The 91,937-nt window shown below is 67.4% G+C and carries 78 protein-coding genes and 1 pseudogene; 24 read left to right on the top strand and 55 right to left on the bottom strand.

Features of this window, described 5'->3' with window-relative positions:
• Positions 1–428: 428 nt before the first annotated feature.
• Positions 429–1,088, bottom strand: a complete 660-nt coding sequence (locus EV671_RS16090) for a hypothetical protein (RefSeq protein ID WP_132573548.1) — start codon at positions 1,086–1,088, stop codon at positions 429–431.
• A 590-nt stretch (positions 1,089–1,678) separates the two neighbouring features.
• Positions 1,679–2,668 (bottom strand): hypothetical protein, encoded by a 990-nt coding sequence (locus tag EV671_RS16095; protein ID WP_132573550.1) that lies wholly within the window; start codon positions 2,666–2,668, stop codon positions 1,679–1,681.
• 377 nt (positions 2,669–3,045) lie between these two features.
• Between EV671_RS16095 and EV671_RS16100 the strand changes: the two genes are divergently transcribed.
• Complete coding sequence (locus EV671_RS16100; protein WP_132573552.1) at positions 3,046–4,077, top strand: asparaginase; 1,032 nt, start codon at positions 3,046–3,048, stop codon at positions 4,075–4,077.
• On the opposite strand, the gene EV671_RS27795 is transcribed toward EV671_RS16100, so the two are convergent.
• From EV671_RS27795 to hutC, 6 genes are all read right to left on the bottom strand, one after another.
• Positions 4,064–5,620 (bottom strand): methyl-accepting chemotaxis protein, encoded by a 1,557-nt coding sequence (locus tag EV671_RS27795; RefSeq protein WP_132573554.1) that lies wholly within the window; start codon positions 5,618–5,620, stop codon positions 4,064–4,066. The genes EV671_RS16100 and EV671_RS27795 overlap by 14 nt on opposite strands.
• 60 nt (positions 5,621–5,680) lie before the next feature.
• Positions 5,681–7,048: a formimidoylglutamate deiminase gene (gene hutF, locus EV671_RS16110; protein ID WP_132573556.1), complete on the bottom strand. Its 1,368-nt coding sequence runs from the start codon at positions 7,046–7,048 to the stop codon at positions 5,681–5,683.
• Complete coding sequence (hutG, locus tag EV671_RS16115) at positions 7,036–7,836, bottom strand: N-formylglutamate deformylase (RefSeq protein WP_132573558.1); 801 nt, start codon at positions 7,834–7,836, stop codon at positions 7,036–7,038. The genes hutF and hutG overlap by 13 nt, the downstream gene beginning before the upstream one ends.
• On the bottom strand, positions 7,833–9,032 hold the full coding sequence (gene hutI / locus EV671_RS16120; RefSeq protein WP_132573560.1) for an imidazolonepropionase: 1,200 nt from the start codon (positions 9,030–9,032) through the stop codon (positions 7,833–7,835). Before hutI ends, hutG begins: the two co-directional genes overlap by 4 nt.
• A complete protein-coding gene (locus tag EV671_RS16125; protein WP_132573561.1) occupies positions 9,029–9,565 on the bottom strand; it encodes a HutD/Ves family protein in 537 nt (178 codons plus the stop codon). Before EV671_RS16125 ends, hutI begins: the two co-directional genes overlap by 4 nt.
• Before the next feature lie 69 nt (positions 9,566–9,634).
• Positions 9,635–10,354, bottom strand: coding sequence for a histidine utilization repressor (gene hutC / locus EV671_RS16130; RefSeq protein ID WP_132573563.1), 720 nt, complete (start codon positions 10,352–10,354; stop codon positions 9,635–9,637).
• 70 nt (positions 10,355–10,424) lie between these two features.
• On the opposite strand from hutC, the gene hutU reads away from it, so the two are divergent.
• Both hutU and hutH read left to right on the top strand, forming a co-directional pair.
• The gene (gene hutU, locus EV671_RS16135; RefSeq protein WP_132573565.1) at positions 10,425–12,086 is read left to right on the top strand and encodes a urocanate hydratase; all 1,662 of its coding nucleotides are present in this window, start codon (positions 10,425–10,427) and stop codon (positions 12,084–12,086) included.
• Positions 12,083–13,579 carry a histidine ammonia-lyase gene (hutH, locus tag EV671_RS16140; RefSeq protein WP_132573567.1) on the top strand — a complete coding sequence of 499 codons (1,497 nt, stop codon included), beginning with the start codon at positions 12,083–12,085 and terminating at the stop codon, positions 13,577–13,579. The genes hutU and hutH overlap by 4 nt, the downstream gene beginning before the upstream one ends.
• 19 nt (positions 13,580–13,598) lie before the next feature.
• Here the strand turns inward: hutH and clsB are convergent, their stop codons facing one another.
• The 12 genes and pseudogenes from clsB to EV671_RS16200 all read right to left on the bottom strand — a co-directional run bounded on the left by clsB (position 13,599) and on the right by EV671_RS16200 (position 24,433).
• Positions 13,599–14,855, bottom strand: a complete 1,257-nt coding sequence (gene clsB, locus EV671_RS16145; RefSeq protein WP_132573569.1) for a cardiolipin synthase ClsB — start codon at positions 14,853–14,855, stop codon at positions 13,599–13,601.
• The gene (locus EV671_RS16150; protein WP_243655764.1) at positions 14,852–15,643 is read right to left on the bottom strand and encodes an endonuclease/exonuclease/phosphatase family protein; all 792 of its coding nucleotides are present in this window, start codon (positions 15,641–15,643) and stop codon (positions 14,852–14,854) included. Before EV671_RS16150 ends, clsB begins: the two co-directional genes overlap by 4 nt.
• Positions 15,640–16,104 (bottom strand): dihydroneopterin triphosphate diphosphatase, encoded by a 465-nt coding sequence (nudB, locus tag EV671_RS16155; protein ID WP_132573571.1) that lies wholly within the window; start codon positions 16,102–16,104, stop codon positions 15,640–15,642. Before nudB ends, EV671_RS16150 begins: the two co-directional genes overlap by 4 nt.
• A 30-nt stretch (positions 16,105–16,134) precedes the next feature.
• A pseudogene (locus tag EV671_RS16160) lies at positions 16,135–16,934 on the bottom strand (CsgG/HfaB family protein).
• 175 nt (positions 16,935–17,109) lie between these two features.
• Positions 17,110–17,520: a type II toxin-antitoxin system tRNA(fMet)-specific endonuclease VapC gene (gene vapC, locus EV671_RS16165; RefSeq protein ID WP_132573573.1), complete on the bottom strand. Its 411-nt coding sequence runs from the start codon at positions 17,518–17,520 to the stop codon at positions 17,110–17,112.
• The gene (vapB, locus tag EV671_RS16170) at positions 17,520–17,753 is read right to left on the bottom strand and encodes a type II toxin-antitoxin system VapB family antitoxin (protein WP_132573575.1); all 234 of its coding nucleotides are present in this window, start codon (positions 17,751–17,753) and stop codon (positions 17,520–17,522) included. The genes vapC and vapB overlap by 1 nt, the downstream gene beginning before the upstream one ends.
• A 128-nt stretch (positions 17,754–17,881) precedes the next feature.
• Entirely contained in the window at positions 17,882–19,672 is a 1,791-nt protein-coding gene (gene aspS, locus EV671_RS16175; RefSeq protein ID WP_132573577.1) for an aspartate--tRNA ligase, read from the bottom strand.
• Between the two features lie 93 nt (positions 19,673–19,765).
• On the bottom strand, positions 19,766–20,443 hold the full coding sequence (locus tag EV671_RS16180; RefSeq protein WP_132573578.1) for a DUF502 domain-containing protein: 678 nt from the start codon (positions 20,441–20,443) through the stop codon (positions 19,766–19,768).
• A 10-nt stretch (positions 20,444–20,453) separates the two neighbouring features.
• Positions 20,454–20,747: an FmdB family zinc ribbon protein gene (locus EV671_RS16185; RefSeq protein WP_132573579.1), complete on the bottom strand. Its 294-nt coding sequence runs from the start codon at positions 20,745–20,747 to the stop codon at positions 20,454–20,456.
• Positions 20,748–20,800: 53 nt separating this feature from the next.
• The gene (locus EV671_RS16190; RefSeq protein ID WP_132573580.1) at positions 20,801–22,264 is read right to left on the bottom strand and encodes a high affinity choline transporter 1; all 1,464 of its coding nucleotides are present in this window, start codon (positions 22,262–22,264) and stop codon (positions 20,801–20,803) included.
• Positions 22,265–22,331: 67 nt separating this feature from the next.
• Positions 22,332–23,894 carry a ubiquinone biosynthesis regulatory protein kinase UbiB gene (gene ubiB / locus EV671_RS16195; protein WP_132573582.1) on the bottom strand — a complete coding sequence of 521 codons (1,563 nt, stop codon included), beginning with the start codon at positions 23,892–23,894 and terminating at the stop codon, positions 22,332–22,334.
• Positions 23,891–24,433: a hypothetical protein gene (locus tag EV671_RS16200; RefSeq protein WP_132573584.1), complete on the bottom strand. Its 543-nt coding sequence runs from the start codon at positions 24,431–24,433 to the stop codon at positions 23,891–23,893. The genes ubiB and EV671_RS16200 overlap by 4 nt, the downstream gene beginning before the upstream one ends.
• A gap of 133 nt (positions 24,434–24,566) precedes the next feature.
• Between EV671_RS16200 and EV671_RS16205 the strand changes: the two genes are divergently transcribed.
• The 8 genes from EV671_RS16205 to rfbC all read left to right on the top strand — a co-directional run bounded on the left by EV671_RS16205 (position 24,567) and on the right by rfbC (position 33,159).
• Positions 24,567–25,955 (top strand): undecaprenyl-phosphate glucose phosphotransferase, encoded by a 1,389-nt coding sequence (locus EV671_RS16205; RefSeq protein WP_207911178.1) that lies wholly within the window; start codon positions 24,567–24,569, stop codon positions 25,953–25,955.
• Positions 25,945–27,192 (top strand): porin family protein, encoded by a 1,248-nt coding sequence (locus EV671_RS16210; RefSeq protein WP_132573586.1) that lies wholly within the window; start codon positions 25,945–25,947, stop codon positions 27,190–27,192. The genes EV671_RS16205 and EV671_RS16210 overlap by 11 nt, the downstream gene beginning before the upstream one ends.
• 11 nt (positions 27,193–27,203) lie before the next feature.
• Positions 27,204–28,217, top strand: coding sequence for a UDP-glucose 4-epimerase GalE (gene galE, locus EV671_RS16215; RefSeq protein WP_132573588.1), 1,014 nt, complete (start codon positions 27,204–27,206; stop codon positions 28,215–28,217).
• A 15-nt stretch (positions 28,218–28,232) separates the two neighbouring features.
• Positions 28,233–29,678 carry a mannose-1-phosphate guanylyltransferase/mannose-6-phosphate isomerase gene (locus EV671_RS16220; RefSeq protein ID WP_243655765.1) on the top strand — a complete coding sequence of 482 codons (1,446 nt, stop codon included), beginning with the start codon at positions 28,233–28,235 and terminating at the stop codon, positions 29,676–29,678.
• Between the two features lie 87 nt (positions 29,679–29,765).
• Positions 29,766–30,821 (top strand): dTDP-glucose 4,6-dehydratase, encoded by a 1,056-nt coding sequence (gene rfbB / locus EV671_RS16225; protein ID WP_132573590.1) that lies wholly within the window; start codon positions 29,766–29,768, stop codon positions 30,819–30,821.
• 4 nt (positions 30,822–30,825) lie between these two features.
• Positions 30,826–31,707, top strand: coding sequence for a dTDP-4-dehydrorhamnose reductase (rfbD, locus tag EV671_RS16230; RefSeq protein WP_132573592.1), 882 nt, complete (start codon positions 30,826–30,828; stop codon positions 31,705–31,707).
• A 10-nt stretch (positions 31,708–31,717) separates the two neighbouring features.
• Entirely contained in the window at positions 31,718–32,602 is an 885-nt protein-coding gene (gene rfbA, locus EV671_RS16235) for a glucose-1-phosphate thymidylyltransferase RfbA (protein ID WP_132573594.1), read from the top strand.
• A 5-nt stretch (positions 32,603–32,607) separates the two neighbouring features.
• Positions 32,608–33,159: a dTDP-4-dehydrorhamnose 3,5-epimerase gene (gene rfbC, locus EV671_RS16240; protein WP_132573596.1), complete on the top strand. Its 552-nt coding sequence runs from the start codon at positions 32,608–32,610 to the stop codon at positions 33,157–33,159.
• A gap of 106 nt (positions 33,160–33,265) precedes the next feature.
• On the opposite strand, the gene EV671_RS16245 is transcribed toward rfbC, so the two are convergent.
• Positions 33,266–34,111, bottom strand: coding sequence for an undecaprenyl-diphosphate phosphatase (locus EV671_RS16245; protein WP_132573598.1), 846 nt, complete (start codon positions 34,109–34,111; stop codon positions 33,266–33,268).
• A 251-nt stretch (positions 34,112–34,362) separates the two neighbouring features.
• Entirely contained in the window at positions 34,363–36,765 is a 2,403-nt protein-coding gene (locus EV671_RS16250) for a hypothetical protein (protein ID WP_132573600.1), read from the bottom strand.
• A 155-nt stretch (positions 36,766–36,920) separates the two neighbouring features.
• On the opposite strand from EV671_RS16250, the gene EV671_RS16255 reads away from it, so the two are divergent.
• Entirely contained in the window at positions 36,921–37,901 is a 981-nt protein-coding gene (locus EV671_RS16255; protein WP_243655766.1) for a Bug family tripartite tricarboxylate transporter substrate binding protein, read from the top strand.
• A 34-nt stretch (positions 37,902–37,935) separates the two neighbouring features.
• On the opposite strand, the gene EV671_RS16260 is transcribed toward EV671_RS16255, so the two are convergent.
• The 6 genes from EV671_RS16260 to EV671_RS26795 all read right to left on the bottom strand — a co-directional run bounded on the left by EV671_RS16260 (position 37,936) and on the right by EV671_RS26795 (position 44,170).
• The gene (locus tag EV671_RS16260) at positions 37,936–39,261 is read right to left on the bottom strand and encodes a UDP-glucose dehydrogenase family protein (protein WP_132573604.1); all 1,326 of its coding nucleotides are present in this window, start codon (positions 39,259–39,261) and stop codon (positions 37,936–37,938) included.
• 65 nt (positions 39,262–39,326) lie between these two features.
• Positions 39,327–40,334, bottom strand: coding sequence for an NAD-dependent epimerase (locus EV671_RS16265; protein WP_132573606.1), 1,008 nt, complete (start codon positions 40,332–40,334; stop codon positions 39,327–39,329).
• A gap of 38 nt (positions 40,335–40,372) precedes the next feature.
• Positions 40,373–41,098 (bottom strand): WecB/TagA/CpsF family glycosyltransferase, encoded by a 726-nt coding sequence (locus EV671_RS16270; protein WP_132573608.1) that lies wholly within the window; start codon positions 41,096–41,098, stop codon positions 40,373–40,375.
• 16 nt (positions 41,099–41,114) lie between these two features.
• Positions 41,115–42,269: a glycosyltransferase family 4 protein gene (locus EV671_RS16275; RefSeq protein ID WP_132573610.1), complete on the bottom strand. Its 1,155-nt coding sequence runs from the start codon at positions 42,267–42,269 to the stop codon at positions 41,115–41,117.
• Positions 42,266–43,414 carry a glycosyltransferase family 4 protein gene (locus EV671_RS16280; RefSeq protein WP_132573612.1) on the bottom strand — a complete coding sequence of 383 codons (1,149 nt, stop codon included), beginning with the start codon at positions 43,412–43,414 and terminating at the stop codon, positions 42,266–42,268. The genes EV671_RS16275 and EV671_RS16280 overlap by 4 nt, the downstream gene beginning before the upstream one ends.
• A 153-nt stretch (positions 43,415–43,567) precedes the next feature.
• Complete coding sequence (locus tag EV671_RS26795) at positions 43,568–44,170, bottom strand: hypothetical protein (RefSeq protein WP_165917599.1); 603 nt, start codon at positions 44,168–44,170, stop codon at positions 43,568–43,570.
• On the opposite strand from EV671_RS26795, the gene EV671_RS16285 reads away from it, so the two are divergent.
• Positions 44,151–46,004, top strand: coding sequence for a heparinase II/III domain-containing protein (locus EV671_RS16285; protein WP_165917600.1), 1,854 nt, complete (start codon positions 44,151–44,153; stop codon positions 46,002–46,004). The genes EV671_RS26795 and EV671_RS16285 overlap by 20 nt on opposite strands.
• 15 nt (positions 46,005–46,019) lie before the next feature.
• Here EV671_RS16285 and EV671_RS16290 read toward each other — a convergent pair whose 3' ends face one another.
• From EV671_RS16290 to pstS, 18 genes are all read right to left on the bottom strand, one after another.
• Positions 46,020–47,291 (bottom strand): acyltransferase family protein, encoded by a 1,272-nt coding sequence (locus EV671_RS16290; RefSeq protein ID WP_132573616.1) that lies wholly within the window; start codon positions 47,289–47,291, stop codon positions 46,020–46,022.
• A gap of 18 nt (positions 47,292–47,309) precedes the next feature.
• A complete protein-coding gene (gene asnB, locus EV671_RS16295; protein ID WP_132573618.1) occupies positions 47,310–49,190 on the bottom strand; it encodes an asparagine synthase (glutamine-hydrolyzing) in 1,881 nt (626 codons plus the stop codon).
• A 189-nt stretch (positions 49,191–49,379) separates the two neighbouring features.
• Positions 49,380–50,531, bottom strand: a complete 1,152-nt coding sequence (locus EV671_RS16300) for a glycosyltransferase family 4 protein (protein WP_132573620.1) — start codon at positions 50,529–50,531, stop codon at positions 49,380–49,382.
• Positions 50,528–51,388 carry a glycosyltransferase family 2 protein gene (locus EV671_RS16305; RefSeq protein ID WP_165917601.1) on the bottom strand — a complete coding sequence of 287 codons (861 nt, stop codon included), beginning with the start codon at positions 51,386–51,388 and terminating at the stop codon, positions 50,528–50,530. Before EV671_RS16305 ends, EV671_RS16300 begins: the two co-directional genes overlap by 4 nt.
• 11 nt (positions 51,389–51,399) lie before the next feature.
• Positions 51,400–52,146, bottom strand: a complete 747-nt coding sequence (locus tag EV671_RS16310; protein ID WP_132573624.1) for a glycosyltransferase family 2 protein — start codon at positions 52,144–52,146, stop codon at positions 51,400–51,402.
• Between the two features lie 163 nt (positions 52,147–52,309).
• Positions 52,310–53,737, bottom strand: a complete 1,428-nt coding sequence (locus EV671_RS16315; protein WP_132573626.1) for an O-antigen ligase family protein — start codon at positions 53,735–53,737, stop codon at positions 52,310–52,312.
• Entirely contained in the window at positions 53,734–55,257 is a 1,524-nt protein-coding gene (locus tag EV671_RS16320) for a lipopolysaccharide biosynthesis protein (RefSeq protein WP_132573628.1), read from the bottom strand. The genes EV671_RS16315 and EV671_RS16320 overlap by 4 nt, the downstream gene beginning before the upstream one ends.
• A complete protein-coding gene (gene fcl, locus EV671_RS16325; RefSeq protein WP_132573692.1) occupies positions 55,257–56,201 on the bottom strand; it encodes a GDP-L-fucose synthase in 945 nt (314 codons plus the stop codon). The genes EV671_RS16320 and fcl overlap by 1 nt, the downstream gene beginning before the upstream one ends.
• 14 nt (positions 56,202–56,215) lie before the next feature.
• The gene (gene gmd / locus EV671_RS16330) at positions 56,216–57,337 is read right to left on the bottom strand and encodes a GDP-mannose 4,6-dehydratase (RefSeq protein ID WP_132573630.1); all 1,122 of its coding nucleotides are present in this window, start codon (positions 57,335–57,337) and stop codon (positions 56,216–56,218) included.
• 12 nt (positions 57,338–57,349) lie between these two features.
• Positions 57,350–58,039, bottom strand: coding sequence for an exosortase-associated protein EpsI, B-type (gene epsI, locus EV671_RS16335; protein ID WP_132573632.1), 690 nt, complete (start codon positions 58,037–58,039; stop codon positions 57,350–57,352).
• Complete coding sequence (xrtB, locus tag EV671_RS16340; RefSeq protein WP_243655767.1) at positions 58,036–58,962, bottom strand: exosortase B; 927 nt, start codon at positions 58,960–58,962, stop codon at positions 58,036–58,038. The genes epsI and xrtB overlap by 4 nt, the downstream gene beginning before the upstream one ends.
• Before the next feature lie 18 nt (positions 58,963–58,980).
• A complete protein-coding gene (locus EV671_RS16345; RefSeq protein WP_243655768.1) occupies positions 58,981–59,835 on the bottom strand; it encodes a CpsD/CapB family tyrosine-protein kinase in 855 nt (284 codons plus the stop codon).
• Positions 59,836–59,864: 29 nt separating this feature from the next.
• Positions 59,865–61,295 (bottom strand): chain length determinant protein EpsF, encoded by a 1,431-nt coding sequence (gene epsF / locus EV671_RS16350; protein ID WP_132573636.1) that lies wholly within the window; start codon positions 61,293–61,295, stop codon positions 59,865–59,867.
• Positions 61,296–61,314: 19 nt separating this feature from the next.
• Positions 61,315–62,142 (bottom strand): polysaccharide export protein EpsE, encoded by an 828-nt coding sequence (gene epsE / locus EV671_RS16355; RefSeq protein WP_132573638.1) that lies wholly within the window; start codon positions 62,140–62,142, stop codon positions 61,315–61,317.
• The gene (locus EV671_RS16360; protein ID WP_132573640.1) at positions 62,139–63,101 is read right to left on the bottom strand and encodes an EpsD family peptidyl-prolyl cis-trans isomerase; all 963 of its coding nucleotides are present in this window, start codon (positions 63,099–63,101) and stop codon (positions 62,139–62,141) included. Before EV671_RS16360 ends, epsE begins: the two co-directional genes overlap by 4 nt.
• Before the next feature lie 453 nt (positions 63,102–63,554).
• Complete coding sequence (gene ubiE / locus EV671_RS16365; protein WP_132573642.1) at positions 63,555–64,286, bottom strand: bifunctional demethylmenaquinone methyltransferase/2-methoxy-6-polyprenyl-1,4-benzoquinol methylase UbiE; 732 nt, start codon at positions 64,284–64,286, stop codon at positions 63,555–63,557.
• A gap of 7 nt (positions 64,287–64,293) precedes the next feature.
• Positions 64,294–64,686 (bottom strand): gamma-butyrobetaine hydroxylase family protein, encoded by a 393-nt coding sequence (locus tag EV671_RS16370; RefSeq protein WP_132573644.1) that lies wholly within the window; start codon positions 64,684–64,686, stop codon positions 64,294–64,296.
• Positions 64,687–64,939: 253 nt separating this feature from the next.
• Entirely contained in the window at positions 64,940–65,986 is a 1,047-nt protein-coding gene (gene pstS / locus EV671_RS16375; RefSeq protein WP_132573646.1) for a phosphate ABC transporter substrate-binding protein PstS, read from the bottom strand.
• 112 nt (positions 65,987–66,098) lie between these two features.
• Here pstS and EV671_RS16380 point away from each other — a divergent pair, with 112 nt between their 5' ends.
• Positions 66,099–68,129, top strand: coding sequence for a M13 family metallopeptidase (locus EV671_RS16380; protein WP_165917602.1), 2,031 nt, complete (start codon positions 66,099–66,101; stop codon positions 68,127–68,129).
• Between the two features lie 303 nt (positions 68,130–68,432).
• A complete protein-coding gene (locus tag EV671_RS16385; protein WP_132573650.1) occupies positions 68,433–68,936 on the top strand; it encodes a hypothetical protein in 504 nt (167 codons plus the stop codon).
• Here the strand turns inward: EV671_RS16385 and EV671_RS16390 are convergent.
• Positions 68,926–69,366: an HIT family protein gene (locus tag EV671_RS16390; protein WP_132573652.1), complete on the bottom strand. Its 441-nt coding sequence runs from the start codon at positions 69,364–69,366 to the stop codon at positions 68,926–68,928. The two genes, EV671_RS16385 and EV671_RS16390, sit on opposite strands and share 11 nt — an antisense overlap.
• Positions 69,363–73,220: a DUF3683 domain-containing protein gene (locus EV671_RS16395; RefSeq protein WP_207911180.1), complete on the bottom strand. Its 3,858-nt coding sequence runs from the start codon at positions 73,218–73,220 to the stop codon at positions 69,363–69,365. Before EV671_RS16395 ends, EV671_RS16390 begins: the two co-directional genes overlap by 4 nt.
• 48 nt (positions 73,221–73,268) lie before the next feature.
• On the opposite strand from EV671_RS16395, the gene ugpQ reads away from it, so the two are divergent.
• A complete protein-coding gene (gene ugpQ, locus EV671_RS16400) occupies positions 73,269–74,003 on the top strand; it encodes a glycerophosphodiester phosphodiesterase (protein WP_132573656.1) in 735 nt (244 codons plus the stop codon).
• Between the two features lie 276 nt (positions 74,004–74,279).
• Here the strand turns inward: ugpQ and EV671_RS16405 are convergent, their stop codons facing one another.
• A complete protein-coding gene (locus EV671_RS16405) occupies positions 74,280–74,489 on the bottom strand; it encodes a hypothetical protein (RefSeq protein WP_132573658.1) in 210 nt (69 codons plus the stop codon).
• Positions 74,490–74,543: 54 nt separating this feature from the next.
• A complete protein-coding gene (locus EV671_RS16410) occupies positions 74,544–74,738 on the bottom strand; it encodes a hypothetical protein (protein ID WP_132573660.1) in 195 nt (64 codons plus the stop codon).
• Between the two features lie 473 nt (positions 74,739–75,211).
• Here EV671_RS16410 and EV671_RS16415 point away from each other — a divergent pair, with 473 nt between their 5' ends.
• The 3 genes from EV671_RS16415 (at position 75,212) to EV671_RS16425 (ending at position 80,223) form a co-directional block, all read left to right on the top strand.
• On the top strand, positions 75,212–76,351 hold the full coding sequence (locus EV671_RS16415; RefSeq protein WP_165917603.1) for a substrate-binding domain-containing protein: 1,140 nt from the start codon (positions 75,212–75,214) through the stop codon (positions 76,349–76,351).
• Positions 76,352–76,727: 376 nt separating this feature from the next.
• Positions 76,728–77,996 (top strand): alkaline phosphatase family protein, encoded by a 1,269-nt coding sequence (locus tag EV671_RS16420; protein WP_132573664.1) that lies wholly within the window; start codon positions 76,728–76,730, stop codon positions 77,994–77,996.
• A gap of 121 nt (positions 77,997–78,117) precedes the next feature.
• Complete coding sequence (locus tag EV671_RS16425) at positions 78,118–80,223, top strand: phosphocholine-specific phospholipase C (protein ID WP_132573666.1); 2,106 nt, start codon at positions 78,118–78,120, stop codon at positions 80,221–80,223.
• A gap of 146 nt (positions 80,224–80,369) precedes the next feature.
• On the opposite strand, the gene EV671_RS16430 is transcribed toward EV671_RS16425, so the two are convergent.
• On the bottom strand, positions 80,370–80,648 hold the full coding sequence (locus tag EV671_RS16430) for a hypothetical protein (RefSeq protein ID WP_132573668.1): 279 nt from the start codon (positions 80,646–80,648) through the stop codon (positions 80,370–80,372).
• Positions 80,649–80,712: 64 nt separating this feature from the next.
• Between EV671_RS16430 and EV671_RS16435 the strand changes: the two genes are divergently transcribed.
• Entirely contained in the window at positions 80,713–82,386 is a 1,674-nt protein-coding gene (locus EV671_RS16435; RefSeq protein WP_207911181.1) for a B12-binding domain-containing radical SAM protein, read from the top strand.
• Here EV671_RS16435 and EV671_RS16440 read toward each other — a convergent pair.
• Positions 82,376–83,374, bottom strand: coding sequence for a serine kinase (locus EV671_RS16440; RefSeq protein WP_165917604.1), 999 nt, complete (start codon positions 83,372–83,374; stop codon positions 82,376–82,378). The two genes, EV671_RS16435 and EV671_RS16440, sit on opposite strands and share 11 nt — an antisense overlap.
• Positions 83,375–83,408: 34 nt before the next feature.
• On the opposite strand from EV671_RS16440, the gene EV671_RS16445 reads away from it, so the two are divergent.
• The gene (locus EV671_RS16445; RefSeq protein WP_165917605.1) at positions 83,409–84,674 is read left to right on the top strand and encodes a nucleotidyltransferase family protein; all 1,266 of its coding nucleotides are present in this window, start codon (positions 83,409–83,411) and stop codon (positions 84,672–84,674) included.
• Here EV671_RS16445 and EV671_RS16450 read toward each other — a convergent pair.
• Positions 84,644–85,762, bottom strand: a complete 1,119-nt coding sequence (locus tag EV671_RS16450; RefSeq protein ID WP_132573674.1) for a glycosyltransferase family 4 protein — start codon at positions 85,760–85,762, stop codon at positions 84,644–84,646. The genes EV671_RS16445 and EV671_RS16450 overlap by 31 nt on opposite strands.
• 20 nt (positions 85,763–85,782) lie before the next feature.
• Here EV671_RS16450 and EV671_RS16455 point away from each other — a divergent pair, with 20 nt between their 5' ends.
• Positions 85,783–86,610 carry a class I SAM-dependent methyltransferase gene (locus EV671_RS16455; protein WP_132573676.1) on the top strand — a complete coding sequence of 276 codons (828 nt, stop codon included), beginning with the start codon at positions 85,783–85,785 and terminating at the stop codon, positions 86,608–86,610.
• Here EV671_RS16455 and EV671_RS16460 read toward each other — a convergent pair.
• Positions 86,574–87,980 carry an oligosaccharide flippase family protein gene (locus tag EV671_RS16460; protein WP_132573678.1) on the bottom strand — a complete coding sequence of 469 codons (1,407 nt, stop codon included), beginning with the start codon at positions 87,978–87,980 and terminating at the stop codon, positions 86,574–86,576. The genes EV671_RS16455 and EV671_RS16460 overlap by 37 nt on opposite strands.
• Complete coding sequence (locus EV671_RS16465; protein ID WP_132573680.1) at positions 87,977–89,083, bottom strand: glycosyltransferase family 4 protein; 1,107 nt, start codon at positions 89,081–89,083, stop codon at positions 87,977–87,979. The genes EV671_RS16460 and EV671_RS16465 overlap by 4 nt, the downstream gene beginning before the upstream one ends.
• 790 nt (positions 89,084–89,873) lie before the next feature.
• On the opposite strand from EV671_RS16465, the gene EV671_RS16470 reads away from it, so the two are divergent.
• Both EV671_RS16470 and EV671_RS16475 read left to right on the top strand, forming a co-directional pair.
• Entirely contained in the window at positions 89,874–90,785 is a 912-nt protein-coding gene (locus EV671_RS16470; RefSeq protein ID WP_165917606.1) for a class I SAM-dependent methyltransferase, read from the top strand.
• Between the two features lie 5 nt (positions 90,786–90,790).
• Complete coding sequence (locus EV671_RS16475; RefSeq protein WP_132573684.1) at positions 90,791–91,744, top strand: hypothetical protein; 954 nt, start codon at positions 90,791–90,793, stop codon at positions 91,742–91,744.
• Positions 91,745–91,937 lie beyond the last annotated feature (193 nt).

The following is a 91,937-nucleotide window of genomic DNA, read 5'->3' on the forward strand; positions in this document are numbered from 1 at the left end:
GCGCATCGACCTGGCCGCCGCTCTCGTCGACGCGACCCAAGGTGGCGACGGTGCGCTGACGGGGCTTGCCGTGTTCATCGCGGAACGACTCCACCAACTGGGCGTAGGTGTGGCCGCCGGCGCGGGTGTGCTTGATGAACATGCGGCCAAGTGTAGCTGCAGGCAATTTCATTGCCAACACCTAGCATACTAAACATTGCCACTACAGAAAATCGCGCAAAGCCACTCTAAGTCATTGATTCAAAACGAGCCGCCCGCCGGAAATCGCGCAAAACGGCGATTTGGTGTCGAACTCGGGCGTCCCGACCCGCATTACCTCGACATCTTCACCCTCAGGGTGTCCACCGCCAGCGCCTTGCTACGCGCAATTCACGCGCCAGATCAACGACTTGCCGCTCCCAGCTCGGGCAACAGTCACGGATTCAGGACTAACTAACGATCAAAGAGCCGACGTTGTCGCCTCCGCCGGAAGAAGTTTGAGATATTGGCAGAAAATTTACGCCAAGAATACTCATCAAGCTTCCCGGGGCCGAAGTGAAGCTCTTGGAGTGCGCCATGAACAGCGTCCGCTCGCCGGGAAACTCCGTCTCGGTCAGCCGGGGCTTCGGATCCAGCCTGATGTTCGAGCGACGAAATGTCTTTGCTCCTGTGATCTTCAATAACTCGGCAATGAGTCGGGACCAGTCATTTGTCGGCCTGATAAGGTTTGTCGGCCTGCCATCGCGGCCAAGGAGCATGTCGCCTAGTGTTCTCGCGAAGGACTTTGTTCCTTCGAGGAGCAATGCGGCCTTGGCTTCAGCCCAAGGACTTTGGTCTGGCCACGATATATCTTCAGGAAAGTCATGCGCCTTTCTTACAAGCGCATAGCGACTTCCCTTTCCCTTCTCATTGAGCTTCCGAACTGCCGGATCCATCGAGCGATCCACGAAATTGAAGTCGGGCCAAGTGGTAAACAAGTGCAATTGCGCGTCGTTTGACGCAAGCACATGGGTGCCATCGTCAGACATTTTTGCCTGCACCAGAAGCGCCCGGCAGACGCTTCTTTTCGTCTTCGCCGTATGGCGATGGACGATCAGGAGGTCCGCCAACTCAATGGGAGATCCGGGATGGGCGAACCTTACCTGCGGGCGTGCGTGACAGAAGACGCCAGAGATGCGTATCGATACGCCGTGAGGAGCAAGCACCTCAGCCCAGCGCGCGGCTAGAAGTGGTGTGCCTACCCTGATGAGGGTAGCGACATAGTCCTCTTCTCTCGTTGTAAGTAGGCTGTGGTGGCTCGCCTCATGGTGCGAATGCCAAATGGCGGAGTTCGCGCCGGAATATATGCGCTCCGCCTCCATTGCAGACAACTGCTTCCCGAGCTCCAACTCGCTCCCCCTGAGTGTGAAAATTGTTTTCTGAAATTCTGCCGCACTGAGAACTGGTTAGTATGAAAACGGAGTCAGGGTTTGCACCTAGACGATCCTTGGTACAGGCGCTGGTGACTGCCGTTATGGGCGACGACCTTCGTTAATCCCATCATTTTTGGTCGTGACAACTGCGCAACAGCAGTCACTTGTCTGAAAGTACTGAACGACCTCCGCTGCGGACCTGCCTGCCATCCTGTGATAGGCAGTGGCAGGCTGGAAGCAGTCGCTCTAGACGTTTCCGATCCTCGGTAACGGACAGGCCTTGCAATTCACGGCAGTGGCTTCGGGCATTCGGGCCCCGGCAGCATCGTGCAGGATAGGGACCATGCGCTCGAATCCACACTTGCATAGACCCTAGCCATGCTGAGCCCTGAAGGAGGCGGCGTAATCTCTCCGAATCCCCGGCCGTCCAGTTCGACGACTTGGCCAGCCACCAATACTCGCATTCCTTTCGGAATCCGTGGAATGCTCGCCTGCAATGGCAGCGGATAAAGCGATTTGTTGTGCGGCGGGCGGAGTGGACCCAATACCTGATCGTTTAACGCTGGAGCTCGAATATCTGACGCAACCCAGCCATCTTCTGTCAACGAGAGGGACGTCCGAACTCCGGTCTTGCCCATCGTGTTCCAGGAGATCACCTCGACCGTCAATGAGTAAGCGGCCTTCTGAATCAGGCGATTCAGGAGGCCCGTCCCCGAGTTGTCCGAGGATGATTTTGGTTCCTGGTATTCTGCTGCTCCAATTTCTCTCCTGGAATCCTTGATCACTCGCACGTGAAATGAGCGCTTCGTGGGATTTGGAACACTCGCTGCCGGCGCGCCGAGCTTCGTATAAAGAATCTCGCCATATGACGGGTCATCAGCCCGATCATAAATCGTGATCTGACGGAGCCCAGCGCCGATGCGGTCGCGTTCAGATTTGCAACCTATCCAGTTGTCGACGATGACGGCACGACCTTGATCCGAGCGGATCGCAATAAAATTGCGCGGCACAGGAACCTGCACATAGTGCTGTTTGAACAATTCGTTTTGAGCAGGTCGAATTTGCGTCTTCGGCTCACACTTCCAGAAGCGCCGATAGTTTATTAGCTCACCATTAACTTGGAGCTCCAGTTCGCCGGCGAAGTAGAGGATTGGAGATGCTGCGATAGCAGAGCCCGTGGTCAAACCCAATAATAACAACATGCCGAGCACCAGTAGTAGAGGGCCTACTAGCGCGCTTACGAAATGATTGACTATAGATTTCGTGGCGATCTGCATAATTTTTCCGCTTCAACGCGGATCATAGTATGTCAGCTTACGCTGCATACCCGTCCTATCCGCTGCATCGGCATTTGGCTGGCGGACGTCCGCGCCCAGGCAATCAAGTCAACCGTCCGCAGCCCTTCAGGTTGCCACACCACCATGCCCAGAGCCGCCGAGTCGAGTCGCGCGCGTCCAGCGATTGCATCAGCGACGCCCGGGTCTCGTTGACCATCAGATCCTCCTTGCCCGGGGCATGGTCCAGCCGGTCGCGACTTGCACCTTGAATGTCCGGCCTGCAATCCCTCATGCCGATCACCGCAGCCTTGCGGGATCGAGAGCGCAACGAAACAGCCCTGCAGCCGAAGCTGCGAAGGTTTCCTTAGACTGATGGCATGAACCCCATCCTCATCGAGGCGCTGCGCGGCGACGCCGTCGAGTCGCGCCATGCCGGTGCCCTGGCCATCGTGGATGCCTCGGGCGCCGTGCACACGGCCCTGGGCGACATCGAGCGGCCCGTCTTCCCGCGCTCGGCCGTCAAGCTGCTGCAGGCCCTGCCCCTGGTGGCCAGCGGCGCCGCCGAGGCCTATGGGCTGAACGATGCCGAGCTGGCGCTGGCCTGCGCCTCGCACAGCGGCGAGCCCGAGCATGTGGCGACCGCCGCCGGCCTGCTGGCCCGGCTGGGGCTGGACGAGAGCGCGCTCGAATGCGGCACGCAATGGCCCAGCCGCGAGCCGGTGCTGCGCGGCATGGTGGCGCGCGGCGAGCTGGCCACGCCGCTGCACAACAACTGCTCGGGCAAGCACAGCGGCTTCGTCTGCGTCGCCTGCCTGATGTCTCGCAACACGGGTGCCGAGGCCGCCGAGTTCGTGCGCGGCTACGTGAGAGCCGAGCACACGGTCATGCGCGAGGTGTCGGCCGCGCTGTCGGCGGCCACGGGCGTCGATGTCGAGAAGGCCCCGCGTGGCACCGACGGCTGCTCCATCCCGACCTTCGCGCTGCCGCTGCGCGCGCTCGCACTGGCCTTCGCCCGCTGCGGCACCGGCCAAGGCCTGTCCGACGGCCATGCCCGCGCCGCGCGCCGACTGCGCCAGGCCGTGGCCGCCGCCCCCTTCATGGTGGGCGGCACGGACCGCTTCGACACCCGCGTGATGCAGGCCTGGGGCGAACGCCTGTTCTGCAAGGTGGGCGCCGAGGGCGTCTATTGCGCGGCCCTGCCCGAACTGGGCCTGGGTGTCGCGCTGAAGATCGACGACGGCGCCGTGCGCGCGGCCGAGGCCGCGATGGCCGCCGTCGCCCAGGCCCTGCTGCACACCGAGGACGAGTTGCTGCGCGGCTACAGCCACCTGGCGCTGCGCAACTGGCGCGGCCTGGACGTCGGCGCGCTGCGCCCCGCCCGGGCCCTGGCCGAGCTCAGCCGAGCTTGAACACCGCCACCGACCTGGACAGCTCGTCGGCCTGCTGCTGCAGGCTCTGAGCGGCGGCGGCGGATTCCTCGACGAGCGCGGCATTGCGCTGCGTCATCTCGTCCAGCCGCGAGATGGCCTGGCCGATCTGGCCGATGCCGGTACTCTGCTCGCTGGTGGCGTGGCTGATCTCGGCGACGATGCCGCTGACCCGGGCGATGGACGCGTTGATCTCCTGCATCGTCTCGCCGGCCTGGGCGACCAGGGCCGTGCCGCTGTCGACGTTCTCGCCGCTGCGCGTGATCAGCGCCTTGATCTCCTTGGCCGCCTCGGCGCTGCGCTGGGCCAGCGTGCGCACCTCGGAGGCGACGACGGCGAAACCGCGCCCCTGCTCGCCGGCGCGCGCGGCCTCCACGGCCGCATTCAACGCCAGGATGTTGGTCTGGAAGGCGATGCCGTCGATGGTGCCGATGATGTCGCTGATCTTGTGCGAACTGCTGCTGATGAGGCCCATCGTCGCGACCACCTCGGTGACGACGTCACCGCCGCGGCGCGCCACCTGGGCCGCATCGCCGGCCAGTTGGTTGGCGCGCGCAGCCGCCTCGGCGTTGTGCGTGACGCTGGCGGTCAGCTCCTCCATCGCCGACGCCGTCTCCTGCAGATTGGAGGCGGCCTGCTCGGTGCGCGTACTCAGGTCCTGGCTGCCGACAGCCACCTCCTTGGATGCATTGGCGATGTTGTCGGTCGCGCCGCGCACATGGCGCACGACGTCGACGAGGGCGTCCTGCATGCTCGCCATGCCCTTCATCAGCTGGGCCGTCTCGTCGCGGCCGCGGACGGGCACCTCGCCGGTCAGGTCCTGGCGCGCGATGCGCTCGGCTGCGTTCACCGCCCGCCGCAGCGAGCCGAGGATGGACTGGGAATTGGCGCGCAGCAGCAGCGTCAGCACGACGATGGCCACCACCAGCAGCACAATCAGCCCGGTGCGCGACGACGCGAAGCGCGCGTCGATCTGGGCGATCTGCGTCTCGGAGTTGCTGTCGATGAGCTTGGTCAGCGCGGCCAGTTCCTTGTCCAGCGCCCGCACCGGGTCCTTGATCGCGCCCATGCCCTTGTTGGCCTCGGCGGTGTCGGGGAATTCGCCCTTGGCGACTCGCTCCGCGAAGGGCTGGAAGCCTTCGCGGTAGGCCTTCAGCGCGCCCTGGGCCCCGGCCACCTCGGTCAGGATCTCGGCGCTCAGCTTCAGCGTGGCCGCCTTGTCGAGCGCGGCACGGGCCTTGGCCTCGGCCTCCTCCCAGTCCTTGCGGTATTTGGCGACGGTCTGGGCGTCGGCCATGTTGATCAGCGTGTCCTTCTCGTAGCGCCGCAGGTTGCCGACCGCGGCGCGCGCATTGGACAGCTGGGCGAGCGCCTCGACGTCGTTGTCGACGAAGCGCTTGAGCTGCTCGCGCGCATCGGACTGGGCCAGCAGGCCGGATCCGCCGATCAGCAGCATGCCCAGACCGGCCAGCACGCCCACGGCGGCCAGCCTCGCCCGGATCGGGAATTGGCTCATGTCGATCATTTCGCCCTCCTCGCCGTTCGCACGGATGGCACGAGCGTAGCTATTTCTGATCGACTTGCGTCATTCCGACGCCCAAAGCTCGCGCATGGCGGCGCCAAATGCCTCCCCCACTCGGGTGGGTGCGCGCCAGGGATGGGCCCTGCCCGCCACCCACATCGACTGCCAGGGCGAGCCGTTGCTGCCGAAGACGACGGCGTCGAGCAGGGCCTCGTCGGGCAGGCCGCGCAGCGCATCGGCGTCGCGGTTCAGCACCAGGGCGTCGGCACGCGCACCGGGCGTCAGGCCCCAGCGCGCGAAGCCGGCCGCGCGCGCACCGCCGGTGACGGCCGCGTCGAACAGACGTGCCGCGCTGGACGGCTGGACGGCGGGATCGGCGGCGACATTGCGCTTTTGCGCAACGAGGCGCTGGCCGTACTCCAGCCAGCGCAGCTCCTCGACCCAGCCGCGCGTGACCTGGCTGTCCGAGCCCACCGTCATCGGCACGCCGCCGGCCAGCCAGCGCGGCAGATCGGCCAGGCCGTCGCCCAGGTTGGCCTCGGTGCCGGGGCAGATGACGATGCCGGCGCCGCTGGCGGCCACCGCGGCTATCTCGGCGGGCAGCGCATGCGTCGCGTGCACCAGCTGCCAACGCGGGTCCAGCCCGACCTCGTCGGCCAGCCACTGGATGGGGCGCCGCCCGGTCGCGGCGACGCAGGCGTCCACCTCGGCGATCTGCTCGGCGACATGGATGTGCAGGGCCAGGTCGGCATCGCCGGCGAGGCGGCACAGCCGCGCGATGTCCTCGGGCGCGGCGCCGCGCAGCGAATGCAGGGCCAGGCCGGCGTTCACACGCGGCAGGCCGGCCCCGGCAATGCGCTGGCTGGCGTTCCAGGCCCAGTCGGCGTCGGCCGCGAAGCGGTGCTGGTCGGGCCTGAGGCCGCCGGCGCCGAAGCCGCTGCGCGTGTAGACGACGGGCAGCAGCGTCAGGCCGATGCCGGCGTCCTCGGCGGCCTCGGCCAACGCCCAGGCCATGGCCAGTTCGTCGTCGAAATGCTCGCCCGCGGCGGGGTGGTGCAGGTAGTGGAACTCGCAGACCTGGGTGTAGCCGCCACGCAGCAGCTCGCCGTAGAGCTGGGTGGCGACGGCGCGCAGCTGCTCGGGCGAGATGCGCAGGGCCAGCGCATACATGCGGTCGCGCCAGCTCCAGAAGTCGTCCTGGCCGGCCTCGCGGCGCTCGGCCAGGCCGACGAAGGCGCGCTGGAAGGCATGGCTGTGCGCGTTGACGAGGCTGGGGATCAGCGGGCCGCCCAGCCGCTCGGCATCGGGCGGCAGCGGCAGGCCGGGCTGGACCTCGGCCCAGTGGCCGTTCTCGATGCTGAGCAGCACGTCGCGCTGCCAACGACCGTCGACCCAGGCCAGGGGGGCGTGCAGCCGCTTCAGACCGGGCATGACAGCAGCTCCTGCAGCATCCGTTCGAGCAGCGGCGCGACCTGGGCCGCCTTCGCCTCGTCATAGGCCGTGCGCGGGTCGGAGGCCTCGTCCATGTAGCAGCGCTGGGACATCTCGAGCTGCACCGCATGCACGCCGCGGCCGGGCTGGCCGTGGTGGCGCGTGATGTAGCCGCCCTTGAAGCGGCCGTTGACGACCTGGCTGTAGGCCGTCTGCCCGGCCAGCAGCGCGCCCAGGCGCTCGGTGATGGCCGGCGCGCAGGAGGCGCCGTCGGCCGTGCCGAGGTTGAGGGCCGGCAGCTCGCCGTCGAACAGCCAGGGCAGCTCGGAGCGGATGCTGTGGCCGTCGAACAGCAGCGCATGGCCATGCTCGGCGCGCAGGCGCTCGAGCTCGGCGGCCAGGGCCTCGTGGTAGGGCCGCCAGCAGGCTTCGCGGCGCGCGGCGATCTCGGCCGCGTCGGGCTCGGCGCCCTCGCGGTAGAGCGGCTCGCTGGTGAAGAAATGCGTAGGCACCAGGCCGGTGCCGCCAGCGGCACCCGGGTAGAGGGGCTGGTCGTCCGGCGGCCGGTTCAGGTCGATGACGTAGCGGCTGTAGCGCGGCACGAGGAGGCTGGCACCGAGCTGCTCGACGATGGGCCGGTACAGGCGCTCCAGGTGCCAGTCGGTGTCCTCGCTGGCCAGGGCGCGCGGCACGAGGCGCTCATGCAGCTCGGGCGGCAGCTCGGTGCCGACGTGCGGCAGGCTGATGAGCAGGGGCGCACGGCCCTGCTGCAGACGGTAGACGCTCATGACTCTCCCTGATGGCTTCCTTGCCAGACCCGTTCTTTCAGCGGGTTATGGCCGAAGCATGCTGCCAGCTCTCGCGGATGTTCGCTATCCCAGATGCAGAAGTCGGCGCGCTGGCCGGCCACGAGGCGGCCGCGGTCGGCCAGGCCCAGCGCGCGGGCACCGTTGACGGTCAGGCCGCGCAGCGCCTCCTCGGGCGTCAGGCGGAACAGCACGCAGGCCATGTTCAGCATCAGCAGCGGCGACAGCGTCGGCGAGCTGCCGGGGTTGTGGTCGGTCGCGATCGCGATGGGCACGCCGGCCTGGCGCAGCGCGGCGATCGGTGGCAACTGGGTCTCGCGCAGCGCATAGAAGGCGCCGGGCAGCAGCACGGCCACGGTGCCGGCCTCACCAAGCGCCCGCACGCCGGCCGGGCTGAGGAATTCGAGATGGTCGCAGCTCAGTGCCCGATAGCCGGCCGCGAGCTGGGCGCCGCCCTGGTCGCTCAACTGCTCGGCATGCAGCTTCACGGGCAGGCCCAGGCGCTGGGCCGCGTCGAAGACCCGGGAAACCTGGGCGGGGCTGAAGGCGATGTGCTCGCAGAAGGCGTCCACCGCGTCGACGAGGCCCTGCCCGTGCAGGTCCGGCAACCACAGGCAGACGGCGGCGATGTAGTCGTCGGCGTCGGCGAACTCCGGCGGCAGCGCATGGGCGGCCAGGTAGGTGGTGCGCACGTCGACGCCCAGACGCCCGAGCTTGCGCGCGACGCGCAGCATGCGCGCCTCGGTGGCCGCTTCCAGGCCGTAGCCGCTCTTGACCTCCAGCGTCGTCACGCCCTCGCGCATCAGCGCCTGGGCGCGCTTGGAGGCGCTGGCCAGCAGCTCGGCCTCGCTGGCGGCGCGCGTCGCGGCGACGGTCGAGCGGATGCCGCCGCCGGCCTTGGCGATGTCGGCATAGCTCGCGCCCAGCAGACGCTGCTCGAATTCGTTGGCGCGGCTGCCGCCATAGACCAGATGGGTGTGGCAGTCGACGAAGCCCGGCGTGACGAGGGCGCCGCCGAGTTCGATGACCTCGGCCGCGGCGGCCTCGGCCGGCAGTTCGGCCGCCGGGCCGACCCAGCGCAGCAGGCCGTCCTCGACCAGCAGCGCCCCGTCGTCGATCAGGCCCCAGCCGCTGTCGCCGGCGAGCGTGGCCAGGCGGCCACCACGCCAGAGCTTCATTCCGGGCTCCAGGTCAGCCACCAGGCATCGCCCTCGCCGGTGAAGACGCAGCTCTGCACCACGGGCGATTCGCACCAGGCCAGCGTCAGCGGCGCCATCGGCATCGCGCGGTGGCCGTGCTCGAGCAGGCCGCCCTTGACCGTGAACAGGCCCACCCAAGGCGTGCGCGGCAGCAGCACATGGCGGGCCGACTCGACCTGCAGGTTGCCGCGCCTCTCCATCACATTGAAGACCTGGGTGACGCCGTGGATCAGCTCGGCCTCGGGTGCCAGCCCGCCGTCGAAGCGCAGCGGCTCGTCGCCCGCGACCTGCGGCCAGTCGAACAGGCGCAGGCCGGCGCCGGCGACGACGGCCAGCCAGCGGTGCACGCCGGGATAGGCCGAGAACGGCCCGTCGCGCTCCACGCGGGCGACGCTGACGCGCAGCGCCCAATCATGGCTATGCGGCCAGGCGAGTAGCTCGCGCGTCGTACCGCCCTGGTTCTTCCAGGCCTGCGGCTGCACATCCGCCGCGCTGACCTTGCTCCAACTCATGCTTTCAACCTCGCACTCGACACGGCTTGTGGGGAACCGCGCATTTTCCGCAGCTCGATACCGTTCGGTTCATGCCGAGAAGCTCCCTTGCAATTGGTAACGCACCCCGGGGTGCGTCAGTTTCACGCTGGTCACGGCCAAGCCGCGGCTGTAGGTGATGCGCTTGACGACCAGGCAGGGGTCGCGCCGGCCGATGCCCAGCAGCTTGGCCTCGACCTCGCCGGGCAGGGCCGCCTCGATCATGTAGCGCGCCTCGGACAGCGGCGCAACTTCGAGCAGGTAGTGCGTCGGCGTGATCCGCGTGAAATCCTGGGCCAGGTAGTCCGGCGCGCAGGCCGGGTTGACGACCCGCTCCTCGCACTGGATGGCCACGCCGTTCTCCAGGTGGGTGATGAGGCTGAGGAAGACCGGCGCGCCGCGCTTGAGCCCCAGCTCGGCCGCCTGCTGCGACGTGGCCTTGCCGCGCGCCAGCGCATGCACGCGCGCCTCGTGCATGCCGCCGCGCTCGACGATCTCCTCGTGCACGTCGCGCACGTTCAGCGTGGAGGAGATGCGGTGCAACTGGGCGACGAAGCTGCCCACGCCCTGCACGCGCTCGATCAGGCCCTCCTGCACCAGCTCGCGCAGGGCCCGGTTCACCGTCATGCGGCTGACCTCGAACTGGGCCACCAGCGCGCCCTCGCTGGGCAGCAGGTCGCCGGCCACCCAATGGCCGCTGGCGATGCCTTCGCGCAGATGGTTCTTGACCTTGAGGTATTGCGGCTCGGGGCTGGTTTCTCTTTTCGCCATGGTGGCCATGCTAGTTGACCTTACTTGTATAGACAAGTAGAGTCCGCCCACCGTTGTCGGAGAACCACCCATGACCGCCCTGCCCCGCCCCGTGAAAGCGCCCACCGGCACCCAGCTGCACTGCAAGAGCTGGCTGACCGAGGCCGCCTACCGCATGCTCCAGAACAACCTCGATCCGGCCGTTGCCGAGAACCCGGACGCGCTGGTCGTCTACGGCGGCATCGGCAAGGCCGCGCGCAACTGGGAGGCCTTCGACGCCATCCTCAAGTCGCTGCGCGAACTGAACGACGACGAGACCCTGCTGGTGCAGTCGGGCAAGCCGGTGGGCGTGTTCCGCACCCACCCCGATGCGCCGCGCGTGCTGCTGGCCAACTCCAACCTCGTGCCGGCCTGGGCGACGTGGGAACACTTCCACGAGCTGGACCGCAAGGGTCTGATGATGTATGGCCAGATGACGGCCGGCAGCTGGATCTACATCGGCAGCCAGGGCATCGTGCAGGGCACCTACGAGACCTTTGCCGAAGCCGCACGCCAGCATTTCGGCGGCGTTGCGGCCGGCCGCTGGATCCTGACGGCCGGACTGGGCGGCATGGGCGGTGCCCAGCCGCTGGCGGCCACCTTCGCGGGCTTCAGCTCGCTGAACATCGAATGCCAGCAAAGCCGCATCGACTTCCGGCTCAAGACCCGCTATGTGGACGAGCAGGCCCGCGACCTGGACGACGCGCTGGCGCGCATCGCCAAGTACACGACCGCCGGCGAGGCCAAGTCCATCGCGCTGCTGGGCAATGCGGCCGAGGTGCTGCCGGAGCTGGTGAAGCGCGGCGTGAAACCCGACCTGGTGACCGACCAGACCAGCGCCCACGACCTCATCCACGGCTACTGCCCGCCGGGCTGGAGCGTCGAGCAGTGGAAGGCCGCCGCGGCCGACCCGGCCCGCCATGCGGAGCTGAAGGTCGCCGCCGCGGCCGGCTGCGCGGTGCATGTGCAGGCCATGCTGGCCTTCAAGGCCCAGGGCATCCCGACGGTGGACTACGGCAACAACATCCGCCAGGTCGCCAAGGACCAGGGCGTGGCCAATGCCTTCGACTTCCCCGGCTTCGTGCCCGCCTATGTGCGGCCGCTGTTCTGCGAAGGCAAGGGCCCCTTCCGCTGGGTTGCCCTGTCCGGCGACCCCGAGGACATCCGCAAGACCGACGCCAAGCTCAAGGAACTGTTCCCCAGGCATGCCGCCCTGCACCGCTGGCTGGACATGGCTGCCGAGCGCATCGCCTTCCAGGGCCTGCCGGCGCGCATCTGCTGGCTGGGCCTGGGCGAGCGCCACCTCGCCGGCCTGGCCTTCAACGAGATGGTGAAGAACGGCGAGCTGAAGGCGCCCATCGTCATCGGCCGCGACCACCTCGACAGCGGCTCGGTGGCCAGCCCCAACCGCGAGACCGAGGGCATGAAGGACGGCTCCGACGCCGTCTCCGACTGGCCGCTGCTCAACGCGCTGCTCAACACCGCCGGCGGCGCCACCTGGGTCAGCCTGCACCATGGCGGCGGCGTCGGCATGGGCTACTCGCAGCACTCGGGCGTCGTCATCGTCTGCGACGGCAGCGACGCCGCGGCCGAACGCGTGCGCCGCGTGCTGTGGAACGACCCCGCCACCGGCGTCATGCGCCATGCCGACGCCGGCTACGAGACCGCAGTCGCCTGCGCCCGCAAGAACGAACTGAACCTGCCCTCGCTATGAAACTCATCCCCGGACAACTGACCCTCGCCCAGCTCGCCGACATCGCCGCCGGCACGACGCTGGAACTGGCCGACTGGAGCGCCGTCGACAAGAGCGCCGCACTCGTCGCCGCGGCCGCGGCCGGCGACGCGCCGGTCTACGGCGTCAACACCGGCTTCGGCAAGCTGGCCAGCACGCGCATCGCCAAGGACCAGCTCGCCGCCCTGCAGCTCAACCTGATCCGCAGCCATGCGGTGGGCGTGGGCGCACCGATGTCCCCCGAGGTCGTGCGCCTGATGCTGGCCACCAAGGCCGGCAGCCTGGCGCGCGGCTTCAGCGGCGTGCGCCGCGAGGTCGTGCAGGCGCTGCTGGACGCCTTCAACGCCGGCTTCGTGCCCTATGTGCCTTGCCAGGGCTCGGTCGGCGCCAGCGGTGACCTGGCGCCCTTGGCCCACCTGACGCTGGCCTTGATGGGCGAAGGCGAAGCGCTGGTCAAAGGCCAGCGCGTGTCGGCCCGCGACGAACTGGCGCGCCTGAAGCTGCAGCCGCTGACGCTGGCCGCCAAGGAAGGCCTGGCCCTCATCAACGGCACCCAGGCCAGTACGGCCCTGGCCCTGCATGCGCTGCTGCGCTTCGAGGGCCTGTTCGCCACCGCCCTGGCCAGCGGCGCGATGACGCTGGATGCTGCCAGAGGTTCCGACGGGCCCTTCGACGCCCGCATCCATGCCGTGCGCGGCCAGCCGGGCCAGATCGAGGTGGCCGGCATCTACCGCGAGCTGCTGGCCGGCAGCGCGATCCGCCAGTCGCACCGCGAGGGCGACGAGCGCGTGCAGGACCCCTACTGCCTGCGCTGCCAGCCGCAAGTGATGGGCGCCGCGCTCGACCAGGCCCGCCACGCGGCCCAGGTGCTGGAGCGCGAGGCCAATGCGGTGACCGACAACCCGCTGGTCTTCGACGACTGCATGGTCTCGGGCGGCAACTTCCACGCCGAGCCGGTGGCCTTCGCCGCCGACAACCTGGCCCTGGCCATCGCCGAGGTCGGCGCCATCGCCGAGCGCCGCATCGCGATGCTGATCGACCCGGGCATCTCGCGCCTGCCGCCCTTCCTGACGGCCGACGCCGGCCTGCACAGCGGCTTCATGATCGCCCACGTGACGGCCGCGGCCCTGGCCAGCGAGAACAAGAGCCTGGCCCACCCGGCCAGCGTCGACAGCCTGCCGACCAGCGCCAACCAGGAAGACCATGTGTCGATGGCGACCTTCGCCGCGCGCCGCCTGCACGCGATGATCGACAACACATCCCACATCGTCGCCATCGAACTGCTGGCCGCGGCCCAGGGCATCGACTTCCTGCGCCCGCTCAAGAGCTCGGCGCCCGTCGAGGCCCTGCACGCGCGACTGCGCGAGCACTGCGCCAGCATGCCGGCCGACCACTATCTGGCGCCCGACATCGAGCGCGCCGCGGCCCTGGTGCAGGGCGGCGCGCTGAAGTCGCCGCACGCGCCGGGCTTCTGAGCCTGCGAACGGGCGGCGGTCAGTAGCGCCCCGCCGCCCCGGCCACGCGCAGGAAGACGTAGGCGAACCAGGCCACCGCCGCGCGATGCAGCATCGCGCGCAGGCCGGTGCCGCCGCGCTCGCCGACGCGGGCCGACACGGCCAGTGCCGTCTCGATCTCGTCGGCCAGGTGGCGCGCGAAGCCGCCGTCGCGCAAGACGACGTTGGCCTCGAGGTTGAGCAGCAGGGACAGCGGGTCGATGTTGGAGCTGCCGACCGTGGCCCATTGCCCGTCGACGACGGCGACCTTGGCGTGCAGGAAGGCCGGCGTGTATTCGTAGATCTCGACGCCGTGGCCGATCAGTTCGGCATACAGCGCCTCGGCGGCCCAGCCGGCCAGGCGGTAGTCCAGCTTGCCCTGCAGCAGCAGGCGCACGCGCACGCCGCGGTCGGCCGCGCGGCGCAACGCCAGGCGGATGCGCTGGCCGGGATAGAAGTAGGGGCAGATCAGGTCGACGCTCGCGCGCGCGCCGCGGATCGCATCGACATAGGCATGCTCGATGGTGCGGCGGCGGCGCAGGTTGTCGCGCATGACGAAGGCCGCGCAGACCGGCGGCAGCCGCGGCACGGCCTGGGGCAGGCGCTGCGGGCCGCGCCAGAGCTGGGCCAGCCAGCGGCGCAGGCGGCGGCGCAGCGGGATGTAGTCGAGCAGCGCGTCGTCGAAGTCGCGGCCCAGCCAGGCGCGCGACCAGATCGAGCGCAGGCCCTGGGCCACCGCCGCGACCAGCGGCCCGCGCAGCTGCACGGAAAAGTCCAGCCGCGGAGACTCGCTGAATCCGTGGTGGATGTCGAGGCGGTCGTCGATGATGTTGACGCCGCCGACGAAGGCCGTTGCGCCATCGACGACGCAGAGCTTCTGGTGCAGGCGGCGCAGCTGGCCGGGCTGGAACCAGTGCCACCAGCGGTCCATGGGCCGGAACACGGCCAGCGCGACGCCGCTGCCGGCCAGCCGCTGGCGCAGCACGGGCAGGCTGCCCTTGCTGCCGAAGCCGTCCACGACGACACGCACGCGCACGCCGCGGCGGTCGGCGGCAACGAGGGCGTCGGCCAAGGCCAGCGAGGCCGCGTCGCTGTGGAAGATGTAGGTGGCCAGCCAGACCTCGGCATGGGCCCGCTGGATGGCCTCCAGCATGCGTGGAAAGAGCTGGTCGCCGCCGCGCAGCAGCTCCGCCTCGTTGCCACCGACGAAGCCGGGGTCGGTGCGGGCACGGCGCCGGCGCGCCCCCAAGCGCCTCATTCGAGTGCCAGCTCCACGAGCAGCGGCAGGTGGTCGGACATGCGCGCCCACGCCGCGCCGCGCGGCACCTGCACGCCGGTGCAGCGCAGGCCGCGCGTGTAGACGCGGTCCAGCGTGAAGACCGGCAGCCGCGACGGGAAGGTGGCCGCCCGCCCGCGGCCGTGCGGCGCGACGGCGCGGCGCAGGCCGTGGCCGCGCATCGGCGCGTCCAGGCGCTCGCCCCAGTCGTTGAAGTCGCCGGCCACCAGCACCGGCGCGCCGTCCGGCACGTGGTCACGCACGAAGACCGCGAGGCGATCGACCTGGCGCACACGGCTCGAATGGATCAGCCCGAGATGGGCGACGACGACATGCACCACGGCGCCCTGCCAGTGCACCGGCACATGCAGCAGGCCACGCTGCTCGAACTGGTGGTCGGACACGTCGTGGTGGCCAATGTCGCCGATCGGCCAACGCGACAGCAATGCATTGCCGTGCTCGCCGTACCTGGTCGTCGCATTGGTGCGATAGGCCACCTCGTAGCCGTCGGGCGCGAGAAACTCGGCCTGGCCCTGGTCGGGCCAGCCGAACCAGGTGCGGTCGAACTGGGCCGCCTCGAGGTGGTGGAAATGGCGCACCTCCTGCAGACAGACGAGATCGGCGTCCAGCGCCTCGACGCCCATCTGCAGGTTGTGGATCTCCAGGCGCTTGGCCGGCCCGAGGCCGCGCACACCCTTGTGGATGTTGTAGGTGGCCACGCGCAGCACCGCGCCGGGCGCATGCGGCATGGGGCGCGCGACCGACCTCATGGCGCAGCCTCGACCGCGACAAAGCGCGGCAACTGCAGCACGGCCTCGGCGTTGGACGGCGAGAAGCAGCGGTCGGCCGCCTCGTGCCAGGGCAGCCACTGCCAGGCCAGGTGCTCGCGCGGCGCCAACCGCGGCACGGTGGGCCCGGGCAGCAGCAGGCCGAAGACATGCTCGGTGTTACGTGTCACGCCGGGCGCGTAGCGATGCCGCCAGTGCGGGTAGATGTCGTAGACGTTGACGAGGTTCCAGTCGGTCAGGGTCCCGCCGCTGATGCCGGTCTCCTCCTCGACCTCGCGCCGCGCCGTCTCGGCCAGCGGCTCGTCGGGCGCATCCTTGGAGCCGGTGACGCTCTGCCAGTAGCCGGGGTGGTCGGCCCGCTCGATCAGCAGCACCTGCAGGTCGGGCGTGTGGATGACGACAAGGACCGACTCGGGGATCTTGAAGGGCTTGGCCGACTGCATGGCCTAAGCATAGCCAGGAGTTGGCGCGGCTCAGCCCCGGCCGTTCTTGCGCCGGGCCACCTCCGGCGGCAGCTCCTTGGCCGCCAGCTCCCGAACCTGGGCGACGAGCTGGTTGTGGGCGTCCAGGAAGGCGGTCGCGATGACCTTGCCCTCGTTGGAATTGCTCCAGCCCGCGCCGGCCGCGCCGCCGAGCTTGCCGACCATGGCGCCGCCCACGCCCAGGTCGGCCACCTCGACCGAGCCGGTCGCCGCGGCGATCTGCTCGGTGGTCTCGTTGTCGGTCAGCAGCAGTGCCGCCTGGGCCTGCTTGAGCTTGACCTGCTCGGCGGCGCCGACCAGCTTGTTCAGATAGGGGATGGCCTGCAGGATGCCGCCGATCTGCCGGCCGGCATCGCGCTCGCTGAAGGTCAGGCTGGGCGTCAGGCTGTACTGGGCCTCGTAGCCCCGGCCCTTGTGCACGGTATTGCCCTCCTGGCGCAGGATGCCGGCGTCCTTGAGTTCCTGCTCGCGCACCGTGGCCTTGAGGCCAGCCGCGCGGTCAACGACGCGAAAGCACCCGCTCTGCTGGGCGAGCAGCCGTATCAGTGGCACGGGGCTGGACGGCAGCTGGTAGCTGCTGGAATAGGCGTAGCCGTTGGGGTTCTCGACCAGGGCCAGCGTCGCGACCGGCGCGTCGCACCTGACCAGCTCACGGCTGGCATGGTGCGCGCCCGCCGGGCCGGCCGAACCGCTGATGACGGAGCCCCCTCGCCGAGCGAGGTGGACGACTTGCCGCAGCCGGCCAGCGTGTAGACGACGGCAAGGGCCAGCGCGGAGCGAACGAGATTCATGCAGGTCACCTCAATGCACAGACGCAGGAGTCTGCCCGTGCCATCGCGCCGGCTTGCCCTAGGAACTGGGGACATTCCCCCCCGGAGGCGGAGGTGAGTCTTACTGCTCAAATGGCCCAAGGTTTGTAACTGCCGTTGAACTGCAGCTCTCGGCCGATGCCCGACCGGCAGCGGTTCATTCGCCCGGATGGACCCAGTTTTCCACTTCCAGCGCGGGCACGCGCTCAAATTCCGCCATGTTGTTCGTGACGAGCACCAAGCCCTCGCTACGTGCATGGCCTGCGATGTGCAGGTCGTTCACCCCGATGGGTTGACCGAGCTTTTCCAAGTTGGCACGGATGGCGCCATAGTGCTGGGCGGCCTTGGCGCCGTATGGAAGAACAACCAGGCGGCTGCAAAAATCTTCGACAGCAGCAAGGTTCTCGCTCACGCGGCTGCTTTTCTCCGCGCCGTGCATGAGTTCAGCCAAGGTAATGCTAGAGATTGCCATGCGGCTCGCGTGCGCGTTGAAAGTTGCCAGCACCTCAACGGGGCGCCGTTTCAGCACGTAGATGACGATGTTGGTGTCCAGCAGGTAGCGCAGCATCAGAGCGCATCCCTCTCCGACTGATGCTGAGAGGCCCGCTCAGGTAGGAAGTCGTCGCTGACACTGGGGCCGCCAAGGAAGAAGCTGTCCCAAGTTTGGCCGAGGGGGGCGAGGATGCGCTCGTTGCCCCTGACGCGGATTTCTACCTTGTTGACACCCTCGGGCAGGCGAACATCCAAGGGCAGGCGAACTGCCTGGGTGCGGTTGTTAACGAACACAGTTCCGATCGACATGCCAAGCTCCTTGCAACAAGGTATATGGCGATTGTATAGCGCACAGCAGACGCGTAGTAAGCCCGCGGGTAAGGCCCGCAGATGTGAAAAAGCCCCGCCGTGGCGGGGCTTGATCGAGGCCGGAACGCTCAGGCGGCCGGCGTCGCGTTGCGCAGGCGGATGTGCAGTTCGCGCAGCTGCTTCTCGTCGACCAGGGAGGGCGCGCCGGTCAGCAGGCACTGGGCGCGCTGGGTCTTGGGGAAGGCGATCACGTCGCGGATGGACTCGGCCTTGGTCATCATCGTGACGATGCGGTCCAGGCCGAAGGCCAGGCCACCGTGCGGGGGGGCGCCGTACTGCAGCGCGTCCAGCAGGAAGCCGAACTTGATGCGCTGGTCTTCGGCACTGATGTTCAGCGCCTCGAAGACCTTGGCCTGCACCTCGGCGCGGTGGATACGCACCGAGCCGCCGCCCAGTTCCCAGCCGTTGAGCACCATGTCGTAGGCCTTGGCGATGCACTTGCCCGGGTCGCTGACCATCAGGTCCTCGTGACCGTCCTTGGGCGCCGTGAACGGGTGGTGAACGGCCGCCCAGCGGTTGTTCTCCTCGTCATGCTCGAACATCGGGAAGTCCACGACCCACAGCGGCGCCCAGCGGTCCTCGAACAGGCCGTTGGCCTTGCCGAAGTCGCTGTGGCCGACCTTCAGGCGCAGCGCGCCGATCGCGTCGTTGACGACCTTGGCCTTGTCCGCGCCGAAGAACAGCAGGTCGCCGTCCTGGGCGCCGGTGCGCTTCAGGATCTCGGCGACGGCCTCGTCGTGCAGGTTCTTGACGATGGGCGACTGCAGGCCTTCGCGGCCCTTGGCCACTTCGTTGACCTTGACCCAGGCCAGGCCCTTGGCACCATAGATCTTGACGAACTCGGTATAGGCGTCGATCTCGCCGCGGCTCATGGCTGCGCCCTTGGGCACGCGCAGCGCGACGACCCGGCCGCCCGGCGTCGTGGCCGGGCCGGAGAAGACCTTGAAGTCCACCGTCGTCATCGCATCGGTCAGCTCGGTGAACTCGAGCTTGATGCGCAGGTCGGGCTTGTCGGAGCCGTAGCGGTGCATGGCCTCCGCGTACTTCATGACCGGGTAGTCGCCCAGTTCGACGTTCAGCGCCTTGCGGAAGACGTGGCGGATCATGCCCTCGAACATCGAGCGGATCTCTTCCTCAGTCAGGAAGCTGGTCTCGATATCGATTTGCGTGAACTCGGGCTGGCGGTCGGCGCGCAGGTCTTCGTCGCGGAAGCACTTGGTGATCTGGTAGTAGCGGTCGAAGCCCGCGACCATCAGCAGCTGCTTGAACAGCTGGGGCGACTGCGGCAGCGCGAAGAAGTGGCCGTCGTGCACGCGGCTGGGCACCAGGTAGTCGCGCGCGCCCTCGGGCGTGCTCTTCGTCAGCATCGGCGTCTCGATGTCGACGAAGCCATGCTCGTCCAGGAACTTGCGGACTTCCATCGCGACGCGGTAGCGCAGCATCAGGTTGTTCTGCATGTAGGGGCGGCGCAGGTCCAGCACGCGGTGCGTGAGGCGGGTCGTCTCGGACAGATTGTCGTCGTCGAGCTGGAAGGGCGGCGTCACCGACGGGTTCAGCACCTCGATCTCGTGGCAGAGGATCTCGATCTTGCCGGACACGAGGTTGGCGTTCTCGGTGCCGGCCGGGCGCGCACGCACCTTGCCGACGATCTTCAGGCAGAACTCGTTGCGGACTTCTTCCGCCACCTTGAACATCTCGGCGCGGTCGGGGTCGCAGACGACCTGGACGAGGCCTTCGCGGTCGCGCAGGTCGATGAAGATGACGCCGCCGTGGTCGCGGCGGCGATGGGCCCAGCCCATCAGGGTCACGGTCTGGTCGAGCAGCTTTTCGCTGACTTGGCCGGCATAGCAGGTACGCATGGGGTTCTCCGGAATTCTTTGCGGGTGTTCTTGAGGAGGCGCTGATGAGCTCGCTCGGCTCTCAGGATTGGACGCCGGCCGGGGCGCCCAACCCTACTGGTTTCGCTGCGCGTCGCCAGCGGGCGCGCAGGGGCTGGCATCGGCATGGACCTGTGGCGCCACCGTGCCCATCGAGATGATGTACTTCAGCGCCTCGTCCACCGACATCTGCAGCGGCTTGATGTCGGCCGTCGGCACGATGAGGAAGAAGCCCGAGGTCGGGTTGGGCGTCGTCGGCACATAGACGCTGGTGTGCTCGCCGTCCAGGTGGCAGGCCACCTCGCCGCTGGGCGTGCCGGTGACGAAGGCGATGGTCCACGAGCCGGCGCGCGGGTATTGCACCAGCACGGCCTCGCGGAAGGCGTTGCCGCTGCTGGAGAACAGCGTGTCCGACACCTGCTTGACCGAGCTGTAGATGCTCTTGACGATGGGGATGTGGGACATCAGCCGGTCCCACTGCGTCAGCAGCCACTGGCCGAAGATGTTGGCGACGAAGACGCCCGTGGCCAGCAGGCCGCCGGCCAGGATGACGAGGCCCAGGCCGGGCACATGGCGCAGCTCCAGCAGCCCCTCGCGCAGCGAGGCCGGCACGACCAGGGCCAGCGCCGCCAGCAGGGAGCCGAAGACGCCGTTGATGACATCCAGCGCCCCCGTCAGCACCCAGACGGTGATGGCCAGAGGCAGCCAGACCAGCAGGCCGGCGACGAGGTATTTGCGAAGCGATGCGCCCACGGGATCCCGTTCAGTGGCAGGCGCAGGAGCCGCCGCAGGGGGTGGAGGACGACGAGGCGCCGGCCGCTTCGGCCTTGGGTGCCTCGGCGGGTGCGGCGGCAGGCGCCGGGGCCGAGCTGCTGCCGCCCTTGAAGTCGGTCGCGTACCAGCCCGAGCCCTTCAACTGGAAGCCGGCTGCCGTGATCTGCTTGGAAAAGCTCTCGGCTGCGCAGGCCGGACAGGTGGTCAGCGGCGCGTCGGACAGCTTCTGCAGCACGTCCTTGGCATGGCCACAGGCGCTGCAGCGGTAGGCGTAAATCGGCATCGTGGGCTCGTCAGAGGCGAAAAGCCCGTGATTTTAAGGGATGACGGCCGCGATCAGGGATGCGGCTGTAGATGGTGGCTGACGTGCTCGTGCCGGTTGGTCAGCAGCTGCGGCACCAGCGAGCCGACGACCATGCCCGCCAGCGCGGCCAGCAGGCCGGCCAGCTGGCCCGGGAAAAGCTCGCCCCAGGTCGTGACCTGGGGGAAGTAGGCCACCCAGACGGCGATGCCGGCGAAGATGGAGAACACGGCGCCCTGGGTCGTCGCCCGGCTCCAGTACAGGCCGAAGACCAGCGGCACGAAGGCGGCGACCAGCGTGACCTGGTAGGCCGCGCTGACGAGGTCGTAGATGGAGGTGCCCTGCAGCGCGATGGCATAGGCCAGCACGGCGAACGCGAAGATGACCAGCGTCACCCGCATCGCGACGAGCTGCTGCCTGTCGCTCATCCCGGGGCGGATCTGCTTCAGGATGTTCTCGACGAAGCTGGTCGTCGGCGCCAGCAGCGTGGCGGACGAGGTGCTCTTGATGGCCGACAGCAGCGCGCCGAAGAACAGGATCTGCATCAGCAGCGGCATATGGCCCATGACGAAGCTGGGCAGCACGCGCTGGTAGTCGTTCTGCGCCAGTTCCAGCGCCTTGTCGCCCATGACGGCCACGGCGGCCAGCACGATGAACATCGGCACGAAGGCGAAGGCGATGTAGCTGAATCCGCCGATCATCGCGCCGCGCTGGGCGGTCTTGGCATCCTTGGCGGACATGACGCGCTGGAACACGTCCTGCTGCGGGATGGAGCCCAGCATCATCGTCAGGCCCGAGCCGATGAACATGGCAAGCTGCGTGAAGCCGCGCTCGGGCAGGAAGCGGCCGAGGTCGCGCGACTTGGCCAGGTCCAGCACCTTGCCCGCACCGCCGGCGAGGTCGGCTGCGAAGACCGCGATGATGCCCAGGCCGATGACCAGCACGATCATCTGGATGAAATCGGTCCAGGCCACGGCCAGGAAGCCGCCGATGACGACATAGACCAGCACGGCCAGCAGGCCGACGACCATGCCGGTCTGCGGGCTCATCGCGCCGTCCGTCAGGATGTTGAAGACCAGGCCCAGCGCCGTGACCTGGGCGGCCACCCAGCCGAGGTAGCTCAGGATGATGGCCAGCGAGCAGAAGATCTCGACGCCCTTGCCGAAGCGCTGGCGGTAGAAGTCGCCGATGGTCAGCAGGTTCTTCTGGTAGAGCCGGGCGGCGAAGAAGGCGCCCACCAGCACCAGGCACAGGCCGGCGCCGAAGGGATCCTCGACGACGGCGTTCAGGCCCCCCTGCACGAACTTGGCCGGCAGGCCCATCACCGTCTCGGCGCCGAACCAGGTCGCGAAGGTGGTCGTGACGACCATGATCAGCGGCAGGCTGCGCCCGGCGACGGCGAAGTCGCTGGTGTTCTTGATGCGCGTGCCGGCCCAGACGCCGATGCCCAGCGTGCCGAGCAGGTAGAGCACGACGAAAACGATCAGCGTGGTGTTCATGGCGTCAAGACGAGCGGGGTGCCGAAAAAAGTGGCGCGGATTATGAAGGCGCCGTCACCGGAACAGCTTAGGGCCCTATGCCCAGAAAGCGAGCGGCAAGCCAGGCCAGCAGCACGCCCAGCCCGAAACCGATGCCCACCCAGATCAGGCCCGACAGCATGCGGTTGGTGCTGCGCAGCTCCTGCACGAGGGCACGCAGCTGGGCGTCGCTGCCGCGGGCGGCCTGGGCCTTCAGCGCGTCGTGCAGCAGGCGCGGCAGCTCGGGGATGAGCTGGGCGAAGCGCGGCGCCTCCTTCATCAGCTGCTTGTTCAGCGCCGGCCAGCCGACCTGCTCGTTCATCCAGCGCTCCAGGAAGGGCTTGGCCGTGGCCCAGAGGTCGAGCTCGGGGTCGAGCTCGCGGCCCAGGCCCTCGACGTTGAGCAGGGTCTTCTGCAGCAGCACGAGCTGGGGCTGGATCTCGACATTGAAGCGGCGCGAGGTCTGGAACAGACGCATCAGCACCTGGCCGAGCGAGATGTCCTTCAGCGGCCGGTCGAAGTGGGGCTCGCAGACGGCGCGCACGGCGCTCTCGAGGGCATCGACGCGGGTCTCGGGCGGCACCCAGCCGGAGGCGATGTGCAGCTCGGCGACGCGCTTGTAGTCGCGTTGGAAGAAGGCGATGAAGTTCTGCGCCAGATAGTCCTTGTCCACCTCGGTCAGCGTGCCGATGATGCCGAAATCCAGCGCCACATAGCGGCCGAAGGTGCCGGGCTCGACGCTGACCTGGATATTGCCCGGGTGCATGTCGGCGTGGAAAAAGCCGTCGCGGAAGACCTGGGTGAAAAAGATCGTCACGCCGTCGCGGGCCAGCTTCTTGACGTCGATGCCGGCGGCTTCGAGCCGGGCGCGCTGCGAGATCGGCACGCCCTTCATGCGCTCCATGACGATGACCTCGGAGCTGCACAGCTCCCAGTGCATCTCGGGCACGAGCACCAGGTCCAGGCCGTCCATGTTGCGGCGCAGCTGGGCCGCATTGGCCGCCTCGCGGACGAGGTCCAGCTCGTCGTGCAGATAGGTGTCGAACTCGGCGACGACCTCGCGCGGCTTCAGGCGCCGGCCGTCCGCCGAGAAGCGCTCGATCCAGACGGCCAGGCGGCGCATCAGCGACAGGTCGTCGTCGATGACGTCGAGCATGCCGGGGCGCAGCACCTTGACGGCGACCTCGCGGCCGTCCTTCAGCGTCGCGAAATGCACCTGGGCGATGCTGGCGCTGGCCACCGGCTCGGCGTCGAAGCTGGCGAACAGCTCCTCCAGCGGCCGGCCGAAGGCGCGCTCGATCATCTCGCGCGACTGCGCGGCCGGGAAAGGCGGCACGCGGTCCTGCAGCTTGGCCAGCTCCAGCGCGACATCGTTGGGCAGCAGGTCGCGCCGGGTCGACAGCACCTGGCCGAACTTGACGAAGATGGGGCCGAGGTGCTCAAGCGCCAGGCGCAGGCGCACGCCGCGCGGCTCCTGCCAGCTGCGGCCGAAGCGGGTGAGGCGCCTCAGCAGCTGGAAACGGCGCCGGCGCAGGCCCGACAGGGCCAGGTCATCGAGGCCGAAGCGCCAGACCGTCCACAGGATGACGAGCAGCCGGGAGACAAACCTCATGCGGCGCTGCCGGACGGCGTGGGCATGCGCTGGGCAAGACCGGAGAGGGTGCGCCGCAGTGCGCGGCCGAACTGCGCCAGTTGGCGGGCCGGCAGCGGGCCGACGATGCCGGCGAGGTCGTCCTCGATGTCCCAGCGCAGGTTGTCCATCAGCCAGTGCATTTCGCCGGCGAAGCCGGCATCGCCCTGCACGTTGACGCCCGGCGCCTCGCCGCTGAGCGCGCCCAGGGCCAGCCGGGCCGGGTTGGACGCGTCGATCTCGATGCGCAGACCGCCATTGCCGGCCGGGGCGGCCTCAAGGCGCTCGAACAGGCCGGCAGGCGTGACGCCCAGCATCAGGTCGGGCACGGCGGGCAGCAGGCCCGGCCAGCCCGCCAGGTGCACGACCAGGCCGCGCCCGGCCAGGGGCTGCAGGCGCCGGGCCGCGATGGGCTCGCGCGACACGACGTGGTTGATCAGCAGCACGAGGCGGTCTTGCAGGGCCGGCATCAGCAACGGCGTGAGGGCGGGCAGGGGCGGCATGGGCCAGGGGGCAGACATGCGCAAGATTGTAGGCAGCGGACCATGAACAGGGGACGACGCAGGTACGGCTGTCAAATTTGGTGAGTGAGAATCCCGGATCGCCTTCCCGCCATGCCCCAAGCGAGACGCCCTGGGGCCAGAAATCGCCACGATGTTCGAGGACCGCAGCTACAAAAGGACGTTCTACAGCGCACCGCAGTCGGTCGAGTCGCTGATTGCCGCCTTCCTCGAGCCCGGCATCATCGTGCTGACCTTCCTGGCCGTGAACGGGCATTTCGACGAGCCCGTCATGCGCCCGGCGCTGACGCTGTGCCTGCTGGTCTTCGCCCTCACCTTCCCGGGCCGCAATCGCTTCAACGACCACCCGGCCAGCGCGCTGGTGGACGTGCTGTCGTCCTGGCTGGTGCTGCTCGGCATCCTGCTGCTGTGCGGCTATGCGACGAGCAGCCTGCACTATTTCGAGGACGAGGTGCTGATCTGGTGGGCCTTCATCACGCCCGTCATCCAGATCGCCGCGATCGCGCTGGGCCGGCGTATCCAGCAGTGGCGGGCGCGCGACCCCGGCGCGCGGCGCACGGCCGTCGTCGTCGGCGCGGGGCCACTGGGCCACAAGGTCGCACGGGCGCTGCGCGACACCCAGGGCGTCGTCTGCATGGGCTATTTCGACGACCGCGGGCGCGAGCGCCTGCACCCCGACGCCGGCACCGAGCTGCTGGGCACGCTGGCCCAGCTCAGCGACTTCGTGCGCGACAAGGGCGTGCGCGAGGTCTACATCACGCTGCCGCTGGGCTCGCAGCCGCGCATCGTCGAGCTGCTGGAGCAGGTGCAGGGCACGACCGCCTCGCTGTTCTACGTGCCCGACGTGTTCGGCATCAGCATCATCCAGGGCCGGCTGCAGGACATCTCCGGCGTGCCGGTCGTGGGCATCTGCGAGACGCCCTTCACCGGCACCAACCAGCTGGTCAAGCGCATCAGCGACATCGCGCTGGCCGCGCTGATCCTGGTGCTGATCTCGCCGCTGCTGCTGCTCATCAGCCTGGGCGTCAAGCTCAGCTCGCCCGGCCCTGTCATCTTCAAGCAGCGCCGCAACGGCCTGGATGGCGACGAGATCATCGTCTACAAGTTCCGCTCGATGCGCGCGCTGGACAACGGCCATGTCGTCAAGCAGGCCACCAAGGACGACCCGCGCATCACGCGCTTCGGCGCCTTCATCCGCCGCACCTCGCTGGACGAGTTGCCGCAATTCATCAACGTTTTGCAGGGCCGCATGAGCATCGTGGGCCCGCGCCCGCATGCGGTCGCCCACAACGAGGAATACCGCAAGCTCATCAAGGCCTATATGGTGAGGCACAAGGTCAAGCCCGGCATCACCGGCTGGGCCCAGGTCAACGGCCTGCGCGGCGAGACCGACACCATCGACAAGATGAAGGCGCGTGTCGAATACGATCTCGAATACCTGCGCAACTGGTCGCTGGCCCTGGATTTGCAAATCATCCTGCGCACCGTGCGGCTGGTGGTGTTCGACCGACATGCCTATTAAGCCCCCCTGCTTCTTCCCGCGCCGGACCCTGCTGGCCGCCCTGACCGCCGCCGCAGCCCTGTCCCAGCCGGCGCAGGCCCAGACGGACGATTCGGCACCCTTCTACGTCGGCGGCTCGCTGGGCGTCTCGCATGTCTCCAACATCTACCGCCAGTCGGACGCGACCAACAGCGACACCGTCGTCAGCGCCGGGGTGCTTGGTGGCATCGACCATCGCTTCGGTCGTCAGCACCTGAAGGTAGACGGCTCGCTGCAGGACAACCGCTACCGCACCAACAGCACGCTGAACAACCAATCCCACTCGCTGAGCGCGGCGCTGGACTGGCAGACCGTCGGCGACCTGTCCGGAACTCTGAGCGCCAAGTCGGACCGCTCCCTGGCCGACTTCAACATCGGCAGCGGCATCGACCCCATCTTCAAGAAGAACACCGAAAGCAACGACGCCTACGACGCCGTCGCCCGGCTCGGCCTGGCCACGCGCTACAGCATCGAGGCCGGCTGGGCCTACCGCCGGCGCGACTTCAGCGCCGAGGAGTACGACCGCTTCGAGTTCCACCAGAACACGGCCTCGCTCGGCCTGTACGCGACGCCGGCCGGCAATGTCCGGCTGGGCCTGGTCGGCCGCCACACCAAGGGGCAGTACCCGCGCTACCCGGTGGGCGTCACCATCGATCCGCAGACCCTCAAGCTCGTCGTCGTCAGCGCCGTCAACGATTTCACCCGCGATGACCTGGACTTCACGACGCGCTGGAGCACCGGCGGCAGCAGCACGCTGGACACGCGCATCAGCCGCAGCCGCACCAGCAACAGCCTCAACGCGCTGAGCGGCTTCAGCGGCACGACGGGCGCCATCGGCTGGAACTGGCAGGCGACGGCCAAGATGCTGCTGAACCTGCAGTATTCGCGCGACACCGGACAGGAAAGCCAGGTCCGCGCGGCCGACGTGAACCGCCTCTACACGACCTGGCAGGTGGGCGGCAGCTATGCGCTGTCCGGCAAGCTCAGCCTCAACGCCAGCGCCAGCGCCAATCGCAACCACCGCTCCGGCAACCCTGGCGTCAACGTGTTCGACACCTTCGAGAACAATCAGTTCTACAACCTCGGCCTGCGCTGGGCCTTCTCGCGCAGCTTCAGCCTGGGCTGCCAGTACGACCATGCAAGCCGCGACAGCAGCGTGCCGCAATACGTCTACCGCGCCAGCAGCTTCGGCTGCACCGGCCAGGCCATCCTGTACTGATCGGAGTTCCGATGACCACCGTCCTGCTCACCGGCGCAGCCGGCTATATCGCCTCGCACACCTGGCTGGCCCTGCAACGGGCCGGCTACCGCGTCGTCGGCGTCGACAACTTCGCCAACAGCTCGCCCGTGGTGCTGGAGCGCCTGGCCGAACTGGCCTCGGCCCCGATCGAATTCGAGCGCGCCGACGTCTGCGACTCGGCGATGCTGGACGAGGTCTTCGTCAGCTACCGGCCGGCCGCCGTCGTGCATTTCGCGGCCTACAAGGCGGTCGGCGAATCGGTCAGCCAGCCGCTGGCCTATTACCGCAACAACCTCGGCGGCCTCGTCAACACCTGCGAGGCGATGAAGCGCCACGGCTGCCTGCGCATGGTCTTCAGCTCCAGCGCCACCGTCTACGGCGCACCGGAACAGCTGCCCCTGCGCGAGGACGCGCCGACCTCGGCCACCAACCCCTATGGTGCGACCAAGCTGATGGGTGAGCAGATCCTGCGCGACCTGGGCGTTGCCGATCCGGCCTGGCAGACCGCGTGCCTGCGCTACTTCAACCCGGTCGGTGCGCACGAGAGCGGGCGCATCGGCGAGGACCCGCGCGGCACGCCCAACAACCTGATGCCCTACGTCGCCCAGGTGGCCGTGGGCCGGCGCGACAAGCTGTCGGTCTTCGGCAGCGACTATCCGACGCCCGACGGCACCGGCGTGCGCGACTACATCCATGTGACCGACCTCGCCGAGGGCCATGTCGCGGCCCTGCGCCGCCTCCTCGACACGCCCGGCTCGCTGACGGTCAACCTCGGCACGGGCCGCGGCTACAGTGTGCTCGAGCTCGTGCGCGCCTACGAAGCGGCCAGCGGCCGCAACGTGCCCTATGAACTCGTCGCACGCCGCCCCGGCGACGTGGCGGCCTGCTTTGCCGACCCGGCGCTGGCGCGCGAACTGCTCGGCTGGGAGGCCAGGCTCGATCTCGCCCGCATGTGCGAGGACAGCTGGCGCTGGCAGCAACTCAATCCTCACGGCTTCAACTGAAAAGAACTACACGCCATGTCATCCAACAAGATCCCCGTCCTGCCCGTCATCATGGCCGGCGGCTCCGGCACGCGGCTGTGGCCGCTGTCGCGGGCCGGCTATCCCAAGCAGTTCCTCGTGCTGTCCGGCAACGAGAGCCTGTTCCAGCTCGCCGCCCGCCGCCTCGCGGCCCTGGCTTCGCCCGAGTTCGAGCTCGGCGCCCCCTGCATCGTCGGCAATGACGAGCACCGCTTCCTCGTGCTGGACCAGCTCCGCGAGGTCAGGCTCGAGCCCAGCAGCGTGCTGCTGGAACCGATGGGCCGCAACACCGCGCCGGCGCTGACGCTGGCCGCGCTGGCCGCACTGGAGGACGGTGCCGACCCCGTCCTCGTCGTCACACCGGCCGACCAGACCGTCACCGACGCCGCCGCGTTCACGGCCGCGCTGCAGCAAGCCGTGCGCATCGCGGCCGAAGGCGCAATCGCCATCCTCGGCATCACTCCCGACCGGCCCGAGACCGGCTACGGCTATATCCGCACGACGGCCGACGCCGCCGGCCTGGCCGTGGCCCAGTTCGTCGAGAAGCCCGACCTCGAGACCGCGCAGCGCTACCTGGCCGAAGGCGGCTACTACTGGAACAGCGGCATGTTCGTGCTGCGCGCCAGCGTGTGGGTGAAGGCCCTGGAGCGCTTCCGCCCCGACATCGCCGCGGCCACCCGCGCAGCCTGGGTCGCGCGCAAGACGGACGCCAAGTTCGTGCGCCCGGGCAAGGCCGAGTTCGCCGCCGTGCCGAGCGAATCGGTGGACTACGCCGTCATGGAGCGCTGCCCTGGCACCGACATCCCGCTGCGCATGGTGGCGCTGGACGCCGGCTGGAACGACCTCGGCGCCTGGGAGGCCGTCTGGCAGGTCGCGGACAAGGACGAGGCCGGCAACGCCTTCGTCGGCGACGCACTGATCGCCGACAGCCGCAACACCCTGGTCCACGCCACCAGCCGCCTGGTCGGCGTCGTCGGCCTGACCGACATCGTGGTCGTCGAGACGCCCGATGCCGTGCTGGTCAGCGACCGCTCGCGCAGCCAGGAGGTCAAGCAGATCGTCAACCGCCTCGGCGCCGAACAGCGCGGCGAGCATGCGCTGCACCGCAAGGTGCACCGGCCCTGGGGCTGGTATGACAGCATCGACCATGGCGAGCGCTTCCAGGTCAAGCGCATCATGGTCAAGCCGGGCGCGGCGCTGAGCCTGCAGATGCACCACCACCGCGCGGAGCACTGGATCGTCGTCAGCGGCACGGCCGAGATCGTCAACGGCGACAAGACCATCCTGCTGACCGAGAACCAGAGCACCTATATCCCGCTGGGCCAGACCCACCGCCTCGCCAACCCGGGCAAAGTGCCGCTGGAGATCATCGAGGTCCAGTCGGGCTCCTACCTCGGCGAGGACGACATCGTCCGCTTCGAAGATACCTACGGCAGGGCATGACCGCCTACCGGCTTCGGCTTGCCAAGGGTGCCGCTTGGGAAGGCCCAGGCGGCGACAATCGCGAGAAATAACAGCAGACACGTCTCCATGACCATTCTTGTAACCGGCGGCGCCGGCTTCATCGGCAGCAACTTCGTGCTGGACTGGCTGCGCCAGTCCGACGAAACCGTCGTCAACCTCGATGCGCTGACCTACGCCGGCAATCTGGAAAACCTCGGCAGCCTGGATGGCGACTCACGCCACGTCTTCGTGAAGGGCGACATCTGCGATCGCGCCCTGGTCGACAGTCTGCTCGCCACGCGCAAGCCACGCGCCATCGTGCACTTCGCGGCCGAGAGCCATGTGGACCGCTCCATCCATGGCCCCGGCGCCTTCATGAAGACGAATGTCGAGGGCACGTTCACGCTGCTCGAGGCGGCGCGGGCCTACTGGAGCGCGCTCGAGGGCGAGGCCAAGGCAGCCTTTCGCTTCCACCATGTCTCGACCGACGAGGTCTACGGCTCGCTCAAGCCCTCGGACCCGCCCTTCGCCGAGACCAACCCCTACGAGCCCAATAGCCCCTACTCGGCCAGCAAGGCCGCCAGCGACCACCTCGTGCGCGCCTGGCACCACACCTACGGCCTGCCGGTCGTCACGACCAACTGCTCGAACAACTACGGGCCCTATCACTTCCCGGAGAAGCTGATCCCGCTGATGATCGTCAACGCGCTCGCCGGCAAGCCCCTGCCTGTCTATGGCGACGGCCAGCAGATCCGCGACTGGCTCTACGTCACCGACCACTGCAGCGGCATCCGCGCCGTGCTGGCCGGCGGCAGGCCCGGCGAGACCTACAACATCGGCGGCTGGAACGAGAAGGCCAACATCGACATCGTCAAGACGGTCTGCGCACTGCTCGACGAACTCCGCCCTGCGCCCGAAGGCTCCTACGCCCGCCTGATCACCTATGTGAAGGACCGCCCGGGACACGACCGCCGCTACGCCATCGACGCACGCAAGATCGAGCGCGAACTCGGCTGGCGCCCCGCCGAGACCTTCGAGACCGGCATCCGCAAGACGGTGCAGTGGTACCTCAACCACCCCGACTGGGCTGCGCGCGTGCAGAGCGGCGCCTACCGCGACTGGGTCGCCAAGCAATACAGCTGAAGCGATGAAGATTCTTCTTCTGGGCCCCGGCGGCCAGGTCGGCTGGGAGCTGCAGCGCTCGCTGGCCGTCGCCGGTGAGGTCGTCACGCTGGACCGCCGTCAGGGCGGCGACCTCGCCAACGGCGAGGCCCTGCTGGCGGCCGTACAGGCGGTGGCGCCCCAGGTCATCGTCAATGCCGCGGCCTACACGGCCGTCGACAAGGCCGAGAGCGAGCCCGAGCTGGCCCGCGCCATCAATGCCCGCGCGCCCGCCCTGCTGTCCATCGAGGCCCGCCGCACCGGCGCGCTGCTGCTGCACTACTCGACCGATTACGTCTTCGACGGCAGCGGCGACCGCCCGCGCGACGAAGAAGCCGCCATCGCGCCGCTGAGCGTCTACGGCAGCACCAAGGCCGAAGGCGAGGACGCGATCCGCGCCAGTGGCTGCCAGCACCTGATCCTGCGCACCAGCTGGGTCTATGCGGCGCGCGGCGGCAACTTCGCCAAGACCATGCTGCGCCTGGCCGCCGAGCGCGAGCAGCTCAAGGTCATTGCCGACCAGATCGGTGCACCGACCGGCGCCGACCTGCTGGCCGACCTGTCCGTGCACATGCTGCGCGCCGCACGCGTGAACCCGGCGCTGACCGGCACCTATCACGCGGTGGCCGGCGGCGAGACGAGCTGGCATGCCTATGCCTGCTTCGTCATCGAGTTCGCACGCCAGCGCGGTAAGCCTCTGAAGGTCGCGCCGGACCAGATCCTCGCCATCCCGACCAGCGACTACCCGACGCCGGCCCGACGCCCGCTGAACTCACGCCTGTCCACCGCCAAGCTGCAGCAGCGCTTCGGCCTGACGCTGCCGCACTGGCAGCAGGGCGTCGAGCGCATGCTGAACGAAATCCTCTGAAAGACCTTCCATGAAGAACCGCAAGGGCATCATCCTCGCCGGAGGCTCCGGCACGCGGCTGCATCCGGCGACTCTCGCGGTCAGCAAGCAGCTGCTGCCGGTCTACGACAAGCCCATGGTCTATTACCCGCTGAGCACGCTGATGCTCGCGGGCATCCGCGACATCCTCTTGATCAGCACGCCGCAGGACACGCCGCGCTTCGAGGCCCTGTTCGGCGACGGCTCGCGCTGGGGCCTGAACATCAGCTACTGCGTGCAACCCAGCCCCGACGGCCTGGCCCAGGCCTTCATCCTCGGCCGCAACTTCGTTGATGACTCGCCCAGCGCCCTCGTGCTCGGCGACAACATCTTCTACGGCCACGATTTCGCCGGCCTGCTCGGCAATGCCACCGGCCGCGATGGCGGCGCCAGCGTCTTCGCCTATCACGTGCATGACCCGGAGCGCTATGGCGTCGTCGAGTTCGACGCGGCCCAGCGCGCGTTGTCCATCGAAGAGAAGCCCAAGGTTCCGAAGAGCAACTACGCCGTCACGGGCCTGTACTTCTACGACGAGCAGGTCTGCGACATCGCGGCCAGCATCAAGCCCAGCGCGCGCGGCGAGCTGGAGATCACCGACGTCAATGCCCAGTACCTGCGCCAGGGCCAGCTCAACGTCGAGATCATGGGCCGCGGCTATGCCTGGCTGGACACCGGTACGCACGACAGCCTGCTGGAGGCCGGCCAGTTCATCGCAACGCTTGAAAAGCGCCAGGGCCTGAAGGTGGCCTGCCCTGAGGAAATCGCCTTCCGATCCGGCTGGATCGACGCCGGCCAGCTCGAGGACCTGGCCCGGCCGCTGATCAAGAACGGCTACGGCCAATACCTGCTCAAGCTGCTGACCGAAAAAGCCTTCTGATCCCGATGCAAGTCACACCCACCGCCCTGCCCGAAGTCCTGCTGATCCAACCCAAGGTCTTCGGCGACGCTCGCGGCTTCTTCATGGAAAGCTGGAACGAGGCGCGCTTCAACGACGCGCTCGGCCACGAAGTTCATTTCGTGCAGGACAACCATTCGCGCTCGTCGCGCGGCGTGCTGCGCGGCCTGCACTACCAGTTGGCCCCGCATGCGCAGGGCAAGCTGGTGCGCTGCGTGTCCGGCGCCGTCTTCGATGTCGCCGTGGACATGCGCCGCTCCAGCCCGAATTTCGGGCGCTGGGTCGGCTTCGAGCTGTCTGCCGAGAACCAGCGCCAGATGTGGATTCCTCCGGGCTTCGCACACGGCTTCGTCGTCGTCAGCGAGACCGCCGACTTCCTCTACAAGACCAGCGGCCGCTATGCGCCCGAATGCGAAGGCGCCGTGCGCTGGGACGACCCCAGCATCGGCGTGGCTTGGCCGCTGGACGATATTACGCCGCAGCTGTCCACCAAGGACGTCGCCGCACCGCTGCTGGCCGACGCGAAGACTTTCGACTGAAGTTTCGCGTCGACCGAATGCTCCGGGGGCTGGAGGTAGCGATGCCGATCTGTTTCGTTGCTCGCGCTCACGTCACGGCCGGCTGCGAGGCGCGGGCTCGATGAGCTCAGTTGCCCAACCAGAAGACGAATGCGGCAGCCACAAGGCAATAGCCACCAAAGAAGTGCCAGCGATCGGTCTGCAGCCAGCGTGAAAGCCAACGCAGCGCGACGAGACCGGCGAGAAAGCTGAAGGCCGCGCCAAGCAGACTCGGCCCAATCCAGCTCATCGTCTGTTGCGCCTGGCCGGCAGGCATCGCGGCGTTGGCATGGACGATGCGCAGGACTTCCTTCACGATCACGGCCGGGGTCAGCACCACCGCGAGGGCAAAGCTGAATTCTTCGGCACGGTTGCGCGCAACGCCGCAAACGAGCCCGGTGGAGATCGTTGCACCCGAGCGCGAGAAGCCACGAAACGGCAGGCACAACCCCTGCACAGCGCCGATGATCAGGGCTCGCCCCGTCGACAGAGGCTGGGTGCCCTCGCGAATTCGCGACGACACGATGATCAACAGGCCGGCGGCGGCCAGCGCCGCGGCCATCAAACGGCTGTTGCCGAACAGGTGCTCGATCTCGAAGGTCGAGGGATTGGTCGCGAACTGGTGTTTGATCACGGCTTGCAAGCCAAGCCCCACGATGCCGGTTGCGACAGTCGCGACGGCCAGTTGGACAACGGTGCGGCTCAGCGCCTGCTTCGACGAGAAATAGGCCTGCTTCCAAGCCGTCCAGAAATAGACGATCACCGCGAACATGGTGCCGGTGTGCAGCATGACGAGTAGCAAGGTCATCTCTGGGCTGGTGGGGTCGAGCCCCATCAGTTTTTCGGCGGTGATGACATGGGCAGAGCTCGAGACGGGCAAAAGCTCGGCGATGCCCTGGATGACGGCCAGGATGACAATCTGCAAAACATTCATGGGGCAGCGGGGGCGAAATGAAGGCTCCTCCAACATGGGCTTGCAGAGGGCGCGCCATGATAGTTCGCCAGCATGGCTGCTCCAGCTCCGCGATGGCCCCAGGGGTGCGGGCACAGGCGCCGACCGCCATCGGACCCATTCAGCGACGCAGTGATGTCGACACGCGGCGCAAAGTCATCGCTGTCAGCCCTGTGCAATAGCCGCCAGCGATTTGCCCCGGACGGGTCGACAAGGCAGTCGGCCGGCCGAAATCAGCCGACAAAGCGGATGAACTGAGCCGAAGTCCAGACCTTGCTGTCGTCGCGCTGGCGCCCATGCACATAGACCGGGCGGTGGCCGAACGGCGCATTGGTGGCGTCGACCGTGAATTCACCGCTCACTTCCCTGGGCAGGGGCTGGTCGGTCAACCGCTCCAGCGCAACGAACAGCTCGGTGCCGCCGAGCTCCAGCCGCAATTCGCCGTCCCTCAGCAGGTCGGCGCCGGCCACCTCCCAATGCACGCTCGGTGCATGGACGAAGGGGTTGCGCTGGCGGGGATCCCCAACCTTGACGTACCCGTCGATCGTCACGTCGACGATCAATCGCAGGTGTTTCAGGTCGGAAACTTCGAGCTCGATGCTGTCGGCGTCACCATAGGTGTCGCTGTGAAACACGATGTCGGTCAGGCCCTCGCGCCAGCACGCTTCCTCGGCATGCTCGAAGCCGTGGCTGCCGAAGCGCAGCAAGGTGGCGCCCAGAACGCTCAAGCGGCCACGCCATGCCGCCCAGCGGTAGCGATCACGTATGCGTGAGCCCCCCCAGCGCAGGCGGATACGACGCTCGCTATAGCCGCACTCCGCATGCAGGTTGCGCCGCCAGATTGGCCCCGTGTGGTCGCAGATGAGGACTTCGTCCCAGCCAGCGTCTCCGAGGAAGCGGTATTGCAGCCGCGCCGGCCCCTCGTGGCTGAATTCGTCCCCCTGAAGATGGCCGCCACAGCTCAAAAACGCCGCGCTGTGCTCACCGGTGGTCGCCCAGGTGCGGCGTGCACGCAGGGCGCGGCCGACGCTGACGCGATCCAGCGTGTCGGCAATCACGCCGGTCAAGCCGCCGCGCACGCCGAAGACCTGCACGCCCGGCGCCCCACCCCCGGGGCGGCCTCTGTGCTCGTCGCCGCTCGCAGCCACGCCGATGCGATAGCCGCGCGAGATCACGTCGTGATAGAGCCACCCGAAATGCCCCCACGATGAGGCGATCTCCACGAGCCGCTCCAACTCGGGATGGTGCCAGTCAGGGATGTAGCGGCGCCCGCCGACATGCGGCATCACCAGATGCGTCTCGGCCTCGGCGACATAGGCCCCCCACAGTTCCTCCACGGGCCAGCGCCCAAGCTCAACGGCGTGGCTGCGCATGTCCTCATTCCAGAGCAGCGTACGGTTGTGCTCGCCGCGCGCGTTGTACGGGAAGTCCGGCTTCGTATCACCAAGGAACACCACGTTATGGTCGCCACCGGCCGTGGAACTGCCGCACCACTCCTGCACGGGGTAAGCGACGAACTTGCCAGGCTCGTTGACCGCCTCCACCGCCTGCAGGCCGAGCTGCCAGTTGTCATCGGTGATCTGGAAATCGTTGGCGGTGTAGCCGAGCACATCGATGCCACCGATGTCACGCGCGTAGGTGGCGTTGTAGGCGGGACTGTTCGTGCCCACCGTATCGTGCGCATGCACGTGCAGGTCTGCGTACAGCGCGCGCGGCGCCGGATGGTCGGCGGCGACGCTCAGCCAGGCGCGTGACGGCGCGATATCGGGCCGACTCTCGGCATGCACGTCGATGCGGTATTCGCCTGCAGGCAGTTGCAGATCCTCCACGCCCACGCTGGCCCACCCTGAGGCAGGCCAAGGCAGCAGATTGCTCTGCACCAGATCGTCGCCTCGATAAACGGCAATGCACGCCCGGCCATCTTTGACATGGCAGGGGTTGCCCCAGCGGTCCTGCAGCGTGATTCGCCAACGCGTGGAGACCCCGGGCTTCGCGAAGCGCGGTCCCTGCAGCGACACGCGCTCCGGCTTGCCGACGACCACCTTGATGCCAAGATCGCCCGGCACGGCGACGAAGCGCGAGGTGCCGAGCGGGTCCACGTAGGCTCTGAAGCGAAAGCCGTCCTCAACGAAGGTCTGCACGCGCGTGCCGGGCCCGCCACAGCGGCGATCACCGAGCCGCACGACGATGTGATCACCGGCATTGAGGTAGCCATCGACCACGTCAACGATCACCGCCTTCTGGAAAGGCCGCTCGTGCCCTTTCTGGTCGAAGCGCACGCTCAGCGCCTGCACGGTGGCGGGGGTCTGGCCCGGCAACAGCGGCGCAGCGCAGTACTCGGCAGAGATGTAGTTCGCTGCGGCCGGGTCGGTGGTCTGGAACAAGGCCCAGTCGGAATAGAACTTGAACGTCAGCTTGAACCAAGCACCGTCGGCGATGCCGGACGCGCCCACCTCGTAGTCGATGACGATCTCCTGCCAACTGCCCGCCTCGATCTCGTCCACATTGCAATGCAGGCGCCCGCCGAAGGGCAGCGACTTGATGCGCTCGTAGATGCCAACTGGCGCGTGGTGTGGCCCGAGCCGCTGCTTCAGCGACTCGGCATCGTTGCGAGTGTCGTGCGATGGCGATGTCATCGATCGGTGTCGTTGAAATTGATCCAGCAAATCCTAGGGGCGCTCGTCGGGGACCGCATCGCCGCAATGCGCATAAGCAAGGACCGAAATCGAGCTTCACGGCGAGGCCGGTCATCACGACGATCGCCGCCTCCCGAGTCTTCTGATCCTGGTTCATGTCCATCGCATCCGCTGCCTGCAGGTCCCTGGCAATGCTCGCCGCAACCCTCTTCGCAACCGCATGCGCCGCCCAGGCGGAGTCCTATCCGGCCAAGACCGTGCGTGTGGTGGTGCACAACAACCCGGGCAGCGCCCAGGACGTCGCGGCACGGCAAATCAGCCGTCGCCTCAGCGAGGCGTTCGGCAAGGCCTTCGTGGTGGACAACCGGCCCGGAGGCGGCGGCATCACGGGCACGGACGTGGTCGCCAGGGCAGCCGCTGACGGGCTTACGTTGCTCGTGGCCGGCGATGGGCCCATCACCATCCTGCCGAACCTGGGAACGTCGCTGCCGTACGACCCCCGGCGCGATCTGGTGCCCGTCGTGTCGCTGGGCGAAGTGGACTTCGTGCTGGTGACGCATCCGAAGACGGGCTGGCGCACGCTGGCCGACTTCGTGAATGCGGCACGTCAGCACCCCGGCCGCTACAACTACGCATCAGCGGGCAATGGCAGCCCACAGCATCTGGCAGCCGAGCAGCTGAAACAGGTGGCCGGCATACAGGTGACCCACATCCCCTATGGCGGGGGCCCCGCGGGTCTCACCGGCGTGCTCTCCCAGGACGTGGATGTGATGTTCATTGCGATCGCGCCGGCCTTGCAACTGATCCAGGGCGGCAAGCTGGTCGCGCTGGCCGTCGGCGGCGACAGCGCCGACCCCGTGCTGCCGGGCATACCGCCGGTGGCCAACACCTACAAGGGGTTTCGTGGCGGCACCTGGCTCGGCCTTTTTGCTCCGACCGGCACGCCACCGGCCGTGCTGCAGCGCCTGAGCGCCGAAACCACGCGCGCGCTCGCCGAGCCCTCGCTGCGTGGCCAACTGCTTGCACAAGGCATTCGCCCGACCGGCTACCAGCAACCACAGTTCCGGTTTGCGCTGGAGGCCGAGTCCAAAAAGTACGCGCTGCTGCTGAAGTCAGCCGGTATCCATGCCGATTGATGTCGGCACGAGTGGCGGACCTGCAAGTGCAGCCTCAGCCGCGGCCAATGCCCCGGTACTCGATCCCCAGCGTCTTCATCAGCTTGGGGTCGTAGAGATTGCGGCCGTCGAAGACCACGGGCGCCTTCAAGGTGCTCTTGATCGCGTCGAAGTCCGGCGTGCGGAACTCCTTCCACTCGGTCACGATCAGCAGCGCATCGGCGCCCTGCAACGCGGCTTCGGCGCGCTCGACCAGGCTCACGTCGTCGCGCGGGCCCAGCACGCGGGACGCTTCCGCCATTGACACCGGGTCGTAGGCCGCGACCGTCGCGCCGCGCTTCGTCAGCTCGTCAATGACGACCAGGGACGGCGCCTCGCGCATGTCGTCGGTGTTGGGCTTGAAGGCCAGGCCCCAGACCGCGAAGCGGCGGCCCTTCAGGTCCGCGCCGAAGCGCTCGACCACCTTGTCCACCAGCACGCGCTTCTGCCGCTCGTTGGCCTCTTCCACGGCCGTGAGCACCTTCAGCGGAATGCCGCTGTCGGCCGCCGTCCTCACCAGGGCCTTCACGTCCTTGGGGAAGCAGGAGCCGCCGTAGCCCGTGCCGGCATAGAGGAACTGGTAGCCGATGCGCGTGTCGCTGCCGATGCCGCGGCGCACCAGGTCGATGTCGGCGCCCACGCGCTCCGCCAGCAGTGCCAGCTCGTTCATGAAGCTGATGCGTGTGGCCAGCATCGCGTTGGCCGCGTACTTGGTGAGCTCCGCGCTGCGCACGTCCATCACCAGCATGCGGTCCTGGGTGCGGTTGAAGGGCGAGTAGATGGCGCGCATCAGCAGCGTGGCCTGCTCGTCGTCGGAGCCGATGATGACGCGGTCCGGCTTCATGAAGTCCTCGACGGCCGCGCCTTCCTTCAGGAACTCGGGGTTGGAGACAACCGCATATGGCGTGTCTCCGATGCCACGCTTGTCCAGCTCCTCCTGGATGGCTGCACGCACCTTGTCGGCCGTGCCGACCGGTACCGTGCTCTTGTCGACGATGACCTTGTAGTCCGTCATGCGCCGGCCGATCGAACGGGCCGCAGCGACGACGTACTGCAGGTCGGCCGAGCCATCCTCGTCCGGGGGCGTACCTACGCCCACGAAGAGCAGCGTGCCGTGTTGCACAGCATGGTCAACGTCCGTCGTGAACTGCAGGCGGCCTGCGGCCACATTGCGTTTCACCACTTCCTCCAGCCCCGGCTCGTGGATGGGGATGCCACCCTCGTTCAGGATCCGGATCTTCTCCGGGTTCACGTCCAGGCAGACGACGTGATTGCCCATCTCGGCCAGGCATGCGCCCGTAACCAAGCCCACATACCCAGCGCCGATGGCGGTGACTTTCATTGCTCGTCCTTGCTCAGAAGCGGTTCATGCGTTTGTAACGCGACAACGTGACAGGGACGTGGAGGTCAGACCTTGTAGTAGTTCCGGTACCAGGCGACGAAGCGCTGGATGCCCTCGGGCACGGGCATCGCGGGGCGGAACCCCGTCCAGGCCGCCAGCTCCTCCACGTCCGCGTGCGTGGCCGGCACGTCGCCGTCCTGCATGGGCAGGAAGTTCTTCACCGCCTCGCGGCCGACCGACTGCTCGATGGCCTCGATGAAGCTCATCAGCTGGATAGGCGCGTGGTTGCCGATGTTGAAGACGCGGTAGGGCGCGCTGGAGCGCGCCGGGTCGGCCTGATCGGGGTCGTAGCCGGGGTCCGCGGTCGCGGTGCGGTCCAGCACCCGCACGACGCCTTCGGCGATGTCGTCGATATAGGTGAAGTCGCGGATCATCTTGCCGTGGTTGAACACGTTGATGGGCCGCCCTTCGATGATGGCCTTGGTGAACAGGAACAGCGCCATGTCCGGCCGGCCCCAGGGCCCGTAGACCGTGAAGAAGCGCAGGCCCGTGGTGGGCAGCCCGAACAGATGCGAATAGGTGTGGGCCATCAGCTCGTTGGCCTTCTTCGTCGCGGCGTAGAGGCTGATGGGGTGGTCGACGCTGTGATGCTCCGAGAACGGCATCAGCGTGTTGCCGCCGTAGACGCTGGAGCTGGACGCATAGGCCAGATGCTGCACGCCACCGTGGCGGCAGCCTTCCAGGATGTTCGTGAAGCCGACGATGTTGCTGTCGATGTAGGCGTGCGGGTTCTCGATGGAATAGCGCACGCCGGCCTGGGCAGCGAGGTGCACAACGCGGTCGAAGCCCTGCTCGGCAAAGAGCTTGGCCATGCCTTCGCGGTCCGCCACGTCCATCTTCACGAAGCTGAAGCCGGGCTTGTCCGTCAGGCGAGCCAGGCGGTCATGCTTGAGCTGGGGCGAGTAGTAGTCGTTCAGGTTGTCCAGGCCGACGACCTGGTCACCGCGCGCCAGCAGGATCTGGCTGACGTGCATGCCGATGAAGCCGGCGGCGCCGGTGACGAGAACTTTCACTGCAGAACCCTCCTGAAGAGTCGAGGATTCTCGCCGCTTCAGCCGCGCATCAGTTGCTTGGCGGCCCCCCATATGAAGAGGCTGTTCGTCACCAGATAGCGTCGCCACAGCCGGCGCGGCTCACTGGCCAGGCGATGCAGCCATTCCAGGCCGCAGCGCTGCATCCAGGCCGGCGCGCGCCGGATCGTGCCGGCGTGGTAGTCGAAGGCCGCACCCACGCCCACCATCACCGCCTGCACCCGACCGCGTTGCGCCGCCATCCACAACTCCTGCTTGGGGCAGCCCAGCGAGACCCAGACCGTGCCAGCGCCCGAGGCGTTGATGGCCTCGATGTGGCGCGCCAGTTCCTCGGCCGTCGGCGCCCGAAACGGTGGCGACACCGCACCGGCGATGCGCAGGCCCGGGAAGGCCTCGCGCAGCCGCTGCTGCAGCAGCGCGAGCGTCGCCTCCGTGCCGCCGTAGAGATAGACCGCCTCGCCGCGCCGGCCGGCCTGCTCGCAATAGCGCCACATCAGGTCGGGCCCGTTGATGCGCTGCTGGTCGTCCACGCCCTGGCGCCGCATCATCCAGGCCACCGGCGCACCATCGGGCGTCACCATGTCGGCCTCGCTCAGCACACTGGCAAAGGCCGGATCGCGGCTGCCGGTCACGACCGAATGCGCATTGCTGATGCAGACATAGCGGCTCTCCCGTCCGGCTGCCCAACTGCCGATGCGGGCCAGGGCCTCGCCCCAGCTCAAGGCATCCAATGGTTGGCCAAGCACGGAAACTCGGCGGCGCTCAGTCACGTCGGGGCCCTTCCTGGATGGCGCTCTCGTAAATCGCCAACAGCTGCTCAAGATTGCGCGCTGCCGTGTAGCGGGCCTCGTAGACAGCCCGCGCGTTGGCACCCATGCGGACCAATTCTGCGGGATGCACGGCTGCCCAGCGCAACCGCTGCGCCAGCGCAGCGGGGCTGCCGGGCTCGAACAATAGGCCCGTCACGCGGTCTTCGACCAGTTCAGCCATTGCGCCCAGGCGGCTCGCGATGACCGGGAGCCCGCTGGCCATCGCCTCCACCAGGGTGCGCGGAAAGTTCTCGTACCAGACGCTCGGCAGCACCAACGCCGTGGCGCGCTGCATGGCAGACAACACCTCGGCCATCGGCCGCGGCCCCTGCAGCCGCAGACCCGGCGCCGCAGCCAGGTCGGCCTGCAACGGCCCCGAACCCAGCACATCCACCGTGACGCCGGCCAGGGCCGCCGCCGCCGCGAGCGTGTCCAAACCCTTCTCGGGCGACAGGCGCCCAACGAAGAGCAACCCTGCCCGCTCGCCCGCGGGCCCGGCCGGCAGGTCGACGAAATTGGGCTTGATCACCACGCGCTCGGCCGGCAGCCCGCCTTCGATGAACTTGGCTCGGCAGAACTCGTTCAACGCGATGAAACGGTTCACGCGCCGCCGCCAGGTGCCCAGGCCCCGGTGCAGGACCAGCATCCCGGCCAGCACCGTGCTCTGCGCCACCGATCCGCGGTAGCAGCCGCGCACCGCGCCACGCCAGGGCAGCCGCCCCACGCAGTCCTCGCACACCCGGCCCTCACGCAGCAGCATCGCCTGGGGGCACAGCAGGCGGAAGTTGTGCAGCGTCTGCACGACCGGCGCGCCCGCCTCGGCCGCCGCCCAATGAATGGCTGGCGACAGCAGAGGGAAGCTGTTGTGCACATGGACCACATCGGGCCGGAAGGCCTGGCACCGCGCGCGCATCTCCTGTGCCGCGGGCTGCGACCACAGCGTGCGCCGCACCAGGTCCAGCCGCCCTAGGCTCGCGATGTCGTCGTTGTGCGCTGCCAGCAGTTCCACCTCGTGGCCACCGCTGCGCAGCAGCGCCGCCTCGTCGGCCACGACGCTGTCCTCGCCGCCGCGGTGCTGATAGGCGTTGTGCGCGATCAGCACCTTCACGGCCGGCCCCTGCGGATCGGCGCAGCCAGGGCTCCCAGAACGCCCTGGGTGAATCGAGCCGACATCTCGGCAAGCGTGTAGCGCCCGGCATCCGCCAGGCAGGCATCGCGCATCGCCTGCAACCGCCGGCTGTCCGTCAGCAGAGCAACGCTGCCCTCGACATAGTCCTCCAGCGTATTTGCCGTCATCACACCATTGCGGCCAGATGAAAGATAGGAGATCTCCGGTGAATGCAGACCGCAATCGGTCGTGAGCATCGGCAAGCCCCCAGCAAAGCTGTCGAGGATGTTCAAGCCCACCAGACCGGGGTTGAGCATCACATCGGCCAAGGACGCCACCAAAGCCTTGTCTGCCCCTTTGCGTATGCCCATGGCCTTGATCCATGGAGCCGCAGCCGCGGCCGACTGGATCATGTCCTGTTGTGGGCCTCCGCCCACCACGACCAACGCGAATCCCGGCAGGCGCTGGCGGATCGCCTGCGCGGCCTCGAGCAGGAAGCCGATGCGCTTTTCCTCGTAAAGCGAGCCGAGATAAAGCCCCACCGGCCCGTCCCCCAGTCCGAGTTCGGCGCGTAGCGCTGCGCGCGCCTGTGGGGGTACCGCCGCGAACTGCGCGGCCAACTCCGTCGTGTCCACGGCGTTGTTCAGCACGGTGATCCGCTCTTGCGGAAAGCCCAGCGCCTTCACCAGATCGCGGCTCATCTCCGTGTAAGCCAGCCACCAGTCGGCTCGCAGCGCGACCCTGGCCTTGAATCGCTCCCGCAAGCTGCCGGCCTCGCCCTGCAGGTTGGCTCCGTGCCCCCACAACGCCACCCGACGCTGGCGGGCAAGAAACTGTTCGCCAAGATTGCAGATCAGCTTGTTCTCCGCCGTGATGACCGTCATGTCCACGCCTGCAGCGACGTGGGAGAAAGGCTGCCAGCACAACCTGCCGCCAAGGAAATAGCGCGTGGGAAGCCGCTCGGCCCAGTCCAGCACGCCGCTATCGCGCTTCGTCGCCTCCTCTGGCGTCGGGTCGCCATGGGCCAGCCTCAACGACACACCCGCCGACCGCAGATCGGCGCGCAGCATTTCGAAGAACGGTACTCGGTAATGGGTCAGGCGCCGCTGAACGACAAGCACCTGACGTGACGAGGCAGTGGTCATGGGCACTCGGTCCTGCAAAGGCGGGCGCAGTTTACCGAGCGTAAATGACCGATTTGTCACCTTCCGCGCTGACGCGCGAACGCTTCGATACAGCTTCCCCCCCAACACGCCGACAAAGCTTCACACACCTTGTCTTCCAGAAGGTCGACGGTGTCACCAGCGGCCGCAACAATGACGCTTCCACTGCAGCAACCAGGTAGCCATGATGCCGACCACTTTCTCGATGAGCCCATCGGCCATCGCCTCGTTGATGTGCGCCACGTTGGCTGCATGCGGAGGCGGCAGCAGTGAAGGCCGCCCGGTGGCTTCGGCACAAATCAGCCCCGTCACCGAAAGTGCCAGCGCCGTCGCCAACACCGACAACAACGCCACCAGCACCACGGCCGCGGCCAGCACCGCAAGTGGCGTCGCAACTGCCGCAACGGTGGCACAAGCACCTACTGCCAAGATCCTGTCGGCGTCTCGTACGACGACGCCAGCGACTGCACCGCCGGCGGCAACGCCCGGCCCGAGCACGCAGGCCATGTCAACGACGGCAAGCACCCCCACCAAGCCCGCCGCGACCGCCGCCACCACAGCGATCGCCGTGCCGGCCGTGCAAGCCGCCGTCGCCAAGCCCACCACAGCCGCGCTAGCTGCGACGCCAGTGGTCGCCGCAACCACGCCCGCGCCGCCTGCCCGTAACTCCCCACTGTGGAATGCCCCCGCGCCCCCCGCCAAGGCGGGTGTCCTCGGCATGGCATTGCTGACGTCCATCAACACGGGCCTGTTCAACGGCGCCCGCACGGCCCGCGAGGACTGGCCCACGCTGGTAAACCGGGTCAAGTCGGATGGCGGCGTCGCCAGTTGGGTCAAGGCAGAACAGACCCGAGTCGATGCCTGGATCGCCCGCAACTTCGAACGTGCCGACCTCATCGGCGGCTGGATCAACGACTACGTCGACGCCAACGGCATGGCCCTCAGCTGGAGCCCCACCGATCCCGAGCCCCCCAACGGCACCACGGATGCCCAGAAGAAATTTAAGGGAGCCTGGGTCGCGCGCGGTCGCGACTACAACATTGCCCAGATGCAGGCGGCGGCCCGCATCTACCGCGCCACCGGCAACACCAAATACGCCGAGTGGGCCGCCAAGCAGCTCGACTTCTACGCCAGGCAATACACCCTCTGGCCTGTCAGCACCGTGGAAGGCCGCAGCACCATGTACCGGCAAGGCCTGGACGAAGCCGTGGCCGTGGCGCCGTTGGCAGACACCGCAAGACTGCTCGACAGCTACGCCGGCATGACCCGCACAGCCACTTGGAAGAACCAGTTCTTCATGCCCTTGGCCAGTAACCTCAAGTCCACCAGTGCGCCACTGAGCAACATCCAGCTCTGGCATGCCAGCGCGATCGCCATCATCGCGATGCGCTACAAGGACAGTGCGCTGCTCGGCTATGCCATCGACGACCCCGCCGGTATCCGCGCCAACATGGCCTCGGGCCTGACGGTCGACAACCTCTGGATCGAAGGCGGCTTTGCGTACAACACCTACGTCGTCAACTGCCTCTCCTTGCTGCTCGTGGCAGCCGACCTCGAAGGCTTCGGCGACCGATTCCTGGGTGAAGCCAACGCCGCACTGCGCATGGTCCTCACGCCAATGGAGTACCACTTCGACAACGGCAGCCTGCCCAATCCCGGCGACAGCACCTCGGCGCAGGTGATGGTCAACGACCTCGCCCACTGGTACCTGTTCCGCACCATGCCAACCTACTGGGGCATCGCCAAGGCCACGGCCTGGCGAACCTGGGAGTCCCTGCTCGACCCCCCCAAGCCCAACGCATCCGCAACGGCGCCCATCATCCCGACGCCCAATACCAAGAACTTCGAATCCCTGCGCTGGTCCATCCTCCGCGCTGGCAACTGGCAGGCCTTCGTGCGCTATGGCGCGATGAAGCCCAATCACGCCCCCGACGAGGAACTCAACTTCGAGCTCTACGACGGCAGCACGCCCATCGCCTACGACCCCGGCACAACCAACTATGGCTCGCCCCTCCACCAGGGCTATTTCGTGCGCGGCCCGGCCGCCAATGCGCCCCTCGTCGATGGCGACGGCCAGACGAAATGGGCCCCCGGCACCCTCATCAGCTTCGACGCTGCCAACAGCGCCCTCACCGCCGAGCAAACGGCCTTCCAGGCCGACGCCTCGGCCAGGCGCAGCTATCGGCTGACCTCCAGCGGCTTCGTCGAACAAAGCACCATCACCATCCCCAGCGGCAAGACCCGCCGCGTCGGCATGGCCTTCAGCAGCACCTGCGACATGGTTCCGGGCGCTGGCGTCAGCGCCGCCAGCGGGCTGCCTGCACTGCCCGCCGTCACGGCCTTCGGCTACTGGAGCAACACCACCACGTACACCACCACGGCCAGTTGGCAGCTCACCCTCAAGTGCCCGGGCAACAAGAACTATGTGATGAAGGTCTGGGGGCCGGGTGCGCAGCGCCTCTATATCGGCAAGGCGCCCAACACGCCGGTGCCCGCCACACGCAACAGCCTCTACTACGAAGTGAGCGCCGCTTCCGCCGTTTTCGAGAGCAGCGTCACTGCGGCGCCTTAGCACGCCGAGCCGCGGCTAGACCGGCGGCGTCACGTCGCCGGTCAGCCATCGGGCCACGTGCTTGGAGACGGTGAGGCTGAAGCTCTCGACCGGCAGGAAGGCCACCGCCGCAGCCACACAAATCATGACCGTCGATACGAAATTGAACGCCAGCGCCAGGGCTTCGCTGCCCCCTATCCGCGGCAGCGCCATCAGCAGATAGGCCGACCAAGAGCAGACGAACACGATGTGCACAAGATAGAGCGGAAACGAGATCCGCCCGAGAAACATCGACAGCCCATTCGAGAAGAAGCCGCGCAGCAGGTTTGAATGCACGACGCCAAGCACGATGCAGACGGCCAGCAGGCTGGTCAGCCAATTGTTGCCGCGCAGGAAGACGGAAGCGGCAAAGGCCAACGCGAATACCGTCAGAGGCGCGAAACGGCGCAGCGGCGTGGCCACCTGCCGCAGCGCCGCGGCACCGCCAGTGCGCCCGCGGACCTCTTCGGCCAGCATCAGGCCGACGAAGAAGCAGGCCAGCTCAGGCTGCAAACCATAGAGCGCCAGCGTCAGCAGGCCGAGCACCCGCCAGTACACCCGTCCTGCCGCCCGGTACACGCCCAGATAGCCATAGATGGCAATGGAGCCCAGCATCTCGATCGGCATAGTCCACAGCGAACTGTTGTAACTAGCTTGCGCCTGGTAGTCGAAGAACACGTCCCACAGTGCAAACCTGAGCGCGCCCAAGAGCGACGGATCGGTGCGGAAGGAAAGCGTCAGCCAGCTCTCAGGCCGCCCCAACGCCTCGGCCGCGGCCAGGTTGTGCAGCAGGCCCGCGGCCATGAAGGCGTAGGCCAGCAGCGACGCCGCCAGGATGGGCAGCATCAGCCTGAAATATCGGGCCGCAGCAGCCTGCGGCAGGTTGCGGCCGCTGGAGTTCAGCTGGTTGATGCTCAGCGCGAAGCCCGACAGCGTGAAGAAGATCATCACCGCCAGATGGCCGTCCGATACGAGCCGCAGCAACAGGCCCACGCTGACCGAAGCCCAATGCCCCTGCGTCACATCGGCGCGGAAGATGCCCGCACGATAGGCCAGATAGGGAGCCTGCGTCGCTAGGCAGTTCGCCACCAGGTGGCTCATCAGGACCATCAGAGCTCCCCAGCCGCGCAGACCATCGAGATAGTCCATACGCTGGCGGGTTCGCGAGATCGACGCCGCCTCGTGACCGGTGAATTGGGAAGTTACTGAATCGTCCATCTGAAGCACAACCGTCAACGCCCGGCCGAATTCAGAGCCGGGCGGCGGCATTCTGCTGTGCGCTTCATGTCAAACGTTACGAATCCCGTTCTGCTTCAGCCAGACTGCGGCCATCAGAAAACGCCAGGCCGGAAAGCCCCGCGGAGCCTGATCGCCACCGCGCAGTCTGGCTGCCAGTTGGCGGCCGTTCCAGAGCGTGCGCTGCTGGAAATCGGGCGACTCCACCAGCTCCGCCACCAGCCGCTGCATCGGTGCCTCGGCCAGCCAGTCGCTCGTCGGTGTCCCGAAGCCGAGCTTGCGGCCACTGCGGATGATCTGCGCCGGCACGCGCTCGCCGAAGGTCTCTCGCAGCAGCCGCTTGGTCAGGCCGGCGCTGAACTTGTAATCCGCCGGCAGGCTGAAGGCCAGCTCCATCAACCGGTAATCGACGAAGGGCGAGCGGATCTCCACGCCCCGACTCATCGATGACTGATCCTCGTAATGCAGGATCTGGTTGAAGCCGTAATCGCTCAGTTGGCTGCGCAGATGCCGGTCCAGATTCCCGCCCCCCCACACCATGCCAAGGTCCGGCAGATTGGCCGCATGCGCGCGGCGGAACGCCGACGACAGCATCGCGTCCGTGCCCTCGGTGAACTGCGCGCGCCAGCGCGACGCTGCCCGCCGGCCCAGCATCGCCTTGACCGTCTGCGCCAGCGTGCTGGATAGGCTCAACCCCATCTCCCGCTGAATTGCCGCCAGCTCGCGCACCGCCTCCGCGGGGCGGGTCATCAGCAGGTCCAGCAATCGGTAGCCACGGATGTAGACGCCGTACCCCGCCCAGGCCTCGTCCGCCCCCTGCCCGTTGATGACCACCTTCGTGCCAGAGGCCCGAACCTGCTCCATCAGCTTCCAGTGCATGAACGAGGCGGCACCCGCCATCGGTTCCTGCATCGCCTCGCAGTAGGCCTCAAAATCGCGCGCCACCTCGGATGCTCCCGCCTCCAGCATCACGCCATTGATCTGCGGGCAGGTGGACAACAGCGCCTGGATGTCCTTCGACTCATCCACCGCATGCCCCGGGAACACCGCGCTGTAGGCCGTCACCTTCGACGCTGACAACGCGCCGCTCTCGATACCGTCGTTGATTAAAGTCGCCAGCACCGACGAGTCGATACCGCCGCTCTGCAGCAACGCCACCGGCACGTCCGACCTGAAGCGCAGCCGCACGGCATCCTCCAGCAGGTGGTGCAACCGCTCGCGCGCCTCCTCTGTGCTCAAGGCCAGGGGCCGCTCGGGCAACGCCCAATAGCAGGCCGTGCTGGCCCGGCCCTCATGCCATTCCAGATTGCAGCCAGGCGCCAGTTCCCGCACGCCATCGAAGAAAGTCTGGCCATCGTTCGTGCGATAGCCGTAGGCAAGGTAGTCGTGCAGCTTGGCCGCGTTCGCGTCCCTCAGCTCCAACACTGCACGCAGGGCCACGACCTCGCTGGCGAAATAGAACCGCCCCCCCCGCTCCACATAGCACAGCGGCTTCACGCCCAGCCTGTCCCGCGACAGGAACAGGCGACGCTGGCGGGCGTCCCAGATCGCGAACGCCCACATGCCGTTGAAGCGCTTCACGCAATCCGGCCCCCATTGCTGGTAGGCCTTCAGCAGCACCTCGGTATCGCCGCTGGAATGGAACTCATGCCCCAACGTGCGCAGTTCCGCGCGCAGTTCAACGAAGTTGTAGATCTCGCCGTTGAACACCAGCACCAGATCACCCGCGGCGCTGTGCATGGGCTGCGCCGCCGCGTCCGAAAGATCCAGGATCGCCAGCCTGCGATGGCCGAGCGCCGCCTGCGCATCCGCGTAGTGGCCGCCCCCATCAGGGCCGCGATGAAAGATGGCCCGCGTCATCCGTTGCACAAGCTGCGACAGATCGGCACGGTCTTGTTCACCTACGCCGACGACTCCCGTGATGCCACACATCCTTAGCCCGCTCCTCTGGCAGCTCTGCACGGCCGCCACATCGTTTTACTGGCAAGCCGTTTCACAAAGCTTTTCATTGAAGCTCGAACCAGGGACGCCCGCATGACAAACCAGGAGGGGAGCGGTGAGTTTGCGGGGGGAGACAGGGCGCAGACAGCTTCACGCCCTCGGTGCGAGGCCGGCATGTCTTCAACCGCGCGCGGCGTAGAAGTCGATCCAGGCCGCCTGGAACGCCGGCTCGGAGAAGCGCTGCACCGCAACCATGGCCTGCTGGGCCATACGAGGCAACCGAGCGGCGTCCTGCGTCACCCGGACCAACCCGCGCGCCAGGCCCTCTACGCTGCGCTCAACGAACCAGCCCTCTTCGCCATCCTGCACATAGTCCTCGGTCCCATGCAGGCCCTGACTGACCAGCACCGGCAAGCCCGCCGCGCTGGCCTGCAATGCCGCTAGCGAAAAGGTCTCGTAGGCCGAGGGCAGCGTGAACGCATCGCTGGCCCACAGGAAGGGCCGCACATCCTTCTGCAAGCCGGCAAACACCAGTCTGCCTGCCACACCTGCCTGCCCGGCAAGTTCCTGATAACGCGCCACTTCGCCTGGCTGCCCGCCCACCACCAGCACTTGCAACTGCCTCCGTTGCGCCGAGTCCAGCCGGCCCAGTGCAGTAATCAGCAGGCCCAACCCCTTGTGCTCGAAATTGCCCAGGGCCACGAAACTCAGTACCAGTGCGCCCGGCTCGAGGCCCAGCTCGGCACGCCGGCCAATCCGATCAAACTCCTCGGGCCGCTGAAAACCCGAAAGATCCACCGGATTCGCCACTACCTTGACGCGCCCCTGCAACGCAGGGAACACCTGTTCCAGCCTGCGGGCAAGGCCCTTCGACGGTACCACCACCGCCTGAGCGCGCGCAAAGGCTCGCGCCTCCGTCCAGGCATTGAAGCGGTGGTTCAGCCAGCGCGCCCAGCGCCGCAGCGGCCCCACTCCCGCCTGGGCCCAATCGCCTGCCAGATAGGCCGTGTGGCAGAAGTGCGCATACGACACCTGCGCGCCCGGCCATTGCCCCTGCGTGCATTGCACCTGCGTAGCAGCCGGCATCGCCGGCAGCAGCCTGCGCAACGCGCGAGCAGCCTGCCACTGGAAGACGAGGTAGCGCAACAGCACCGGTCCGCGCGGCAAGGCCACACGCACAACGCGCAGCCCCGGCTGCTCCGGCAGGTCGCACCCACCCGTCACCACGACGACCGGCCTCTGCCGGCACAGCGCCAGCGCCTGCAGCCGCACGCAGCTGCCCGCGGGGCTGCGGCGCTCCACCGCCATGTCCACCAACACCAGCGGCGTCATGCCCCTTCTCTCCAGCACACCAGCCCCTGCAAACGTCCCACCGTTGCAGCCACCGACTGGACCAGGCCCACCAGCCCGTTGGGCCGCAGCACCAACCAGCTCATGGGCCCCACCAGGCCGCGCAACACCACCTTGTGGCTCAGGCGGTGCTTGCGGCACAGCGCTCCCCAACTGCGCGAGCGCGACAGCGAGAAGCGCCACTCACCGCGCAGCAACGACGCCTTGCGTGCACCAAAGGCATGGTGCACCCGGGCGTCAGCCAGGCGGTCGATGCGGGCTCCCTGGCCCAGCAATGACAACAGGAAGTCCGTCTCCTCGCCGGCACCGAACCACTGGCCCACGCCCAACCTCTCGTCGAAGCCTCCCACCTGCCGCGCCAGCGTCGTGCGCAGGAACAGCGCGATCGAGCTCGCGTCGCTGCCCTTGAACTGGCGCCAGGCCTCGAGCCGCAGCGGCGAGTCCAGCATCGGGTCTACCTTGTGCGTCTGCTCCACCCAACGGGCCACGACGCCATCGAGCACCGGCTCGGCCCGAACCCGAGCCAGCACCCGCACCAGCGTGTCGGACTCATACCAGCAGTCGTCGTCCGGAAGCGCTATCCATTCGCCCTTCGCCACCGCGATACCGGCATTTCGCGCAGCCGACAGATTGGGACGCGACAGCCGCAGATGCTGCACCTGCCAACCCGCCTGCAAAGCGCGCTGCACGAAAGGCCGCACCCGGTCGTCGGGGTTCTGGTCCACCACGATGAGCTCGAAATCCTGGCAGGTCTGGGCCTCCAGCGAATCCAGCAGCCGGCCGATCTCGTCGACGCGGCCGTAGGTGGCGAGGATGAGGCTGAAGATCGGCGAGCCCAAGCTCAGCTCCCTTAAAACGCACGCCGCCGCAGGCGCCGGCGATATACCAGTTCGTGGAAGGCCCTTGCCAACGGATTGCCGCCGACGTGGCGGCGGCGTACCAGATGGTCCTCCGCAAAAGCCTTGTCGGCCTGCGCCGTGGACAGACTGCCCGCGTGCCGCCGAAAGGCCGCCACCTCATAGCCCAGGTAGACCGGCTCCGCCAGCCGCGCCAGCCGCAACCAGAGGTCGTAATCCATCGCGTATTTCAGGTCGGTATCGAAGCCGCCGGTCTGCAGAAAGAGCGCACGGTCGATGAACACCGACGGATGCCCGATGAAATTGCCTCGCAGTAGCCGTGAGCGCGAGTAGCGCGGCATCGCCCAGGTGTCGGGCACGAGGCTGCCATCGATGTCCGACGCGATACGGCCAAAAGCCCAACGCGCATGCGCCGCCAGCATCGCAGCCGTTGCTCGGGCGATCGCATCGCCACTCAGGTAGTAGTCATCGCCGTGCAGGTGGGCAATGACGTCGCCCGTGGCGAGTTGCACACCGACATTCATCGCGTTGGAGATGCCGCCGCGCACATCGGTCACCCAACGCACCGCACCCGTGGCCAAGCCAGGCAGGGCCTGAATGCGCTCCAACGTGCCATCGGTGGAGCCACCATCGACGAACACATGCTCGATCTCCACGCCCTGCTGCGCCTGCACCGAGGCAATGCACTGCGCGATATGGGGTTCGCTGTTCCAGCAGCAGGTAATGACGGAAATCTTCATTTGGAATCAACTGCAAACATCGAAACAGCGGGGACGCAGAGGCATATCGAATTCAACGGCGAATGCGGCAAAGAACGTACGAGCCATGAGCCAAGCACCTTTGCGATCTCTATAGGAGCCGCAAGCGCACCAGTTCCTTCGTATACACGGCGCCATGCACTCATCACGCGAACCGAGGTTGCCCGTAAGGTCGGGCATGCACCCGGGCGTCGACTACTTTTTGCCCGAACGGCGACAAGACGATCAGAAACCAAGCCAGATGAATGACTGTTTCACCGATGAACAAACCATCCAGTTGCAATGGCGCCTCACTCATTACACGGGCAAGAACGACCAGCGCCAAAGCCAGCGAAACCCCCTTCGTGTAACGCGCCGCTCGCCAAGATGCCGCAAGCATGCAGTAGAGATACGCGAGCATTGAGACGCCGCCAAACAAGCCGGCACTGGAAAGACTCTGCATCAACTGGTTGTGTGCATGAAACGCAAACGGCATGCCGATACGAAAGCGGTGCAGAGGCCCCCAAGCGTCAGGGCCGTAGCCAAACCAGAAATCATCCATCCAGGCACGCAACGCTTCGGCCCAAATAGAAGTCCGACCTGTCAGCGTTGACAACTCGCCCCCCATCTTTGTCGCAGCGAACTTACCGGCAAAGCGCTCGAAGTCGACGGCGACGATGAGCGTGAACATCACCAATACCAACGTCACGACGCCCAAAAGGAATGCTGGCTTGATTCGGCCCGTCTCGTCTCGACCACGCCCGTAGACCGAAAGAATCAGGGCACACACGATTCCAGCCACCCAAACAGTCTTGGACTGAGCAAGTCCAAACACCGCGAGCAATGCAATCCAAGCCGGCACATCAAGCCATATGCGACCGAACGGCCTGTGATAGAGCATCAAGCCCATCAGCAGCGCCAGAGGGCCAATGCTGTTGGCGTTGGACCCCAAACCCCAGAGGCGAATCTTGAACCCAGGTATCCAGCCCGGATAGTCGGTCTGAACGGCCAGCGACGGCAGGAGCGCTGCCGCAGCAAGGCTGCCCAACATCAGCAACAACAAAGCCAGCTTGAGTGAATCGAGCGAGCGCTCCATCCCCTCATCACGCGCCATAAAGAAGGCTACGAAGACTGCGATCGGGTAGTAGCTGTTATGAACAAAAACAGGGTGCCCACCAAAGGCAGCAGAAAGCACATGAGTGGCAAAGAAATAGAGCAAAAACGCCACGAACAGTGCCTGACCGCCCAGTATTTCATTGCTTCGATGGAGGCGACTCCGCATGAGCCGCGAAACGATCTTGGCGAAGCACACTGCCAGAATCAGCGCCGTCAGCGCTCGCGCCACTTGGCTTCCGCCCTCGCCGACCGAATTGACGCTCTGAATGTCGACGGCAGCAAATTTGAGATTGCGACCCGACAGCAAAGTGCTCATGCCAATACCCAAGCAGAGCATGACGGGCACCCAAGGCAACGTCCAACGTGCGAACCGGCTCTCGATGGAAAGAAAGGCGCCCTGCACAGCGATCAGCCCCAGCGCCGCGCCGAAGGCCAGCAGGCTGAAATAGGTCAGACCGAAAAGTTCTGCTGAGGTCATCGCTTCTTGTCTCTCATATCCGGACCGAGAAACGCCAGCCAGCGGGCAGCACGCTCCGGCAGACGATCCAGCAATTTAGCCAGCAACTGACGCAGTTCCGAGCTCACGAGCTGCGGGAAGGCGTGCAGCATGCCAAGAACGAATGGCAGCCCGATGGCAACCGCCACGACGAACCGTAAAGGTCCCGGCCAGGCTGCAAGGAGAAGGTCGAGGCCGGCGAGAGCCGCGCTCAGGGCCAGGCAAACCACCAGACCGCCACGCAGCGCTCGCCACAGGTCGCCGCCGCTCATGGCTCCGCGCTTGGCCGTGATGCGCATGACCACAGCCAGGCGCAATGCAAAAAAACCGCAGGCGGCCCAGGCGACGGCTACGACGCTGTGCTGAGCTGCCCAGGCACAGAGAAGCGCCCAGCCCACGGCCATAGGCAGTTGGCTGCGCAGTTCGTCCGACGGACGTCCGGCGGTCCAAAGCAGCGGCGTACAAAGTCCGACCATCAGGAAAAAAGGCATGGCCAACGCCAACGGCGCACACACGGCGGCGGCGCCCTGCCATTTGGGCCCGTACAGGGTCAGCACGAAGGGCTCCGCCAGCACGGCGGTAGCCACGAAGACAGGCGCCACAAACAGGGCCAACGCTGCGATAAGCCCGAGAAAGGCGGCCCTTGCAGCACTCCCTTCGTCGCGTTCGGTGACCCGCGACGCCGCTGAAAAGAACACGGGCTGAATGACACCGAGCAGGCTGGCGCTAGGGCTGTAGAGCAGGTTGTAGGTCTGGCTGTAGAGGCCCATGTCACGGCTTGGCAGCCATCGGCCGATGAAACTGCGGTCCACGTTGGCGATCAGCCAGTTGAGCAGATTGGTGGCGAGGACGACGCCGCCATACGAGCCTTGGCTTCGGGCATGTTCGTACCAGAACAGGGGCTTGATCGGGTGGCGAACTTGAGCGTAGGCGAACAGGCCGCCTAGTGCAGCCTGCACGCTCCACGCGGCTACCAGCGACCAGACCGCTTGACCTGCCAGCGCAAGCGGGATGCCGACAAGGACGAAACCGATGAAATAGCTGAGGATCTGTGAAAGCTGAAGCGCTCGGTAGTTCAGTTCACGCTTGAGCAGGTTCATGGCCGGCGCGGCCAGCGCGTTGATCAGGCACAAGACCGAAAGCACCCGCACGACGCCGGCCGCGCGAGGTTCACCGAAGAAGCCGGCAATGGGGCCGGCCGCTAGCGCCACCATGGTCGCAACGGTGGACCCGAGAATGATTTGCCAGGTGAAGACGAAGCGGATGTCGCGCGAATCCACACTCGGCTTCTGAATCAGCCCATAGGCTAGGCCCACATCGGCAAAAAACAGGCTGAAGGTGATGACCAACGTGCCGATGGCGAATACGCCATATTCGGTCGGCCCCAGCAACCTCGCCAGCACCACCTGGGCACCCATCTGAAGCACCATCCGAACGACGGTGCCTCCGGCCCCCCAGAAGACGGCCGAGATTGATCGTGCGGCCAGCCCAGCGTTGGACATCAGGCCGGTGTAGTCGCGTTAACGCGTGCCCGGAAGTCTGCGTAAGCCAGCGCAACGCCCTCCCGCAACCCCGTGCGCGCCCGCCATCCCCGGCTGGCGAGCAGGCTCACGTCCATCAGCTTGCGCGGCGTGCCGTCGGGTTTGCCGGTGTCGAAGACGAGCTTCCCGGGGAAGCCGACGACTTCGCAGACGAGTTCAGCCAGTTGGCGGATCGTCACGTCCTCGCCCACACCGATGTTGGTCAGCACGTCGTCCGTACCGGCCTCCATCAGGTAGACGCAGGCGTCGGCCAGGTCGTCCACGTACAGAAATTCGCGCAGCGGCGTGCCTGTGCCCCAGACGACGAGCTCGCCGTCGCCGCGTTGCTTGGCCTCGTGGGCCTTGCGGATCAGCGCGGGCAGCACATGGCTGCTCTGCAGGTCGTAGTTGTCGTTGGGGCCGTAGAGGTTGGTCGGCATCGCACTGACGTACTGCCGGCCGTACTGACGGTTGTAGCTTTCGCAGAGCTTGATGCCGGCGATCTTGGCGATGGCGTAGGGCTCGTTGGTGGGCTCCAGCGGTCCGGTGAGCAGGCTGTCTTCCTTGAGCGGCTGGGGGGCGAGCTTGGGGTAGATGCAGCTGGAGCCGAGGAACATCAGCCGCTGCACGCCCGCCAGATGCGCCCCGTGGATCAAGTTGGCCTCGATCATCAGGTTCTGGTACAGGAAGTCCGCGCGGTAGATGTTGTTGGCCTGGATGCCGCCGACCTTGGCCGCCGCGATGAAGATGTAGTCGGGCCGGTGCTCGGCCAGGAAGGCGTGGACGGCGGCCTGGTCGAGCAGGTCGAGTTCGGCGCGGCCCGCAGTGATGACGCTGGTGTAGCCGCCTTGCTGGAGGCGGCGCACCAGGGCCGAGCCGACCATGCCGCGGTGACCGGTGACGAAGATCTTGGCGTTCTTGTCCATCGCTGCGCCGCCGCTCACTCGTTGTAGTCGTAGGCCTGGAAGCCGGCCAGCTTGACGAGGCTGTCGCGGCGGGCCGAGGTGTAGTCGGCCTGCACCATCTCGGCCACCAGCTCCTTGAGCGTGGTCTTCGGCGTCCAGCCGAGCTTTTCCTTGGCCTTGGTCGGGTCGCCCAGCAGGGTTTCGACTTCGGTCGGGCGGAAGTAGCGCGGGTCGACCTTGACGATGACGTCGCCGACCTTGCACTTGGCCTTGTTGCCGGTCACGGCCTTGACGATGCCGATCTCTTTCTCACCCTCGCCCTCGAAGGCGATGGTGATGCCGAGTTCGGCCGCGGCGAATTCGACGAACTGGCGCACGCTGTACTGCACGCCGGTGGCGATGACGAAGTCCTCGGGATTGTCCTGCTGCAGCATCATCCACTGCATCTCGACATAGTCCTTGGCGTGGCCCCAGTCGCGCAGCGCGCTCATGTTGCCGAGGTACAGGCAGTCCTGCAGGCCCAGCGCGATGCGGGCGATGGCGCGGGTGATCTTGCGGGTGACGAAGGTCTCGCCGCGCAGCGGGCTCTCGTGGTTGAAGAGCACGCCGTTGCAGGCGTACATGCCGTAGGCCTCGCGGTAGTTGACCGTGATCCAGTAGGCGTACATCTTGGCCACCGCGTAGGGGCTGCGCGGGTAGAAGGGCGTGGTCTCCTTCTGCGGGATCTCCTGCACCAGGCCGTAGAGCTCGGAGGTGCTGGCCTGGTAGAAGCGGGTCTTTTTCGTCAGGCCGAGGATGCGGATGGCTTCCAGGATGCGCAGCGTGCCGATGCCGTCGGCATTGGCGGTGTACTCGGGCTCCTCGAAGGACACGGCCACATGGCTCATGGCGGCGAGGTTATAGATCTCGTCGGGCTGAACCTGCTGGATGATGCGGATCAGGTTGGTCGAGTCCGTCAGGTCGCCGTAGTGCAGCTTGAAGCGCTGGTTGTCGACGTGCGGGTCCTGGTAGAGATGGTCGATGCGGTCGGTGTTGAACAGGCTGCTGCGGCGCTTGATGCCGTGCACCTCATAGCCCTTGTTCAGCAACAGCTCGGCGAGGTAGGCGCCGTCCTGGCCGGTGACGCCGGTGATGAGGGCAACTTTGGGTTTCGACATCTGGATTAGGTATCAGGGGTGGAGGGGCAGGCCGATCACGCGCTCGCGCAGCGCGGTCGGCACGGCGCGGATCAGGCTCTGGATGAAGCCGGCATGGTTGGCGATGGCCTCGTCCATGTCCGGGTTGACGGAGGAGACGCGCACCAGCATGCCTTCGGGAATCTGCCGCTTGAGGCCGTAGCGCAGCGTGACGAGGCGGCGCTGCGTGTTGCTGATGGTGACCTCGTCGCCCATCAATACCCAGTAGGTCACCGGTTCGACCTGGCCGCCCAGCGTGGCCACGAGGTGCCGCACCGGGATGACGAAGCCCGGCGCCACCTCGAGCTGGCTGTCGCGGCCCCGTTCGACCTTCCAGCCCTGCGCGGCATAGCAGACGTCCGGAACGTGCACGGTGAGGCCGTCGGACTGATCGCCCCCGTAGGCCACCGACAGCGTGATGCGCACGCCGCGGCGGTTGACGTAGAAGCGCGTCAGCGTCTGGTTGTAGATCTTGTTGAGCATCGCCAGTTGGTCGGGCGGCGGCACGACCACGGCGCGCTGGGTATCTTCCATCCATTCGCCGAAGGCCTTGGGAAAGGCGTCTTCCAGCGAGAAGCCCGGATGCAGGTCCGACACATGGATGGTGGGCCGCGCCCAGCGTGCCAGCGCGGCGGTGGACAGCATGCCGGCCAGCGCGACCAGCGCGGTGCGTCGGGTCTTCATGCGACACCGCCCTTGCCAACGCGCCGGTGCACGAAGTTGAACAGGTGGTCCACCGTCAGGATGAGCACCAGCGCGACCAAGAAGAGCACCATGCCGGCAAAGCCATGCACGAAGCCCTGGCCGGCCTCGTCGCCGAAGTGGTAGGTGACGAGTACGAGGATACACACGCGCACGATGTTGGCGACGAAGGAGATGGGCACGATCAGCAGGGCCAGCGCGATGTTCCGCGCCGCGGCCTGGTAGTTCATGATGTTCATGTACAACAGGCCCAGGGCTTCGAGCGTGAACATGGAGTTCAGGCCTGCGCAGGCATCGGCCACCAGCAGCTGGTAGGGCCCGACGGTGAGCACGACGCCGCTGCGCCCGATGGGGTAGCCGAACGCATACAGCAGGTTGCTGGCAACGGCGGACACCGCCGACTTCAGCGGCGTGGTGACGGCGATCACCAGCGTGGCTGGCAGCGGCACCATGAAGATCAGGAAGAACAGTGGGAACCACAGCAGCCGCACGCCGCACCCGCCCTTGAACAGCAGGATCAGGCCCGCCAGCAGCGGGATCAGCGAGCCCACCTCGAACATCAGCACCGCCTGCGAGCGACCGATGACGTAGAGCACGGCGCTGAGCAGCAGCCAGACGCTGGCCCAGCCGGGGCGCGGCTGCGCGGGCAGCGCGGCGAAGGCCTCGCGCTTCATGAACACCAGCCACAGCACGACGGCAAAGATGATGGGCCCGTGGCCCTGCTCGTCACGCGACCAGACGGTCTGCAGCAGGTCCTGTGTGGTGGGGCCGTACAGCGCCAGCAGTCCGATGAGCAGCGGCAGCAGCACGCGCCAGTCGGCCCCTGCGGGCACGGCCTGGCGCACCGTATCGGCGACCCGGCGCATCACTGAGGCGGCCTGGCCGCCTTGGACATTGGTCTTCACCGCCGCTCACCGACGCGTTCAGAACTCGTTGACGACCGCGCCCAGCAGCTGCGCCGAGCTGCCGGCCAGGCTGGCCACGAGATCCTGCAGGGCAGAGATCTTGTTCTCATTCTTGCGCGTCAGCACCAGCGCAGCACCGCAACGGGCCGCGACGACACAGGCGTCCGCGCCGAGCGATGCGGCGGCCGTGTCGATGACGACATGGTCGAACTTGGTCGAGAGCTCGCGGATGAGCAGCGCGAAGGCCGGGCGCTCGATCAGCTCCAGCGGGTTCGGCGGGATGGGGCCGCAGGGCAGCACGAACAGGCCCGACACGCCTTCGACCGTCTGGATGAGCTGGTTCTCGGCGCGGCCGGACAGCAGCGTGGACAGGCCCGCGCTGTTGCTCACCTTGAAGACCTCGTGCTGGCGCGGGCCGCGCAGGTCGGCGTCGATGATGAGGGTGCGCCCGCCGAGCTGGGCGAGAGACACGGCGAGGTTGGCCGCGAAATAGGTCTTGCCGTCGCCGCTCGCGGGGCTGATGACGGCCAGGGCCTGGCGTGCGGCCTCGCCCTGACCCAGCCTCATCGTGACCTGGCTGCGCACGGCACGGATGGCCTCGGCCTGCACCGAGAAGGGCTGCAACAGCGTGACGAGTTCGGGGCTGGCGAGACGGCGCTCGGCATTGGCCAGCGGGTAGTGGAACTGCTGGGCCAGTGCGTTCAGAACGTCGTCGGGGCTGGCCAGGCCAAGCGTGATGGCGGCTTCGCCGAAGCGCACGCCATGCTCACGTTGGTAGCTCAGCACCTTCTCGACCTCGGCGGCGCTGAGATTGCGCGCGTCGCGGATCAGGTCGCCAATCGGACGGTCATGCAGTTCGGCAGGGGCGTTCACGGGCGCTCCGGAGGTTGCGTTCATGGGCTTCAGGCGGATTTGCCTGGGGCTTGGCCGAGCAGTCTTTGCTGCATCAGATTGGCCTTGGCCGCCCGGCCGAACAGGCGGCGCGCATTCGGCGAGGGCAGGACGCCGATGATCGGCAGGGCCACGGCCTGGACCACGTCGTCGGCACCGCGCACGCGGCGGTCCAGCATTTCCATCGCCACGACGACGGCCACCGCGAGCAGCGTGCCGGCGAACACGGCCACCGCCATGTTCAGGATGAGCTTGGGCGAGGTCGGCTCCACCGGTGCCACTGCCTGGGACAGCACCGAGATGTTGCTCTGGGTGGCCATGCTCTCCAGCGTCGTCTGGTTCAGGCGCTGCATGATCTGGTCATAGGTGCGCTGGGCGTTCTCGACGTCTCGGGCGAGCACCGAGCCATCGTCGCGCACGGCCTTCATCTGCAGCACCTTGGTACGCTGCGCCTCGAGCTGGGCCTTGATCTCGCCGGCGCGCTGCTGGTTGATGTTGTTGGCGATGCCCAGCGAACTCGTGACCTTGACGGTTTCGCCGTCGATGCGGGTCTTGAGTTCGGCCAGATTGGCGCGGGTCTCGACGACCTGGGGGTTCCTGTCGCCGAGCTTCGCGGTGAGCTCCTGCAGCTTGGCCTCCAGCCGCGCCTGGTCGGCCTTGAGGCCGGCGATCAGCGGGTTGTTGAGCACCTCCTGCATGCGGTCCGCTCCGGCGCCGCGTGCGGCGGACTGGCGGCTGCCCGAGTCCGAGGCCAGCGATTGCAGCCCGACGTACTGCGTAGAGAGCTCAGTCAGCCGCGCACTTTCGACGTCCAGCCGCTCGTCCGTGGCGATGATGCCCTTCTCTCGCTGGAACTCGGACAACTTGCTCTGCGCCTTCTCGAGCCCGTCACGTGCCTCTTTGGCGCGTTGATCGAAAAACGACGAGTAGAGCCGCGCCGGCTCGACGCGCATCTCGATGTTGGTCTCGAGATAGGCCTGCACGAAGGCATTGGCCAGGGCCGCCGCGAACTTGGGGTCGGCGGCCTTGTAGGTGACGGTGATGACGTTGGACTCGCGCGAGGGCTTCACGTCCAGCGCCTTCTGGAAGGCGCCGCTGAGCCATTGCTCGATGCTGCCTTCGCCCTTGGTGGCCGCCTGCCACTGCTCGCGGATCTGCGGGTTCTCGGTGAGCTTGAGATTGCGCACGACCTTGACCGCGACGCGGTCGCTCTGGATCACGTCGATCTGGGTCGCGACCAGGCTGGGATTGATGCCGCCGGAGTACAGGACCGCCGCGAGCGGGTCGGGCTTGGTCGAGTCGACGACGACGGAAGCCGCCGCGGTATAGCTGCGCGGCCAGACCAGGCTGAGCAGCCCGGCGAGCACGACGATGGCGGCGAACACACCGACCGCGACCTTGTAGCGCGCGCGCAGGATCGCCAGGAATTGGACAAAGTTCATCGCTGGATCCCAGAAAAGATCAGAACAGGCTTTCCTTGACGTAGACCACGTCGCCATCCTTGACGCCGTCGTCCATCGCCGGCTGCATGACCTGCACCTTGCCGTCCGCGGACTTTCGGTGCACGCGGATGCCGCGCTCGGTGCCGCGCTGGGTCAGGCCGCCGCCGGCGGCGAGCACCTGCATCAGCGTCATGCCGCGCTCAAGGCGCATCGGGCCGGGGCGCTGCACTTCGCCGTAGATGTAGACGATGGGCGCGCGGTCGACCCAGAGCACGTCGCCGTTCTGGATCAGCACGTCGCTGGCGGCGCGGTCGCTGTTGGCCGCGAAGACGCTGGGCAGATCGATTTCCAGGCGCAGGGGCTTGCCGTCGCGCATGCCGGTCAGCACGAGCTGGTCGCCGCCGGTGCTGGCCACGCCGCCGGCGTTGGCCAGCAGGTCGGTCACGCGCATGTCGGCCGTCTCGATGGGGAAGCGGCCCGGGCGGTTGACCTGGCCGAGCACGCTGGCCTGGTTGCCCTTGACCTGCAGCAGCACCAGCGTGACCTGGGGCTGCTTGACGTAGTTGCCGTTCCTCAGGCCGTCGGCGATGAGCTTCTCGGCGGCGCTGACGCCCAGGCCACCGATCCGCACATTGCCCAGCAGCGGGTAGCTGATGACGCCGGTCTCGGAGACGCGGGTCTCGAGCGTCAGGTCGGGGTTCTGGTAGACGACGACGCGCACGACGTCACCCGCGCCGAGCCTGTACTCGGCCGCCGCCGCACCGGCCGCCGCGCCGGCCTGGGCCTGGGCGCCAAGGCCGCCGAGGCCCAGCACCGCCGCGATGAGGAGGTGATGCAGGCGGATCATTTCAGCCCCATGCCCTTGGAGATGGAGGCGGAATCAAGACCGCTGGCGGCCGGCGCCGGCGCTTCGCTGGCCGCCGGTGCCGTCACGGCCGGAGCGCTGGCGGGCGCCTCGGCGGGTTGCGCGAACTTGCCGACATATTCGATCTTGGAGCTGTCACGCAGCGCCTTCAGGTCCTTCTGCATGGCCTCGGCGCGGCGCTGGTTCAGCAGGAAGGCCTCGATGGCCGGGCGGGCGCGGGCCTCGTCGACGGGCTGCGCACGCGAGCCGACCAGGGTCAGCACGGTCAGGCCGGCAGGATTGGGGCTGACGACGGAGTCGCCGTCCTTCATCTTCGCGATGTTGTCCAGGCTGGACAGCGGCAGCTGCTCCGCGGCGCGCAGGGCCTGGCTGCCGGCGAAGTGGTATTCGTTGGACTTCAGGAAATCGACGAACTCGGTGATGCTCTTGGCCGCGCCCAGCTTGGCGCGGATAGCCTCGAACTGCTCGGGCCTGGCCTCGATGTTGAGTTCCTGCAGGCTGTAGATGCGCCGTTCCTTGAAGAGGGCCGGCTTGTCGGCGTAGTACTTGGCGATCTCGTCGTTGCCCGGCTTGGCAACGGCCTCGCCGACGCGCTCGGCATAGGCCCGCGCAATGATTTCGCGCTTGGCGGCCTCGATCTGCTCCACAACGCGCGGGTCGCGGTCGAGCTTCTGCTCCTGCGCCTTCTGGACGGCGAGCTCCTGGTCGATCAGGCGCTCCAGCACCTGGCGGCCGGCAGCCTCGGCCTGCTCGGGCTTAAGCCCGGGCTGGCGCTGCAGCACGAAGTTGATCTGGTGGACGGTGATTTCTTCCTTGTTGACCTTGGCCGCGGTCTGGGAGGCCTTGTCACCTTTGTCGCCACCGCAGGCGACGAGCAGCGCGGCGGCCGCGACGACGGCCAACAGCAGTGGCGCCCGGGGGTTGATCAGTTGGTTTGCCATCTGTTTCACGGTCCTTGTTATGCAGAGGAAGGGCACCCAGCCCGGGGTCAGCGAACGAGTGTAGCGGTGGGATATGTCGCTTCTGTGGGGGCTCGCGACCCCACAAAAGGCTTCGCTTCGAGCTCACGGTTAGAGCGATTTCAAGGCAGAAGTTCCCTGGCCCCCACGTTCGTGGGGGACGCGATCCGACGCCTGCGGAAACCGCCTCCCGGCGGTCCGGATTTCAATGGCGCAGGGCGCGTGATTCAGGGCCTTGCGGGCCGAGCGCCGGGCCTGCCAATGGCCAGAGGCCATCGGCCTTGCGTAGGCACAAGCAGTCCGCAGGGACTGCCTGTGTCCGACTCCAGTTCCCAAGCCGGCCCGCGCTGGCGAAGTGCTCGGGGCCGATGCCGCGGGCACCGCCGCCCCCGCGGGGGGCGGACCAGCGTACCCGCCGGGTCGGGGGGCCTCAATTCAACATTTGATGCCGGCGTGCAAGGCGACGAGGCCGGCGCTGAGGTTGTGCACATCGACATGGCCGAAGCCGGCCGTCTTCATCATGGCCTTGAGCGTGGCCTGGTCGGGGTGCATGCGGATGGACTCGGCCAGGTAGCGGTAGCTCTCGGCGTCGCCGGCGAACAGCGAGCCCAGCTTGGGCAGGATGTTGAAGGAGTACCAGTCGTAGGGCTTCTTCAGCGGCTCGGCGATCTTGGAGAACTCCAGCACCAGCAGCCGGCCACCCGGTTTGAGCACGCGGCACATCTCGGCCAGGGCCTGGTCCTTGTGCGTCATGTTGCGCAGGCCGAAGGCCACGCTGACGAGGTCGAAGCTCTCGCTCTTGAAAGGCAGCTTCTCGGCGTCGGCCAGGCTGGTGGGCAGGATCAGGCCTTCGTCCAGCAGCCGGTTGCGGCCCTGGCGCAGCATGGCCTCGTTGATGTCGGTGTGGACGACGACGCCCGTCTCACCCACCTTGCGGGCGAAGGCGCGCGACAGATCGCCGGTGCCGCCGGCGATGTCGAGCACGCGCTCGCCCGGCTTCAGGTTGGCCACCTGCACGGTGTAGGCCTTCCAGGCCCGGTGCATGCCGGCCGACATCAGGTCGTTCATCAGGTCGTACTTGGACGCGACCGAGTCGAAGACGCCGCGGACCTTGCCGGCCTTCTCGGCCTCGTCGACCGTGCTGAAACCAAAGTGCGTCTGTGTCATGGCGATGTCAATGCGAATGGCAGGAGCCGCCGGCCTTCACCGGCATGGCGTCGTCGCGGCCCTTGCCGGCGGCGGCCAGGCGGGCCTCGTAGTCGCGCCAGAGGGCCGCCTGCTGGCTGCCGAGCTTGTAGAGATAGTCCCAGGTGAACAGGCCGCTGGCATGGCCGTCGGAGAACTCGGGGCGCACGGCGTAGTGGCCGACCGGCTCCAGGCCCGTGATCAGCACGTCGCGCTTGCCGGTCTGCAGCACTTCCTGGCCCGGGCCGTGGCCCATGACCTCGGCGGACGGGCTGTAGACGCGCATCAGCTCGAAGGGGATTTGAAAGCGCGCACCGTCGTCGAAGGCGATCTCCAGCACGCGGGACTGCTGGTGGACGGTGATTTCGGTGGGCGTGGCCATGCCGTGAGTGTCCCTCAGTTATCCGGGTTCCATGAACCGCGGACCGGCACCGGGCCGCCCCAAGCCGGCCCGCAGGCGATGTGCTTGCGGCTCAATGCCGCAAGCGTCGCCGTCCCCCTGGGGGCTGAGCCCGGACACGTTGAGCCCAGTGGGCTCGACGTGCCTGGCGAAGAGCTGCGGCACTGTCCGCAGCGCGGTCTGCAAGACCGACGAGGCTTGCCCGCGTTCAGCGCGGCGAGACTGGGCGAGGGGCTCAAAACGACTGGTAGACCGGCAGCTTGCCGTCCTTGGGCTTGACCTGGGTGAAGCGCGCGGCCAGGCGCGACTGCACGCTGATCGGCAGCGGCGCGAAGCCGGTGCCGCGGGTCAGCTCGTCGCCGTGCATGAAGCTCCAGTACAGGAACTTGAGCGCGCCCAGCGCCTGCGGCGCGGTGGCCGGCTCGGCATCGACCAGCACGAAGCTGGTCAGCGTGATCGGCCAGGCCTCGCTGCCCGGCCGGTCCAGCAGCGTCGCGAGGTCGTCGCCCTGGCGGTGCATGTCGCTTTCGAGGATGGCGGCGCGGAAGCCCGCTTCCGTCGGCAGCACGAAGTGGCCGGCCACGTTGCGCAGCTTCACGGCCACGAGCTTGTCGCGCAGCACGCGGTCGTAGGAGACGTAGGCGATGGCGCCCGGCGTGGCGCGCAGCTTCTGCACCATGCCGTCGTTGCCCTCGGCCTTCAGCGGCTCGCCGGGCCAGGCCGGCGACTGGCCGGCACCGACCTCGGTCTTGAAGGCCGCCGAGGCACCCGCCAGGTAGCGGGTGAAGCCGTCCGTCGTGCCGGACTTCTCGGCGCGCACGACGCGCCGGATGGCCAGGCCCGGCAGGCCCACGCCCGGGTTCAGCGCGGCGATGCGGCCATCGTTCCAGGCCTTGATGCGGCCCTGGAAGATGTCGGCCAGCACTGCGCCGTCCAGTTGCAGGGGCGCGCCCAGGCCGGGCAGGTTGACGACCGGCACGACGCCGCCAACCAGCATCGGGATCTGCACCAGATGCTGCTTGGCCAGCTCGGCCGGCGGCAGCGGCGCGTCCGTGCCGCCGAAATCGACTTTGCGGGCGGTGATCTGCTTGATGCCGTCGCCCGAGCCGGTGCCCTTGTAGGCGACCGTGCCGCCGCCGGCCTTCGCGAAGGCCTTGGCCCAGGTCTCGTAGACCTGGGACGGGAAGGTGGCGCCCTGGCCCTGCACGGCCTGGGAGAAGGCGGGAGCGGCAAGCAGCAGCGAGGCCGCGAGGGTCGGAATCAGGCGCTGGAGGACGGACATGGCCGGGAGCTGGGATCTTGGTGAAAACCCGCAATCATGCCCTGTGTCTTCCGGCGAGCCGGCCCGCCGGACGATCTAATCTTGCATTTCCATGGCTTATTTCTCTCGTCCCATGCCCAGATTTGCCCGCCATCGCCTGGCCGCTGCAGCCACCCTGCTCGGCCTGGCCGCCGCCGCACAGGCCCTCGACCTGAGCGGCCTGTCCAAGGGCGTCCAGCCCTGCGACGATTTCTATGCCTTCGTCAACGGCAACTGGGAGTCCGCCACCGAGCTGCCCGCCAGCCGCGCCCGCATCGGCAGCTTCGACCAACTGCGCCAGAACAACGACGCCCTGCTGCAGAAGGCGCTGGTGGAACTGGCCGAGACGCCCACACTGCAGACGACGCCCGGCCTCAGGCTGATCGCCGCCTACTACGCCAGCGGCATGGACGAAGCCGCCATCGAGGCGCGCGGCCTAAGCTCGATCGCGCCGCTGCTGAACCGCATCGACGGCCTGCAGCGCCGCGAGGACCTGCCCGCCCTGCTTGCGCTGCTGAACCGCAGCGGCATCCACGCGCCGCTGGCCTTCGGCGTGCAGCCCGACCGCAAGGACACCCGCCACAACGTGCTGGGGCTGTCGCAGTCGGGCCTGGGCCTGCCCGACCGGGACGACTACTTCCGCGACGACGAGCGCACCCGCACGGTGAAGGCGGCCTACCGCAGCTTCGCCGGCACCATGCTGGCCGCAGCGGGCCGCCCGGCCAGCGAGGCCGAGCTGGATGCGCTGAGTGACTTCGAGACCCAGCTCGCCGAAGCCACGCGCGAGCGCGCCAGGCTGCGCGACCCCAATGCAGGCTACAACCCGATGAGCCCGGCCGAACTCACCGCGGCGGCCCCCGGCTTCGATTGGGCCTCCTACCTCGCCGTGCTGACCGCGGGCGCCAAACTGCCGCAGCGCCTCATCGTCGGCCAGCCCGAGTTCGCCACGCGCGTCGCCAAGCTCGCCGCCGACACGCCGCTGCCCGTCTGGCGCCAGTACCTCGCACTGCGCGTGTTCGACGCCGCCGCGCCGCGCCTGCCCAAGGCCTTTTCGACGGCCGCTTTCGAATACCGCGGCAAGACCATCACCGGCCTGCAGGCGCCGCCGCCACGCGGCGAGGACGTCATCCTGCAAATCGGCGGCCGCACCGGCGGCGAGCCGGTGGCACTCGCCCTGGGCGAGCTCTTCGTCGCGCGAGCCTTCTCGCCGCAGGCCCAGAAGCGCTCGCTGCAACTGCTGGAGGATGTGCGCGCCAGCATGAAGGCGCGCATCGAGAAGCTGGAGTGGATGACGCCCGCGACCAAAGCCAAGGCACTGGAGAAGCTGGCCAATATGCAGCCCATGATCGGCGCTCCCGACAAGTGGCCGCAGTTCGAGGGCCTGCAGCTCAGCGCCAACGACTACGCCGGCAACTGGCTCAAGGCCGCGCTGTGGCAGAGCGGCCAGCAGATGAAGGACCTGGACGCGCCGGTCGAACGCGGCCGCTGGCGCACCAGCCCGCACATCGTCAACGCCTTTGCCGGCGGCCTGAACCAGATCACCTTTCCGGCCGGCATCCTGCAGCCCCCCTTCTTCGACGCCAAGGCCGACGACGCCGTCAACTACGGCGGCATCGGCATGGTCATCGGCCACGAGATCACCCACCACTTCGACGACAGCGGCCGCAACTTCGATGCCGGCGGCTCGCTGACCGACTGGTGGACACCGGCGGACGCCGCGGGCTACAAGGCGCGCGCCGACAAGGTGGCCGAGCGCTACGGCGCGATCGCGCCGCTGCCGGGCTACAACATCAACGGGAGGCTCACGCTGGGCGAGAACATTTCCGACATGTCGGGACTGCCCATCGCGTTCGAGGGCCTGCAGCGCGCCCTCAAGCGCAGCGGCGGCGCCGACCACAAGATCGACGGCTACACGCCGGCGCAGCGTTTCTTCCTGAGCAATGCGCTGGTCTGGCGCAGCAAGGTGCGCAACGAGTTCCTCATCAACCAGTTGCGCACCGACCCGCACTCGCCGGCCAAGTACCGTGTGCTGACGCCGATGAGCAACTCGCCCTACTTCGCCCAGGCCTTCAGCTGCAAGCCGGGCAGTGCGATGGTGGCGAGCGACCCGATCACGGTCTGGTGAGCTGAAGCCTTCAAGCAGCAAACGGGGCCGATGGCCCCGTTTTTCATTCCTGGCCTGGCTCGACGGTGAAGGAAGTCACCCGGGCTGGCTTGGGCGATGGCGGCGCCCATGACGACCGGCACAGGAGCACTTCGTCGTCACAAAACGGACTTCATGCAATTCAGCCGCGGTTTTCTGCGGGCCGTCGCATGCGGTCGGCATCTCATCGCCTGCGGCTTGGGGCCGCTCAGTTGCACGCCTAGCCTGAGAACAGGTCGACGCGCCGCGTCCCCTGCCCCCACCAATGCCCAACAGGAGCTAGTCATGTCCACCCGCTACTCGATCGCCCGCCGCACGTCCATGCTCAACGGCCTTTTCGCCAGCCTCGCCTGCGCCGTCGCGCTGACCCTCACCGCCGGCCCGGCGCTGGCTCAGTCGACCGAGATGGAGCGCGTCGAGGTACGCGGCCATGTCGTGGAAGCGCCGGTGCGCTACGACGTGCACGCCAGCTGCACCGGCATCGATGACCAGCTGCGCAGGCCGCTGGCGAAGACCTGGTTCCGCGAGGACAGCTATGGCGAGGTGAAGGTGCAGCTCGTCATGGAGAACGGCGAGATCGGTGACGTCAAGGCCCAGGGCGTTTCCTACGCCGTGGCGCGCGATGTGCGAAACGCCGTGCGTCATCTGCGCTGCGGCCCGCAAACGGTCGCGGCGGCCCAGGTCTACCGCTTCAGCGTCGACTTCGTGGACCCGAGCACGCCGGAGGGCGACACGCAGACGGCCGGCACCCGGCGCGCCGTCATCCGCGTCTCGCAGATCAGCAGGTAAGGGCCTGCGCGACGGCCGCGTCCACGGCCTGCAGCGGCAGCGCCAGGCGCGACGCGGCGCCGCCCGGCACCTCGTCGCGCTGGGCGGCGGCCCAGACGGGCGCCGGGAAATGGCTGTCCCAGTCGAAGCGGGCGATGACGTGCCAGTGCAGATGCGGCACGACATTGCCCAGCGTGGCGAGGTTGACCTTGGTCGGCGCGAGCAGGGAGCGCAGCACCTGCTCGATCCGGACCACCGCGTCCATGCAGGCGTTTCGGTCCTCGGCCGAAAGATCGCTGAACTCGGCGACATGCGCCGCCCAGATCAGCCGGTAGAAGGCGGGGAAGCGGCGCGCCTCCTCGCCATCGACGACACGCACGACGCGAAAGCTCGGCGTGCGTGCGACGACGAGGCCGCCGTCGCCCTTGCAGAGCGGGCAGGCCTGGCTCACACCAGCACCCGCTCGATGCCGCCGTTGTTGGCCTTGGCGACGTAGTCCGGCATCCAGTTGTCGCCGAGGATCTGGCGGGCCATCTCGACGACGATGTAGTCGGCTTCGAGCAGGCCGTTCTGCAGGTCGTCGCCGTAGCGCGTGAGGCCCTGCAGGCAGCTCGGGCAGGAGGTCAGGATCTTCAGGTTGTCGTCCGCACCGACCTTGCCGCTCGCGCGCAGCTCGGCCTCGGTCTTGCGCAGCTCCTCCGTCTTGCGAAAGCGCACCTGGGTCGAGATGTCGGGCCGGGTGACACCCAGCGTGCCGCTCTCGCCGCAGCAGCGCTCGTTCTTGACGACGTTCTCGCCCACCAGCGCCTTCACCGTCTTCATCGGCTCCTGCAGCTTCATCGGCGTGTGGCAGGGGTCGTGGTAGAGGTAGCTGGTCTTGGAGCCGAGGGTGATGCCCTTCTCCAGCAGGTATTCGTGGATGTCGATGATGCGGCAGCCGGGGAAGATGTCCTCGAACTTGTAGCCCTGCAGCTGGTCGTAGCAGGTGCCGCAGCTCACCACCACGGTCTTGATGTCGAGGTAGTTCAGCGTGTTGGCGACGCGGTGGAAGAGCACCCGGTTGTCGGTGATCATCTTCTCGGCCTTGTCGAACTGGCCCGAGCCGCGCTGCGGATAGCCGCAGCACAGATAGCCGGGCGGCAGCACCGTCTGCACACCGGCATGCCAGAGCATGGCCTGGGTGGCCAGGCCCACCTGGCTGAACAAGCGCTCCGAGCCGCAGCCGGGGAAATAGAACACGGCCTCGGTCTCGCTCGCCGTGGCCGGCGGGCGGATGATGGGCACGTAGTTCTTGTCCTCGATGTCCAGCAGCGCCCGCGCCGTCTTCTTGGGCAGGCCGCCGGGCAGCTTCTTGTTGATGAAGTGGATGACCTGTTCCTTGACCGGCGCCGGGCCGACGGTGGCCGGCGGCGCGCTCGTCTGCTTGCGGCCCGCAGGCTTGAACAGGTCCACGGCCAGGCGCTGGGCCTTGAAGCCTATGCCCACCATGGCCGTGCGCGCCAGCTTGATGGTCTCGGGATTGGTCGCGTTCAGCATGAACATGGCCGCGGCGTTGCCGGGCCGCCAGGTCTTCTGGCCCATCTTGCGCAGCAGGTTGCGCATGTTCATCGTCACGTCGCCGAAGTCGATCTTGACCGGGCAGGGGCTGGCGCATTTGTGGCAGACCGTGCAGTGGTCGGCCACGTCCTCGAATTCCTGCCAGTGCTTGATGGACACGCCGCGGCGCGTCTGCTCCTCGTACAGGAAGGCCTCGACCAGCAGCGAGGTGGCCAGGATCTTGTTGCGCGGGCTGTAGAGCAGGTTGGCGCGCGGCACATGCGTCGCGCAGACCGGCTTGCACTTGCCGCAGCGCAGGCAGTCCTTGACCGAGTTCGCAATCTCGCCGATGTCGCTCTGCTGCATGATGAGCGACTCGTGGCCCATCAGGCCGAAGGACGGCGTGTAGGCATTGCGCAGGTCGGCCGGCAGCGCAGCATCCTTCAGCAGCTTGCCCTTGTTGAAGCGGCCTTCCGGGTCGACCTTTTTCTTGTAGGCCGTGAAGTTGGCAAGCTCGTCATCGCTGAGGAACTCGATCTTCGTGATGCCGATGCCGTGCTCGCCCGAGATCACGCCGTCCAGCGAGCGCGCCAGCACCATGATGCGCGCCACGGCCTCGTGGGCCGTCTGCAGCATCGCGTAGTTGTCGCTGTTGACGGGGATGTTGGTGTGCACATTGCCGTCGCCGGCATGCATGTGCAGGGCCACCCAGACGCGGCCGCGCAGCACCTCCTTGTGGATGCGGCGGCACTCCTGGACAAGGGGCTCGAAGGCCGCGCCGCTGAAGATGGCCTGCAGGGGCTTGAGGATCTGCGTCTTCCACGAGGCGCGCAGCTCGTGCGTCTGCAGCTGCTCGAAGAAGCCCGTGTCCAGGCCGGCCAGCCATTGCTGCCACAGCTCGCCCACCTCGCGCAGCAGGGCCAGAGCCTGCTGCACACGGTCTTCCAGCAGCTCGGCACTGGGAATCTCGCCGGCGTCGTCGCTCTTGCCCAGCGGCAGCTTGCCCGCCGCAAACAGCGCCTGCAGCGCCGTCACCAGCTCCAGCTTGTTGCGCAGGCTGAGCTCGATGTTGATGCGCTCGATGCCCAGCGTGTACTCGCCCATGCGCGGCAGCGGGATCACGACGTCCTCGTTCACCTTGAACGCGTTCGTGTGCTTGCTGATGGCCGCGGTGCGCTTGCGGTCCAGCCAGAACTTCTTGCGCGCATCGGCGCTGACGGCGATGAAGCCCTCGCCCGAACGGCCGTTGGCCAGGCGCACGACCTCGCTGGTGGCGCGCGCCACCGCGTCGGCGTCGTCGCCGACGATGTCGCCCACCAGCACCATCTTCGGGAAACCGCCGCGCTTGCTCTTGGTCGCGTAGCCCACCGCCTTCAGGTAGCGGTCGTCCAGGTGCTCCAGGCCCGCCAGCAACACGCCGGTGTCGGCAATCGAGAACATGTAGTCCTTGATGTCGACGATGCTGGGCACGCAGTCCCGGGGGTTGCCGAAGAACTCCAGGCAGACCGTGCGCGTGTGGGCCGGCATGCGGTGCACGATCCAGCGCGCGCTGGTGATGAGGCCGTCGCAGCCTTCCTTCTGGATGCCCGGCAGGCCGGCGAGGAACTTGTCCGTCACGTCCTTGCCCAGGCCCTCCTTGCGGAAGACGCGGCCCGGGATGTCCAGGCGCTCGGTCTTCTCCAGCGTCTTGCCCGAGGCGTCGAAATGGCGCAGCTCGAAGCTCGCGACCTCGACGTCATGGATCTTGCCGAGGTTGTGGTTCAGGCGCACGACCTCCAGCCACTTGGCCTCGGGCGTCACCATCTTCCAGCTGGCCAGGTTGTCCAGCGCCGTGCCCCAGAGCACGGCCTTCTTGCCGCCGGCGTTCATCGCCACGTTGCCGCCGATGCAGCTCGCTTCGGCGCTCGTCGGGTCCACCGCAAAGACGAAGCCATGCTGCTCGGCCAGGTCGGCCACGCGCTGCGTGACAACGCCGGCCTCGCTGAAGATGGTCGGCACCTCGCGATCCAGGCCCGGCAGCTTCAGCATCTCGACGCCGCGCAGCGCTTCCAGCTTCTCGGTGTTGATGACGGCGCTGTTCCACACCAGCGGCACGGCGCCGCCGGTGTAGCCGGTGCCGCCGCCGCGCGGGATCACGGTCAGGCCCAGCTCGAAGCAGGCGCCCACCAGGCCGGCCATCTCGGCCTCGGTGTCCGGCGTCAGCACGACGAAGGGGTATTCCACGCGCCAGTCGGTCGCGTCGGTCACATGGGACACGCGCGACAGGCCGTCGAACTTGATGTTGTCCTTGGCCGTGTGGCGGGCCAGCGTCTTCGACGCGCGCTTGCGCAGTGTGGCGACGCGCTCGAACAGGGCCGCGAACTCGCCCACCGCGGTCTGGGCCGCCGTCAGCAGCTCGCCCACCGCCGCGTCGCGCTGGGCATCGGCCGACGGGTCGCGGCGCTTCTGCACCTCGGCCAGGCGGTGATGCAAGGCCTCGATCAGCAAGGCGCGGCGCTTGGGGTTGTCCAGCAGGTCGTCCTGCAGATAGGGGTTGCGCTGCACCACCCAGATGTCGCCCAGCACCTCGTAGAGCATGCGCGCGGATCGGCCCGTGCGCCGCTCCAGCCGCAGCTTGTCCAGCAGCTCCCAGGCCCGGGAGCCCAGCAGGCGGATCACGATCTCGCGGTCCGAGAACGAGGTGTAGTTGTAGGGAATCTCGCGCAGGCGAGGCGCGTCGGTGTCGGCAGCGTCAGCGGCGGCCGGCATCAGGGGATGCGGGGCATTCATAGAGGGAAAGGATCGTATCGCAGGGGGTTTCCCCTCAGAATCCGACGGATGAAGCCTTGGCCCTATCCCTTGTGGCTTGCCCACCGCGGCGCCGGCAAGCTCGCCCCAGAGAACACGCTGGCCGCCTTCCGCGTCGGCGCCGGTTTCGGCTTTCGAGCCTTCGAATGTGACGTCAAGCTGAGCCGGGACGGCGAAGCCTTTTTGCTGCATGACGACACGCTGGAGCGCACGACCAGCGGCCAGGGCTCGCCGGCCGGGATAGCCTGGGCCGAGCTGGCCCGGCTCGACGCCGGCAGCTGGCACAGCCCGCCCTATGCCGCCGAGCCGCTGCCGCGCTTCGCGCAGATCGCCGCTTTCTGCCAGGCCAATGCCTGCATGCTGAACGTCGAGATCAAGCCTTGCCCCGGCGAGGAAGCCCGCACGGGCGCAACCGTGGCGCGCGAGGCCGCGCGGCTGTGGGCCGGCGCGCTGCCGCCGCTGCTGAGCAGCTTCAAGCCCGAGGCTCTGGCCGCCGCCCGCGACGCCGAGCCGACCCTGCCGCGAGCGCTGCTGCTGGACGCACTCTGGCCCGGTTGGACCGAGGCCGCCGACGCGCTGGGCGTCGTGGCCGTCATCACGAACTGGCGGCTGATGGACCGCGCGCTGATCGAGCGCCTGCACGCCAGGGGCTGGCGGGCGCTGGTCTACACGGTCAACGACGCGTCGGTGGCCCGACGGCTCATCGGCGACGGCATCGACGGGCTCATCACGGACGCCGTCCACGAATTTGGCCCCTCGCGCTGAAGGCCAAGACATCGACTGACACCCGCCAAATCGACCCGGACGACAACGCTGCGTCAGGCCGCAGTTCACGAACGATCTGCCACCAGCGCGCTGGCGCCAGATGATCACCGACCGCGGGATGCGCGGTTCGACATCATGTCGCGGTTCACCATGGGCGCGGTCAGGCTGGCAGGCGCAACCGCTCTACAGTTGGTGAGAGCCTTGCTGGCTGTATGAGGCTCAGGCTCGAGCCCTTCGAATGCCGCCAACGGCAGGTGACGCGGCAACGAGCCTGAGTCAGCCTTCCGTCCGGCTGGGATGCGCACCCAGCCGGACCTGGTCACCCAGCACCGTCATCCAATTGCGGCCGTCGCTGCCCTTGGCCACGAGCTTCTTGGCGAGCAGAGCGCTCTGCACATGTTCAGGAGGCTGGACGCCTCCGGGCGCCGGAGGAAAAAACCAGAAGAAGCGCCGCTCCTCAGCGGTCAGGACGATCTCATCGGACATGAGGCTCATTGTGCCCGCGGAGCATCGCGACGCCTTCGAGCCGCCGCAGCCGGATCAGCGCCCCGAGAATTCGCAGACCGTGTCGTGCCGCTCGTCCCGACCGCCATCTTTGATCTCGACGGCGCACGGGAACCCGAGCGCCGCACGGCGGGCCGGCGCGTCATTGCTGCGCCGGGTTTCCTCCCATTCCAGCTGGCGACGCCCCTGGGCATTCAGCGCGTGAACCTGAACGATGAACCAGGCGAGCATGCATGTGATCAGGTCGGCGGGGCGGGCTGCAGTCATGCCGGCCGACCGGGGATGGCGGCGCCGGTTGACGACTCGAACCCGAGCGCGGCTGTCATCGCGAGCGAGTCCGCGACGATTTGCCGCCCGCAGGGCAGCGTGAGCAAGTACTGCGGCGACCGGGCCGGTACGTCGCCAACGCGGCCCTCGCCCGCGGCCCGACGCCAGCCTGTGGAAATGCCGGCGCCACAACGCGGTCGGATCGCCAACGGCATGGATCGCGTCGCCCTCGGGACGGCTTGATCTGGATCATGAGGGGCCGTCGTCGCCGTTCTCCTGCACCGCAGGCGCGAGCGCTTCGAGGAGCCGCGACATATGCTCGTCACCAACGTCAGACGCATGGCCTTTGGGCGTTTCCCGAATCCGCCGCTTCGTGCCCCCCGAGCGAAGGGCCGGGCGAGCTCGGCGCCCTGTGTTGCCTTCAGAGGAGAGTGCTGATGATTGGTCTGGACCTCGTGAAGCCCGGTTCATGGAAACGTCTAGATCTGCGTGTTCGGGCAGGGGCGTTGGCAGCTGCGTTGGCGCGGGCGACATGCCGAAGCTCGGTGGGATCCGGGGGACGCAGGCGGGCCGGCGCTGCCCTCCTGATCGCGGTACTGATTTCCGGACCGTCCTTCTCGAACGAAGCACCACCCAACACGCCCTCCAAGAAGGTCGTGTTCCTGGCCCAGGATCTGCGCAACGGCGGCATCGTTGCCGCTTTCCGGAGTTTTCAGGAGGCGGCCAAGGAAGTCGGTTGGGCTGTCTCCCTGGTGAATCTGCAAGGGAATACCCAAATGCTGAGGACCCGGTTCACCGAGCTCGCCGCCGGCAAGTTCGATGCGATCGTGCTCGGAGGGGCCGACGAACGCGCGGTCGCCGACCTTGCGACATTGCTGGACCATCCGGGCAAGCCAAGGACGGTTGTCGTTGGCTGGCATGCGTCGGACAAGCCTGGCCCAGGCCAGCTCGTCTTCACCAACGTCACCACCGATCCGGCCCTGGTTGCGGAAATGGCCGTGAGCTACCTGGTCCGCACCGCGCTCGATCACGCCGGCGTGGTCTTGTTCAACGACAGCCGCTTCGCCATCGCCAACTACAAAACCCAGCACATGATTGATGCGCTGCAGCATTGCAAGGTGTGCGAAGTGCTGGCCGTCGAAGACATCCCGATTTCCGAGGCGGGTGAACGCATGGCCGGCACCATCAAACGGCTGCAGTCCCGATGGGGCAAGCGCTGGACCCACGTCCTCGCGATCAATGACGTCTATCTGGACTCCATCAACTTCCCCGAAGCGTTGATCGGCCGAGCCGACCTTGTCGGCGTCGCTGCCGGTGACGGCTCGCGCACGGCATTGACGCGAATTCGCACCGGGCGCTCCAAACAGGCCGCCACCGTCGCCGAGCCCGTCGGGCTGCAGGGCTGGCAATTGGTCGACGAATTGATCAGGGCTTTCTCCGGCGAACCGCCCAGCGGCAGCGTTGGCAAGCCGGTGCTCGTAACGGCCGAGATGCTGAGAGACCGTCCCGATTGGGATCTACAGCTTGGCGCGGGCGAACAAGAGGCTTTCAGGCGGCGCTGGCACGACCGACATTGACGGCATTCAGGCGTCACTCATGCAGTCGACGCTGCAGATTGAGCCGCTCGCCAAATTTGGTGGCAGACACGCAGCGGCTACCGCCGCCAAGGCGCTCACCGTGCCCGCGCGCAAGGTCGGCTCAGGGCAGTTCCTGTTCCTCAGCCAGAGCGTGAGCCCACCGGGCGACCTTGACGCGTTTGCGATGGCCCAGGAGCTCTTGCAACGCCTGTTACCGCAGCATTCACCCGCATGTCACCGCGCCGTCATCGCCGGCCATAAGCATTGCGGCAGCCCTGACATGCAGTTCGTTCCCGGCCCGCCGCGTCGTTCAACCCACGTGGATGCCCTGGACGCGTCATCGCCCCGCAGCCATCGACTCACCAGGAGATTCTTCATGAAGTTCGCCCTCGCTTCCATCAGCCTCGCGCTGGCCAGCCTTGTGACCAGCGCCCATGCCGGCGAAGGGGTCACGCCGCACGGGGTGCCGCATCTCGACCATGTCTTCGTCGTCATGATGGAGAACCACGGCTACGGCCAGATCGCCAACAACCCGAACGCGCCGTTCATCAACAGCCTGGCGCGCGCCGCCAACCTGTCGACGAACTACTTCGCGATTGCCCACCCGAGCCTGAACAACTATCTCGAGGTCGTCGGCGGCTCGAACTTCGGCGTGCTCAGCGACAACGATCCGGACTGGCACAACGCCGCCTGCACGACCAACCTCGCCACCGGCGTGCCCAACACCGACAACCCGCCGAGCCCCTCGATCTGCCCGATCTACGGCGTCGGCACGGACGCGGCCGTCGTCGCGATCGACATGACCAACGAGGCCAGCGGCGCGCCCGGCACGATCAACATCGATGGCGTGCAGTCGATTCCTGCCATGTCGGGCATCAGCGGCATCACCATCGCCGACCAGCTCGCACGCGCCGGCAAAACCTGGAAGAGCTACCAGGAGAACCTGCCGCTCGAAGGTGCCGACCGCATCAACTACAGCGACGGCATCTACAGCAACCTGACCGACTTCACGACGATCACGCCGGCCCTGAACCCGCCGCTGACGAAAGCCAACATCGTCAAGCAGTACGCGGCCAAGCACAACCCGTTCGTCTACTTCCGCAGCATCCAGGAAGGCAGCGACCACAACCTGAGCTACCGCAACATCGTCGGCTTCGATGGCGAGCACGGCCTCTACGCGGACCTGGCCGCTGGCCATGTGCCCAGCTTCTCCTTCATCGCGCCGAACCAGTGCAACGACCAGCACGGCCGCGGCAATGCCGGCGCCTTCTGCAACTACGACCCGACGGACAACGGCACCCAGGCGGGCTTGAACCCGGCGCTGATCAAGGCCGGCGACGTGGCCGTGCGCAAGATCGTGCAGGCCATCCGCTCGTCCAAGGCGTGGAAGAACGACGAGCACCGCAGCGCCATCGTCGTGCTGTGGGACGAGAACGACTACAGCACCGTGCCCAACACCAACCAGGTGATGCTGATCGTCGACACGAACTACGGCGCCCACGGCGTCGTCAGCAGCAAGCGCTACAACCACTTCTCGCTGCTCAAGAGCATCGAGGGGGCGCTGGGCCTGCCCTGCCTGAACCACGCCTGCGACGCGAACGTCGACGTCATGTCGGACCTGTTCGCCGAAGGCGGCCACCGCTAAGCCCTGCCCGAGCGGCCGGCAAGGCCGGCCGCTCACCGGCCCAATTCCAACCCACCCGCCAGACCGGCGGCGCGAGCAGGCGCTGCCGGCTTGGCCGTGCACGACGTCCCTGGAGAAGCTCATGAAGAACGACTCACGCTCGCGCCGCGAGGTCCTCAAGGCGCTGGCCGCCGCGGGCTCGCTGTCCGCCCTGCCCGACAGCATCACGAAGGCACTGGCCGTGCCGGCCTTCCACCGCAGCGGGACGATCAAGGACGTCCAGCACATCGTGATCCTGACGCAGGAGAACCGCTCCTTCGACCACTACTTCGGCACGCTGTCCGGCGTGCGCGGCTTCGGCGACCCGCGCGCGATGAAGCTGGCCTCGGGCAAGCCGGTGTGGATGCAACCCACGCCCGGCGGCGACGTGCTGCCCTACCGGCCGCAGGTGCCTCATCTCGGCTCGTCCTATCTGCCCGACCCGCCACACGGTTGGAACGACGGGCATGGCGCCTGGAACCGCGGCTACTACGACCAGTGGATTGCCAGAAAGGGCATCGTCACGATGACCCACAACGAGCGCCGCGACCTGCCCTTCCACTTCGCGCTGGCCGAGGCCTTCACCGTCTGCGACAGCTATCACTGCGCGGCGATGACCTCGACCGACCCGAACCGCTACTACATGTGGACCGGCTGGGTCGGCAACGACGGCAACGGCGGTGGCCCGGTCATCACGAACGCCGAGGCCGGCTACGGCTGGAAGACCTTCCCCGAGCGGCTGCAGGAGGCCGGCATCACGTGGAAGGTCTATCAGGACAAGGGCGACGGCCTGTTCCAGAGCGACACCGTCTGGTGGGGCTGGACCGCCGACGCCTTCATCGGCAACTACGGCGACAACTCGCTGCTGTACTTCAAGCAGTATCAGGACGCGCTGCCGGGCACGCCGCTGGCCGATCGTGCGAAGAGCGGCACCGAGATCAAGTTCCAGAACCGCGACCCGATGCAGCTGCTCGCTGATTTGCGCGCCGACATCGCCGCCGACCGCCTGCCGCAGGTGAGCTGGATCGCGGCCCCCGAGGCCTACAGCGAGCACCCGAACTGGCCGAGCGACTTCGGGGCCTGGTACATCGCGCGCGTGCTGGATGCGCTGACGGCCAACCCCGAGGTGTGGAGCAAGACCGCGCTCTTCATCAACTACGACGAGGAAGGCGGCTTCTTCGACCACATGGTGCCGCCGACGCCACCGGCCACGCCGGAAATGGGAGCCTCCACGGTGCCGGTCACGAATGAAATCTTCCCCGGCGACGCGAAGCACCCGGCCGGCCCCTATGGCCTGGGCCTGCGCGTGCCGCTGCTCGTCGTCTCGCCGTGGAGCCGCGGCGGCTGGGTCAACTCCCAGCTCTTCGACCACACCTCGCTGATCAAGTTCATCGAGCGCCGCTTTGCCGACGAGCATCCCGGCCTCGTCGAAAGCAACATCCAACCCTGGCGCCGCGCGATCACCGGCGACCTGATGTCGGCCTTCGACTTCCGCGCGCCCAATGCCGCGGCGCCGAAGCTGATGGATGTGTCCCAGTACATGCCGGTCGACAAGACCAACAAGCCCGATCTGCCGCTGGCGCTGCCCGCGGCCCAGACGCTGCCGCAGCAGGAGCGCGGCGTGCGCCCGTCGCGCGCCCTGCCCTACGAGCTGAACGCGCTGGCAACGCTGGACACTGCCTCCGGCCAACTGTCGATCGCGATGGCCAACACCGGCGACGCGACCGCCGCCTTCCAGGTGCGCTCAGCAAATGCGGCCGATCTGCCTCGCTGCTACACCGTCGAGCCCGGCAAGCAGCTCACCGGCCAGTGGAGCGCCGCCGGCCTGGCCCGCTACGACGTCGAGGTGCATGGGCCCAATGGCTTCCTGCGTGCCTTCCGCGGCGCACCGGCCGGCGCCAACCGCGCCAATCTCGAGGTGAGTTCGCAGTACGAGCGCGCCGCCCAGGGCCTGCGACTCAGGATCCGCAACCTCTCGCCCCAGCGCGCGCTCGTGCGCCTGACCGACCGCTACAGCGGCGAGGTCCGCACCCACGAACTGCAACCGGGCGAGTACCACCACGGCGCGTGGACGGCCGTGCGGCACGGCGCCTGGTACGACCTCGTCATCACGGTGGATGGCGATGCCGACTTCCGGTTCGAGCTGGCAGGGCGCATCGAGAACGGCCGCGACAGCATCACCGACCCGGCCATGGGCCACACGGCCTGAGCCGGCGCCCAGCTTTTCGTCGAGGGCGCGAAGCCCATCGGCAGCCGGTCAAGGCCGGCTGCCGATGGATTCAACCGCGAGGCATCTTCACCGGCGCCGACAACGGGGTCGGCCGGCGCATCTCACGGCGAGGCCTGACCGGGGTTTCAGTCATGAGCCACCTCCTGTGGTTTGCCGAAGCCGTTTGCGTACGCGATGGCAATCGCGGCTTGGTCCTCCCGGCCACAGTCCAGAAGAATCGCAGTGGCGCTCCCGAGCGCCTCCAGGCGCATCTGCGCCCCGTGTCGCACGAGATCGGCATCGGTCGTTTCCTCCTGGTCCCGGAGGATCGCAGCGACGGCTGCAATCTCGCTGGCAGCGTGAGAGGAGGACTGATCACGGGCGGCGGAAAACCCCTCCGACATCGCAGTTTTCTGGTCAGGCATAGGACACCTCCGGACCCAGATGCCGTGCGGAGAAGTGGCACGACTGGCGGCGTGTAGCGGCTAGATGGGCGATCCCCGCAGGCAGGCCATGGCAAAAAGGATGCTCAAGGTATCGACGCACGCCAGGAGGCTGGCCGGTGAACAAGGCAATCAGGATCGCGTCGCGCATCGACTCGTTGTGCCGCCCAACAGCTGGCGATGGCGTACAAGAATCTTTTTGGCCGCCCTCGATGAACCTTACGGCCTCGGGCCGGCACACACGCATCTCCAACGCCAAGGAGAAGGCGTGCTTTCAGTCCTGGTCGGCCACAGTTTCTTCCTGCGCTTCGACGCCAAACAGTTCGAGCGTGCCAAGCCCTATCCACCTCTGGCGACTCTGCAGATCGCCGAGCTGCTACGGGGCCAAGGCCATGAAGTGTCCCTGTTCGACGCGATGCTGGCTTCGAGCACGAAGGACTTCGACAACATGCTCGAGAGACGGCGGCCGCAGCTGGTCGTGCTCTATGAAGACAACTACAACTATCTAAGCAAGATGTGCCTGGCCCGCATGCGCGAGGCCGCATGCTCGATGATCACCAGCGCCCGCCGTGGCGGGGCGCGCGTCATCGTCGCCGGCTCGGACGCGAGTGACGCGCCGGAACCCTACCTTCAGGCAGGCGCCGACGCCGCATTACGCGGCGAAGGCCTGGAAGCGCTGAATCTGCTGCTCCGTCGCCTGGACACTCACCCGTCGCTGGATCACCGAGCCCTTGTCGAGGGCATAGCCCAGGCCGTCACTCAGGTCGATGGCCGGCTGTTGCGCGGCCACGCAGCGACCACAATCAGCCTGCCCCAACCAAGAGCCGCCGAGGCGGCGCATCTCGAGGCGCCTGCCGCCTGGGATCTCGTTGAGATCGAACGTTATCGCGCGACCTGGATCGCCGCTCATGGGAGCTTCAGTCTCAACATGGCTGCATCTAAGGGCTGCTCCTTCCGCTGTGCCTGGTGCGCCAAACCCATTTGGGGGCAGCACTACCAGCAGCGAAGCCCAGCTGCTGTCGCTGCCGAGATGGCGGACTTGAAGCGCCGATTCGCACCCGACCACATCTGGTTCGCCGACGACATCTTCGGCTTCCGCGCGGACTGGGTGCAGCGCTTTGCGGCGGAACTAAAGGCGCACGGCGGCGGCGTCCCATTCACGATCCAGACTCGTGCCGACCTGGTCAGCGACACGATGGCACAGGCGCTGTCTGACGCCGGCTGTTACGAGGCCTGGATCGGTGCCGAAAGTGGCAGCCAGCGGGTGTTGGACGCAATGGACAAGGGCACCACCGTCGCCGAAATCCTGCAAGCCCGGCGGCGCCTACGAGCCGCGGGTGTGCGCGTCGGTTTCTTCATCCAACTCGGCTATCTGGGCGAAGGGCTGGACGAATTGCTGCAAACGCGCCGCCTCATCGAAGAGGCCAAGCCGGACGACATTGGCGTCAGCGTTTCCTACCCGCTGCCGGGGACGCGTTTTCACGAACAGGTCAAGACTCAGCTCGGCGGGAAGACCCACTGGGAAGACAGCGCCGACTTGGCCATGATGTTCCAAGGGAGCTTCGGCACCGACTTCTATCGCGAAGTGCGCGACCTGCTGCACGCCCAGGTCGACCTCGGCCGGATCGATGGCAGAACGTGGCATCGCGGCCACCACGAGCTGCAGCAGCGCTGGACGCGGCTGATCTCCGGCGCGAGCGCCGCCGCCCTCACCGCGTGAACAAGTTGCGTAAGGCCAAGGCCCCGTCACGCGGATGAGCACCACGCTTCAACACCCAGCCTTGCAGCCCTCCGCAGGCCTGGGTCAGCTCGGCCCATCCCGGCTGCCCGGCGGCGTAGGCCTGGCTGGCGTGCAGGCAGTCCAGGGTTTCGGCCGGCTCCAGGGGCTGCAGCAATTCACTGCCTGTTGCCAGATCCGGCTCAGCGAAAACGAGATGCGCGAGTCTCAGCGGTTCGGTGGCCAGCCGCGCCCAACTGGTTCTCAGGTCGAGTTCGTGCTTCTCGACGCCGCTGCGGCGGCGGATCATCGGCGAGGCCCGGATACGTTCGCGCAGCGCCGCATCGTCGACCCAGTGCAAGGCGTCAAAGCGCAGGTGCAGGAAATTCGCCACGCCGGTCACGCGCAGGGTCGATGCCTCGACGAAGCTCGCATCCTCGGTCAGGAAGTCCAGACCCTGCAGCATCGCATGCAGGGCCAGGGTCGACTTGCCCGCACCGCTCTCGCCGACCAGCAGGGCGCCGACGCCCCCCAGGCCGACACAGCCCGCATGCAGCGGCACCAGGCCTTGGCTGCGGCTGGCCAGGAGGAAGACGGCAAATTCGACGAGCTCGTAGCGCGCGTGGTACGGGTGGCCCAGCAACTCCCGGGAGACCTGCACGACAGCACGCCGACCCGCCGGATCCACAAGGACCAGGTTGTGCGCGTCCACAGCCGCACCCAGCAGGCCCGCGCCGCCGAACATGCGCGCCACTGGTGGCTCCGCTTCGAAAGCCGCACCGCCAGCCACCAGCCTCAGTTCGATCTGCAGTTCGGCGGCCCCCAACTCATGCACCGGGAGGTCGCGGTAGGCCTCATCGACAAGCGACAGCAGCTCGGCGCTGTCGCTGCGGAACTCGATGGCGGCACCGAGCAACTGGAAGCGCCGGCGCAGCGCCGGCGGCGTCCGCTCGAGGAAGGGGTCGGCGATCTGCCGGGGATCAGCGTGCAAGGACGTTCGCGTCATAACTGGAGGGCCAAAGGCCATGGAGAAGCTCGATAGACCACTGCCAAGTGATGCAATCGTCGAGCACGCGCTGCGTGTAACGACGGAACGCCTGGCCGCTGAGCTCGCCGCGCCGGCGGCCCGCCCGCCTGACTGGGACGAATTCGAATGGCGCACGGCGATGGCCGTCTGCGCCATGCACGGTATCTCGGCGCTGCTGGCGGGCCGGCTGCGCTGGACCGGCCCCGATCTCTGGCAGGCTTTCCTGGCAGAGCAGGCCGAGCAGGGCCGGATGCGCGAGCAGAAAACGCGCGCCCTCCTCCAGCGCCTTGACGACGCCGCGCGCCGCGCCGGCCTGCCGCTGCTGGCGATGAAGGGCTCGGCACTGCTGGACCTCGACCTCTACGCCCCCGGTCAGCGGCCGATGAGCGATGTCGACCTGCTCGCCCGGCCGGAAGATTTTCCGGCCACGCATCGCTTGCTGCTGGAGGCCGGTTACGTCGAGGGCGTGAAAATCTGGAAGCACGTCGACTACCTGCCGCTTGATGCACCAGCCGACCGGGGCTTCGGCGAGCACGCGACGAACCCGATCAAAGTCGAGCTGCACACCGCGGTGATGGAGCGGCTGCCGGTGCGTGAGGTGGCCATCACGCCGCAGCTGCAGGCGCACGCCGCTCCCCCGGGGCTGAACCCCTATCCCAGCCAGGCTGCGCTGATGCGGCACCTGCTCCAGCATGCAGCGGGAAACCTCTGCGGGCATGGCATCCGCCTCATCCATTTGCACGACCTCGCGGCGCTGGCTCCGCGCCTGGACGAACGCGATTGGGACGATGTGCTCGCCATCGCATCGGACGGGCTGCCCGCCTGGTGGGCCCTGCCGCCCCTCGCGCTTGCCGCACGGATCTTCCCGGACGCATTCCCGCCGGCCGTGTTGGCGCACGCGCAGGCTCTGGCGGGGCCGGCCTGCCCGGCCAGCCTGCTTCGCGCGATGCGGGGCTACCGGCTCGACGACGTCTCCCTTTCTGGATACCGCATCCCCATATTGCCCGGCATCGCGTGGTCGCATGGCGCCGCCGAAGCCCTGACCTGCGCCAGGCTGCGCATCCACCCGGGCCGCGAAGCCGCCCGGCAAAACCGTCGCGCGGCGGCAAGCGTACATGCCTTCGCCGGCTTTGCATGGACCTTCAAACCTCGCTGGCAGAAGGCCCTGCGCTACCTGCTCCGCGGCGCACCGCCTCGCGTGCCGACGCTCTACTCTCTGCAGCGGGCCCTGGCCTACGAACCGTCGCATCGCAACTCCGCATGAAGATGTTCGAACCTGAGACAGGTCTGATCAGCGTCCTCGGCAATGGCGAAGCGCTGGGCTTGCACGGCCAGGCGCAGGCGCAGCGCCTCGTCGCCTGCCAGCCTGGCCAGCACGGCGGCCAGGCCGAGGCTGTCGCCCGGTGCGACGACGAGGGCCGCATGCGGCGCCCATTCGGCCAGATGTCCCACCGCCGTGCCGACGCTGGGCACGCCCAGCACGGCCGCCTCCAACGCGGACAGGGGCCCGGCTTCATGCCTGGACGTGACGACATGGACATGGCCGCTCGCCAGCACCGGCCACAACGCGCGCTGGGTCAGGAAGCCGTGGAAGCGCACGCAGCCGGCCAGCCCCAGGCGGTCAGCCAGCGCCTGGACCTCGCCGCCCAGCGTGTCTTCACCCACCAGGTCAAGCCCGGCATCGACGCCCAGCTCGCGCAGCCGGGCCAGCGCATGCAGCAAGCAGGCCTGGTCCTTGACACGGTTCAGGCTCGCCACCTGCACCAGCCTGAGCGCCTCGCCGGGTTGGCGGCGCCGGGGCGGGCAAGGCGGACACTGCGCCAAATCGACGCCCAGCGGCAGGCGTTGGCCGTGCAGCCCCAAGGCCTCAATCTGCTCCAGCATGGGCTGGCTCGCGGCGGTGAGTGCATTGGCCCCTTTCAGCACCCAGGCCTCACGAAGCCTGCCACGCCAGCCCAGGCACCCGCCGTAGCCGATGTCGCTCACCGCCGCGAGCTCACCACCTGCCAGATGCACGGCGCAGCGCAGGCCCAGCAGCCGAGCCGCCACGACGGCCACCGTGCCGCAAGGACCGGACCAGATCGACTGCAGGACGTCGAAGTGCGCGACACGGTGCTCTCGTGCGATGGCCCAGATGGCACGCAGTTGGCCAAGCCGCCCGCTGCGGCCACCGATGTTGTGCACACGCGCACCGCACAGCCACCACGAGCCGGGTTCAAGCTGCTGGCGCAACGCGTACACATGCACCTCGTGCCGCACGGCCAGCCGGCCGAGCAGCGCGAGCAACGCCGGGATGACCCGGACCTCGCCGGACGCATCGACCCCGCCCGGCACCACGACCGCGATCTTCAATTTCCGCCCCCCTTCCGCCCATGAGCAACCCGCAGCAGCAAATCCGCCTGAACGACACACGCGACGCCTTCGACAGCGTCGCCGCCGACTACGACGGCCCGCGCGGCAACAACACTGCCATCCAGGACATGCGCGCCGAGATGTGGCACTGGCTGGATGCGAGCTTCGCGCCCGGCAGCCGCCTCATCGACCTGGGCTGCGGCACCGGGCTGGACGCCGTGCACCTGGCCGGCCGGGGGCATCGCGTGACGGCGACCGACTGGTCCGAGCGCATGGTGGAGCGCACCCGCGGCCGTGCGCGCGAAGCCCACCTCGGCGACGCCGTCGAAGCCCTCGCCGTCGGCGCCCACGAACTGCATCGGCTGCCCGGAGATGCGTCTTTCGACGGGGCATATTCCAATCTGGGTCCCTTGAACTGCGTACCCGACCTCGGCGCCGTAGCGGACGAATGCGCACGCCTCATCAAACCGGGCGGTCGCCTCGTCTTCACCGTCATCGGCCGCTACTGTCCCTGGGAGGTCGCCCACTACGCCCGCCAGCGCCGCTGGGCCCGCATCGGCGTGCGCTTTGCCCGCCACACGGTGGCCGTCGGCATGAATGGCCGCACCATCTGGACGCGCTACTACACGCCGCAGGAGTTCTACGCCGCCTTCGCATCGCAGTTCGAACTGGAGCAACAGCGCGGCCTGTGCGTCTTCGTGCCGCCGCCCTACCTGACCTGGCTGGCCGAGCGGCATCCGCGCTGGCATGAGCGGCTGTGGCGACTGGACCGCCGCGTGGCCGGCTGGCCCGGCATCAACAGGCTGGGTGATCATTTCCTGCTCGTCATGCGCCGACGGCTCAGCTGAGCCCATTCGTCGAGCAAGGGGTGGCGGGTCCAGCAGAGTGCCGCCAGCCAGGCCACCGGCGCCAGCGGCCAAGGCACGACGACGGCCGCAAGTGTCGCCAGCCCGCTGCCAGCAACTGCGGCCGCCAGATCTCGTGGTGATTGGCCCAGATGCCGCATCGACAGCACGACCTGTAACGGCAGCACCAAGAAGCTGGCGGCACACAGCGCCCAGGCAAACGATGCCAGGCTGCCGTCAAAGCCGGCGGCGACCAACGCCAAACGCGCCAGCAACGAAGCTCCTGTAGACCAAGCCACAAGACCAGGCCGCCCCACCGCTGCCAGCGCCTGCCCCTGCTGCGCGAACACGAGGCCCGCGGCCGCAGACAAGGCCAACGGCGGAATCGCTGCAGCACAGCCTGTCCATCCTGGACCGTACAGCGCGCGCACCAGGGGCTCGCGCCACAACGCGACCATCGCCAAGGCCGGCCAGCCCAAGCCCGTCAGCAGCGCCGTCACGCGTCGCAAGGCCGGCTCCAGTGCCAGCCCGCGCGCTTGCCGGCTTGCCAGCAGCGGAAGGCTGCCCATGCTCAGGACCGGCCCGACGAGCGACATGAAAACAGCCACCGTGGCTTGTGCCCGGCCCAGCAAGCCCACATCGTGCGCGCCCCCCAGCCCGCCCAGCATCAGCTCGGGCTGCACGCCAAGAAGGACCGACAGGCCACCTGCGGTCAACGCCGCGCCGCCAAACTCCAACGGCTCCCGCATGCCCCGCCACCCGAGCCGCCAGGGCAGGCCCGCAGGCACCCAGCAGGCATAGACCGCCGTGCAGACGGCGATAGCGAACATCTGCGCCCAGGCCAGGCCAATGACGCCAACGCCGGCCTTGATCAGCATGATCGCGGCAAGCACCTGGCACGCCACACCCAGCAAGGACACCCGTGCGATGCGCGCCAGGGCCAGTTCCCGCAGATGCAATGCCGCGACGATGCTGCAGAAACCGGCGATCGGCAACCCCCAAGCCAGCACGTGCAGCAGCAGGCCGAGATCCGGCTGTCCCAGCCATCGTGCCAATGGATCAGCCAACAGCAGCAATCCCAGCGTCGTCACGATCGTCGAGAGGATCTGCAAGCCCAGGCAGGCCGAAAAACGGCGCGCTGTCAGCTCAGGCACGCGTTGCAGATAGGCCGACACACCGAAATCCCGCAACAACAGCGCGACACCAAACACAGCCACGGCCACCGAGAACACCCCCAACTCTGCTGGCAGCAGCAGACGCGCGAGCACCAGCCCGAGCAGAAAGCGCAGTACGGTCTCGCCCAGAGACGCGGCAAAGTTGCCGAAGAGCCGGCTGCGCAGATCGACGGGCGCGATGGCAAGCGATGTCGTCATGCGGACAGTGCGTCCTCGTAGACCGAAACGAGACAGCGCCCCAGCGCCTCTGGCGAGCAATGCTCGTCGAACCGGGCACGCACGGCGCTGCGGCGCGCTGAGACTGGTTCCTCAGCCAATTCGACCAGGGCCTGGGCCAATGCCTGCGGATTGCCACAAGGCCAGAGCCGCGCCGCGCGCGTCGTGGCCAGCGGCCCCAACAGCGTGCGAAAAGAGGGGATGTCTGTGACGACCGGACTCAAACCGCAGGCCAGCGCCTCGATGAGGCTGTAGCCCGAGCCCTCCCGATGGCTGCCCTGAACGAGGAAGTCGGCTGCCGACATCAGCCGCTCGACTTCCTCGTGATCGACCTGGCCGCGCAAATGCACGCGGCCCGCGAGCCTCGGGTCGCGAAGTCGCTCGCAAACCACTTCGTACAGCGGTGCCTTGCCGAAGCACATCGTGAGTTTCAGCTCCGGCAGGCGTTCGACGGCTCGGGCAACGCCCTCGAGCACGGTCAGCGGGTCCTTGTTCTCGTCGAGGTGGGCAACCCAGAGCAGCACCGGCGAGCCCGCAAGCCCTGTGGCTCGACGGGCCTCGGCGGCGTCGATGGGGCGGAAGCCGCTGCTCGATTCCGGCACCTCGTAGATGCGCGTGTGCGGCGCCAAAAGGCCGCGCTGCTCGAAGGGCCGCGCTTGCTCACGGGCGCAGAACATCAGCCCGCGGGCAAGCGCGAGCGAACGCCGCCAACGCCACCAGATCCAGGGCCGGTTGGGCGGGCGGGCGGCATGGTCCTGGACCAACAAAGGCACGTCAGGCACCAGCTTGGCGAGTTGACCCATCTCGCGGGCAAAGCCCAGGCCCTGCAGATGCAGGACTTCGGGCGCCAGGCCCCGCAGCAGCTGCCCGAACGCGCCGATGTCGTCGAAGGGAAGGAAGTGATAGTCCACACCGTCCAGCGCCAGGTGCTCCCGTTGCTCGCTGCGCTGCAGCACGGTGACCCGCGCTCCCGCCTGGGAGGCCGCACTCGCGCATCGGGCCAAGGTCGGCCAATCGCGCAGCAGCTGCCGGGGCGATCGTCCGAGCGAATCAAGATGGGGGTTGATCTGGGCGACGCGAACCATGCCTGCTTTCCTCAAGATTCACGGCGCTGCCGATCCCGCTGCTTCACTTCTAGCACCATCCCACGCAGCTCATACGGCTGGTCACAACGACACAGCCCGCAGCGCCGGGCCGATGCTGCGGGCAAGACTGCTTTCTGCCGACGCGGTGCCCGGATGTGGTTCGGCACCCTCTCGATTTGCTGGCCTTGGCCCAGCATAGGCACCAGGAACCGCCGCGGCCGCAGGTGGTCGACGCGGCATTGGACCTCGGCCTTGACGCGCCGACTGCGCTCGATGCTGGCCAGCAGCGCCTGCGCCATCGACACAGTCGCCTGCCCACCCCGTGTTTGGGCCGGGCCGCGCTCACGCCTTTTTCTGATCCTGGACCACTTCAACGCGCTCAACACGATCCAGCGAAGGCAAAGGTTGTGTTCCGCTTGAGTTCCTGGCAGACGGCAAAAGGTTCAAACCATCGAATCCGCCTCCGCACCACTCTACGGGTTGGGCGGCTCGCTGAAGCGTTCGGCAGGCACAGCGACAAAGGTTGAGCGCTGCCAGACGGCGCAGAAGTTGGGCCTCGCGCTCAGGGATCCAGGTCGTTGAACTCTGGGTTTGAACGCCGGCGCCTTCGCGCAAGCCTGAGTCGACGGCAAGCAGGCGTCGCTTTGAACCATGGAGCGCCAGTCAGGAACATAGGCAATCAGGCTGCCGTTGTGAGGGCGACATGTTCACGATGTCGGAAGACTGCGCGAGGATGCCCACGGCCCCCGACGGCGGGAGGCATCGGCTGGGCTGTCCGGCTCACTCCTACGTGAGCGCACTGGTGCTGGTCAGAACCGCCCTGTGCGTGATGCCGCCCGAAAGCCCCGCCGTTCACACGGATCCAACTGCCGAGCTGGCGCTGCGAACAGCCACTTCGCGAAGCGAAGATGATCCCGTGGCGCCGTTTTGCGCCTTGCCGACCTCCTCGCCCACTCCCGTCCTTATGCCGCAAGCTCCAAATGGTCGCCCCCCTCATGACCTGCCTGAAGACGTGACGGCACGCTTCTATGACGCGGTAGCGGCCCGCTACGACGCTCAGGTCGATCGTCGGACCGACAACCTGCAGGTGCGGTTGTCGTTCTGCGAGCGCGTGGCATCCATCGCTGGACCGGGCGGCCTGATCCTCGATTTCGGGTGTGGCACTGGCATTGACGCGGCGTGGTACGCCGCGCGTGGCCATAGGGTCGTGGCTTACGACATCTCGCCCGCCATGGTGGATGTGCTTCGTGAGCGCTGCAAGAGTGAGATTGAGTCCGGGCGCGTCACCCCAACGGCAGGCCCGCTTGCCGCGATGACGAATGCGCTCGAGGAGGCCGGCCAGGTTGCAGCCATCGCGGCCAACTTCGCAGTGCTGAATCATGTGCGTGAGCTCAAACCTCTGCTTCAGATCCTTGCTTCGCATCTCGCGTCGGGAGGCGCGCTGGTAGCCTGTGTCCTCAATCCTTTCTACCGCCGGGACATGCTGCAAGCATGGTGGTGGCGAAATGCGCTGCGTTCTTTCGGGAAGGGGGCGATCCAGATGTCGAGTAACGTGACGACCTACCGGCACTTCGTTGGCGCCATGCGCAGGGCGGCCGGACCCGAGTTCGTCCTCGAAGACGTTTGCGCAGCCGGTGGCAGCAAACTTCTCGGGACACTGGATTCCAACTTCCTGTTTGTCGTTCTGCGCAGGCTGTCGTGAGGCACTTGCTGTCCCTGTTGCGCAACGGAAAGGGGCTGCGCCACGCGCCCGTCGTGTATGCCAACTCGCCGGAATTTTCACTTTGCGTCGTGCTTCGAGGGCTGCCCAGCGGCCCGGTTGACGTCAGCAGCGATCACTGCCCCGTGTCGTTGCGCCCCTTCATACTGGGGATTCGCTTAGCCACAGAGGCCTTCGATGCATCTGCGCCTGCGCCGGGCATGTGGCTGGAGATTTCCCTGCCGCCCCCCGAGGACGTACCGTTGGCGCGACTGGCGTTGACGTCAGTCGGGATGCTGCCGCTGAAGCGGGGCTCTCTGCACCTTTTCCGGGTCGAACGCACGGTGAACCGATGCCTACCAACGCCCAACTTGTGGCTTCGCTACCTACTCGCATGGCAAAACGCCCGCACCGCCGCCCGGCGAGGTGATGCGCTCTGCATGTCCGCCCGAGACCTGCGCGCGCTGAACGCCTATTACATCGTTGCCAGGCCAGTGTTCCTCGTCGGCGCGGGCCATGGGGAACGGGTGAACCTGTTTCCCATGGATCTCGTTGGCGCCCTGTCTACCGGCGAGTACCTCCTGGCGCTGCGTGCGACGAGCCCGGGCGTGGCGCTCATGGAGGACTCCAAACGCATCGCGATGAGCAGTGCGCCAGCTGAACTGCTTCATGCCGTCTACGCGCTTGGAAACCAGCATCGCCGGCCTACGCTCGACCCGAACCAGCAGACAGTGCCCATCTCGTCGTCACCGCTGTTCGACCTCCCTGTACTTGAGCAGGCAGGACTCGTGCGCGAACTCAGCGTTGACAGGGTTGAGCGAATCGGCTCGCATGTCTTGTTCATGGCGCGTATCGAGCAGGAATCGGGCCTTGCCGGACGGCAACTCGCACACATGAGCGGGATGTACATCGAATGGCTGCGTCGCAGTGGACGTGACTGCGAGGTGCTGGCGCCGTTGTAGTGCGTCATACGGGACAAATGTTCCCGATATTTGGTGGGGCATGCGGACCGCGCGGGAATTCACCCCGACCAGGGAAACACCGCTGATTTCCCCGCTCGTGTGAACGGCGGTCAGGAAACGCGCTTATTCGGCGGTGAGGACGCGGTTTTGCTCGAAGTGCCCGCTCAGGCCGGGTGTGATCGAGGGCAGTGAG

The sequence above is a fragment of the Roseateles saccharophilus genome (assembly GCF_004342485.1).
In the GTDB taxonomy this organism is placed as follows: Bacteria; Pseudomonadota; Gammaproteobacteria; order Burkholderiales; family Burkholderiaceae_C; genus Pelomonas; species Pelomonas saccharophila.

Bases quoted from the DNA above. Each gene is read 5' to 3' on its own strand.
- EV671_RS16095 (WP_132573550.1), bottom strand. From the start codon at position 2,668: ATGCAGATCGCCACGAAATCTATAGTCAATCATTTCGTAAGCGCGCTA.
- EV671_RS16100 (WP_132573552.1), top strand. From the start codon at position 3,046: ATGAACCCCATCCTCATCGAGGCGCTGCGCGGCGACGCCGTCGAGTCG.
- EV671_RS27795 (WP_132573554.1), bottom strand. From the start codon at position 5,620: ATGATCGACATGAGCCAATTCCCGATCCGGGCGAGGCTGGCCGCCGTG.
- hutF (WP_132573556.1), bottom strand. From the start codon at position 7,048: ATGCCCGGTCTGAAGCGGCTGCACGCCCCCCTGGCCTGGGTCGACGGT.
- hutG (WP_132573558.1), bottom strand. From the start codon at position 7,836: ATGAGCGTCTACCGTCTGCAGCAGGGCCGTGCGCCCCTGCTCATCAGC.
- hutI (WP_132573560.1), bottom strand. From the start codon at position 9,032: ATGAAGCTCTGGCGTGGTGGCCGCCTGGCCACGCTCGCCGGCGACAGC.
- EV671_RS16125 (WP_132573561.1), bottom strand. From the start codon at position 9,565: ATGAGTTGGAGCAAGGTCAGCGCGGCGGATGTGCAGCCGCAGGCCTGG.
- hutC (WP_132573563.1), bottom strand. From the start codon at position 10,354: ATGGCGAAAAGAGAAACCAGCCCCGAGCCGCAATACCTCAAGGTCAAG.
- hutU (WP_132573565.1), top strand. From the start codon at position 10,425: ATGACCGCCCTGCCCCGCCCCGTGAAAGCGCCCACCGGCACCCAGCTG.
- hutH (WP_132573567.1), top strand. From the start codon at position 12,083: ATGAAACTCATCCCCGGACAACTGACCCTCGCCCAGCTCGCCGACATC.
- clsB (WP_132573569.1), bottom strand. From the start codon at position 14,855: ATGAGGCGCTTGGGGGCGCGCCGGCGCCGTGCCCGCACCGACCCCGGC.
- EV671_RS16150 (WP_243655764.1), bottom strand. From the start codon at position 15,643: ATGAGGTCGGTCGCGCGCCCCATGCCGCATGCGCCCGGCGCGGTGCTG.
- nudB (WP_132573571.1), bottom strand. From the start codon at position 16,104: ATGCAGTCGGCCAAGCCCTTCAAGATCCCCGAGTCGGTCCTTGTCGTC.
- vapC (WP_132573573.1), bottom strand. From the start codon at position 17,520: ATGCTGCGCTACCTGCTGGACACCAACATCGTCATCTACGTGCTGAAA.
- vapB (WP_132573575.1), bottom strand. From the start codon at position 17,753: ATGTCGATCGGAACTGTGTTCGTTAACAACCGCACCCAGGCAGTTCGC.
- aspS (WP_132573577.1), bottom strand. From the start codon at position 19,672: ATGCGTACCTGCTATGCCGGCCAAGTCAGCGAAAAGCTGCTCGACCAG.
- EV671_RS16185 (WP_132573579.1), bottom strand. From the start codon at position 20,747: ATGCCGATTTACGCCTACCGCTGCAGCGCCTGTGGCCATGCCAAGGAC.
- EV671_RS16190 (WP_132573580.1), bottom strand. From the start codon at position 22,264: ATGAACACCACGCTGATCGTTTTCGTCGTGCTCTACCTGCTCGGCACG.
- ubiB (WP_132573582.1), bottom strand. From the start codon at position 23,894: ATGAGGTTTGTCTCCCGGCTGCTCGTCATCCTGTGGACGGTCTGGCGC.
- EV671_RS16200 (WP_132573584.1), bottom strand. From the start codon at position 24,433: ATGTCTGCCCCCTGGCCCATGCCGCCCCTGCCCGCCCTCACGCCGTTG.
- EV671_RS16205 (WP_207911178.1), top strand. From the start codon at position 24,567: ATGTTCGAGGACCGCAGCTACAAAAGGACGTTCTACAGCGCACCGCAG.
- EV671_RS16210 (WP_132573586.1), top strand. From the start codon at position 25,945: ATGCCTATTAAGCCCCCCTGCTTCTTCCCGCGCCGGACCCTGCTGGCC.
- galE (WP_132573588.1), top strand. From the start codon at position 27,204: ATGACCACCGTCCTGCTCACCGGCGCAGCCGGCTATATCGCCTCGCAC.
- EV671_RS16220 (WP_243655765.1), top strand. From the start codon at position 28,233: ATGTCATCCAACAAGATCCCCGTCCTGCCCGTCATCATGGCCGGCGGC.
- rfbB (WP_132573590.1), top strand. From the start codon at position 29,766: ATGACCATTCTTGTAACCGGCGGCGCCGGCTTCATCGGCAGCAACTTC.
- rfbD (WP_132573592.1), top strand. From the start codon at position 30,826: ATGAAGATTCTTCTTCTGGGCCCCGGCGGCCAGGTCGGCTGGGAGCTG.
- rfbA (WP_132573594.1), top strand. From the start codon at position 31,718: ATGAAGAACCGCAAGGGCATCATCCTCGCCGGAGGCTCCGGCACGCGG.
- rfbC (WP_132573596.1), top strand. From the start codon at position 32,608: ATGCAAGTCACACCCACCGCCCTGCCCGAAGTCCTGCTGATCCAACCC.
- EV671_RS16245 (WP_132573598.1), bottom strand. From the start codon at position 34,111: ATGAATGTTTTGCAGATTGTCATCCTGGCCGTCATCCAGGGCATCGCC.
- EV671_RS16250 (WP_132573600.1), bottom strand. From the start codon at position 36,765: ATGACATCGCCATCGCACGACACTCGCAACGATGCCGAGTCGCTGAAG.
- EV671_RS16255 (WP_243655766.1), top strand. From the start codon at position 36,921: ATGTCCATCGCATCCGCTGCCTGCAGGTCCCTGGCAATGCTCGCCGCA.
- EV671_RS16260 (WP_132573604.1), bottom strand. From the start codon at position 39,261: ATGAAAGTCACCGCCATCGGCGCTGGGTATGTGGGCTTGGTTACGGGC.
- EV671_RS16280 (WP_132573612.1), bottom strand. From the start codon at position 43,414: ATGACCACTGCCTCGTCACGTCAGGTGCTTGTCGTTCAGCGGCGCCTG.
- EV671_RS16285 (WP_165917600.1), top strand. From the start codon at position 44,151: ATGGCATTGCTGACGTCCATCAACACGGGCCTGTTCAACGGCGCCCGC.
- EV671_RS26795 (WP_165917599.1), bottom strand. From the start codon at position 44,170: ATGGACGTCAGCAATGCCATGCCGAGGACACCCGCCTTGGCGGGGGGC.
- EV671_RS16290 (WP_132573616.1), bottom strand. From the start codon at position 47,291: ATGCCGCCGCCCGGCTCTGAATTCGGCCGGGCGTTGACGGTTGTGCTT.
- asnB (WP_132573618.1), bottom strand. From the start codon at position 49,190: ATGTGTGGCATCACGGGAGTCGTCGGCGTAGGTGAACAAGACCGTGCC.
- EV671_RS16300 (WP_132573620.1), bottom strand. From the start codon at position 50,531: ATGACGCCGCTGGTGTTGGTGGACATGGCGGTGGAGCGCCGCAGCCCC.
- EV671_RS16310 (WP_132573624.1), bottom strand. From the start codon at position 52,146: ATGAAGATTTCCGTCATTACCTGCTGCTGGAACAGCGAACCCCATATC.
- EV671_RS16315 (WP_132573626.1), bottom strand. From the start codon at position 53,737: ATGACCTCAGCAGAACTTTTCGGTCTGACCTATTTCAGCCTGCTGGCC.
- EV671_RS16320 (WP_132573628.1), bottom strand. From the start codon at position 55,257: ATGTCCAACGCTGGGCTGGCCGCACGATCAATCTCGGCCGTCTTCTGG.
- fcl (WP_132573692.1), bottom strand. From the start codon at position 56,201: ATGGACAAGAACGCCAAGATCTTCGTCACCGGTCACCGCGGCATGGTC.
- gmd (WP_132573630.1), bottom strand. From the start codon at position 57,337: ATGTCGAAACCCAAAGTTGCCCTCATCACCGGCGTCACCGGCCAGGAC.
- epsI (WP_132573632.1), bottom strand. From the start codon at position 58,039: ATGAAGACCCGACGCACCGCGCTGGTCGCGCTGGCCGGCATGCTGTCC.
- epsF (WP_132573636.1), bottom strand. From the start codon at position 61,295: ATGAACTTTGTCCAATTCCTGGCGATCCTGCGCGCGCGCTACAAGGTC.
- epsE (WP_132573638.1), bottom strand. From the start codon at position 62,142: ATGATCCGCCTGCATCACCTCCTCATCGCGGCGGTGCTGGGCCTCGGC.
- EV671_RS16360 (WP_132573640.1), bottom strand. From the start codon at position 63,101: ATGGCAAACCAACTGATCAACCCCCGGGCGCCACTGCTGTTGGCCGTC.
- ubiE (WP_132573642.1), bottom strand. From the start codon at position 64,286: ATGACACAGACGCACTTTGGTTTCAGCACGGTCGACGAGGCCGAGAAG.
- EV671_RS16370 (WP_132573644.1), bottom strand. From the start codon at position 64,686: ATGGCCACGCCCACCGAAATCACCGTCCACCAGCAGTCCCGCGTGCTG.
- pstS (WP_132573646.1), bottom strand. From the start codon at position 65,986: ATGTCCGTCCTCCAGCGCCTGATTCCGACCCTCGCGGCCTCGCTGCTG.
- EV671_RS16380 (WP_165917602.1), top strand. From the start codon at position 66,099: ATGCCCAGATTTGCCCGCCATCGCCTGGCCGCTGCAGCCACCCTGCTC.
- EV671_RS16385 (WP_132573650.1), top strand. From the start codon at position 68,433: ATGTCCACCCGCTACTCGATCGCCCGCCGCACGTCCATGCTCAACGGC.
- EV671_RS16395 (WP_207911180.1), bottom strand. From the start codon at position 73,220: ATGAATGCCCCGCATCCCCTGATGCCGGCCGCCGCTGACGCTGCCGAC.
- ugpQ (WP_132573656.1), top strand. From the start codon at position 73,269: ATGAAGCCTTGGCCCTATCCCTTGTGGCTTGCCCACCGCGGCGCCGGC.
- EV671_RS16405 (WP_132573658.1), bottom strand. From the start codon at position 74,489: ATGTCCGATGAGATCGTCCTGACCGCTGAGGAGCGGCGCTTCTTCTGG.
- EV671_RS16410 (WP_132573660.1), bottom strand. From the start codon at position 74,738: ATGCTCGCCTGGTTCATCGTTCAGGTTCACGCGCTGAATGCCCAGGGG.
- EV671_RS16415 (WP_165917603.1), top strand. From the start codon at position 75,212: ATGATTGGTCTGGACCTCGTGAAGCCCGGTTCATGGAAACGTCTAGAT.
- EV671_RS16420 (WP_132573664.1), top strand. From the start codon at position 76,728: ATGAAGTTCGCCCTCGCTTCCATCAGCCTCGCGCTGGCCAGCCTTGTG.
- EV671_RS16425 (WP_132573666.1), top strand. From the start codon at position 78,118: ATGAAGAACGACTCACGCTCGCGCCGCGAGGTCCTCAAGGCGCTGGCC.
- EV671_RS16430 (WP_132573668.1), bottom strand. From the start codon at position 80,648: ATGCCTGACCAGAAAACTGCGATGTCGGAGGGGTTTTCCGCCGCCCGT.
- EV671_RS16435 (WP_207911181.1), top strand. From the start codon at position 80,713: ATGGGCGATCCCCGCAGGCAGGCCATGGCAAAAAGGATGCTCAAGGTA.
- EV671_RS16445 (WP_165917605.1), top strand. From the start codon at position 83,409: ATGGAGAAGCTCGATAGACCACTGCCAAGTGATGCAATCGTCGAGCAC.
- EV671_RS16455 (WP_132573676.1), top strand. From the start codon at position 85,783: ATGAGCAACCCGCAGCAGCAAATCCGCCTGAACGACACACGCGACGCC.
- EV671_RS16460 (WP_132573678.1), bottom strand. From the start codon at position 87,980: ATGACGACATCGCTTGCCATCGCGCCCGTCGATCTGCGCAGCCGGCTC.
- EV671_RS16465 (WP_132573680.1), bottom strand. From the start codon at position 89,083: ATGGTTCGCGTCGCCCAGATCAACCCCCATCTTGATTCGCTCGGACGA.